Genomic DNA, 82,461 nt, shown 5'->3' with positions numbered 1-82,461 from the left:
GCGGGTCCGCGGGCCGCCCGCGGGACGCCCGGGGCCTGACCGGCCCCGGGCTCCCGGCCGGGAGGCGGCCCCCCGCGCGGGGGTGCGTCGCTTGTCGGCCATGCCTCCTAGGGTCCCCTACGCGGTGTACCGCGGGAACGCCGACACACCGGCGTAGCGCGCGGCGTCGCCGAGCTCGTCCTCGATGCGCAGCAGCTGGTTGTACTTCGCGACGCGCTCGGAGCGGGCCGGGGCGCCGGTCTTGATCTGGCCGCAGTTGGTGGCCACCGCGAGGTCGGCGATGGTGGTGTCCTCGGTCTCGCCCGAGCGGTGGCTCATCATGCAGCGGTAGCCGTTGCGGTGGGCCAGCTCGACGGAGTCGAGGGTCTCGGTCAGCGAGCCGATCTGGTTGACCTTCACCAGCAGCGCGTTGGCCTGGCCGCCGGAGATGCCGCGCTGGAGGCGCTCGACGTTTGTGACGAAGAGGTCGTCGCCGACGATCTGGATCGTCGAGCCGAGCTGGTCGGTCATGGCCTTCCAGCCCTCCCAGTCGTCCTCGTCGAGGGGGTCCTCGATGGAGACGATCGGGTAGGCCTCGCACAGCTCGGCGTAGTAGGCCACCATCTCGGCCGCGGTCTTCGAGCCGCCCTCGAAGGCGTAGGTGCCGTCGGTGCAGAACTCGCTGGCCGCGACGTCCATGGCCAGGGCGATGTCGGTGCCGAGGGTCAGGCCGGCCGCGGCGACGGCCTCGGCGATGAGGTCCAGCGCGGCGCGGTTGGAGTCGAGGTTCGGGGCGAAGCCGCCCTCGTCGCCCAGGCCCGTGGCCAGGCCCTTCTTCTTCAGCACCGCCTTGAGCGCGTGGTAGACCTCCGCGCCCTGGCGCAGCGCCTCGCGGAAGGTGGGAGCGCCGATCGGCGCGATCATGAACTCCTGGATGTCGACGTTGGAGTCGGCGTGGGAGCCACCGTTGAGGATGTTCATCATCGGCACCGGCAGCACGTGGGCGTTGGGGCCGCCGACGTAGCGGTAGAGCGGGAGGCCCGCGGAGTCGGCCGCCGCGCGGGCCACGGCCAGCGAGACGCCGAGGATCGCGTTGGCGCCGAGCTCGGCCTTGTTGGGGGTGGCGTCGAGGTCGAGCATGACCTGGTCGACCAGGCGCTGGTCGTCGGCGTCGAGGCCCTCCACGGCCGGGCCGATCTTCTCCACGACGCCGCGCACGGCGTTCTCGACGCCCTTGCCGAGGTAGCGGTCGCCGCCGTCGCGCAGCTCGACGGCCTCGAACGCGCCCGTGGAGGCGCCGCTGGGCACCATCGCCCGGGCGAAGGTGCCGTCGTCGAGGAGGACCTCGACCTCGACGGTGGGGTTGCCGCGGGAGTCGAGGATCTCGCGGGCGCCGACTGCTTCGATGGATGCCACTGGCTTGCTCCTGGTGCAGAGGTGTCTCGGGTGAGGGCCCGGCCAGCCTAGGGGACCCGGCACCGCGCGCCGACCCTGCGACCCCGTCGTCTCGGGTGAGCCGCCCCGCCCGCTCGCCGGGCAGGATCGGTGCGCATGGAGCCCCTGCCCCCGCCCGAGACCCGCATCCGCCAGGTGACCGCCCTCTTCGAGGGTCTCGCCGACACCTACGACACCTCCGACGTCGCCTTCAGCGGACCGGTCGGCGCCGAGCTGGTGCGCCGCCTCGCCCCGCAGGCCGGGGAGCGGGCCGTCGACCTGGGGTGCGCCCGCGGCGCCGTCACCTTCCCGCTGGCCGAGGCCGTCGGCGCCGAGGGCCACGTCGACGCCCTCGACCTGGCGCCGAGCATGGTCGAGCTGACCGCCGGCGAGGCCCAGCAGCGCGGCGCCTCCCAGGTCGAGGTCGTGCTCGGCGACGCGGTCGAGCCGCCGCTGGAGGAGTCGTCGTACGACGTGCTCGCCTCCTCGCTGCTGCTCTTCTTCCTGCCCGAGCCCGACGTCGCGCTCACCGCGTGGCGCCGGCTGGTGCGGCCCGGCGGGCGCGCCGGCTTCACGACCTTCGGCACCTGGCCGCCGGCGTGGCGGGCGGTGCTCGACGTGTTCGACGACCACGCCCACCGCACCGGCCGGCGCAGCATGACCCAGGCCCCCGAGGTCGACGAGGACCAGGAGGTCACCGACTTCCTCACCGGCGCCGGCTGGAGCGACGTGGAGCACGCCACGCTCACCCACGACCTGGTCTTCGACGACCTCGACCACTGGCGGCGCTGGTCGCTGACCACGTGGCTCACCGACGTGTGGATGCGCAGCCCCGTCGAGGAGCACCCCGAGATCCTCGAGCGCATCGGCGAGGTGCTCGAGGGCACCCGCGGCGACGACGGCCGGCTCCACCTGCACCTGGTGGTGCGCTACACCCTCGCCCGCCCCTGAGCCGACCCCGGACCCGCCCGGGCCGGCTCAGACCCGCCGTCGCACCGCGTCGCGCAGCGCCTGCTCGGGGTCGGCGCCGGCGGCGCGGGCCTCCGCGACCAGGCCCAGCAGCCGGTCGCCGAGGTCGTCGGGGTCGAGGTCCTCGACCGGTCGGCCCGCCCGGGCCAGCCGGTCGAGGGCCTTGTCGGCCAGCAGCAGGGCGGGCAGCGTGGCGGGCACGCCGTCGAGCAGCGCGGCGCGCGGCCTCTCCTCGGCCTTGATCCGCTGCCACGCGTCGTCGACCGACGTCGCGTCGTCGTGGGCGACCGGGTCGGGGCCGAAGACGTGCGGGTTGCGCCGCACCATCTTCTCGACCAGGCCGGAGGCCACGTCGTCGAGGTCGAAGTCGCCGTGCTCCTCGGCCACCGCGGCGTGGAAGTAGACCTGCAGCAGCAGGTCGCCGAGCTCCTCGCGCAGGTGGGAGGCGGCCGCGTCGCGACGCGGGGGGTCGCCGGCGTCCTCGGCCGCCGCGAGCGCGTCGACGGCCTCGAGGGTCTCGTGGGCCTCCTCGAGCAGGTAGCGCGACAGCGAGCGGTGGGTCTGCTCGCGCTTCCAGGGGCACTCGGCGCGCAGGCGTCGCATCATCGTGCGGAAGACGAGCAGCGGCTCCTGCCCGCTCCCCTCCCGACCGGGCTCCCCGGCGCCCGCCACGCTCAGCCGCAGCGCTGCGACGCGGGCAGGGCGGCGACCTGCTCCGGGGTCAGCTCCCCGTCGAGCGCGGTGGCGGCCTCCCCGACGGCGACCGAGAGCTCGGGCACGGCGCCGGCCTCCTGGCTGGCCACGTCGATCGAGGCGAAGCGGGGGTTGGTCTCCACGCCGTTCTCGTCCTGCCACTGCTGCACCAGCCCGGTGGCCGCGGCCTGGGCCTCCTCGCCGCTGGTGCCCTCCTCCACCTGCGACGTCACCGCGCTGTTGAGCACGGCGGTGAAGAGGTCGGGCCCGGCGAAGACGGGCAGCACGTCGTCGACCAGGTCGGGGTCGGCGCCGGTCAGCCCCTCCCGGGTGGTCTGCTCGACCTGGCGGCGCGCGGCCGCGACGTCCACGTCGTAGTCGGCGCCGATCTGCTCGGCCATCGAGCCCAGCACCAGGCTGTAGAGCACCTGGTCGCGGAAGGCGGCACCGGCGATCGGGGCCTGGCCCTCGTTGGACTCCAGCAGCTCGCAGGTGTCGGCGGCGAAGGTGTCGACCTCGCTCAGCGTGATGTCCTCGTCGCCGACCGTCGCGGCGACACCCGGACGGATCGGGGTGTCGGCGACCCCGCAGCCCGCGAGCCCCGAGCCGAGGAGGACGACGGCGGCCAGACCGGCTGCCGGGCGGACGATCTTCACGTGGACTCCCGCGGGTCGATGATGGCGTCGATCACACTGCGGGCCCATTCAAGCAGGGCGATCCCGTCGATGGGCTTGCCACCCACGACCGCCGTCTGCGGCCGCGGCACGAGGATGGTGTCGACCCCGGTCTTGACGATGGCCTTCGGATACATCCGCATCAGCCGCACCACCCGCGACTCCGGGAGGCTCACCGGCGCGAAGCGGACGTTCTTGCCGGCGACCGTCACCTCGCCCACGCCGGCCTGGCGGGCCCGGGCGCGGAAGCGGGCCACCAGCAGCAGCGACACGACCACGACCGGCGGCTCGCCGTAGCGGTCGAGCAGCTCCTCGTTGATGGCGTCGACGTCCTCGTCGGTGCGCACCTCGGCCAGGCGCTTGTAGATCTCCAGGCGCAGGCGCTCGCTGGGGATGTAGTCGTGGGGCAGGTGGGCGTCGACGGGCAGCTCGATGCGCACCTCGTCGAGCTCGGGCTCGCCCTCGCCCTTGAACTCGTGGACGGCCTCGCCGACCAGGCGCACGTAGAGGTCGAAGCCGACGTCGGCGATGTGGCCCGACTGCTCCCCGCCCAGCAGGTTGCCGGCGCCGCGGATCTCCAGGTCCTTCATCGCGATCGCCATGCCGCCGCCCAGGTCGGAGTGCTGGGCCAGCGTGGCCAGCCGCTCGTGGGCGGTCTCGGTCAGCGGTTTCTCCGCGGGGTAGAGGAAGTAGGCGTAGGCCCGCTCGCGGGAGCGGCCCACGCGCCCGCGCAGCTGGTGCAGCTGGGAGAGGCCCAGGGTGTCGGAGCGCTCGATGATCATGGTGTTGGCGTTGGAGACGTCGAGGCCCGACTCCACCAGGGTCGTGCAGACCAGCACGTCGAAGCGCTTCTCCCAGAAGTCGAGCATCACCTGCTCGAGCTGCTTCTCCCCCATCTGCCCGTGGGCGGTGGCCACGCGCGCCTCGGGCACCAGCTCACGGATGCGCGCGGCGGCCTTCTCGATCGACTGCACCCGGTTGTGGATGTAGAAGACCTGGCCCTCGCGCAGCAGCTCGCGGCGCACGGCCGCCACCACCTGGCGGTCCTCGTAGGCGCCGACGTAGGTCAGCACGGGGTGGCGCTCCTCGGGCGGGGTGGTGATGGTCGACATCTCCCGGATGCCGGTGATCGCCATCTCCAGGGTGCGCGGGATCGGCGTGGCCGACATCGACAGCACGTCGACCGACGTGCGCAGCCGCTTCATCTGCTCCTTGTGCTCCACCCCGAAGCGCTGCTCCTCGTCGACGATGATCAGGCCCAGGTCCTTGAAGCGCACGTCGCGGTTGAGCAGGCGGTGGGTGCCGACGACGATGTCGATCGAGCCGTCGGCCATCCCCTTCATCACCTCGGCGGCCTCCTTGTCGCTCTGGAAGCGGCTCAGCGCCCGCAGCACGACCGGGAAGCCGCTCATCCGCTCGGCGAAGGTCGACAGGTGCTGGGTGACCAGCAGCGTGGTCGGCACCAGCACGGCGACCTGCTTGCCGTCCTGGACGGCCTTGAAGGCCGCCCGCACCGCGATCTCGGTCTTGCCGTAGCCCACGTCGCCGCAGACCAGCCGGTCCATGGGCACGACCTGGCGCATGTCGGCCTTGACCTCGTCGACCGTGGTCAGCTGGTCGACGGTCTCCTGGAAGGGGAAGGCGTCCTCGAGCTCGCGCTGCCAGGGGGTGTCGGGCCCGAAGGCGTGGCCCTTGGTGGCCTGGCGCGCGGCGTAGAGCTTGATCAGCTCGGCGGCGATCTCGCGCACGGCCTTGCGGGCGCGGCTCTTGCGCTTGGACCAGTCGGCGCCGCCGAGCCGGTCGAGGCTGGGCTGCTCGCCGCCGACGTAGCGGGTGACCTGGTCGAGGGCGTCGGCGGGCACGTAGAGCCGGTCGGCCGGGCCGCCGCGCTTGGAGGCGCCGTACTCGAGCACGAGGTACTCGCGCACCGCTCCCCCGGCCTCGCGCTGCTTCATCTCGATGAAGCGGCCCACGCCGTGCTGCTCGTGCACGACGAAGTCGCCGGCCTTGAGCTCGAGGGGGTCGATCTGCTTCTTGCGCCGCGCCGGCATCTTGCGCATGTCGCGCGTGGAGGACTTCTGCCCCGAGATGTCCTCCCCGGTCAGCAGCACCAGCCGGTTGGTCTCGTCGACGAAGCCCTGGGTGAGGGACCCGCAGGTGACGGTCACGACGTCGTGACCCAGCTCGCCGTCGAGTCGCGCGGGCACGTCGTGCTCGCCGAGGGCCTCGACCATGCGGTTGGCCGGGCCGTGCCCGACGTGCACCACGACGGTGCGGAAGCCCGCGGCCCGCCAGCCCTCGAGGTCGGTGATGGCCTTCTCGACGTCGCCGCGGTAGGCGTCGACCGGGTGGGCCGGCAGGGCCCGGGTCGGCACGCCGGCGTCGCTGGCGCTCATGCCGGTGGCGGTCTCGTCGTCGTCGGCGATGCCGAAGGGGCTCATCGTCCACCACGGCTTGTGCTGCTCGAGGCTGGTCAGCCTCACCTCGGCCAGGTCCTGGTACGACGCAGCGCCCAGGTCGACCGGGGCGGTGCCCCCGCCGGCCGCGGCGGCCCAGCTCGCGCCGAGGAACTCCTCGCTGGTCGCGACCAGGTCGTGGGCGCGGCGGCGCGCCCGCTCGGGGTCGAGCACCAGCACGTGGGTGTCGGCCGGCATCAGGTCGACCAGCAGCTCCATCTCGTCGACCAGCACCGGGGCCAGCGACTCCATGCCCTCCACCGCGATGCCGGCGGCGATCTTGTCGGTCAGCTCCAGCAGCTGCGGGTGGCTGCGGCCCAGCTCGGCGGCCCGCGCGCGCACGGCGTCGGTGAGCAGCAGCTCGCGGCACGGCGGCGCCCAGAGCCGCTCGACCTTCTCGAGGGTGCGCTGGTCGGCGACGGAGAAGCTGCGGATCTCCTCGACGTCGTCGCCCCAGAACTCCACGCGCAGCGGGTGCTCCTCGGTCGGCGGGAAGACGTCGACGATGCCGCCACGCACGGCGAACTCGCCGCGCTTCTCGACCAGGTCGACCCGGCTGTAGGCCGCGTCGGCCAGGCGCCGCACCACGTCGTCGAGGCCGGCGGCCTCGCCGCTGACCAGCTCGACGGGCTCGAGGTCGGCGAGGCCCGCGACCTGCGGCTGGAGCACCGAGCGCACCGGGGCCACGACCACCTTGAGCGGTCCGTTGGAGGCGTCGGTGCCGGGGTGACGCAGGCGGCGCAGCACCGCCAGGCGGCGCCCGACGGTGTCGCTGCGCGGGCTGAGCCGCTCGTGGGGCAGCGTCTCCCAGCTGGGGTAGTAGGCCACCGTCGCGGGGTCGACGAGGTCGCCGAGCGCCCCGACCAGGTCCTCGGCCTCGCGGGCGGTGGCGGTCACGGCCAGCACCGTGCGGCGTTGGGCCACCAGGCCCGCCACCACGAAGGGCCGCAGCGCCTCCGGCCCGGTGAGGTCGAGCGCACGCACGGCGCCGCCGGCGGCGTCGGCCAGCACCTCGGACAGCGTGGCGTCGGCGAGCACGGCCCGCGCCAGCGCCGTGACCGCGGGGCTGGTCGACGGGGCGGGGGGAAGGACGGTGGTGGTCACGAGGCTCCTCGACTGACGGGCGTCACCCACGACGACGGCCCCCGGTCGAGACGACAGGGGGTGGTGACCGGCCCAGTCTAGGTCGCACCACCGACGACGGGATCGTCTGCGGCCCGGACGGGTGGGGGCGGGCAACCACCGGGAGGCCATGATGAGATCGGCACCACAGCACTGGGCCCCGCGGGGGCCGCGACGAGAGGCATGACATGGAGCTGCAGCTGACGGCCGAGGAGCAGGAGTTCCGCGCGGAGATGCGCGACTTCTTCACCACCAAGGTCTCCCAGGAGATCCGCGACGCGGTGGCGGCGGGCCACGAGCTCACCCGCGAGCAGATCGTGGAGGCCCACCAGACGCTCAACGCGGCCGGCCTGGCCGTGCCGCACTGGCCCGAGGAGTGGGGCGGTCGTGGCTGGAGCCAGATCCAGCGCCACATCTGGAACGAGGAGATGCAGGCCGCCGCGGTGCCGCCGCCGCTGGCCTTCAACGCCTCGATGATCGGTCCGGTCATCGCGCAGTTCGGCAGCCAGGAGATCAAGGAGCGCTTCCTGGCCAAGACCGCCAACCTCGACATCTGGTGGAGCCAGGGCTTCTCCGAGCCTGACGCCGGCTCCGACCTCGCCGGCCTGCGCACCACCGCGGTCCGCGACGGCGACGACTGGGTCGTCAACGGCCAGAAGACCTGGACCACGCTGGGGCAGTACGGCGACTGGATCTTCACCCTCGTGCGCACCGACCCGGAGGTGAAGAAGCAGAAGGGCATCTCGATGCTCCTCATCGACATGACCTCCCCCGGCGTCGAGGTGCGGCCCATCGAGCTCATCGACGGCGGCCACGAGGTCAACGAGGTGTGGTTCAGCGACGTGCGCGTGCCGGGCGAGAACCTCGTCGGCGAGCCCGGGCAGGGCTGGACGATGGCCAAGTTCCTGCTCGGCAACGAGCGCGTCGGCGTGGCCCCCGTGGGCTCCACCAAGCGCCGCCTGGCCCGGGCCAAGGAGCTGGCCGGCGAGCAGGCCCACGACCCGCTGACCGCGGCCCGCATCGCCGAGCTGGAGAACGAGCTGCTCGCCCTCGAGCTCACCGCCCTGCGCGTGGTCGCCCACTCCGCCGGCAGCGAGCCCCACCCGGCGAGCTCCGTGCTCAAGCTGAAGGGCACCGAGCTGCAGCAGGCCGTGAGCGAGCTGCTCGTCGACCTCGCCGGGCCCGGGTCGCTGGCGTCGGGCGCGGGCGACGACAGCGCCCTGCCCGACTGGGCGCGCCACGCGACCCCGTCGTACCTCAACCTGCGCAAGGCCTCCATCTACGGCGGCTCGAACGAGATCCAGCGCCAGATCATTTCCCGCACGATCCTCGGCCTCTGAGCCGGGCAGGAGACTCATCATGGACTTCACCTACGACGACGAGCAGGACGCCCTGCGCGACGCGGTGCGCGGACTGGTCGGCCGGGCCTACTCCGACTTCGAGCAGCGCCGCCAGACCACCAAGGCCGACCCGGGCTTCTCGGAGAAGGTCTGGACCCAGCTGGCCGAGATGGGCGTGCTGGGCCTGCCCTTCAGCGAGGACGACGGCGGGGTCGGCGCCGGGCCGGTCGAGATCTCGATCGTGGCCCAGGAGCTCGGCCGCGTCATCGCCCCTGAGCCCTACCTCACCAGCGTCGTGCTCGCCGGCGGGCTGGTCTCCGCGGTCGGCACCACCGAGCAGCGCGGCGAGGTGCTCGGCGCGCTGAGCGCCGGCGAGAGCGTGCTGGCGCTGGCCCACGACGAGCCCGGCTCGCGCTGGAGCCCCTCGGCCACCGCGGTCACCGCCACCGAGGAGGGCGGCTCCTGGACGCTGAGCGGCGTCAAGGAGCCGGTCGTCCACGGCGCGCGCGCCGACCTGCTCGTGGTGAGCGCCGCGCTGCCCGACGGCGGCACCGGCCTCTTCCTCGTCGAGGGCTCGGCCGCCGAGCGCACCGACTACCCCACCTACGACGGCGGCCGCGCTGCCAAGGTGACCTTCTCCGGCACCGCCGCGACGCCGCTGGGCGAGGCGGGTCGCGACATCACCGCCAGCATCGCCACGGTCCAGGACATCGGCCGGATCATGGCCTGCAACCAGGCCGTCGGCGCGATGGAGGTGGCGCTGCGCACCACCACGGAGTACCTCAAGAGCCGCAAGCAGTTCGGCGTGCCGCTCAACACCTTCCAGGCGCTCAACTTCCGCGCCGCCGACATGTACGTCTCCCTGGAGCTGGCCACGAGCCTGACCCAGTGGGCGACCATGGTGCTGGCCACCGGCGGCGCCGAGGCCACCCGTGACGCCGCCCACCGGGCCTCGCTCCAGGTGAGCCGGGCCAGCCGCCACGTCGGTCAGGAGGCGATCCAGCTGCACGGGGGCATCGGGATGACCGCGGAGTACTCCGTGGGCAGCTACGTCTCGGTCCTCACCGCCCTCGAGCGGCTCCTCGGCGACGGCCAGCACCACCTCTCCGCCCTGGCCGGCGGCATCGGCGACTACGGCTCGATCGACCCGCTTCCCTGACACCGGTGGGAGGGGTCCTTAGGATCCCTCCCATGACGGGCACCGCCGAGGACACCACCCGCTCGGCACCACCGGGCCTGCCGCCGACCACGCGCCGGGGCCCCCGGGCCCTGGCCATGGCGGTCTACGCCGTGCTTCTGGTGCTGTGGAGCGAGCTGCTCGGCATCCCCAACGACACCGTCCAGGTGTTCGTGTGGCTGTGGCTCGGCACGATCGCGTGGAACGTGCAGGCCCCGTGGCGCTACCACCTGCTGTTCCTGCGCGACTGGTCGCTGCCGGTCATCGGCCTGGTCGTCTACTTCTACAGCCGCGGCCTCACCGACGAGCTCGGCCTCCCGGTGCACGTGCGGATGCCGATCACCGTCGACGAGTGGCTCGGCGGGGGCGTCACGCCCACCGAGCGCCTCCAGGACGCGTGGTGCGGCGACCCGTGCCTGCGCGAGAGCCCGCCCCGGTGGTACGACGTCGTCCTGACCACCGTCTACGCCTCCCACTTCCTCACCGGCCTGACCATCGCGGCCGTGCTGTGGGTGCGCAACCGCACCCAGTGGGTGCGCTGGATGCGCCGCTTCCTGGCCATCAACTTCGGCGCCCTGGTCATCTACGTCGTCTACCCGATGGCCCCGCCGTGGATGGCCTCCGAGCAGGGCTACCTCGGCGAGGTCACCCGGATCACCGGCCGCGGGTGGGCCGACCTGGGCCTGGGCCGCTTCGACCTGGTGCTCCAGGGTGTCGGCAACCCGGTCGCCGCCATGCCCTCGCTGCACGCGGGCATCACGTTCCTCGTCGCGCTCTACGGCGTGGGCCACCTGCGCACCCGCTGGCGCTGGCTGCTGCTGCTCTACCCGCTGCTGATGTCGGTGGCCCTGGTCTACTACGCCGAGCACTACGTCGTCGACGTGGTCGCCGGCGGGCTGCTGGCGGGCCTGGTGCTCGCCGGCTCCACCTGGTGGGAGCGCCGCCACGAGCGCCCCACCCCCGCCTGACCCCCACCCGCCTGACCCCCGACCGCCTGACCCACACCACCGACCGAGACACACGAGAGGCACCACCGTGCGAGGACTCCAGGGCAGGACCGCCGTCGTCACCGGCGCCAGTCGCGGCATCGGCCTGGCCGTGGCCCAGCGGCTGGTCGCGGAGGGGGCGCGGGTCTGCGTCACCGCCCGCAAGCCCGAGGCGCTCGAGGAGGCCGTCGCGAGCCTCGGCGGCCCCGACCACGCGATCGGCGTGGCCGGCAACGCCGGTGACGCCGCGCACCGCGACGAGGCGGTGGCCCGCACCCTCGAGGCCTTCGGCAGCGTCGACCTGCTGGTCAACAACACCGGCATCAACCCCGCCTACGGCCCGCTGATGGCGCTCGACCTCGACGCCGCCCGCAAGATCGTGGACGTCAACGTGGTCGCCGCCCTCGGCTGGGTGCAGGTCGCCCACCGCGCCTGGATGGGCGAGCACGGCGGTGCGGTGGTCAACGTCGCCTCGGTCGCGGGCGTCAGCAGCGCCCCGGGCATCGCGATGTACGGCGCGAGCAAGGCGATGCTCATCCACCTGACCAAGGACCTCGCCGTCGAGCTCGGCCCGTCGGTGCGGGTCAACGCGGTCGCCCCCGCGGTCGTGAAGACCCGCTTCGCCGAGGCCCTCTTCGAGGGCCGCGAGGAGGAGGTCGCCGCGACGTACCCGCTGCGCCGCCTCGGTGTGCCCGACGACGTCGCGGGCGCCGTGGCGTTCCTGCTCTCCGAGGAGGCCTCCTGGCTGACCGGGCAGACCGTCGTGCTCGACGGCGGCGTCACCCTCGCCCACCGCTGAGCACGGTCCGCCCGCCGGGACCGGGACTGTGACGGCGACCACCCGTGGGTCAGGATGAGGTCATGGACCTCTCCCTGAGCGACGAGCAGCAGAGCTTCCGCGACACCGCGCGGGCCTTCCTCGACAAGGAGGCCGTGCCCCACCGCATCCAGTGGGACCGCGACGAGTCGGTCGACCTCGCGATCGTGCCGAAGATGGCCGAGCTCGGCTTCTTCGGCCTGACCATCCCCGAGGAGTACGGCGGGCTGGGCGGCGACTACGTCACCTACGCCATCGCCATGGAGGAGCTCGGCCGCGCCGACTCCGCCCTGCGGGGCATCGTCTCGGTCAGCAGCGGCCTGGTCGGCAAGTCGATCCTGTTCTTCGGCACCGAGGAGCAGAAGCAGGAGTGGCTGCCGCAGCTGGCCACCGCCTCGAAGCTGGGCTGCTTCGGGCTCACCGAGCCCGGCACCGGCTCCGACGCCGGCAACCTGACCTCGCGCGCGGTCAAGGACGGCGACGACTACGTCCTCAACGGCCAGAAGCTGTTCATCACCAACGGCACCTGGGCCGACGTCGCCCTCGTCTTCGCCCGCACCAGCGACGACGGACCCCGCGGGGTCACGGCGTTCCTGGTGCCCACCGACACCCCCGGCTTCGAGGCCCGCGAGATCAAGGGCAAGCTCGGGCTGCGCGGCCAGGCCACGGCCGAGCTGTTCCTCTCCGACGTGCGCGTGCCGGCCTCGGCCGTGCTCGGCGAGGTCGGCAAGGGCTTCAAGATCGCCATGAGCACCCTCGACAAGGGACGGCTGGCGGTCGCCGCCGGCTGCGTCGGCATCGTGCAGGGGTGCCTGGAGACCAGCGTCGACTACGCCCTCAACCGCACCCAGTTCGGCAAGCCCATCGCGGGCTTCCAGCTGGTGCAGGACATGATCGCCGACATCTCCCTCGACGCCGACGCCGCGCGCCTGCTGGTGTGGCGCTGCGCCGACCTCATCGACCGGGGCGAGCCCTTCGGCACCGCCGCCTCCAAGGCCAAGCTGTTCGCCTCCGAGGCCGCGGTGCGAGCGGCCAACAACTGCATCCAGGTGCACGGCGGCGCGGGCTACGTCGACGAGTACCCCGGCGCGAAGTACCTGCGCGACGCCCGGGTCATGACGCTCTACGAAGGCACCAGCCAGATCCAGAAGCTGCTCATCGGCCGCGCCGAGACCGGCATCAACGCCTTCGTCTGACCCCTCCCGCCGCACACCCTCCACCCCTGACAGGAGCACCCTCCGTGCCGCTCGACCCCCAGCTGGCCACCCTGCTGCAGTTCCTCGCCGACTCCGGCGCGCCGTCGATGTCGGAGGGCACCGCCGAGCAGGCGCGCCACGGCTTCCGCACCCTCGCCGTCGACCTGCGCGACCCCGCGGTGCTCCCGGAGGTCGAGCGGGTCGAGGACGTCGAGGTCCCGGGCGGTGACGGCCCGCGGCCCGCCCGGGTCTACCGCCCGGCCGCCGACGGCCCGCTCCCCACCGTGGTGCTGCTGCACGGAGGGGGCTTCGTGGTCGGCGACCTCGACACCCACGACCTCTACGCCCGCTGCGTCGCCGACGCCTGCCACGCGGTCGTGGTCTCCGTCGACTACCGCCTGGCGCCGGAGCACCCGTTCCCGGCCGCCGTCGACGACGCCGTCGCCGCCACCCGGTGGGCCGCCGAGCACCTCGCCGACCTCGGCGGCAACGACGTGCTGGCCGTCACTGGCGACTCCGCCGGGGGCAACCTCTCGGCGGTCGTCACCCAGGTGATGCGCGACGAGGGTCGCCCGCTCGACGCGCAGCTGCTCTTCTACCCCGCCACCGACCTGGCCGGCAGCTACCCCTCCACCACCGAGAACGCCGAGGGCTACTTCCTCGACCAGGCCACCATGCTGTGGTTCGGGGCGCACTACGTCGGCTCCGGCGGGGGCGAGGTGGTCGGGTCGCCGCGCTTCTCCCCCATGCTCGGCGACAAGGCGGGGCTGCCCCCCGCCGTCGTCGTCACCGCCGAGTTCGACCCGCTGCGCGACGACGGCAACGCCTACGCCGAGGCCCTGGCCGCGGCCGGCGTGCCGGTCGAGCACCGCGTCTTCCCCGGCCTCATCCACGGCTTCGTCGACATGGGACGCCACTCCGCCGCGGCCCAGGCCGCGGTGGACGAGTCGCTCGCGCTCTTCCGGGGGCTGCTGCACCGCTGACCAGGGAGGGCCGAGCAGAGCTGTGCGGTCCGAGCGGGGAGGAGCGGCCCAGGCGTGAGCGCCGGCGGGTAGCGTCACGCCATGCGCCTGCGCCCGTTCCTCGCCCCCGTTGCCCTGTGCCTCGCCCTCGTCGCCACCGGCTGCTCCTCCGACGACTCGGCCGACGGCCCCTCCGAGAGCTCCCCGGAGACCTCCGCCGCGTCGTCGCCCTCGGCGTCCGCCTCGGAGCCGTCGGAGACCTCGGAGCCCGACACCGACACCGAGACCGACACGCAGGAGGTCGCGACCGACCAGGTCGCCTTCGACGTACCCGGATCGTGGGTGACGGTCGACGCGGCCGAGGCCTTCTCCGGCGACGACGCCACCGAGGACCCGGTCGTCCAGGACCTCGCCGAGCGCCTCGGCGTCACCCCCGAGCAGGCCGTGCAGACCTTCGCCCAGATGGACCTCATCGTCACCAGCGACGGCGAGCGTGACGCGGGTGTCCTGACCAACCTCAACGTCGTGCACGTCCCCGGGGCCCTCCCCACCGAGTCCGCCGCGCGGGCCGAGCTGAAGCAGATCGGCGCCACCATCACCTCGATCGAGGCCGTCGAGACCGGTGCCGGCGACGCCCTCCGTGTCGCCTACACCCTGGAGGCCGGTGGCGGCCAGGTGCGCTCGCAGGCCCTGGCCGTCGACGTCGACGGGCAGCTCGTGACCATCACCGTCACCGCCGGCACCGAGACGACCAGCGACGAGCTCACCGACCTGGTCGTCGACTCCCTCACCGCCGCCTGACCAGCCGCTCCACCCAGCCGTCGGTGCCGCCCGGCGACCGGCCCGTGGGTCGGCGTCGGTGACCGACCGACCGGGAGTGGCGGGAGACGACACCTCGAGCGGCCCTCGACCCGTCGTACGCCGCCACTCCCCGGGCGACCCACCCCGGAACACGAGGCGCCCCCGCGTGACGGGTCGCCAGCGCGCGCGGCGACCGACCGACCGGAAGTGGCGGGAGACGACACCGCCAGCGGCCCTCGACCCGTCGTACGCCGCCACTCCCCCAGCGACCCACCCCAGGACACGAGGCGCCCGCGCGTGACGGGTCGGCAGCGCTCGCGGCGACCGACCGACCGGGAGTGGCGGGAGACGACACCTCCAGCGGCCCTCGACCCGTCGTACGCCGCCACTCCCCGGGCGGGCCACGCTACGGCGACCGGCAGACCGACCGCGCCCTGCGCACCACCACGTCGTCTCGGATCCGCGACGACCACGACACCCGGGGCGACGACGTCACCCGCCGCACCACCGAGGGCGGGACCACCGGCGAGACCGCACGCCGCCTCAGCCGCTCCGTCGCCCGAGGCCTCGACCGACCGCTCGGGCACCCGGGGGGACCGACGTCGTCAGCGGTCGTAGGCCAGCAGGGCGAGCTCGAGCATCAGCTTGTCCCGGGGGTTGGCGAGGTGGCGGCCGGTGAGCGCCTCGATCTGCTTGAGGCGGTAGATGACGGTGTTGCGGTGGCAGAAGAGCTCCTCCGCGGCGTGGGTCGGGGAGCCGTCGTGGCGCAGCAGGGCGCGCAGGGTGTCGACGAGGGTCGTGAGCTGGGCCTCGGGCTGGTTCAGCAGGTCGCCGAGGGTCTCGCGCAGCAGCAGCGGCGCGACCTGGGGGCTGCCCGCCAGCAGCACCTCGGGGAGCCGCTCGGAGACCGAGACCACCTGGGGCCGGCCGCGCGGGAGGGTCTCGGCGGCGCGGGTGGCGAGCTGGTAGGCGGCGGCGAAGCCGGCGATCCCGTCGGGGCAGCCGGCGACGCCGACTCGACCGGCCGCGTGCGGCGCGAAGACCTGCGCCAGCCCGGGCTCGTCGGGCAGGGGGCCGGCGAGCAGGCCGAAGTGGGCCCCGGCGCGCACGTGCCACACCGCGGTGACCCCGAGCCGCTCGAGGCCGTCCTCGGCCAGCGTGAGGGCGTCGTCGAGCGAGCCGTCCTGGAGCGCGACCACGCAGGCGAGGTCGGCGTCGCCACGGATGCCCAGCACCGCGAGCGCCTCCCCGGCGAAGTCGGGATCGGCGCCGCGGCCCTCGAGCAGCGCGTCGAGCACGGTCTGCTGGCGCTGGAGGTCCTGGCGCTGGAGCCGGCGCGCCTCTCGGCGGTAGGCGTCGATGAGCACGGCGTTCTGGATGTCCAGGTCGGCCCAGACCCCCCGCCCGGCGAGGAGGAGCACGGCGTCGTCGACCCGCAGGTGGGCGGGGCCGGTCGAGGAGCGCTCCACGAGCGCCTGCCACAGCACCCGCGCACCGAGCGTGTAGGCGTTCAGCACGACCTCCAGGGGCACCCCCTGGCGGGCGCGCCGCCGGCCGGTCTCCCGCCACACGTCGCGCGCACCCTCGCCCCCCGGCTGCGCGCTGCCGCTGAGGATCTCCAGCCCTCGCCGGATGTGCATCCGGGTGCTCTCGCGCACGTCGAGACGCAGGTCGGGCCCCACGCGGTCGTAGACCTCGGCGTCGCGCTCGAGCAGGGTCAGCGTGATCTGGTCGGCGATGCGGTCGGCGTCGTCCACCAGCAGCCGCCAGGCCCGACGTACGTCGGCCGTCGTGGCGCGGTCGAAGCCGACCGGGTCGGGGGCCGGCCACGCCGACCGGCGGCCGGGGGCCCGCTCGGCGGCCCCGGAGGAGGCGCCGGGTCGCCCAGAGGAGGACACGGGACGACGTTCGCACTCCGCGCACAATCTTGACCAGCCCTTGACCCCGATCACTGCGTTGGATCCAAGGATCTTTGTGCTCCGCGCCTAGTGCACTTCCTGTGCGCTGCGACCAAAGTGGTGGCCGTCACACCGGGGCCCCACCCTCGACCTGGTCGACACCGTCCTCCCGCGGCGCCACCCCGCCGCGCGCGACCGACCCGCGACCGACCTGCGACGACCCCCGCCGACCCCCCGACGAAAGGGCGCGATGTCCGCGACCTCCTCCCCCGCTGCGCCGTCCCCCGGGGCCGCCTCGGCCACCGGCCCCGTGCTCGAGCTGCGCGACGTGACCGTCACCTTCGGCGGCGTCACGGCCCTCTCGGGCGTGGGCCTCGCCGTCCGTCCGCACCAGGTGCTGGGGGTCATCGGCCCCAACGGCGCCGGCAAGACGACCCTCTTCAACGTCGCGTGCGGCTTCGTCACCCCCGACACCGGCACGATCGTGCGGGAGGGTCGCGAGCTGGGCCGCCTGCACGCCCACCAGCTGGCCGGCCTCGGCATGGCCCGCACGCTGCAGGGCCTCGGCCTCTTCGACCGGATGAGCGTGCTCGACAACGTCGTCGTCGGCGCCGACCGCCACGCGAGCGTGGGGTTCCTGGGCTCGTTGCTCGCCCTGCCCCGGGCGGCCCGCGAGGAGCGTGAGCTGCGCGAGCGGGCCCGCGCCGTGCTCGAGGAGCTCGGCATCGCGGCGTACGCCGACCGCTACCCGCCCAGCCTGCCCTACCCCGTCCGCAAGCGGGTCGCCCTCGCCCGGGCGCTGGCCGCCGAGCCGACGCTGCTGCTCCTCGACGAGCCCGCCAGCGGGCTGTCCGCCGACGAGATGGACGAGCTCGGAGACCTGGTGCGCAGCCTGACCGACCGGATGTCGGTGATGCTCGTGGAGCACCACATGGACCTGGTCATGCGGGTCTGCGACGAGATCACGGTGCTCGACTTCGGCCGCGTCATCGCCCACGGCACACCGGCCGAGGTCCGCGACGACCCCGCCGTGCTGGCCGCCTACCTCGGCGAGGTCGTCGGCGACGAGGACGCCCCCGGCGCCCTGCCCGCGACGCCCGAGGGAGGTCGCTGACGTGCTGACCCTTCACGAGCTGTCGACCAGCTACGGCCCCGTCAAGGCGCTGCAGCAGGTCTCCTTCACCGCCCGCGAGGGCGAGATCACCGCCGTCCTCGGGGCCAACGGCGCCGGCAAGACCACGCTGCTGCGCACGGTCTCGGGCCTGCAGCGCGCCGACTCCGGCACCATCGAGCTCGAGGGCAGGCGACTCGGCAAGGTCGCGGCCGACCGGATGCCCGGGCTCGGCATGGCCCACGTGCCCGAGGGCCGCGGCGTGATCACCGAGCTGACCATCGAGGAGAACCTCCGCCTCGGGGGCCTGGGGCGCGGGCGCCGCGTGCAGCCCGCCGACCTCGACCGCGTCTACGACCTCTTCGCCATCCTCGGCGACCGTCGGGCGGCGCTGGCCCACACGCTCTCGGGCGGGGAGCGGCAGATGCTCGTCATCGGCCGCGCGCTGATGGCCGGGCCCCGGATGCTTCTGCTCGACGAGCCCTCCCTCGGCCTGGCCCCGCGCATCGTCGCCCAGATCTTCGACCTGCTGCGCGGGCTCGTGCAGACCGACGGGCTGAGCGTGCTGCTCGTGGAGCAGAACGCCCGCAGCGCCCTGTCGGTCGCCGACCACGGCGTCGTGCTCAACCTCGGCCGTGTGGTGGCCGACGACGACGCGGCCACACTGGCGGCCGACGACCAGCTCCGACACGCCTACCTCGGGTTCTGACCCGTGCGACGAGAAGGAGAGACCTCGTGCAGCAGCTGCTGAACACCGCCCTCGGCGGTCTGACCCTCGGCATGGTCTACGCCGCGTTCGCGCTGGCCCTCGTGCTGATCTTCCGCTCCACTCGGATCGTGAACTTCGCCCAGGCGCCGATGGCGATGGTGACCACCTTCATCGCCCTCACCCTCATCGACGCCGGCTACTCCTACTGGATCGGCTTCGCCGCCGCCCTGCTCGCGGGCCTCGTGCTCGGCGCGGTCGTCGAGCGGGTGCTGATCCGCCCGGTCGAGGACAAGCCCGAGATCAACGCCGTCATCCTCACCCTGGGCCTCTTCATCGTGCTCCACGCCCTCGCGGCCGTGGTGTTCGGCAACGCCTACCGCTCCTTCCCCGCGCCGTTCGGGATCCGCGGCTTCGAGGTCGGCGGCAGCACCATCGCGCTGACCGGCTTCGGGGTCTTCACCATCGGCGCGGTCGTGGTGGTGATGGCGCTGCTGGTGGCGCTCTTCCGCTTCACCGACGTGGGCCTGCGCATGCGGGCCGCGGCCTACAACCAGGAGGTCGCCCGCCTGCTGGGCGTCAGGGTCGGGCGCATGCTCACCCTCGGCTGGGCCCTGGCGGCGCTGGTCGGCTCCCTGGCCGGCATCCTCATCGCCGGCGGCAGCCTGGTCCACCCGGGCTACATGGACTCCGTCGTCGTCTACGGCTTCGTGGCCGCCGTGCTCGGCGGCCTGGAGAGCCCCATCGGCGCGGTGGTCGGGGGCCTGACCCTCGGCGTCTCGCTCAGCTTCGTCAGCGGCTACGTCGGCTCCGAGCTCGTCGCCCTGGCCGCCCTGGGCATCCTCATGCTGGTCCTGACCCTGCGACCCGGGGGCCTGTTCTCCCAGGCCGCGGAGAGGCGCGTCTGATGCCCGCGAAGCTGCAGCGCCTCTGGCGCGACTCCGTCCTGGGTCGCCACGTCCTCGTCGCGCTCGTCGGCCTGCTGGTCGTCCTGCTGCTGCTCGAGACGGTCAACGACTTCCGGGCCATCCAGCTCTCCTCGATGGCCTACCTCGGCATCGCCGCGGGCGGGCTGACCATCCTCACCGGCCTCAACGGCCAGATCTCGCTGGGCCACGGGGCGCTCATGGCGATCGGGGCCTACACCGCGGCCCTCATGCTGCCCGACCGCGACGCCTCGACGCCGCTGCCGCTGGTGGTGCTGGTGTCGGTGCTCGTCACGCTCGCGGTCGGTACGGCGGTCGGCGCGGCCGCCGCCCGTCTCCACGGCCCCTACCTCGCCGGCGCCACCCTGGCCCTGGCCGTCGCCGTGCCCGGCATCGCGCTCTACTTCGGCGAGACCCTCGGCGGGGAGCAGGGCCTGCGGGTCTCGATGCCCGACGTGCCGGTCTGGGCGCTGGACGCGGAGTACCTCCTCACCGGCACCGAGATGACCCGCAGCGGCTGGGTCGCCCTCATGGCGTGGACCACCCTCGCGATCACCTACGTGCTGCTGGCCAACCTCTCCCGCGGCCGGGTCGGCCGCCGGTGGCGCGCCGTGCGCGACGGCGAGGTCTCCGCGGAGCTGGCCGGCATCCGGCTGGGCCGCTCGCGGGTCTCGGCCTTCATGGTCAGCGCCGCCGCGGCGGGGGCGGCCGGCGCCATGCTGGCCTTCACCGTGCGGCTGGCCGCGCCCAGCGGCTTCACGCTCACCCTCAGCCTCACCCTGCTCACCGCGGTGGTCCTGGGCGGTCTGGGCAGCCTGGGCGGCGCCCTGGTCGGAGCGGCGCTGCTGACCTTCCTGCCGCCCTTCGTCACCAGCGTCGGCAGCGACGCCGGCCTCAGCGACCTGCGGGCCGCCGAGCTGGCGCCACTCGTCTACGGCCTGGTCATGATCGCGGTCATCCTGCTCGCCCCGGCCGGCATCGCCGGCTCCTTCCGCGCCTGGCGCATCCGCCGCCAGGCCCGGGTCGCCCTTGCCCCGGCGCCGGTCGCGGCCAGCACCACCGGCACGACCGGCACCCCCGACTCCCCCACCCGCAGCACCGTCCCCACCTCCTCGAAGGGAACACCCACATGACAAGACGAGCCAGGCTCATCGGCCCGCTGGCCGGACTGGTCGCCGCCTCCACGCTGCTCGCAGCGTGCGGCGCCGGCGGCGACCGCGAGTCCGACGGGGGCGGAGGTGACAGCGGCGGGTCGACCGACATCGGCGTCACCGACGACACCATCACCATCGGCGCGCACTTCCCGCTGACCGGGGTCGCGGCCCCGGGCTACAGCGAGATCCCGCTGGGCGCCGCGGCGTACTTCGACTACGTCAACGCCGCCGGCGGCATCAACGGCCGCCAGATCGACTACATCGTGCGCGACGACGGCTACAACCCCACCAACACCAGCACCGTCACCAACGAGCTGGTGCTCCAGGACGAGATCTTCGCGATGGTCGGCGGCCTCGGCACCCCGACCCACAGCGCGGTCGTGGACTTCCTCAACGACGAGGGCGTGCCCGACATGTTCGTCTCCTCGGGCTCGCTGCAGTGGGGCGACGACGTCGAGAACCGGCCCTACACCTTCGGCTGGCAGCCCGACTACGAGATCGAGGGCAAGATCATCGGCCAGTACGTCGCCGAGAACATGCCCGACGCCAAGGTCGGTCTCTTCCTCCAGGACGACGACCTGGGCGCCGACGCCGAGGTCGGGGTGCGCCAGTTCCTCGACGAGCAGATCGTCGAGGTGCAGCGCTACACCTCCGGCAACACCGACGTGGGCCCGCAGATCGCCGCGCTCCAGTCGGCCGACGCCGACCTCGTGCTGTCCTTCAACACCCCGTCCTACACCGCGCTGAGCCAGCTCGTGGCGCTGCGGCTGGGCTACGAGCCGCAGTGGTTCTACTCCAACATCGGCTCCGACCCCGAGCTCGTCGGCTCCCTGCTCTCGCGCTTCTCCGAGGGCGCGGTCGAGGGCGACAACTCCTCCCTCGACGGGATCCTGACCTCGGAGTACATCCCCGGCGTCGAGGACACCGACAACCCGTGGACCCAGCTGTGGCAGAAGGTCTGGGACCAGGAGGGCGAGGAGGGCGAGCTGAGCAACTTCCGCATCTACGGCATGTCCAGCGCCTACGCCTTCGTGCAGACCCTGGCCGCGGCCGGCGAGGACCTCACCCGCGACGGCCTCGTCGAGGCCCTCGAGGAGTCCGGCGAGTCGCTGGAGGGCCCGCAGCTGGCGCCCTTCCGCTACTCCGCCGACAGCCACCTCGGCATCTCCGGCGTGCAGCTGGTCGAGCTCAACGGCGGCGCCAGCGACCCGATCACCCCGGTGCTGGTCACCGACATCGGCGACGCCCCGATCGAGGAGGACAGCTCCGGCCAGGCCGACGACGCCCCGCCGGAGTCCGGCATCCCCGAGGCGCCCTGAGCCGGCCGCACCACCTGAGCCGCACAGCACGCCGAGCCGCACGGCACGGGCCGTCCGTCCCTCCGGGGGCGGGCGGCCCGTCTGCGTCCGTCCTCGGCCGGGCCTCAGCCCCGCCGCGTCTCCAGCACGCGGAAGCCCTTGGCGCTGGCCAGCCGCTCGGTGGGCCAGCCCTGCTCGCCCAGCCAGCGCTGCAACGAGTCGGCGCCGAGGTTCTTGCCCACCACCATCACCGCGCGCCCGCCCGGCGCCAGGCGCGGCAGCCAGGTGAGGAGCAGCTCGTGGAGCGCGGCCTTGCCGATGCGGATGGGCGGGTTCGACCAGATCTCGTCGTACGTCGCGCCCTCGGCCACCGCGTCGGGCGTGAGCGCGGTGAAGCGGTCCGCGACGCCGAGCGCCGCGGCGTTCTCCCCCGCCAGCAGCACCGCGCGCTCGTTGACGTCGACGGCGGTGACCTCGGCGCCGGGCACGGCGACGGCCACGGCCAGCCCGATGACGCCGTAGCCGCAGCCCAGGTCGAGCACCCGCCCGGCCGACGGCGGCTCGGTCTCGCGGAAGAGCACCGAGGTGCCGACGTCGACCCGGCCGCGGGCGAAGACGCCCGACCCGGAGACGAGCTCGAGGTCGTGGCCCCACACGTGCGCCGCGACGGCGGCGCGGGTGAAGGGCACCGAGGGGTCGGCGGTGAAGTAGTGGTCCTCGGAGCGGTCCTCGGGCTGGTCAGTCACAGGTCCTCCTGGCGCGGGTCTGCTCGGCGCGGGCGGCGAGCTGGTCGTCCTCGGCGTAGGCGACCTCCTCGAGCGTGAGACCGTGGGCGTGGGCCACGGCCACCGCGGGCGAGCGGACGCCGGCGGCCAGCACCTCGGCGGGCCACGTCGTGGGACGGCGGCCGTCGCCGACGGCGAGCAGGCAGCCGACCAGCGAGCGCACCATGGAGTGGCAGAAGGCGTCGGCGCGCACGGTGGCCACCGCGAGACCGTCGGCGTCGCGCGACCACGCGAGCTCCAGCAGCGTGCGGATGGTGGTGGCCCCCTCGCGGCGGCGGCAGAAGGAGGCGAAGTCGTGCTGCCCGACCAGGTCGTCGGCGGCGGTCTGCATGGACGCCAGGTCCAGGGGGCGCGACCAGGCCAGCACGTGCAGCCGCGCGAGCGGGTCGACGAGGTCGGGTCGGTCGGCCACGCGGTAGGCGTAGCGGCGCCAGGTGGCCCCGAAGCGGGCGTCGAAGCCCGGCGGGGCCTCGCTCACGCGGTGCACCCGCACGTCGGCGGCGAGGATGCCGTTGAGGCGACGGGCCAGCGCCTCCAGCGGCGGCTCGGTCGCGCGCCCGGCCGAGGCCGCGAGCACCGCGGGGTCGACGTCGAGGTGCAGCACCTGGCCGCGGGCGTGGACACCGGTGTCGGTGCGCCCGGCGCAGACCACCGGCACCCGCTCGCTGCGCAGCGCCGTGGCCAGCGCCGCCTCGACGTCGCCCTGCACGGTGCGCAGCGTCGGCTGCGCCGCCCACCCGTGGAAGCCGGTGCCGTCGTAGGCGAGATCGATCCGCAGGCGCACGGTGGACGATCCTAGGGCCCGGGCGGGCCGGGCGGCGGGCCGCCCGGCGTGCGCGGCGGTGCGGGTCGCGCGGCCGGGGCGGTGGCGGCGGCGGCGGCAGGCGCGTCGGCGGGCACGTCGTCCGGCGCGACGCCCGCGAGCCCGGCCGCGCGCAGCTCGAGGGTGGCCAGGGCGGCCACGGTCGCGGGGTCGCCGCGCCGCCAGCCGGCGGCTGCGTCGGGCACGCGGGCCAGGACGCGCACGGGCTGGCGGGCGAGCGCCCGCACGGCGTAGAGGTCGGGGTCGCCGCCGGCGCGCAGGTAGCGCCGCGCCAGGGTCGCGGTGAGCACGAAGCGCACCCGCCCGGGCAGCCACCACGGCAGCGCGACCAGCACCAGCAGCAGGGCGGTGACCACCCCCGACCAGAAGGCCACGCGGTCGACGGCGTCGGCGCCGTCGGCGCCGGCCTGCGCGATGCCCGCGGAGGCCTCGGCGGCCCGGTCGAAGGGGGCGGCGACCTCGTCGCCCACGACCGGGGTGCCGTCGAGGGTGTCTCCGGCGCCGGTGAGGTTGTCGGCCAGGCTGGTCCCCGCGTCGTCGACCTGGCGCACCTGGTCGGCCACCCCGCCGAGGGCGTCGGTGACCTGGGTGCCGGCCCAGACGGCCAGCACCACCCACAGCACCACGAGGAGGTCGAGGAGCAGCTGCCACGAGCGGCGGGCCGGGTCGGCGGCGTAGAGCACCATCGGGCCACCCCACCACGCGCTGCCCCGGGTCCGGTTCACCCGCCTAGGCTCGGGGCGTGAGCGACGACCCGGCCACCGTGGTGCCCCTGCAGCACCCCACCGCCCCCACCATCGTGCTGGTCTCCGAGACCCGCGCCGACGAGCTGCGCGAGCACTTCGGGCGCTACGAGCGCGAGTACGACCTGCGCACGGCCACCTCGTGCGCCGAGGCCGAGGAGGTCGCCGCCCGGGTGCGCACCGAGGGCGGCACGGTCGCCCTCTTCGTCACCGAGTCGGTGCTGCCCGACTGCCACGTGCTCGAGGCCTTCGGGCGCTGGCGCACCGTGGTGCCGACCGCCCGGCGGATGATCGCCGCCCACTGGGAGCGCTTCATCCCCGACGGCCCCCCGCTGCGCGCGGGCATGGCGGCCGGCAAGTACGACGCCTACCTGCTGATGCCGCGCGGCACCCGCGACGAGGAGTTCCACCACGCCGTCACCGACCTGCTCTCCGACTGGGGCTCCACGGTCGCCGACCCCGAGGTCGTCTCGGTCACGATCGTCGCGCCGGAGCAGGACGGCCTCACGCTGGCCATCCGCGACTACCTCGACCGGATGGGCATGCCCAGCCGGGTCCACCACCCCGACAGCAAGGGCGGCCGGCACGTGCGGGCGCTGGCCCGGCCGGACGCGGCGTACCCGCTGGTCCACGCGCTGAACCGCGAGGTGGTCGAGGCGCGCAGCGTGCGCGACGTCGCGCTCTCGGTCTACGGCGCCCCCGGCGACGTCGCCGTGTACGAGGTCGTCGACCTGGTCGTGGTCGGGGCCGGGCCGGCGGGCCTGGGCGCGGCCGTCTACGCCGCCTCCGAGGGGCTCTCCACCGTCGTGCTCGAGGCCGAGGCGATCGGCGGCCAGGCCGGCACCAGCTCGATGATCCGCAACTACCTGGGCTTCCCCCGCGGCATCTCGGGCATGCGGCTCTCCCAGCGCGCCCGCAACCAGGCCCTGCGCTTCGGCACGCAGTTCTTCACCGGCTGGTCGGTCGAGGCGCTCCTGCCCGGCGTCGACGGGGAGCCGCACGTCGTGCGCACGGAGGCCGGCGAGGTCAGGGCCCGCGCGGTCGTCGTCTCGACCGGCGTGGCCTACCGCAAGCTGCGCGTCGAGCCGCTGGAGGAGCTCGTGGGACGCGGCGTCCACTACGGCGCCGCGCTCACCGCGGCCCGCGAGATGGAGGGCCAGGACGTCTACGTCGTGGGCGGCGGCAACTCCGCCGGCCAGGCCGCGGTGCACCTGTCGCGCTTCGCCCGCTCGGTGACCGTGCTGGTGCGCCGGCCCTCGCTGGCCGAGACCATGTCGCAGTACCTCGTCGGCGAGATCGACCACAACCCGCGCATCGCGGTGCGCACCTGCACGGCCGTCGTCGACGGCGGCGGCGCGGGCCGGCTGGAGCGCCTCGTGCTCGAGGACACCCGCAGCGGCGCCCGCGAGGAGGTCGCCGCCGGCGGGCTGTTCCTGCTGCTGGGCGCCGAGCCGCACTGCGAGTGGCTGCCGGCGGAGGTCGAGCGCGACGCGCAGGGCTTCGTGCTCACCGGGCGCGACGTGCCCCGCGAGCGCTGGACCGACGGCCTGCCGCCCGCCGACCTCGCCACGACGCTGCCGGGCGTCTTCGCGGCCGGCGACATCCGCTCGGGCTCGATGAAGCGGGTCGCCGCCGCCAGCGGCGAGGGCGCCTCGGTGGTGCCGCTGGTCCACCGGTGGCTGGCCGGGCGCTGACGTGCGGGCGCCGGGGCGTCAGGCCATCTCGTGGCGCCACGGCGGGTCGGCGCCGGGACGCGAGACGGTGATCGCCGCCGCCCGCGCCGCGTGCTCGAGCACCTCGACCACCACGTCGTCGCCGATCGGCCCGAGCCGGCCCCCGAGCAGCCCCCGCTCGGCGAGGGCGTCGACCAGCGCCGCGCCGAAGGTGTCGCCCGCGCCGATGGTGTCGGCCACCTCGACGCGTCGCGAGGCGACCACGACCTCGCCCTGGGCCGAGGTCCACGACGCACCGTCGGCGCCGCGCGTCACCACGACCACGGCCGCGCCGAGACCCCGCAGGTGCGCGACGGCCTCGGCGAGGTCGAGCTCGGGCCACAGCGCCTCGAGGTCCTCGTCGCTGGCCCGCACCAGGTCGGCGAGCCGGGCCACCCGCTCCACGCGCGCCACCACGTCGGGCCCGGTGCCGGTGATCGCGGGCCGGGCGTTGACGTCGTAGGTCACCGTGGCGGCGCCGCGCAGCTCCTCCAGCAGGGTCAGCACGTCCTCGGCCCCCGGGGCCAGCACGGCGCCCAGCGAGCAGGTGTGCACGGCCACCGGCGCCGGTTCACGCTCCACGGGCAGCAGCCGCCAGTCGAGGTCGAACTCGTAGGACGCCGCCCCGTCGGCGCCGATCGTCGCCGCCGCGGTCGCCGTGCGGTCGATCGCCGCCGGGTCGCAGGCCAGCCGCACCCCGGCGGCCTCGAGGTAGTCGCGCACCATGGACCCGTGGTGGTCGTCGGCGAAGGCCGTCGCGAAGCGCACCGGGCGCCCCAGCCGGGCCAGCGCGACCGCGACGTTGGCCGCGCTGCCCCCGGCGTACTCGACCCGCTCCCCGCTCGCGCGGTGCACCACGTCGACCAGCGACTCCCCCACCACCAGCACCTGTGCATCCATAGGCATGCTTCTACCACGCCGGGCCCGACCGCGGCCCGCGCCGGGCACTAGCGTGCAGCCCATGACCGTCCACCCGCTCGACCCCGCCTCCGGCGAGGCGCCCTTCGAGCAGCTGCGCACCCAGATCGCCCGCCGAGCCGCCTCCGGCGACCTGCCCGCCGGCACCCGGCTGCCGACCGTGCGCGCCCTGGCCGCCGAGCTCGGCGTCGCCGCCGGCACCGTGGCGCGCGCCTACCGCGAGCTCGAGGCCGACGGCGTGGTCGTGACCGAGGGACGCCGCGGCACCTCGGTCACCGCGGGCGCCGCCGCGTCCGGTCCGGCGGCCGGCGCCGCCGCGGCGGCGTACGTCGAGTCCGCGCGGCGCCTCGGCCTCTCCCTGGCCGAGGCGACCCGGCTCGTCGAGCAGGCCTGGCGCGGGTGAGCGGCCGGTGAGCCGGCTCCACCACGTCGTGGTCGGCGCCGGGGCGATCGGCGGCGCCGTGGCCGCGCTCCTCCACGAGTCCGGCGCCCGGGTCACCCTCGTCGCCCGGGGTGCCCACCTGGAGGCCCTGCGCGCCCGGGGGCTGTCCCTGGCCGTCGGCGACGACGTGCGCCGGGTCGACGTGCCCGTCGTCGGCGGGCCCGGCGAGGTCGCCTGGGACGCCGACGCCGTGGTCCACCTGGCCGTGAAGTCCCACCAGAGCGCCGACGCCCTCGACGCCCTGCTCGCCCACGCCCCGGCCACCACGCCGCTGGTGTGCCTGCAGAACGGCGTGGCCAACGAGCGCGCCGCCCTGCGGCGCATGCCCGCGGTGCACGGCGTCTGCGTGATGATGCCGGCCAGCCACCTGCGCCCCGGCGAGGTCGTGCTGCACTCGCTGGGCCGACCCGGCCTGCTCGACGTGGGCCGCTGCCCCGTCGGCTCCGACGAGGTCGACCACGCGGTGGGCGCCGCCTACCGCGCCGCGGGCTTCGACAGCGTCGTGCGCGAGGACGTGATGGCCTGGAAGCACCGCAAGCTGCTGCTCAACCTCGGCAACGGCGTCGACGCCACCTGCGCCGACTCCCCCGCCGCCGAGGAGCTCGTGCGCCGCGTCCGCGCCGAGGGCGAGGTGGTGCTGGCCGCGGCCGGGGTCGACGTGGTGACCGAGGTGGCCGACCGGGAGCGGCGCGGCGACCTGCTGCGCCCGCTGGCGCGACGCGACGAGGCGGGCAGCTCCACCTGGCAGAGCCTGGCCCGCGGGGCCGGCAGCAGCGAGGTCGACTACCTCAACGGCGAGATCGTGCTGCTGGGGCGCCTGCACGGGGTCGCGACCCCCGCCAACGCGCTGGTCCAGGAGGCGACGGCCGCCGCGGCGCGCACCCGTGCCGCACCGGGCACCCTGGACGCGGCCGGGCTGCTCGCCCGGCTGCCGGTGAGGCCGTGAACGGCACGAGGCCCGCCACCCCAGCGGGGTGGCGGGCCTCGGTGCGGTGAGGACCAGGCTCAGGCCTTGGTCTCGTCCTTGCTGTCACCCTCGTCGGAGTCGGCCTCGGCGGCCTGCTCCTCGGCGACGACGCTGCCCTCGGGCGAGGCCTCGTCGGTCATCTCGACGGGCGCCTCGTCGGTGGCGGTCTCGTCGCTGGTGGTCTCCTCGGCGGGAGCCTCCTCGGCGGGCGCGGCCGGGGCGGCGGCAGCCGGAGCGGCGGTGCGGGGAGCCGAGGGGGTGTAGGCCTCGGTCACCAGCTCGATGACGGCCATGGGGGCGTTGTCGCCCTTGCGGGGGCCGAGCTTGGTGATGCGGGTGTAGCCACCGGGACGCTCCGACATGGTCGGGGCGATCTCGGTGAAGAGCACGTGCACGACGCCCTTGTCGCGGATGGTCTTGAGGACCTCGCGGCGGTTGTGCAGGTCGCCCTTCTTGGCCTTCGTGATCAGCTTCTCCGCGTAGGGACGCAGCGTGCGCGCCCGCGACTCGGTGGTGGTGATCCGGCCGTGCTCGAAGAGCGCGGTCGCGAGGTTGGCCAGGATGAGGCGCTGGTGGGCCGGGCTACCGCCGAGGCGGGGACCCTTCTTGGGCTTGGGCATGGCTCTCTCTCATTTCTCCCGGGCCGTACCAGGTACCCGGGTAGTCGACCGGCGCGGTGCCGGTCAGGGCTGGGTGCTGCGGGTGGTGCGGGGTGGTGCTGGGACTCAGTACTGCTCGTCCTCGACGAAGGCGTCGTCGTCGTCCTCGCCGTAGGCGGCGAGAGCGGCGTGGGGGTCGAAGCCGGGGGCGCTGTCCTTGAGGGACAGGCCCATCTCGACCAGCTTGGCCTTGACCTCGTCGATCGACTTCGCGCCGAAGTTGCGGATGTCGAGCAGGTCCTGCTCGGAGCGGCTGATGAGCTCACCCACGGTGTGGATGCCCTCGCGCTTGAGGCAGTTGTAGGACCGCACGGTCAGCTGCAGGTCCTCGACCGGGAGGGCGAGGTCGGCGGCGAGCTGCTCGTCGACCGGCGAGGGGCCGATGTCGATGCCCTCGGCCTCGACGTTGAGCTCGCGGGCGAGGCCGAAGAGCTCGACGAGGGTCTTGCCGGCCGAGGCGATCGCGTCGCGGGGACGGATCGAGGGCTTGGTCTCGACGTCGATGACGAGCTTGTCGAAGTCGGTGCGCTGCTCGACGCGGGTGGCCTCGACCTTGTAGGTCACCTTCAGCACGGGGCTGTAGATCGAGTCGACCGGCATGCGGCCGATCTCGTTGTCGGCGCCCTTGTTCAGCACGGCCGAGACGTAGCCGCGGCCGCGCTCGACGACGAGCTCCATCTCGATCTTGCCCTTCTCGGACAGGGTCGCGATCTTGAGGTCGGGGTTGTGCACCTCGACACCGGCCGGGGGCGCGATGTCGGCCGCGGTGACGTCACCGGCACCCGACTTGCGCAGGTACATGGTGACCGGCTCGTCGTGCTCGGAGGAGACCACGAGGCCCTTGAGGTTCAGGATCAGCTCGGTGACGTCCTCGCGGACGCCGTCGATGGTCGAGAACTCGTGCAGGACGTTGTCGATCTTGATGCTGGTGACCGAGGCGCCGGGGATGGAGCTGAGCAGCGTGCGGCGCAGCGAGTTGCCGAGCGTGTAGCCGAAGCCGGGCTCGAGGGGCTCGATGACGAAGCGCGAGCGGAACTCGTCGACGGACTCTTCCGAGAGGGTGGGGCGCTGTGCGATGAGCACTGGTGTTTTCCTTTCCGGGCCCACCCGCTATTTGACGGGCCCGAACTGCGAGGATGTGGAAAGGGAGGGTGGAGCAGCAACAGGCGCCGCCCCCGGCCCGGAGGACGGGGGCGACACCCGAGGGTCACTTCTTCGAGTAGTACTCGACGATGAGCTGCTCCTGGACCGGAAGGTCGATCTGCGCCCGGGTCGGCACCTGGTGCACCAGGATCCGCATGCGGTTCGGCAGGGCCTCGAGCCAGGCCGGGACGACGCGCTCGCCGTGGGTCTCACGCGCGACGATGAACGGCGTGGTCTCCAGCGACTTCTCGCGGACGTCGATGATGTCGTGCGCGGTCACCTGGAACGACGGGATGTCGACCTTGTGGCCGTTGACCAGGAAGTGACCGTGGGTCACCAGCTGGCGGGCGTGGCGGCGCGTGCGGGCGAAGCCGGCACGGTAGACCACGTTGTCGAGACGGCACTCGAGCAGCTGCAGGAGGTTGTCACCGGTCTTGCCGGTGCGGCGCGAGGCCTCCTTGTAGTAGTTCAGGAACTGCTTCTCGAGCACGCCGTAGGTGAAGCGGGCCTTCTGCTTCTCGCGCAGCTGCAGGAGGTACTCGCTCTCCTTGATGCGGCCGCGGCCGTGGGCGCCGGGCGGGTAGGGACGACGCTCGAAAGCCTGGTCGCCACCGACGAGGTCGACACCGAGACGGCGCGACTTCCGGGTCATGGGTCCGGTGTAACGGGCCATGGTTCAGTCTCCTTCTAGGTCTCGGGTCAGACGCGGCGGCGCTTGGGAGGGCGGCAGCCGTTGTGCGGGGTGGGCGTGACGTCCTGGATGGTGCCGACCTCGAGGCCGATGGCACCCAGCGAGCGAATCGCGGTCTCACGACCCGACCCCGGACCCTTGACGAAGACGTCGATCTTCTTCATCCCGTGGTCCATGGCCCGACGCCCGGCGGCCTCGGCGGCCATCTGCGCGGCGTAGGGGGTGGACTTGCGCGAGCCCTTGAAGCCGACGGTGCCGGCCGAGGCCCACGAGATCACCGCACCGGTGGGGTCGGTGATCGTGACGATGGTGTTGTTGAACGTGCTCTTGATGTGGGCTTCGCCCTGAGCGACGTTCTTCTTCTCCTTGCGGCGCACCTTCTTGGCGCCGGCCGCTGCGCGGCTCTTGGGAGGCATGCGTTATCTCCTGGGGTAGCTGGTCGTTGAGGTGAGGAAGGGCAGGTGGGACGGCGCGGGCCGTCGCGTCACTTGGCCTTCTTCTTGCCGGCAACCGTGCGCTTGGGACCCTTGCGGGTGCGCGCGTTGGTCTTGGTGCGCTGACCGCGGACCGGAAGGCCCATGCGGTGGCGGCGACCCTGGTAGCTGCCGATCTCGATCTTGCGACGGATGTCGGCCTGGACCTCGCGACGGAGGTCACCCTCGATCTTGAAGTTGGCTTCGATGGCGTCGCGGAGCTTGACCAGCTCCTCGTCACCCAGCTGGTGCACGCGGGTGTTCGGGTCGACCCCGGTCTCGGCGAGCAGCTGCTGGGAGCGGGTACGGCCGATGCCGTAGATGTAGGTGAGAGCGATCTCGATGCGCTTGTCGCGCGGGAGATCCACTCCAACGAGGCGTGCCATGTGTCTGGCGGTCCCTTCGGGTAGTCCACAGAGGTTTCTGGTCGTGTCGCGCCCCGGGGGGATCTCGACGGCGAGCCGTCGTGCCCGGGCCCCGGCCTCTGCTCCGGGGGTGGTTCGCCGCGTCCAGGGCGGCTAAGCGATCACGTTGAGGTGTGTTCAGTTGTGGTGGTGCGGGTGGTGCGGGGTGCAGCCGGGCTGCAGCGGGCCTCTCAGCCCTGGCGCTGCTTGTGGCGCGGGTTCTCGCAGATGACCATGACGCGGCCGTGGCGACGGATCACCTGGCACTTGTCGCAGATCTTCTTGACGCTGGGGTTGACCTTCATCGCGGAGGTCCTTTCGTGGCCCCGGGGGGCTGTCGGCTTGACGCGTGCGCCGGCGAGCGGTCTCGCGGCACCGCTTACTTGTAGCGGTAGACGATGCGACCCCGGGTGAGGTCGTACGGCGAGAGCTCCACCACCACGCGGTCCTCGGGGAGGATCCGGATGTAGTGCTGGCGCATCTTGCCGCTGATGTGGGCGAGGACCTTGTGGCCGTTGCTCAGCTCGACGCGGAACATGGCATTGGGCAGGGCCTCCGTGATGGTGCCCTCGAGCTCGATCACGCCTTCTTTCTTCGGCATGTCCTCCACAATCTGTTGTCCGGTTGTCTACCGTGTGCTGCACCGCGGGGCGGGTGCCCTGCGGGTGGCCCGGGAACCTCCTCCGCCCGGGGGCGGGGGTGGACCTCGTGAAGCCGACCGGCGCTCCTCACCCGGCGGACGGGCAGCCTCGAGGAGCGCAGGACAGACCCACGTTGGGCCGACACGCCAGTTTAGTTCGCGCGCGCCCCAGAACCCTAATCAGCCCGAGCGCTGCGCTCGGATAAGGCGGCGAGCAGCCGCAGCGTCTCCACGCGCGCGGGCGAGCTGCCCGGCTCAGTGCCCACGTGGGCTCCGGCCACCGGCACGACCATGACCTCGTCGACGTCGTACGTCGAGGCCAGCTCGGCCACCCGGGCGCGGGCCGCCTCGGGGGCGTCGATGACCCAGCGCGCGGCCATCGCGTCGATGACGTCCTGCTGCGCGGGCGGGGCCTGGACCTTCTCGGCCTCCTCCACCAGCACCTGGGCCTGCAGCGGCTGCCCGGTGCGCAGGGCCAGCATCATCTGCAGCTGCGGCAGGGCGCGCAGGCGGGCCTCCTCCGCGGTCGGCGCCACCGAGACGTTGACGGTCAGGAAGGTGCGCGGCTCGGCCAGTGCGGCGGACGGGCGGAAGGTCGAGCGGTACAGCTCGAGCGCCTCGGCGGTGCCGCTGCCGGAGAAGTGGTGGGCGAAGACGTAGGGCATGCCCTTCTCCGCGGCCAGGCGGGCGGAGTAGTCGGAGGAGCCCAGCAGCCACATCTCGGGCACACCGGCGGCCGCCGGGGTCGCCTTGAGCACCTGCTGGCGACCCGCCACCGCGACGGCGACGCCCTCGGGCTCCATCATGGCCAGCACGTTGTCGACGTACTCGGGGAACCGGGTGACGGCCTCGTCGCTGACGCCGCCGGCCCCGTGGCGCAGGGCGTAGCTGGTGACCGGGTCGGTGCCGGGGGCGCGCCCGATGCCGAGGTCGATGCGACCCGGGTAGGCGGCCTCGAGGAGCGAGAACTGCTCGGCCACCACCAGCGGGGCGTGGTTGGGCAGCATGACGCCACCCGAGCCCACGCGCAGCCGCTCGGTGGCGCCGGCGATCATCGCCATCACCACCGGGGGGTTGGTCGAGGCCACGGCCGGCATGTTGTGGTGCTCGGCCACCCAGTAGCGCCGGTAGCCCAGGCGGTCGGCCTCGCGCGCGAGCTCGAGGGTGGCCGCGAGGGCGTCGCCCGAGGTCTGGTCGCTGCGCACCGGCACGAGGTCGAGCACGGACAGGGTGGGGCTGGTCTGGTGGCGGCGTGACTGGCTCATCACCGTTCCAACCCCACCCCGCGGAGGGCTATTCCGCGCCGATCGAGGCCTTGCGCCGGGTGCTGCGGTCCTTGAGCAGGCTGAGCACGGTGGTCACCGCGAGCGTGCCGACGATGACGAGCAGCGAGAGCCAGATCGGCACCTCGGGCGCCCACTCGATGTGCTCGCCGCCGTTGACGAAGGGCAGCTCGTTCTCGTGCATGGCGTGCAGGACGAGCTTGACGCCGATGAAGAAGAGCAGGAAGGCCAGGCCGTAGGAGAGGTAGACCAGGCGCTGCAGCAGGTCGCCGATGAGGAAGTAGAGCTGGCGCAGGCCCATCAGCGCGAAGACGTTGGCGGTGAAGACCAGGTAGGGCTCGCTGGTGAGGCCGTAGATGGCCGGGATCGAGTCGAGGGCGAAGAGCAGGTCGGTCACGCCGAGGGAGAGCACCACGATGAACATCGGGGTGAGCATCCGCTTGCCGTTCTCCGAGACGGTGAACTTCACGCCGTTCCAGTGCTCGGTCAGCGGCAGCCGCTTGCGCGCGATCGCGACCAGCTTGGGCTCCTCGTAGTGCTCGTCGTCGTCGCCGCCCTCCTTGGCCAGCTTGACGGCGGTGTAGATGAGGAAGGCGCCGAAGAGGTAGAAGACCCAGCTGAAGTTCTCGATCGCCGCGGCGCCGACGCCGATGAAGATGCCGCGCAGCACCAGGGCGAGCACGATGCCGATGAGCAGCGCGGTCTGCTGGTACTGCCGCGGCACCTGCAGCTTCGTCATGATGATGATGAAGATGAACAGGTTGTCGACCGAGAGCGAGTACTCGGTCAGCCAGCCGGCGAAGAACTCCCCGCCGTACTGGCCGCCGGCGAAGTACCACACCCCCAGGCCGAAGACGACCGCGAGGGCGACGAAGCCGGCCAGGTGCAGCGAGGTCTCGCGGGTGGTGGGCTCGTGGGGCCGACGTCCGATGACGAAGACGTCGACGAGGAGCAGGCCGGTGGTGAGGAGGACCGTGGTCCACCACAGCCAGGGGGCGACGTCCACGACGGGACCTTTCCGATTGGTGTCAGTGGTGCAGCCGGGTCGGGGACCCGGTGCGGAGCGGGCTCACGGTACCCGCCGGGGTCACCGTCCGCCGAACGGGACCCCGAGGGCGGTCAGGGCCTCCTCGCCGCCGTCGAGGGCGGTCAGGACCCAGGCGCCGTCGGCGGTCAGGGCGAAGGTGTGCTCGAAGTGCGCGGCGCGGCTGCCGTCGGTGGTCACGACGGTCCAGTCGTCGTCGAGCACGTCGGTCTCGGCGCTGCCGAGGGTGATCATGGGCTCCACGGCCAGGGCCAGACCGCGGACCAGCTTGGGGCCCTTGCCGGGCTTGCCGTAGTTGGGCACGTTGGGCGGCAGGTGCATCTCGGTGCCGATCCCGTGCCCGGTGTAGTCCTCGAGGATGCCGTAGTCGCCCTGCGAGCGGACGTAGGTCTCGACCGCGTGACCGATGTCGGAGACCCGGCCGCCGAGCCGCGCCGCGGCGATGCCGCGCCACATCGACTCCTCGGTGACGCGCATCAGCTCCACGAGCTCCGCCGACACCTCGCCGACCGCCACGGTGATCGCGGCGTCGCCGTGCCACCCCTCGACGATGGCGCCGCAGTCGATCGAGATGACGTCACCGGGGACCAGCACCTCGTCGGCGCCGGGGATGCCGTGGACCACCCGGTCGTTGACCGAGGCGCAGATCGAGGCGGGGAAGCCGTGGTAGCCCTTGAAGGAGGGCACTCCCCCGCCGCTGCGGATCGCGTCCTCGGCCACCGCGTCGAGCTCGGCGGTGCTGATGCCGGGACGCACCGCGGAGCGCAGCAGCTCCAGGGTCTCCCCCACCAGCAGGCCGGCGCGACGCATCGCGACGACCTGCTCCGGGGTCTTGATCTCCAGGCCGCGGTCGAGCAGGCCCACGGTCAGCTCTGCGGCAGGTCGTCGAGGGCGTCGAAGATCCGCTTGGTCACGTCGGCGACCTCGCCCATGCCGTCGACCTCGACCAGCAGGCCGCGGTCGCGGTAGACCCCGATGAGCGGCTCGGTCTGCTCGGCGTAGACCTCCTGACGGCGTCGGATGACGTCCTCGGTGTCGTCGGCACGGCCCTCGACCTGGGCGCGCTGGACCAGCCGGGCCACCAGCTCGTCCTCGTCGACGGTGAGCACGACCACGGCGTCGAGGGAGTGGCCGGTGAAGGCGATCATCCCGTCGAGCTCCTCGACCTGCGCCAGCGTGCGCGGGTAGCCGTCGAGCAGGAAGCCGGGCGTGGCGTCGTCCTCGTCGATGCGGTTGCGCACCATGAGGTTGGTGACCTCGTCGGGCACGTAGTCACCGGCGTCCATGTACCGCTTGGCCTCGACGCCGAGGGGGGTGCCCTGGGAGACGTTGGCGCGGAAGATGTCGCCGGTGGAGATGGCGGGGATGCCGAAGTGCTCGGCGACGAACTTGGCCTGGGTGCCCTTGCCGGCCCCGGGCGGGCCCATGAAGATCATTCGCATGTCAGCGGAGGAATCCTTCGTAGTTTCGCTGCTGGAGCTGGCTCTCGATCTGCTTCACCGTGTCCAGCGCGACGCCGACCATGATGAGGATCGAGGTGCCACCGAACGGGAAGTTCTGGTTGGCGTCGATCAGCACGAGGGCGATGAGCGGGATGAGGGCGATCAGTCCGAGGTAGAGCGCGCCCGGCAGCGTGATGCGGGACAGGACGTAGGACAGGTAGTCCTCGGTCGGCTTGCCCGCCCGGATCCCGGGGATGAAGCCGCCGTACTTCTTCATGTTGTCGGCCACCTCGACGGGGTTGAAGGTGATCGAGACGTAGAAGTAGGTGAAGAAGACGATGAGCAGGAAGAACGTCGCCATGTAGAGCGGGTGGGCCCCGGTGACGAAGTACTTGCTGATCCACTCCACCCACGGCGAGGGGTTGGTCTGGTTGAACTGCACCGCCATCGCCGGCAGGTAGAGCAGCGAGGAGGCGAAGATGACCGGGATGATGCCGGCCTGGTTGACCTTCAGCGGGATGTAGGTCGAGCTGCCGCCGAACATCTTGCGTCCGACCATGCGGCGTGCGTACTGCACCGGGATCCGGCGCTGGGCCTGCTCGATGAAGATGACCGCGGCGATGATGACCAGACCGATCGCGATGACCAGGCCGAAGACCCACCAGCCCTGGCTCTTCTGGACCTCCCAGAGCGCGGCCGGGAAGGTCGCGACGACCTGGGTGAAGATCAGGATGGACATGCCGTTGCCGATGCCGCGCTCGGTGATGAGCTCGCCGAGCCACATGATCACCGCGGTGCCGGCGGTCATGGTGATGACCATGACCAGGAAGGTCTGCGTGCCGTTGCTGTGGAGCAGGTCGAGGTTGCACTGCAGCAGGCTGCCCGAGCGGGCCAGCGCGACGATGCCCGTGGCCTGCAGCAGCGCGAGGCCCAGGGTGAGGTAGCGGGTGTACTGGGTGATCTTCGTCTGGCCCGCCTGGCCCTCCTTCTTCAGCGCCTCGAGCCGCGGGATGACCACGACGAGCAGCTGCAGGATGATGCTGGCGGTGATGTACGGCATGATGCCGAGCGCGAAGATCGTGAGCTGGAGCAGCGCTCCGCCCGAGAACAGGTTGACCAGGCTGTAGAGGCTGGCGTTGTCACCTGTCTGCGCGATGTCGATGCACTGCTGGACGTTGGCGACGTTCACGCCGGGGGCGGGGATCTGCGACCCGGCCCGGAAGATCACGATGATCCCCAGGACGAAGAGCAGCTTGCGACGCAGGTCCGGTGTCCGGAAAGCGTTGGCGAAGGCGCCTAGCACGGGCAGATCCTCTTTCCTCACAACGATGAGCGGCTCCCACGGACGACCATGGAAGCCTCGGGAAGCCTAACAGGGGTGGTGACCCACACCTCGTCGGCCTCACGAGTGACGGCAAAGGCGCGGCCAGCACGCTGGTGAGCGGTGCCGGCCGCGCCTTGACGGGGCTGGGTCAGACCAGGCTGGTGGTGCCGCCTGCGGACTCGATCTTCTCCTTGGCCGACGCCGAGAACGCGTGGGCGCTCACGTCGACCTTGACCGAGCAGTCGCCCTGGCCGAGGACCTTGACCGGGTGACCGTCGCGGACGGCGCCGCGGGCCACGAGCTCGTCGACGGTGACGGAGCCACCCTCGGGGAAGAGCGCGCTGATCCGGTCCAGGTTCACGACCTGGAACTCGACCTTGAACGGGTTCTTGAAGCCCTTGAGCTTGGGCAGACGCATGTGGATCGGCATCTGGCCACCCTCGAAGGCCACCGGGACCTGGTACCGGGCCTTGGTGCCCTTGGTACCGCGACCCGACGTCTTGCCCTTCGAGGCCTCACCGCGACCCACACGGGTCTTCGCGGTCTTGGCGCCCGGAGCGGGGCGCAGGTGGTGCAGCTTGAGCGTCATGTCAGTCGACCTCCTCGACCGTCACCAGGTGACGGACCGTGTTGACCATGCCGCGGATCTCGGGACGGTCCTCCTTGACGACGACGTCACCGATCCGCTTCAGGCCGAGGGTGCGCAGCGTCTCGCGCTGGTTGGCCTTGAGGCCGACCGTGCCCCTCTTCTGCTGGACCTTGAGCTGTGCCATCAGGAGGACACCTCCTGCGAGACGCCCGCGGGCACCTCGGTGCGCGCCTTGAGCAGCGCCGCCGGGGCGACGTCCTCGACCGGCAGGCCACGACGGGCGGCCACGGCCTCGGGCTGCTCGAGCATGCGCAGCGCCTCGACGGTCGCGTGCACGATGTTGATCTGGTTCGACGACCCGAGCGACTTGCTCAGGATGTCGTGGATGCCGGCGCACTCGAGCACCGCACGCACCGGGCCACCGGCGATGACGCCGGTACCGGGCGAGGCGGGACGCAGCATGACCACGCCGGCCGCCTTCTCACCCTGGACGGGGTGCGGGATCGTGCCCTGGATCCGGGGGACCCGGAAGAAGGCCTTCTTGGCCTCCTCGACGCCCTTGGCGATCGCCGCGGGCACCTCCTTGGCCTTGCCGTAGCCGACTCCGACCAGACCTTCGCCGTCACCGACGACCACGAGGGCGGTGAAGCTGAAGCGACGACCACCCTTCACGACCTTCGCGACGCGGTTGATCGCCACGACGCGCTCGATGTAGGCGGTCTTGTCAGCCTGGCCACCGCGACGGTCGTCGCGACCGCGACGGTCACCAGACTGGCGCTCGCCACTGCGCTGTCCGCGCTGGGCTCCGCTCATGAGACTGTTCCTCTTCTCTTCACTTGCGATGTCTGGATCAGAACGTCAGGCCGCCCGAACGGGCGCCGTCCGCGAGGGCCGCGACGCGGCCGTGGTACTTGTTGCCGGCGCGGTCGAAGACGACCCCGTCGACACCGGCAGCCTTGGCGCGCTCGGCGACGAGCTCGCCGACCTTCTTCGCCTTGGCGGTCTTGTCGCCCTCGTAGCCGCGCAGGTCGGTCTCCATGGTGGAGGCCGAGGCCAGCGTCTTGCCGACCAGGTCGTCGACGACCTGGACGGTGATGTGCTTGGAGGAGCGGGTCACGACCAGGCGAGGGCGCTCGGCGGTGCCGGCGACCTTCTTGCGGCCACGGACCTGGCGACGCAGGCGCGACTTGACGCGAGCGGCGGTGTGCTTGTTGTTCGAGAGCGAGATGCCCATGTCACTTACCAGCCTTTCCGACCTTGCGGCGGACCTGCTCGCCGGCGTAACGAACACCCTTGCCCTTGTAGGGCTCGGGCTTGCGCAGCTTGCGGATCTTCGCGGCCGTCTCGCCGACGAGCTGCTTGTCGATGCCCTGGACACCCAGGCGGGTCGGGCCGTCGACGGTGAAGGTGATGCCCTCGGGGGCGTCGAAGATGATCGGGTGGGAGTACCCGAGCTGGAACTCCAGCTGGGTCGGGCCCTTCGACAGGACGCGGTAGCCCACGCCGACGATCTCGAGCTTCTTCTCGTAGCCGTCGGTGACACCGACGACCATGTTGTTGATGAGCGTGCGGCTCAGGCCGTGCAGCGACTTGCTGATGCGGTGGTCGTCGGGGCGGGTGACGTCGAGGACGCCCTCCCCCTTCACCACGGCGATCGGCTCGGCGACGGTGTGCGTCAGGGCACCCTTGGGGCCCTTGACGGTCACCAGCTGGCCGTCGATCGCCACGTCGACACCGGACGGAACCGCGACGGGGAGCTTGCCAATACGCGACATGCTTTCAGTTCTCCTATCTCGGTCTCGTCGTCACCAGACGTAGGCGAGGACTTCTCCGCCCACGCCCTTCTGGTTGGCCTGTCGGTCGGTCAGCAGGCCCTGGCTCGTCGAGATGATCGCGACGCCCAGCCCGCCCAGCACCTTCGGGAGACCCGTGTGCTTGGCGTAGACCCGCAGGCCCGGCTTGCTGATCCGGCGCACGCCCGCGATGGAGCGCTCCCGGTTGCGGCCGTACTTGAGCGTGATGGTCAGCGTCTTGCCGACCTCGCCCTCACCCGGCTCGGTGACGTCGTAGGAGGTGATGTAGCCCTCCTGCTTGAGGATGTCGGCGACACCCTGCTTGATCTTGCTGTACGGCATGGAAACCGCGTCGTGGTACGCCTGGTTGGCGTTACGCAGACGAGTGAGCATGTCTGCGATCGGGTCTGTCATCGTCATGGCCTGCTGCGGCCCTTTCTCCACCGTGGTTTCGCACCTGTAGCTCAGGTGCGACCTGCAGCGATCTTTGAATTGGGAAGGATTACCAGGAGGACTTGGTCACGCCGGGCAGCTCGCCCCGGTGCGCCATCTCTCGCAGGCAGATGCGGCACAGGCCGAACTTGCGGTAGACGGCCTTCGGCCGGCCACAGCGCTGGCAGCGGGTGTAGCCGCGGACAGCGAACTTCGGCTTGCGAGCGGCCTTGACCTTCAGAGCGGTCTTCGCCATGTCAGTTCTCCTTGAACGGGAAGCCCAGCTGCTTGAGCAGCGCGCGGCCTTGGTCGTCGGTCGTGGCCGTCGTGACGATGGTGATGTCCATGCCGCGGGAACGGTCGATCCGGTCCTGGTCGATCTCGTGGAACATGACCTGCTCGGTCAGACCGAAGGTGTAGTTGCCCCGGCCGTCGAACTGCTGGGGCGAGAGGCCGCGGAAGTCGCGGATGCGCGGGAGCGCCAGCGACAGCAGCCGGTCGAGGAACTCCCACATGCGGTCGCCGCGCAGCGTGGTGTGCGCACCGATCGGCATGCCCTCGCGCAGCTTGAACTGCGCGATCGACTTGCGCGCCTTGGTCACGAGCGGCTTCTGGCCGGTGATCGCGGTGAGGTCGCGCACGGCGCCCTCGATCAGCTTGGAGTCGCGGGCAGCCTCGCCCACACCCATGTTGACCACGATCTTGACCAGGCCGGGGACCTGCATGACGTTCCCGATCTCGAACTCCGACTGCAGCGCGGGGAGGATCTCCTCGCGGTAGCGGGTCTTGAGGCGGGGGGTGACCTTCGCGGACGCAGCCACGTCGGGGGTCTGGGTCTCGGTCATCAGATCTCCTTGCCGCTCTTGCGCGAGATGCGGACGCTGCGCTCGGCCTGGTACGTCGAGCCGTCGGGGCGACGCTTGGTGACCTCGTCACGGCGGAAGCCGATCCGGGTCACGCCGTCGCCCTCGACGAGCATCACGTTGGACACGTGGATGGGGGCCTCGGCGGTGATGATGCCGCCGGTGCTGCCCGAGCCGCCCTGGTTGACGACCTTGGTGTGCCGCTTGACGCGGTTGACACCCTCGACGATCACCCGCTGCTCCTCACGGAGCACCTGGATGACCTTGCCCTCGGCGCCCTTGTCCTTGCCGGCGATCACCTTGACGGTGTCGCCCTTCTTGATGTTCACGGACGACTTGGCCATCAGAGCACCTCCGGTGCGAGCGAGATGATCTTCATGAAGCGCTTGTCGCGCAGCTCGCGGCCCACGGGGCCGAAGATGCGCGTGCCGCGGGGCTCGCCGTCGTTCTTGAGGATCACGGCGGCGTTCTCGTCGAAGCGGATGTAGGAACCGTCGGGACGGCGACGCTCCTTGACGGTGCGCACGATCACGGCCTTGACGACATCGCCCTTCTTGACGTTGCCACCGGGGATCGCGTCCTTCACGGTGGCGACGATGACGTCACCGATGCCCGCGTAGCGCCGACCCGAGCCGCCGAGAACACGGATGCAGAGGATCTCCTTCGCACCGGTGTTGTCGGCGACCTTGAGTCGCGACTCCTGCTGGATCATTGAGTTTCTCCTGGTTGTCGAGCTGGTTCTCGCCGGCCGCGCGGGCCGTGAGCCTTGCCGAACTGGTGGGGTTGGATCTCGCCCGGCGAGGGCGAGGGGTTACTTCGCCTTCTCGAGGATCTCGATGACGCGCCAGCGCTTGGTCGCCGACAGCGGTCGGGTCTCCATGAGCAGGACGCGGTCACCGATGCCGCACTCGTTGGCCTCGTCGTGCGCCTTGAGCTTGCTCGTGCGGCGCAGGACCTTGCCGTAGAGGGCGTGCTTCACGCGGTCCTCGACGGACACGACCACGGTCTTGTCCATCTTGTCGCTCACGACCAGGCCCTCGCGGACCTTGCGGGCGTTGCGCTCCGTGGTCTCGGCAGTCTGCTCGCTCATGCGGCACCATCCTCGTTGTCAGAACCCGGCGCCGTGCGGATGCCGAGCTCGCGCTCGCGCACCACGGTGTAGATCCGGGCGATGTCCTTCTTGACCGTGCGCAGCCGGCCGTGGCTCTCGAGCTGGCCGGTGGCGGCCTGGAACCGGAGGTTGAACAGCTCCTCCTTGGCCTCGCGCAGCTTCGCCTCGAGGTCGACGTCGTTCATCTCGTCGAGCTCGTGGGCAGCGATACCGTTGGGCATCAGAATTCACCCGCCTCTCGCGAGATGAACCGGCACTTCATCGGGAGCTTGTGCATCGCGCGGCGCATGGCCTCGCGTGCGGTGCCCTCGTCGACGCCGGAGAGTTCGAACATGACGCGGCCGGGCTTGACGTTCGCCACCCACCACTCGGGGGAACCCTTACCGGAACCCATGCGGGTCTCGGCAGGCTTCTTGGTCAGCGGGCGGTCGGGGTAGATGTTGATCCACACCTTGCCGCCTCGCTTGATGTGACGGGTCATCGCGATACGGGCCGACTCGATCTGTCGGTTCGTGACGTAGTGACCCTCGATGGCCTGGATCCCGAACTCGCCGAAGGCGAGACGGGTGCCACCCTTGGCCGCACCGGTCCGCTTGGGGTGGTGCTGCTTGCGGTGCTTGACGCGTCGGGGCATCAGCATGTCGGTCAGGCCTCCGATCCGGACTCAGCGGCGACGGGGGCAGCGGCCTCGGCCGGCGCCTCCGTGGTGGTGGCGGGAGCCTCGGCGCCGCGGTCGGCACGCGTCGGGCGGTCGCCGCGCGAGCCACGGCTCGGGCGCTCCCCGCCACGCTGCGGGCGACCACCGCGACCGGGGACCCCGGCGCGGGCGGCAGCCTGGGCCTGGCGCTCGGCACGGGTGCCGGCGACCTCGCCCTTGTAGATCCAGACCTTCACGCCGATGCGGCCGAAGGTCGTCTTGGCCTCGTAGAAGCCGTAGTCGATGTCGGCGCGCAGCGTGTGCAGCGGCACGCGACCCTCGCGGTAGAACTCGGTCCGCGACATCTCGGCGCCGTTGAGGCGGCCCGAGCACTGGATCCGGATGCCCTTGGCACCCGAGCGCATCGTGGTCTGCATCGCCTTGCGCATCGCGCGACGGAACTGCACACGGCCGGCGAGCTGCTCGGCGACGCCCTGGGCGACCAGCTGCGCGTCGACCTCGGGGTTCTTGACCTCGAGGATGTTCAGCTGCACCTGCTTGCCGGTGAGCTTCTCGAGCTCGCCGCGGATGCGGTCGGCCTCGGCGCCGCGGCGACCGATGACGATGCCGGGACGCGCGGTGTGGATGTCCACACGCACACGGTCACGGGTGCGCTCGATCTCCACCTTCGAGATCCCGGCGCGCTCCATGCCCTTCGACAGCAGCTTGCGGATGGCGACGTCCTCGCCGACGTACGACTTGTACAGCTTGTCGGCGTACCAACGGGACTTGTGGTCCGTCGAGATGCCGAGGCGGAAGCCGTTCGGGTTGATCTTCTGGCCCATCAGGCCTTCCTGCCCTTCTTCTCGGCGACCACGGCAGCCGGCTGGACGACCAGCGTGATGTGGCTGGTGCGCTTGTTGATCCGCGTCGCACGGCCCTGGGCCCGGGGGCGCCAGCGCTTCATGGTGGGACCCTCGTCGACCATCGCGACGGAGACCACCAGGTCGCCACGGTCGAGACCCTCGGTGGTCTCGGCGTTGGCGACGGCGCTCTCCAGCACCTTGTAGACGGTCTCCGAGGCGGCCTGCGGCGCGAACTGCAGCAGGGCCAGGGCCTCGTCGACGTGCATGCCGCGGACCAGGTCCACGACACGACGGGCCTTCAGCGGGGTGATCCGCGTGTGACGCGCGCTCGCGAAGGCGCCCGGCTGGTCGCCGAGCAGCGACTCGCGTCGGGCGCTCGTGCGCCCTCGCTCAGTAACGCTCATAGCTCGTTCTCTCCAGTTCCCAGAGCCGGCCGCATCAGCGGCGGCGGCCCTTCCGGTCTTCCTTCACGTGCCCGCGGTAGGTGCGGGTGGGGGCGAACTCGCCCAGCTTGTGGCCGACCATCGAGTCGGTCACGAACACCGGGACGTGCTTGCGCCCGTCGTGCACGGCGATGGTGTGACCGATCATGTCGGGCACGATCATCGACCGGCGCGACCAGGTCTTGATGACGTTGTGCGAGCCCTTCTCGTTCTCGGCGTCCACCTTCTTCTGAAGGTGGTCGTCGATGAAGGGGCCCTTCTTCAGGCTGCGAGGCATGTCGGTTACTTCCTACCCTTGCCGGACTTGCGACGACGGATGATCTGGGAGTCGGAGGCCTTGCGCTTGCGCGTGCGGCCCTCGGGCTTGCCCCAGGGGGACACCGGGTGACGACCACCCGAGGTCTTGCCCTCGCCACCACCGTGCGGGTGGTCGACCGGGTTCATCACGACGCCTCGCACCGTCGGGCGCTTGCCCTTCCAGCGCATGCGGCCGGCCTTGCCCCAGTTGATGTTCGACTGCTCGGCGTTGCCGACCTCGCCGATCGTGGCGCGGCAGCGCACGTCGACGAAGCGCATCTCGCCCGAGGGCATGCGCAGCGTGGCGCGGCTGCCCTCACGGGCGACCAGCTGGGCGCTGTTGCCGGCGGAGCGGGCGATCTTCGCGCCGCCGCCGGGCCGCAGCTCCACGGCGTGGATGGTCGAACCGACCGGGATGTTGCGCAGCGGCAGGTTGTTGCCGGTCTTGATGTCGGCGTGGGGGCCGCTCTCGACCGGGGTGCCCTGCGTCAGGCCCTTCGGCGCGATGATGTAGCGCTTCTCGCCGTCGGCGTAGTGCAGCAGCGCGATGCGCGCGGTGCGGTTCGGGTCGTACTCGATGTGGGCGACCTTCGCCGGGACGCCGTCCTTGTCGTAGCGACGGAAGTCGATGATCCGGTAGGCGCGCTTGTGACCGCCGCCCTGGTGCCGGGTGGTGATCCGACCCTGGTTGTTGCGACCGCCCTTCTTGGGCAGCGGCACGACCAGGGACTTCTCCGGCGTGGTGCGGGTGATCTCGACGAAGTCGGCGACCGACGAGCCACGACGGCCCGGGGTGGTCGGCTTGTACTTGCGGATAGCCATTGTCTATGTCCTCGTATCCAGCTGCCCGGTCAGGAGACCGGACCCCCGAAGATGTCGATGCGGTGACCCTCGGCGAGGCTGACGATCGCGCGCTTCGTGTCCTTGCGCTTGCCCAGACCGTTGCGGGTCCGACGGGTCTTGCCCGCGCGGTTCAGCGTGTTCACCGAGGTGACCTTGACGCCGAAGATCTTCTCGACCGCGATCTTGATCTCGGTCTTGTTGGCGTCGGGGTGCACGACGAACGTGTACTTGTTCGCGTCGAGCAGGCCGTAGCTCTTCTCCGACACGACCGGCGCGAGCAGGACGTCGCGGTGGTCCTTGTGCAGGGTGCTCACTTGGCATCCTCCTTGGCGCTCACGAGCACGTCGTACGCGCCCTTGCTGAAGACCACGTCGTCGGCAGCGAGCACGTCGTAGGTGTTGAGCTGGTCGACGGCCACGATGTGCACGTGCTGCGCGTTGCGCAGCGAGAGCCAGGTGACGGAGTCGTTGCGCTCGAGCACCACGAGGAACTTCGTGCGCTCCGAGAGGCCGGCCAGGTTGGCCAGGGCGCTCTTCGTCGAGGGGACGTCGCCGGTGACGAGCGACTCCACGACGTGGATGCGGTCGTTGCGGGCCCGGTCGGAGAGGGCGGCGCGCAGGGCGGCGGCCTTCATCTTCTTGGGGGTGCGCTGGTCGTAGCTGCGCGGCTGCGGGCCGTGGACCACGCCACCGCCGGCGAACTGCGGCGCGCGGGTCGAGCCCTGGCGGGCGCGGCCGGTGCCCTTCTGCTTGTAGGGCTTGCGACCACCACCGCGGACCTCGGCCCGCGTCTTGGTGGCGTGCGTGCCCTGGCGCGCAGCGGCCTGCTGGGCCACGACGACCTGGTGCATCAGGGGGATGTTGACCGCCACGTCGAAGATCTCGGCGGGCAGGTCGACCTTGACGGTCTTGATAGCCATGTGCTCAGGCCTCCTGCGTCTTCTTGGCAGCCGAGCGGAGCACGATCAGCCCGCCGCGGGGGCCGGGAACGGCACCCTTGAGCAGGATCAGGCCCTTCTCGACGTCGACGGCGTGCACGGTGACGTTCTGGGTCGTGACCGTGTCACTACCCATCCGGCCGGCCATGCGGACGCCCTTGAACACTCGGCCCGGCGTGGCGCAGGCGCCGATCGAGCCGGGCTTGCGGTGGTTGCGGTGGGCACCGTGCGAGGCGGACACACCGGCGAAGCCGTGACGCTTCATGACACCGGCGAAGCCCTTGCCCTTGCTGGTGCCGGTCACGTCGATCTCCTCGCCCGCGGCGAAGGTGTCGACGGCGAGCTCCTGGCCCACGGTGTAGTCGCCGGCCGCAGCGGTGCGGATCTCGACGAGGTGACGGCGGGGGGTGGTGCCCGCGGTCTTGGTGAAGTGACCGGCCTGCGGCTTGTTGACCTTGCGGGCCTCGATCTCGCCGAACCCGATCTGCACGGCGTTGTAGCCGTCCTTCTCGGGGGTGCGGACCTGGGTGACCACGTTGGTGCTCGCGGCGATCACGGTCACGGGGACGATGCGGTTGTTCTCGTCCCACAGCTGGGTCATGCCGAGCTTCGTGCCCAGCAGGCCCTTCTGGTTGCGTTCCATCGTCATGTCAGTGACCTCAGAGCTTGATCTCGATGTCGACGCCGGCAGGCAGGTCGAGGCGCATGAGCGAGTCGACCGTCTTCGGCGTCGGGTCGATGATGTCGATGAGGCGCTTGTGGGTGCGCATCTCGAAGTGCTCGCGGGAGTCCTTGTACTTGTGGGGCGAGCGGATCACGCAGTACACGTTCTTCTCGGTCGGCAGCGGCACCGGGCCGGCGACCTTGGCACCCGTGCGGGTGACCGTGTCCACGATCTTGCGCGCCGAGGTGTCGATCACCTCGTGGTCATAGGCCTTGAGCCTGATGCGGATCTTCTGTCCCGCCATAGGTCTCGTCCGTCCTTCTTCTCAGCTGCCGCGTGCGTGTCCGGGATTCCTCGGGCTTGAGTGGGTCCCGCCCTGTTGCCATCACCTCGTGGCCGACCCCCGCGGTCGGGCGTGTCGCGCGGCCTGCACAAGAATCTGCGCTGGGCACGACACAGGACCGGGATCCTGCTCACGTCTGATCGGTGACGCCCGACGGTTCGTCAGGCTGATCGGGTCTCCTGGTGCGGTGCCGCCACGGGCCGACCACCACCGATCTCCCCATCACTGGGTGCCCCTCGAGGGAGCGGAGACGCGATTCAGTAGTCAAGATGTGGCGCACCCCGGCAACCCGCCGAAGCAACCGGACTATCTTGGCAGATCCCTCCGGTGGGGCCAAATCGTCCTGGCGACCGCCCGTGGAGGTCGGGTCGGGCTCCGGTTCGAGCACCGGGTCGAGCACCGCCGATCGCGCGCACCTGCGAGGATAGCGGCCCACGCAGGTCGTGCCGGACCGGGCACGCACGACGGGAGAGCGATGTCGAACGACCACGGCCATCCGCCGCCCGGCGGCTGGGGCCCGCCGCCTCCGGGGTGGACCCCCCCTCCCCCGGGTCCGACCCCGCCGCCCGGCATGTGGGGCCCGCCCCCGGCCCCACGGCCGGTGCACCGGCCCGGCGCGGTGCCGCTGCGCCCGCTGGGCCTGGGCGACCTCTACGACGCCGCCTTCCGCACGATCCGGCACAACCCGCAGGCCACCGTCGGTGCAGCCGTGCTGGTCGCCGCGGTGGCGATGGCGGTCCCCGTGCTGGTCACCAGCGTGCTCACCTTCACCGTCGACCTCAGCCTGCTCTCGGCCGACTCGCCGTCGACGGAGTCGGTGGTGGGCTTCCTCGGGTCGTTCGGCGCCCTGGGTGTCGGCGCGCTCCTGCAGCAGGTGGGGCTCATCCTCGTGGCGGGCATGGTGGCCCACGTCGTGGCCGCGGCCGCCGTCGGTCGCCGCCTGAGCCTCGGCGAGGCGTGGCGGGCCACGGCCGGCCAACGGCTGCGGCTCGTCGGCCTCGCCGCGCTCCTCCTCGTGCTGACGCTGACGGTGGTGGCGCTCTACGCCGCCACCTACGTGCCCGTCGTGCTGCTGTCGACCGCCACCTGGCAGGTCGTGGTCTACGCCGTGCTCAGCGGACTGCTCCTCGTGGCGTTCATGACGTGGTTCTGGATCCGGGTCTACTACCTGCCCGCGCCGGCGCTGATGATGGAGGGCCTCACCATCCGCCAGGCCCTGCGCCGCGGCTACGGGCTGACCCGGGGCGCCTTCTGGCGCACCTTCGGCATCGCGCTGCTCACCGTCGTGCTCACCGGCGTGGCGAGCTCGGTGCTCACCCTGCCCTTCTCCTTCGGCGGACAGCTCGCCCTGCTGGCGGTCGGGCCGGAGTACCAGGTGCTCGGCCTGGTGCTGCTCCAGGCCCTGTCGACGGTCGTCTCCACGGCGTTCGTGGCCCCCTTCACCACCGCCGTCACGGCGCTGCAGTACCTCGACCTGCGCATCCGCCGCGAGGCCTACGACGTCGACCTGATGACCCAGGCGGGGATCACCCGGCCGTGACCCCGCTGCTCGTGGCGGGGCCGACCCCCTCCCCCGACGACGCCCGCACGGCGCTGCGCCAGGAGCTGCTGCGCCCGGAGTACCACGAGCGCGACGTGCTCCAGCAGGTCCTCGACGCGCTCCAGCGACTCGTCGACGACGCCCTCGTCGCCGCGTCGGGGGCGCCTCCGCTGACCGCGCTCGCCGCCGTCGTCGTGGCGCTGCTGCTCGTGCTCGCCCTCGGCTGGCTCCTCTCGCGGACGCGCGGGTCGGCGCGCCTCGCCGGGCCCGACGACGCCGTGCTCGCCGGCACCGGTGTCGGAGCCGACGAGCTCACCCGCCGCGCGCACGCCGCCGCGGCCGACGGGCGCTGGGACGCCGTGGTCGTCGAGGCCTTCCGTGCGCTCACCCTGCGCGAGGTCGAGCGCGGCCTGCTCGCCGACAACCCCGGGGCGACGGCCCGCGAGGTGGCCCACGCCCTCGGTGCGGGCCACCCCCCGCTGGCCGACGCGGCCGCAGCCGCCGCCCGGACCTTCGACCTGGTGCGCTACGGCGAGCGGCGCGCCGACGAGGCCTCCGCGCGCGGTGTGCTCGACCTCCTCGACACCCTGGTCGGGGCGCGCCGGTGAGGCGGCTGCGGCGCCACACCTCCGCCCTGGTCGTCGCGACCGCCCTCGCGGTCGCCGTGGTCGTCGCCGTGCTCCTCGGCGGCGGCGCCCGCACCACCGACCCCCTCGACCCCGACAACCCCGACCCCGACGGGGCGCAGGCCGTGGCCCGGGTGCTCGCCGACCGTGGCGTGCGGGTGGAGGTGGCCCGCGACACCGCGGCGCTCGACGCGGCCGACGTCGACGCCGACACCACCGTGGTCGTCACCGGCACCGAGGCGCTGGGCCGCAGCACGGCCGAGGGCCTGCTGCGCGCCGCCGCCCCCGGCCGCCTGGTCGTGGTCGACGCCCGCCCGGGAGCGCTCGACGCCCTCGGCCTCGCCGCCGAGCCCCTGGCCGTCGACCCCGGCGACGGGCTCGCCGCCGGGTGCGGCACCCCGGCGCTGGCCGGACTCGTGCTCGCCACCGACACGGCCACGGCGTACGACGCGCCGGGCTGCTTCGGCAGCGGCGGACGCGCGGTGGTGGCCGAGGTCGGGGGCGTGACCCTCCTCGGGGCCGGGCAGGCGCTGAGCAACGACCAGGTGCTGCGCGCCGACAACGCCGCGGTGGCGCTGCGCCTGCTCGGCCAGGGGCAGCGCCTGGTGTGGTACGTGCCGTCGGCGGGTGACCTCGAGGGTGGCGACGCCGTCGGTCTCTCCGGGCTCGTGCCCCGCTGGGTCGCACCCGGTCTCGTGCTCGCCGTGGTCGTGCTCCTGGCCGTCGTGCTCTGGCGCGGGCGGCGGCTGGGCCGGCTCTCGGTCGAGCCGCTGCCGGTGGCGGTGAGCGCCGTCGAGACCACCCTGAGCCGTGGACGGCTCTACCACCACGCCTCCGACCGCGGCCACGCCGCGCGGGCGCTGCGCGAGGCCGCCCGACGGCGCGGTGCGGCCCGGCTGCGCCTCCCGGTGGGCGCCGGGCCCGACGTCGTCGCGGAGCAGGTCGCCGCCCGCACCGGCCGGTCCGCGGCCGACGTCGCCCGTCTGCTCGACCCCGACTCCCCCGCTCCCGGCACCGACCGGGACCTGATCGCCCTGGCCGGCGCGCTGGCCGAGCTCGACCGAGAGGTACGCACCCCGTGACCGACACCCCCCGACCCCTGACCGGGACCCCCGCCCCGACCGGCGACCCCCGCGAGCGCATCGCGGCGGTCCGCGCCGAGGTGGCCAAGGCCGTCGTCGGCCAGGACGCCGCCGTCTCCGGCCTGCTCGTGGCCCTGCTGTGCGGCGGCCACGTGCTCATGGAGGGGGTGCCGGGCACGGCCAAGACCCTGCTCGTGCGCAGCCTCGCCGGTGCGCTCTCGGTCGGCACCCGGCGCGTGCAGTTCACCCCCGACCTGATGCCGGGCGACATCACCGGCTCGATGGTGATCGAGGGCCAGGGCGGTGAGCTGCGCTTCCGGGAGGGGCCCGTCTTCACCCAGCTGCTGCTGGCCGACGAGATCAACCGGACCCCGCCCAAGACCCAGTCGGCGCTGCTGGAGGCGATGGAGGAGGGCCAGGTCTCGGTGGACGGCACCTCCCACCCGCTGCCCGTGCCCTTCCTGGTGGCGGCCACCCAGAACCCCGTGGAGCACGAGGGCACCTACCCGCTGCCCGAGGCCCAGCTCGACCGGTTCCTGCTCAAGGTGGTGCTGCCGGTGCCCGGGCGCGACGACGAGCTGGAGGTGCTGCGCCGCCACGCCGCGGGCTTCGACCCTCGCGACGTGGCCGCCGCCGGCGTCGGCCCGGTCGCCGGCCCCGACGACGTCGCCGCGGGACGCGCTGCCGTGGCCGCCGTGCAGGTCTCCCCGGAGGTCGTCGGCTACATCGTCGACATCGCCCGCGCCACCCGGACCTCCCCCTCGCTCAGCCTCGGTGTCAGCCCCCGCGGCACCACGGCGCTGCTGAGGACCTCCCGGGCGTGGGCCTGGCTCAACGGACGCGACTTCGTCACCCCCGACGACGTCAAGGCCCTCGCCCACGCCACGCTGGTGCACCGGCTGGGGCTGCGGCCCGAGGCCGAGCTCGAGGGCGTCGACGTCGGCCAGGTGCTCTCCTCGGCGATCGGCTCCGTGCCGGTCCCGCGCTGAGGAGCGCCGTGGCCGTCTCCGGTCGCCTCCCCCTGCTGCTGGCCCTCGGGCTGGTCGCGGTGGTGCTGCGCCCCGCCGTGGGCACGGTGTGGCTGTGGGTGCTGGTCGTCGGCGTGCTCGCGACGGCCGACCTCCTGCTCGCCCCGCGACCCGCCGCCCTGCACCTGGAGCGCCGGCCGGTGCCGACGACCCGGCTGCACGAGGAGGTCGAGAGCGCGCTGCTGGTGCGCAACGACGGGCGCCGACGGGTGCGCGGCGTCCTGCGCGACGCCTGGCAGCCCACCGCCGGGGCCGGGCCCGACCGGCACCGGCTCGACCTGGCTGGCGGCGCGACGGTCCTGCTGCGCACCCCGCTGCGCCCGCGCCGGCGCGGCGACCTGCGCGCCGTCGGCGTCACCGCGCGCTGCTGGGGGCCGCTCGGGCTCGTCGCCCGCCAGGCCACGACGGACCTGCCGGGCAGCGTGCGGGCGCTCCCGGCGTTCGAGTCGCGCAGGCACCTGCCCTCCCGCCTGGCCCGGCTGCGCGACCTCGACGGGCGCGCCGCCGTGCGGGTGCGGGGCCAGGGCACCGAGTTCGACTCGCTGCGCGAGTACGTGCGCGGCGACGACGTGCGCTCCATCGACTGGCGCTCCACGGCCCGCAACCGCTCGGTGGTCGTGCGCACCTGGCAGCCCGAGCGCGACCGCCGGGTGGTGCTCGTGCTCGACACCTCGCGCACCTCGGCCGGCCGCGTCGACGACGTGCCGCGCCTGGACTCCGCCATGGACGCCGCGCTGCTGCTGGGGGCGCTGGCCGCGCGCGCCGGCGACCGGGTCGACCTCCTGGCCGGTGACCGGGTCGTGCGGGCCCGGCTGCGCGCGGCCGGGGCCCGCGACGTCGCGGCGCGGCTCCAGGAGCAGATGGCCGACCTGGAGCCCGTGATCGTGGAGGCCGACTGGCGCGCGCTGGCCGGCGCCGTCACCGGCCTCGGGCGGCAGCGGGCGCTGGTCGTGCTGCTGACCCCGCTCGAGCCCGCCGCGGTCGAGGAGGGTCTGCTGCCCGTGCTGCCCGTGCTGGTGCGCCACCACCGGGTGGTGCTGGCCTCCGTGCGCGACCCCGCGCTCGACCGGCTGGCCGCCGCCCGCGGCACCGCCGAGGAGGTGTACGCCGCCGCGGCGGCCGAGCAGGTGCTCGAGCGCCGGACCCGCACCGCCGAACTGCTGCGCGCCCTCGGGGTCGACGTGGTCGACGTGGTCGCCGAGCGGCTGCCCCCTGCGCTGGCCGACCACTACCTCGGGCTCAAGGCCCGCGGGCTGCTGTAGGGGCTCAGGCCTGGGTGGCGACCCGGTCCTCGAGCAGCGCGGCGTCGAGGTCGCCGGTGTGGCCCCGCTGCACCGCGCGGCGGCCCAGCACGAGGACGTAGGCGAGGAACACCGCCTCGGCGAGCACGCCGATGCCCACCCGGGCCCAGGTGGGTAGCCCCGAGGGCGTCACGAAGCCCTCGATGGCCCCCGAGACGAGGAGCACCACGACCAGGCCCAGTGCGACCGTGCCCGCCGTGCGGCCCTCGCGCGCGATCGACTGCGCCCGCGACAGCGCGCCGGGCTCGATCCACGACCAGAACAGCCGCAGGCCCACCCCGCCGGCCACGAAGACGGCCGTGAGCTCGAGCAGCCCGTGGGGCAGGATGAGGCCCCAGAACTGCTGCCCCCGGTCGGCGCGGTGCATGATCGAGCCGATGATCGCGAGGTTGCTGATGTTGGTGAAGAGCACGTAGACCACCGGCAGGCCCAGCACCCCGAGGGCGATGCAGAGCGCGGCGACCCAGGCGTTGTTGACCCACACCTGGGTGGCGAAGCTGCCAGCGGCGTACTCGCTGTAGTAGCCCTCGAAGTCCTGCTGCACCAGCTGGTCGACCTCGGCGGGCGAGAGCAGCGACTGCTCGACCACCGGGTTGTCGAGCAGCCACAGCATTATCACCGCGGTCACCACCACGTTGCCGGCCAGGCAGCCCAGCCACCACCAGCGCAGCCGGTAGAGAGCGGCGGGGAAGCGGTCGACGAAGAACGACGCCACCGTGCGCCACGAGCCGACCCGGGTGCCGACGGCGCGGTTGCGGGCGCGCGCCAGCAGCGAGGAGAGGTGGGCCACCAGCGTCGGGTCGGGGGCCGAGGCCCGCACGACCGAGAGGTGGGTGCCGACGCGCTGGTAGAGCTCGACCAGCTCGTCGCTGGCCGCCCCGTCGAGGCGCCGGCGGCCCACGAGCTCCTCGAGCTGCTGCCAGTCGCGCGCGTGCGCCTGCACGTAGGCGTCGAGGTCCACGCGCCCAGCCTAGACTGGCGGCGATGTCGACCCCCGAGCGCGCGCACCTCACCGCCGACGACCTCGTCACCGGCGACGCGGTCGCCCTCGACCTTCCGGCGGCCGGGCTCGGCGCCCGGATGGTGTCGGGGCTCATCGACGTGGTGGTCACCGTGGCGCTGCTCGTGGCCGTCGTGCTCCTGCTGCTCACCGCGACCCTGCAGGCCGACCAGGCCCTCGCCACCGTGGGCATGATCGGCTCGCTGATCGTGGTCTTCCTGGTCGTGCCGACCACGGTCGAGACGCTCACCCGCGGCAAGTCGCCGGGCAAGTGGGCGATGGGGCTGCGCACGGTGCGCGACGACGCCGGGCCGATCTCCTTCCAGCACGCCTTCGTGCGGTCGCTGGTCGGCTTCGTGGAGGTCTACGCCTTCACCGGGGCCCCGGCCTTCCTCTCCGCGCTGGTCAGCTCCCGGGGCAAGCGGCTGGGCGACTACGCCGCGGGCACCTTCGTCGTGCGCGAGCGGGTGCGTCTGCAGCTGGCGCCGCCGCTGCCGATGCCGCCACCGCTCGCCGCGTGGGCCCGCGGCGCCGACATCGCGCCGCTGCCCCTGGGCCTCGCGGTCGCCGTGCGTCAGCTGCTGGGGCGCATGGGTCAGGTGGACCCCGCGGCGCGCGCGGGCCTGGCGGCGCGCCTGGCCGAGCAGGTGGCCCCGCACGTCTCACCGCCCCCGCCGCCCGGCACCCCGCCCGAGGCGTTCCTGGTGGCCGTCGTGGCCGCGCGCCGCGAGCGCGACACCGCGCGCCTGGAGCGCGAGGCCCGGATGCGCCAGCGGCTCACCGCACGCGGCTGAGCCCCCGACCGTGTCGGTCGGGGGCTCAGCGCGGGGCGACTGCTCAGTAGCTGGTGAAGAGCAGGCGGTTGGGCGAGCCGTTGACGCCGGAGACCACGTTGGTGGTGGCGTTGCCGAGGAGGGCGTTGGTCACCGTGGCCGGGGAGGCCGAGGGGTTGGTCTGGAGGTACTGCGCGGCCACGCCCGCGACGTGCGGGGAGGCCATCGAGGTGCCCGAGATGGTGTTGGTGGCCGTCGAGCTGCCGATCCACGCCGAGGTGATCGAGGAGCCCGGAGCGAAGATGTCCACGCAGGAGCCGTAGTTGGAGTACGACGCACGGGCGTCGCTCGACGTCGTGGCGCCGACGGTGATGGCCGACGCGGCGCGGGCGGGCGAGACGTTGCACGCGTTCTGGTTCTCGTTGCCGGCCGCGACGACGGTGGTGACACCGGCGTTGACCATGCGCTGGATGGCGGCGTCGGTGGCGCTGTCGGCGGGGCCGCCCAGGCTCATGTTGGCCACGGCCGGGCGCACGCCCTGGCCGGCGACCCAGTCCATGCCCGCGATGACGCCGGAGTTGGCGCCCGAGCCCTGGCAGTCGAGCACGCGCACGGGCACGAGGGTGACCTGCTTGGCCACGCCGTAGGTCGAGCCGCCGACGGTGCCGGCGACGTGAGTGCCGTGGCCGTTGCAGTCGCTGGTGCCGCGGCCGTCGTTGATGGCGGTGGCGCCCGCGGCGACGCGGCCGGCGAAGTCGGCGTGCGAGGCGTTGATGCCGGTGTCGATGACGTAGGCCCGCACGCCGGAGCCGGTGGCGTTGTAGGTGAAGGTGCCCGAGCGGGGCAGCGAGCGCTGGTCGATGCGGTCCAGGCCCCAGGTGGCGTTGCTCTGGGTGGCGGAGATCGTCACCACGGCGTCCTGCTGCACGAACTGCGTGTCGGGGTCGGCACGCACGGCGTCGAGCTGCTCGGGGGTCAGCCGCGCGGCGTAGCCGCCCAGGTCGTCGTAGACCTCGGTGACCTTGCCGCCCTCGCCGGCGACGGCGTCGTCGGCCTCGGCGCGGACCTTGTCGGCCCCCTCCTTCAGCACGACGATGTAGCGCCCGGAGATCGCGTCGGAGCTGCGCAGCAGCGGGGCGGAGCCTGCCTCGGCCGGCGCGGTGGCGACGGTGTCGGAGCCGGCGGGGAGCGCGGTGGCCGCGGGGCTGCCCGCGACGCCGACCGCACCGAGGGCGAGCGCGGCGAGGGCCGCGGTCGACAGGGCTGCGTGCTTGACCATCTTCATGACCTCCAAGGACCGGGTCCCGGTCCCCACGTAGGACACACGTCCCGAGAGCGGACGGTGGACGACACCACGTCGTCGGGCACAACCTCTCCCGCACGCACACCCGGTGACTAGCGGGGAAACCCTCGCAGCGACCCTCGCGGCACCCTCGCCGACCGGTCGGGTCAGACCCGGCGGTAGACCAGGTCGGTGATGGCCCGGCCGGCCTCGACGCCCTTGCGCTCGAACTTCGTCACCGGACGCTCGCCCCAGCGCTCCACGACGCCGCCCTCCAGGGCGGGCTCGGCGTCGAGGACGGCCTCCATCTGCTCGGCGTAGTCGCCCCAGTCGGTGGCCAGGCGCCACACGCCGCCGGGGCGCAGGCGGGAGGCGACCAGCGCCGCGAAGTCGGCGTCCACCAGGCGACGCTTGCGGTGCTTCTTCTTGTGCCACGGGTCGGGGAAGAACGTCCAGACCTCCTCCAGGGCGCCCGGGGCGATGCGGTGCTCGGTGGTCCACACGGCGTCGACCCCGCAGAGGCGCACGTTGGTCGCCCCCGTCTCGGCCAGCCGCCACAGGGTGTCGGCCACGCCCGGGCGCCACACCTCCAGCGCCAGCACGTCGTACGTCGGTCGCGCTGCGGCCAGGACCGCGGTGGCCTCCCCCACGCCCGAGCCGATCTCGAGGATCATCGGCGCCTGCCGGCCGAACCAGGCGGCCCAGGAGAAGTCGGGGTCGTCGACGGCCTCGTCGGGCACGACCAGACCGTCGTGGTGGGCCTCCCACGCCTCGGCCTGGCGCGGGGTGAAGCGCTGGCCGCGCCGGGAGTAGCTGAGCACCTCGCGCACCCGACGGCCGTCGTCGGTGAGCTTGAGGTGGGGGCGGGCCGGGGTCACCCGGTCGGTCATGTCTCTCCTCGGCGTTGCTGGCGCTGGTGCGGGTGCTGGGGTGGTGCGGACGCGCAAGAGCCCCCAGCCCGAAGGCTGGGGGCTCTCACAGGTGCTTCAGTCGATCACTTGGTGATCTTGGTGACCCGACCGGCGCCGACGGTGCGGCCGCCCTCGCGGATCGCGAAGCGCAGACCCTCGTCCATGGCGATGGGCTGGATCAGCTCGACGGCCATCTCGGTGTTGTCACCGGGCATGACCATCTCGGTGCCCTCGGGCAGCGTCACGACGCCCGTCACGTCCGTGGTGCGGAAGTAGAACTGCGGGCGGTAGTTGTTGAAGAACGGCGTGTGACGGCCGCCCTCCTCCTTCGACAGGATGTAGACCGAGGCGTCGAAGTTGGTGTGCGGGGTCGTGGTGCCCGGCTTGATGACGACCATGCCGCGCTCGATGTCCTCGCGCTTGGTGCCGCGCAGGAGGAGACCGACGTTCTCGCCGGCCTGGCCCTCGTCGAGCAGCTTGCGGAACATCTCGACACCGGTGACGGTCGACTTCTGGGCCTTCTCGCGGATGCCGATGATCTCGACCTCCTCGTTGACCTTGACGATGCCGCGCTCGATGCGACCGGTGATGACGGTGCCGCGACCGGTGATCGTGAAGACGTCCTCGACGGGCATGAGGAACGGCTTGTCGGTCTCACGCTCGGGGGTCGGGATGGCCTCGTCGACCGCGTCCATGAGCTCCATGATCGAGTCGCCCCACTTGGCGTCGCCCTGCAGCGCCGGGAAGGCGGCCACGCGGACGACCGGGATGTCGTCGCCGGGGAACTCGTACTCCGAGAGGAGCTCGCGCACCTCCATCTCGACGAGCTCGATGAGCTCCTCGTCGTCGACCATGTCGCACTTGTTGAGCGCGACGACCAGGGCGGGCACGCCGACCTGGCGGGCGAGCAGCACGTGCTCACGCGTCTGGGGCATGGGGCCGTCGGTCGCGGCGACCACGAGGATCGCGCCGTCCATCTGAGCCGCGCCGGTGATCATGTTCTTGATGTAGTCGGCGTGACCGGGGCAGTCGACGTGCGCGTAGTGGCGGTTCTCGGTCTGGTACTCGACGTGCGCGATCGAGATCGTGATGCCGCGCTGACGCTCCTCGGGAGCCTTGTCGATGTCCTCGAACGCCGAAGCGGCGTTGAGGTCCGGGTGCTTGTCGTGCAGCACCTTCGTGATGGCAGCGGTCAGCGTCGTCTTGCCGTGGTCGATGTGACCGATGGTGCCGATGTTGACGTGCGGCTTGGTCCGCTCGAACTTCGCCTTAGCCACGGTGGGCTCCTCCTGTGGTGGTTGTTGCTTGACTCGTACTTGCTGGGGGTGGTGCCGAGGATCTGTCGCTGCGCAACCCTAGAGGGTCACTCGCCACGGACCTTCTTGATGATCTCGTCGGCGATGTTCGAAGGAACCTCGGCGTACGAGTCGAACTCCATCGAGTACGACGCCTGGCCGGAGGTCTTGGACCTCAGGTCGCCGACGTACCCGAACATCTCGGACAGGGGCACGAGGGCGTTGATGACCATGTCACCGTGCCGCTCCTCCTGCGCCTGGATCTGGCCGCGCCGCGAGTTGATGTCACCGATGACCGTGCCGAGGAAGCCCTCGGGGGTGGTGACCTCGACCGCGAACATCGGCTCGAGCAGGACCGGCTTGGCCATGCGTGCGGCCTCCTTGAAGGCCTGGTTGCCGGCGATCTTGAACGCGAGCTCGGAGGAGTCGACGTCGTGGTAGGCGCCGTCCTCGAGGGTGAACTTCACGTCGACCATCGGGTAGCCGGCGAGCACGCCGAACTCCATGGCCTCCTGGCCGCCCTGGTCCACCGACGGGATGTACTCGCGCGGGACGCGACCGCCGGAGACGCTGTTGACGAACTCGTAGCCGGCGCCCGTGCCGGTCTCCGGGTCGATGTTGGGGCCGAGGTTGATGACGACCTTCGCGAACTGGCCCGAGCCACCGGTCTGCTTCTTGTGGGTGTAGCTGTGGCCCTTGACCTCCTTGCGGAGGGTCTCGCGGTAGGCGACCTGCGGCTTGCCGACGGTGGCCTCGACGCGGAACTCGCGCTTCATGCGGTCGACGAGGATCTCCAGGTGGAGCTCGCCCATGCCGGCGATGATCGTCTGGCCGGTCTCCTCGTCGGACTTGACCGTGAAGGTCGGGTCCTCGTCGGAGAGGCGCTGGATCGCCATGCCCAGCTTCTCCTGGTCGCTCTTCGTCTTGGGCTCGATCGCGACCTCGATCACCGGGGCCGGGAACGTCATCGACTCGAGGACGACCTGGTTCTGCGGGTCGGACAGGGTGTGACCGGTCTTGGTGTCCTTCAGACCCATCACCGCCACGATCTGGCCGGCGCCGACCGACGCGATCTCCTCACGCTTGTTGGCGTGCATCTGGTAGACCTTGCCGATCCGCTCCTTGCGGCCGTTGACCGAGTTGACCACGGTCGAGCCGGCCTCGAGCTTGCCGGAGTAGACCCGGACGTAGATCAGCTTGCCCAGGTGGGGGTCGGAGGCGATCTTGTAGGCCAGGCCGGAGAAGGGCTCGTCGTCGGAGGGCTTCCGGACGATCTCCTGCTCCTCGTCCTTGGGCGAGTGACCCACGATGCCGTCGATGTCGAGCGGCGAGGGCAGGTACTTGACGACCGCGTCGAGCAGGGGCTGGACGCCCTTGTTCTTGAACGCGGTGCCGCACAGGACGGGGTTGAGCTTGTCGGCGAGGGTGGCGCGACGGATCGCGGCCTCGAGCTCCTCGACGGTGAAGTCCTCGCCCTCGAGGTACTTCTCCATGATGGCGTCGTCGGCGTCGGCGAGGGTCTCGAGGAGCTTGGTGCGGTACTCCTCGGCCTGCTCGGCCAGCTCGGCCGGGATCTCCTCGACCTCGTAGTCCTCACCCATCTTGGTCTCGCCGCGCCAGGTGAGGGCACGCATGCCGACCAGGTCGACGACACCGAGGAAGTCCGACTCCGCGCCGATGGGCAGCTGGAGCACGAGGGGGGTGGAGTTGAGGCGCTCGACCATCATGTCGACGCAGCGGAAGAAGTCGGCGCCCGTGCGGTCGAGCTTGTTGACGAAGCACATGCGGGGCACGGAGTACTTGTTGGCCTGGCGCCACACGGTCATGGTCTGGGGCTCCACACCGGCGACACCGTCGAAGACCGCGACGGCACCGTCGAGGACGCGCAGCGAGCGCTCGACCTCGGCGGTGAAGTCGACGTGGCCCGGGGTGTCGATGATGTTGACCTGGTGGTTCTTCCACCAGCAGGTGGTCGCGGCGGACGTGATCGTGATGCCGCGCTCCTGCTCCTGCTCCATCCAGTCCATCGTGGCGGCGCCGTCGTGGACCTCACCGATCTTGTACGAGATGCCGGTGTAGAACAGGATCCGCTCGGTGGTGGTGGTCTTACCGGCGTCGATGTGAGCCATGATGCCGATGTTGCGGACCTTGTTGAGGTCCGTGGTGATGTCGACAGCCACTGTGAGTGCGTTCCTTAGAAAGTGGGAGTGGTGCGGTGGGGACGGAGCCCCTCACGAGGTGAGGGACTCCGCCGTGGTCACCAGCGGTAGTGCGCGAAGGCCTTGTTGGACTCGGCCATCTTGTGCGTGTCCTCGCGCTTCTTCACCGCGGCACCGAGGCCGTTGGAGGCGTCGAGGATCTCGTTCATGAGGCGCTCCGACATCGTCTTCTCGCGACGGTCGGCGGCGTAGCCGACGAGCCAGCGCAGCGCGAGCGTGGTGCCGCGCGTGCCCTTGACCTCGATCGGGACCTGGTAGGTCGCACCACCGACGCGGCGGGACTTGACCTCGATGGCCGGCTTCACGTTGTCCATCGCACGCTTCAGCGTGACGACGGGGTCGGTGCCGGTCTTCTCGCGGCAGCCCTCGAGCGCGCCGTAGACGATGCGCTGAGCGACCTGCTTCTTGCCGTCCATGAGGACCTTCGACACGAGCTGGGAGACCAGCTGCGACCCGTAGACGGGGTCGATGTCGATCGGCCGCTTGGGAGCGGGACCCTTGCGCGGCATGTCAGCTCTTCTCCTTCTTGGCCCCGTAGCGGCTGCGCGCCTGCTTGCGGTTCTTCACGCCCTGGGTGTCGAGCGACCCACGGATGATCTTGTAGCGGACACCGGGGAGGTCCTTCACACGACCGCCGCGGACGAGCACGATCGAGTGCTCCTGGAGGTTGTGGCCCACGCCCGGGATGTAGGCCGTGACCTCGACGCCGCTGGACAGGCGCACACGGGCGACCTTGCGCAGGGCGGAGTTCGGCTTCTTCGGGGTGGTGGTGTAGACGCGGGTGCAGACACCGCGTCGCTGGGGCGAACCCTTGAGGGCAGGCGTCTTGTTCTTCGACACCTTGTCCTCGCGGCCCTTGCGGACCAGCTGGTTGATCGTGGGCACCTGGTGGTTCCCCTTCTGTGTCGCTCTCAGTGCGCGGCGCCTTGCCGGGCACGATCTTCGTGCGCAGGTCGACTGCGCAGGTCCTGCATGTCCGGGTGGTGCGGAGCCAACCGGCGTTGCTCACCCCCGAGGTCGGGCGTGTCGCCCGGGTGACGGTGGCTTTCGTGCAGGTGGCCGGACGGTCAGGACCCGCCGATCACTTCCGAGCACGCGCAACGGCCTGGTTGTCCCAGACACGATGACCGAGGCTACCCGGCGCCTCCAGCCCGGTCAAAACGCTGCGGAGCCCGCCACTGAGCCGCACGAGCACCGTCACGGCGAGCGCCACGCCGACCAGGGTGAGACTACCGCCGACCACCAACGTCCACCGGGCGCCGAGGTGCTCCCCCACCCAGCCGATGAAGGGCGAGCCCAGCGGCGTGCCGCCCATGACGATGGTCATGTAGAGCGCCATGACCCTCCCCCGCAGCGCCGGGTCGGACTCCAGCTGGAGGGTGGCGTTGGCGGAGTTGAGCAGGGTGAGGGTGCAGAAGCCGATCAGGGGCACGAAGCAGGCGAAGACCAGGTACGACGGGAGCAGCCCGGCCACGATGTTGGCCACGCCGAAGCCCACCCCCGAGAGCACGAGCAGCCGCAGCCGGATCCGGGTGCGCCGCGCCGCCAGGAGCGCCGCCACCAGCGAGCCGACCGCCATCGCCGAGCCCAGCACGCCGAACTCGCTGGCGCCCAGGCCGTAGACCTCGGTGGCCATGAGCGCGGAGGTGATCTGGAAGTTCATCCCGAAGGTGCCGGCGAAGAAGACCAGCACCAGGATCATCATCATCTTCGGCTGGCTGCGCACGTAGCGCACCCCCTCGCGCAGCATGCCCGGGGTGCGCCCGCGCAGCTCGGTGGTGTGCAGCAGCGCGGTGTCCATGCGCTGCAGCTGCCAGATCACCGCGGCGTAGGACACGGCGTTGACCAGGATCACCCAGCCCGTCGCCCGGGCCCCGCCGCCGAGCGCGCCGATCATCAGCCCGGCCAGCCCGGGCCCGGCGATGCGTGCGGTGTTGAAGGCCGCGGAGTTGAGGCTGACGGCGTTCGTGACGTCGTCGCGACCGACCATCTCCGAGACGAAGGACTGCCGCGCGGGGGCGTCGAAGGCCGACCCGATCCCGAAGAGGAAGGCCAGCACGAAGACGTGCCACGTCTGGGCCGCACCGGTCACCGCGACCACGCCCAGCACCAGCGAGCAGACGGCCATCGTCACCTGCGTGACCTGGAGCAGCCGGCGCTTGGGGAAGCGGTCGGCGACGACCCCGGCGTACGGGGAGAGCAGGAGGACGGGCAGGAACTGCAGGCCCGTGGTGATGCCGAGGGCCGTGCCCCCGCCCCCGAGGCTGAGCACCAGCCAGTCCTGGGCGACCCGCTGCATCCACGTCCCGGTGTTGGAGACCACGCTGCCGGCGAGGTAGAGCCGGTAGTTGTGGTTGGCCAGGGCGCGGAACGTGGGGCTCACGCAGCGATCAGTCCTTCGGGGTCCAGGGGGCGGGGCGTCAGTCGAGGCGGGCGAGCCGCTCGAGGATGGGGGCGGCGCCGCGCAGGGCGGCACGCTCGTCGGGGCTGAGCGAGGCCAGCGCGGTGGCCAGCCACTCGTCGCGGCGGCGGCGGTCGGCCAGCACGGTCGCGCGGCCGAGGTCGGTGAGCGTCACGACCACCTTGCGGCCGTCGTCGGCGTCGGCGCGACGGTCCACGTGACCCCGCTCGGCCAGGGCGCTGACCACCCGGGTCATGCTCGGCGGCTGCACCCGCTCGTGGGCGGCGAGCGCGCCCACCGTGAGGTCGCCCTGACGGAAGAGCGCGCCGAGCACGGCCATGGCGTTCATCGACAGGTCGTTGTCGGGGTGGCGCTCCGCGGCCAGCCGGCGGCGCAGCCGCATCACCGAGAGCCGCAGCTCCGAGGCGAGCCCCGCGTCGGTGCGGGCGACCTTCTCCGTGGTGGGCATGTCGTGAGCATAACTCATTACCCTTGCTAAGCATTCCCGCGACGGGAGGCCCGACCCGGTCGCGCCGGGCCGGGCCTGCCCGGGTCAGGCCAGCAGGTCGGTGATCGGGTCGATCGCGAAGTAGACGACGAACAGCGCGGCCACGACCCACATCAGCGGTGCCACGGCGCGCGCCTTGCCGCGCACGACCTTGATCAGCACGAAGGCGAGGAAGCCGGCGCCGATGCCGACGGTGATCGAGTAGGTGAAGGGCATGAGCACGATGGTGAGGAAGGCCGGCAGCGCGATCTCCAGGTCGTCCCAGTCGATCTCGCGCACCTGCTGCATCATCAGGAAGCCCACCAGCACCAGGGCCGGCACGGCCGCCTCCGACGGGATCACCGCGACCAGCGGCGCGAGGAAGATGGTGAGCAGGAACAGCACCCCGGTGACCACCGAGGCCAGCCCGGTGCGCGCGCCCTCGCCGACCCCGGAGGCCGACTCGATGTAGGAGGTGTTGGACGAGACGCCGGCCGCGCCGCCACCGGCCGCGGCCAGCGAGTCGACGACCAGGATGCGCCGGGTGCGCGGGGGCATGCCGTCCTCGTCGAGCAGGTCGGCCTCCGCACCGATGGCGGTCATGGTGCCCATGGTGTCGAAGAAGTCGGCCAGCAGCAGGGTGAAGACCAGCAGCAGCGCGGCGACCACGCCGATGCGGTCGAAGGAGCCGAGCAGGGAGAACTCCCCCAGCGTGCCGAAGTCGGGCGAGGCCACCAGGTCGGAGGGGAGCTCGGGCGTGGTGAGGCTCCAGCCGCCGACGTGGCCGATCTCCTCGACCAGCACGGCCACGGCGGTGGTCACGACGATGGCCACGAGGATCGCCCCGCGCACCTGGCGCACCCACAGCGCCACCACGAGCACCAGGCCGAGGGCGAAGACGAGGACGGGCCAGCCCGAGAGCTGACCGGTGGCGCCGAGCTGCACCGGCACGGTGGTGCCGGCGGCGTCGGGGATGCGCTGCACGAAGCCGGCGTCGACGAAGCCGATGAGGGCGATGAAGAGCCCGATGCCGACCGAGATGGCCACCTTGAGCTGCGCGGGCACGGCGTGGAAGACGGCCTCGCGGAAGCCGGTCAGCACGAGCACCAGGATCACCAGGCCCTCGAGCACGACCAGGCCCATCGCGTCGGCCCAGGTCATCTGGGAGGCCACCGAGAAGGCCACGAAGGCGTTGAGCCCCAGCCCGGTGGCCAGCGCCATCGGGTAGTTGGCCACCACCCCCATCAGGATCGTGGCCACCCCCGCGACCAGCGAGGTGCCCGCCGCGATCACCGCGAGGTTGCCCGGCCCGGGGCCGCCCAGCGTCTGGCCGTCGGCGTCGAGGGCGAAGCCCAGGATGAGGGGGTTGAGCACGACGATGTAGGCCATGGTCACGAACGTGACCACGCCGCCGCGCACCTCGCGGGCCACCGTCGAGCCGCGCTGGGAGATCTGGAAGAAGCCGTCGATGCCGGCAGGACGGCCCACGGGGCGCACAGGACTGCTCACGGGGAGCAACCTTCTCAGCCCGGGCACCGTCGCTGTCAACGCGGACCGACCTGTGGTCCTCCCCGTGGTCCTCCCCGTGGTCCGCGTGGTGAGGCGAGGGCCACTACAGTCGCCCGCGTGGAGCTCCGCGACGACCAGCCGACGCAGCACGAGATCGGCAACCGCACCTACGTCGTCGCCGACGTCGAGCCGCTCGACATCGACGGCGTGCGCACCGTCTGGGTCGGGGTCGGGCTGTGGTTGCTCGCCTTCGTCGCCCTCCTCCCGTTCTACGGCCGGCTCGAGGAGTCGGGACGCACCTGGTGGCTGTGGACGTGCCTGTCCGGCTTCGGCCTGGGCCTGCTGGGCGTCGAGTACTGCCGCCGGCGCCGCCGGGCCCGCGCCGACCAGGCCGACCAGGCCGACCGGGCCGATGACTGAGCCGTCGCCGCCGACGCGCTGGGCCCGGGGCGGGGAGGCCAACGCCGGCTACGCGCTGCGCTTCGCCGAGCTGGTCGAGGCCGGCGACGACGTGGACGGCGAGGCCCGGCTGGCCGACGCGCTGCTCCCCCGCGGCGGTCGCGTGCTCGACGCGGGCTCGGGCATGGGGCGCGTCGGCGCCGCGCTCCTCGGTCGCGGGCACCAGGTCGTGGGCTGCGAGCCCGACGCGGCGCTCGTGGCGCAGTCGCGGCGCACCTACCCCGGGCTGACGGTGCTGCCGGTCGACGTCCTCGAGCTCAACCCCACGGTGCTCGAGGCCGCCGGCGCCCCGACCGGCTTCGACCTGGTCACCTGCGTGGGCAACGTCATGATCTTCCTGGCCGAGGGCACCGAGCGCGCGGTGATGCGCCGGCTGCGCGACCTGCTTTCACCGACGGGACGCCTCCTCGTCGGCTTCCAGCTCGAGGGCGGGCCCACGACCAGCCGGGTCTACCCCGCCGCGGAGTTCGTCGCCGACGCCGAGGCCGCCGGCCTGCGCGTCGACCTGCGCCTGGGCGGCTACGACCTGCGCCCCGTCGACCCGGCGTACGCCGTGTGGGTGCTGAGCCGCGACGACGCGCCGGCCGCCGCGGGCGACCACCGCACCGTCACCCACGACCCGGCCTGAGCGGCCCGGCGCGGGAGGCAGGGCTCAGAAGCGCTCGACGTCGCCCGGGGTGAGGGTGTCGAAGACCGGCTCGGGCACGGGCACGGGCTCGTGCTTCTTGGCCAGGCGCACCTCGGAGTGGGCACCGCAGCCGTGGTCGAAGGAGACCACGCGACCGTCGTCGTTGGCGTCGCCGTTGGCGCAGACGCCGAAGGTGTCCGACAGCGGGCCGGCCAGACGCACGAGGAAGCCGCAGGAGTGGCAGTGGTCGGGGGCGGCCTGGGCCAGCGCCGAGCCGGGGCCGGCGTCACCGTCGTACCACCGCTGGGCCGCGAGGTCGCGGCCCTCGACCGACAGGGTGCGGACGCGGCCCAGGCCGAGGTCCTGGGCCACCTGGCGCACCTGCGCGCGGTCGTCGGCGTCGAGCGGGTCGTCGCCGTAGGACCAGGTCGGCACGAGGCGCGGGTCGTCGTCGTCGACGGGCAGCAGGTCGCCGGGCGAGAGGTCGCCGGGCTGCAGGCGCTCGCGGTAGGGCACCCAGGCCGGCGCGACGATGGCGGACTCACCGGGGATGAGGACGACCTCGTCGACGGTGACGGCCTTCTGCCGCGAGGCGCGCGCGACGGTGACCGACCAGCGCCAGCCGGAGTAGCCCTTGCGCAGGCACGCGAACTGGTGGGTGACGACGCGCTCGCCCTCCACGAGGTGCCCGAGGTGGTCGCCGACGTCGACGGCGTCGACCTCGGCGAGCAGGGCCTCCCGGGCGGCGTCGACGGCCGCGACCGTCGCGGGGTCGGGCTTGGCGCGCAGCACAGTGGTCACGGCGGGCAATCATGCCTCCTCCCACCCCGCGTGTCAGGTCGGGGTCCCGTGTCCCTCCCCTCGGACGGTCGGACCCCCAGGGCAGGATGTGCCCATGACCTCGCACGGACCCGACCCGGCCGACGAGCCGACCGTGCGGATGCCGCGTGCGCGCACCCGGTCGGTGGGGCGCGGCCTGGGCACGGGCGTCCGCGCCGGAGCCCGCGGGGTGGCCGGTGTCGCCCGCGGCACCGGGCGCGCCAGCCGCTACGTCGGGCGCCAGGCCGTGCGCGCCTCCCACGCCCAGGGCGCCGACCGCTCCGGGCTGTCGCGGCTGATCCAGATGCACTTCTTCAACACCGCCGGCGACGCGGCGGTGGCGATCTCGCTGGCCGGCAGCCTGTTCTTCCAGGTGCCCTCGGGCGAGGCGCGCGGGCAGGTGGCGCTCTTCCTGGGGCTGACGATGCTCCCCTTCGCGATCGTGGCGCCGCTCATCGGCCCCTTCCTCGACCGCTTCAGCCACGGTCGCCGATGGGCGATCGGGGCGACCATGGCGATCCGGGCCGTGCTGTGCCTGACCCTGGCCGGGGCGGTCAACGGCGAGTCGCCGCTGCTCTTCGCCGCCGCCCTGGGGGTGCTGGTCTCCTCCAAGGCCTACGGCGTGACCCGCGCCGCCGCGGTGCCCCGGCTGCTGCCCGACGACTTCACGCTGGTCAAGGCCAACGGGCGCGTCTCCATGGCCGGCATCGTCGGTGCCACCGTCTCCGCCCCCCTCGCCGGGCTGGCCTCCCTGGCCGGCCCCGAGTGGTCGCTGCGCTACGCCTTCCTGCTCTTCGTGGCCGCCACGGTCGCGGCCATCCGGCTGCCCGCCTCCGTCGACTCCAGCCAGGGCGAGGAGACGATGGTGCTGATGGCGCCGCCGGCCGACCGCGCCGTCGGCGACGGCACCACGCGCTCGGGGCGGCCCCGCACCCGGATCCCCACCGCGGTCGCCTTCGCGCTGCGCGCGAACTGCGGGCCGCGCTGGCTCTCCGGCTTCCTGCTGATGTTCATGGCCTTCCTGCTGCGCGAGAACCCTCCCGCGAGCAGCCTGCGCCCCGAGCTGCTCATCGGGATCGTCGTGGGCGCCGCCGGCGCCGGCAACGCCCTCGGTGTCGCGGCCGCCGCCCTGCTGCGGCGGATCAACCCCGCCGTGACCGTCGTGCTCGCGCTGCTGGCCGGCACCGGGGCGGCCCTGGTCGCCACGCTGTTCTACGGCGTGCTCCCGCTGGCCCTGCTCGGCCTGGTGGCCGGCCTGTCGCAGTCGCTCGCGAAGTTCTGCCTCGACGCCACCATCCAGCGCGACATCCCCGAGCGGGTGCAGGCCAGCGCCTTCGCCCGCAGCGACACCACCCTCCAGCTGGCCTGGGTGGTCGGCGGCTTCATCGGCATCGCGCTGCCGCTCGAGCCCGCCCGGCTCGGCCTCGGCGTCGCCGTGGCCGTGCTCGGGGCGTGGTCGGTCTTCGTGCTCAGCTCCTCGCGCGGGGCCGTGCGGTCGGTCGCGCGCGTCTCCTGAGCCGCCTCAGAGCTCCAGCTCGTCGGCGAGGGCCCGCAGCAGCTTGGCCGTCGGACGCGCGGTGCGCGCGTCGGGGTGGCGGCCGTGGCGGTAGGCCTCGCCCACGCCGTCGAGCAGCGTGATGAGGTCCTCCACGATCGGCGCCATCTCGTCGGGCTTCTTGCGCCGCGCCTGCGACTGGTTGCGCGCCACCGAGGTCGGGGCGTCGAGCACACGCACCTGGAGGGCCTGCTCGCCGCGACGACCCTGCGCCACCCCGAACTCCACCCGGGTGCCCGGCTTGATCGACGTCGTGCCGGCCGGGAGGGCGTCGGCGCGGACGTAGACGTCGTCGCCACCGTCCTGGGAGAGGAAGCCGAAGCCCTTCTCCGCGTCGAACCACTTGACCTTGCCACTGGGCACGGCGACTTCCCCCGTCAGCTCTGCGTCGGGCCCCTGCGGACCGACCGACGGGAAGGATATGTGGGGCCCGGTGAGCCCCGCCATCGGGTTCAGAGCAGCTCGGGCGCCAGGGTCGAGACCCCCACGACCAGGCCCGCGAGGTTGGCCGCGAGCAGCACCAGCACCCACACCACGACCGGCAGCCGGGTCAGCCGGGCCAGCTGGTCGGGGTCGGAGCCCCGGCGTCGCGCCGCCCCCGCGCCCAGCAGCTCCAGCAGCGGCCGGGGCGAGGCCAGCAGCAGCAGCCAGGCGATGAGGTACGCCGCCACCGCCTGCGCGGTCGGCCCGCCGGCCCAGGAGACCAGGCCCACGCCGGCCCCGAGGACGACCAGGGCCAGGGCGCCGTACAGGTTGCGGACCCACAGCAGCATCAGCGCCGACAGCACCACCAGGCCCCACAGCAGGGCGAGGCTGCGCCCCGCCGCGAGCGCGAGGGCGGCCACGAGGCCCAGCAGCGCCGGGGCGAGGTAGCCCGCGGCCAGCATCGCCACCATGCCCGGACCACGCGGACGGCCCCGCGACAGCGTCACGCCGGAGGTGTCGGAGTGCAGCCGGATGCCCTGCAGCCGGCGCCCGACGAGGACGGCGACGAGGGCGTGGCCCGCCTCGTGGACGACGGTGACGGCGAGCCGGACCCGCGGCCAGGTGCCGGGGGCGAGCACGAGCAGCGCCGCGACGGCGCCGGTGAGCAGCACGAAGCGGGCCTCGGGCACGGGCTGGCGCGAGGTCACGTCGCCCCAGAGCCGGGCCCAGGTGTCGGCCCAGGTGTCCCCCGCGCTCACCGCCAGCGCTCGGGGTCGGGCAGGGCGTCGTTGAGCCCCCCGGACCGGAAGCCGCGCTCGGCGATGCCGGCGTGGGCGAAGCCGGCCTCGCGGACCCGGGCCAGCACGGCGCCGGCGAGCACCGACGGCAGCGGGAGCAGGGCGGCGTCGAGCTCGACGGACGCGCGGTCCTCGCCCAGGTCGCGCACCCGCAGGTCGCGCAGCGGCAGCCCGGCGCCCGTGACCGACTCGCGCACCGCGGCCTCGGCCCGCTCGACGCGGGCCAGCCGGTGGGGGGTGACCTCGACGCCGTAGGCGACCCGGGAGGACAGGCAGGCCGCCGCCGGCTTGTCCCAGGTGGGCAGGGCCCAGCGACGCGAGACCTCGCGCACCTGCGCCTTGGTGAGGCCGGCGTCGGCGAGCGGGGTGATCGCCCCCCGCTCGGCGGCGGCGCGGATGCCGGGGCGGAAGCCGGCGACGACGTCGTCGGCGTTGGTGCCCGTGGCGACGTGCTCGACCCCGCGCTCGCGGGCCAGCGGCACGAGCACGTCGAGCAGCTCGGCCTTGCAGAAGAAGCACCGGTCGCCGTCGTTGGCGCGGTAGCCCTCGCGCTCCATCTCGTGGGTGCGCGGGGTGAGCACCTCCACGCCGAGGCCCTCGGCGAAGGCGCGGGCGGGGTCGCGCTCGGCCGCGGGCAGGGAGTCGGAGTAGCCGGTCACCGCCAGCACCCGCCCGGGCCCGAGGGCCCGCACGGCCGCGGCCAGCAGCAGGGCGCTGTCGGCCCCGCCGCTGTAGGCCACGGCCAGCGAACCCAGGTCGGCCAGCCGGGCCTCGAGTGCCGCCACCCGCGTGGTCAGCACGTGGTCGTCGAGCCACCCGGGGAAGTCCTCGAGGCTGTCGAGCACCACGTGGGTGCCGGCGTCGAGCAGCTCCTCGCGGGTGCAGCCGCCGGTGAGCACCGAGACGCTCGTGGCCCCTGCGGCCAGCGCGCCCTCGACGTCGTGCACGTGGTCGCCGACGTAGACGCCCGCGCCCTCGCGGCGCAGCGCGGTCGCCTTGCCCGCGCCCCAGACCCACCCCTCGAGCACGTCGACGTCGAGTCCGAGGTGCTCGACGTGGCGCCGGGCGTTGTCGGGGAACTTGCCGGTCACGAGCACGATGCGGCCGCCGTGGCGGCGCACGGCCGCCAGCGCCTCGTGAGCGCCCGGCAGCACGGGCGTGGTGGTCACGGCGTGGTCGGGGTAGAGCGCGCGGAAGCGGTCGCCGGCCGGACCCACCGCCTCGGCCGGCAGGTGGGGTGCGAGGAGCTGGTCGAGCGGGGGGCCGAGCCGGGCGGTCATCTCCTCCACCGGCAGGGCGACGCCCAGCTCGTCGCCGAGCACGCGCAGCAGCGCACGGAAGCCGGGGGCGGTGTCGATGAGGGTCATGTCGAGGTCGAAGCCGACCACCGGCGGCACGGCGGAGGGCGTCGGGGGCATGCCCGGAGCCTACGTGCGCGCACCCCTCGACCCCCGGCTGTGGGGTTCGCCTCCCGCTGCGCCCGGCTGTCGGTCACAATGGGTGGTTCCCGCCCCCGCGCCCGCCCCGCGACCCACCGACGAGGACCCCGTGACCGCCGCCCGCCGCTCCCGCAGCCGCCGCGCCGTCCGTCGCGCCGTGGCGGCCGCGGTCGCGCTGGTCGGGGCCGCGGCCCTGGCCGGTGCCGCCCCCGTCGCCGCTGCGCAGGACGGCACCGACCTGTGGCTGGTCACCCTCGCCGGACCCGGCACGGCCGGCGACACCTCCCCGCTGCCCGAGACGATGCTCGAGCTCAGCATGCGCGGCCAGCAGGACGCCGTGCTCGCCGCCGTGGGTGCCCCGGAGCCGGTCTACCGCTGGACCTCCGCGCTCAACGGCGTCGCCGTGCGCCTGACCCGGGCCCAGGCCGACGAGATCGCCGCCCAGCCCGGCGTCGTGGCCACCGAGCGCGACACCGTGCGCCCCCTGGCCGCCGCGCCCGGCCGCGGCAGCGCCACCGAGCGGCTGGTGCCCTCCGGACGCCAGCGCGGAGGCGCCGGCGTCGTCATCGGCGTCGTCGACTCCGGTCTCAGCCCCGACAGCCCCGCCTTCGCCTCGGTGCCGGGCCTGGGTGAGCGGCCCGCGCGCTTCCGCGGCGACTGCTCGCAGTCCGCCGACTGGCGCGCCAGCGCGTGCAACGGCAAGGTCGTGGGCGGCTCCTGGTTCCTCGCCGGCTTCGGCGAGGACGCGGTGCGCTCGGCCTCCTCGCTCTCCCCCCGGGACGACGACGGCCACGGCACGCAGGTCGCCTCGATCGCCGCCGGCAACGCCGGGGTCGCGGTGCGCGTCGACGACGACGAGCTCGGGTCCTACGCCGGCGTCGCGCCGCAGGCCAGGCTGGCGGTCTACAAGGCCTGCTGGACCGCGCCCGACCCCGCCGACGACGGGTGCTCCACCGCCGACCTGGTCTCGGCGGTGGACCGCGCCACCCACGACCGCGTCGACGTGCTCAACCTCTCGGTGGGCGGGAGCCCGGGCTTCGACGTGCTCGAGCGCGCCCTGCTGGGCGCGGCCGAGGAGGACGTCGTGGTGGTGGCCGCCGCCGGCAACGACGGCGAGCGCGCCTTCGCCTCCCACCCCTCGCCCTGGGTGACGACCGTGGGCGGCACCACCGGTCCCGACCGTCGCGGGAGCGTGGCGCTCGGCGGCGGTGGCCCCGTGGTCGAGGGTCTGATGGCCTCGCCGCGCGACGTCGGGCCGGCACGGCTCGTGGTCGGGGCCGACGTCAGCGCGCCGGGTGCCCGCATCGACGACGCCCGCGTGTGCGCGCCCGGCAGCCTCGACGCTGCGCGGGTGACCGGTGCCGTGGTGCTGTGCGACCGCGGCCGGGTGGGCCGGGTGGACAAGTCCGCGGCGGTGGAGCGGGCCGACGGCGTCGGCATGGTGCTGGCCAACGTGCGGCGCCAGTCGCTCGACACCGACCTGCACAGCGTGCCGACGGTGCACCTCGACCGCGCCGACGGCGACGCCGTGCGCACCTGGTCGCGCTCCCACCCGCTGGCCCGCGTGACCCTCACCTCGCTGGGCACCGACCGCGCCGCGTCGCAGGTCCTGGCGTGGTCGGGCTCCGGCGACCCCGCCGGGGCGGTGGTCAAGCCCGACGTCGTGGCCCCGGCGACCGGCGTGCTCGGCGCCGTGCCCTCCGACGTCCGCGGCACCCGGTGGGCCTTCGCCTCCGGCACCTCGGCCGCCACGGCCATCACCAGCGGCACCGCCGCCCTGCTCGTCGACCGGCGCGGGTGGTCGGCGACCGCGGTGCGCTCCGCCCTCGCCACCAGCGCGGCGCCCGTGCGCGGCACGTCGCCGCTGCGGGCCGGGGCCGGCCGGGTCAGGGCCGAGCGCGCCCTGCGCCCCGGGCTGGTCTACCTCACCGACCCCGCCGACTACCGCGCCTTCATCGACGGCCGGCTCGCCGGACGCGACCCCGAGCAGGTCCTCAACCTGCCCTCGGTGCTGCTGGGTGCCGAGGAGAGCCGCACGCGACGCACGATCACCAACGTCGGCGGGCGCGCCCTCTACTTCTCCTCCTCCGCCCGCGGCTTCACCCACCACCGCGCGGTGGTCACCCCGGCCGCCGTGCGCCTCGACCCGGGCGAGTCGGCCCGCTTCACCCTGACGCTGACGGCACGCCCCGGGGCGCCTCGCGGCGACGACGGCACGGTCGTGTGGCGCGGGGGCGACGGCACCCGGGCCAGCATCCCGGTCGTCGTCAGCCGCTGACGGTCCCCTCAGGCCAGGCCCAGCGCCTTGGCGCTCTCCTCGCGCATGGCGACCTTGCGGATCTTGCCGGTGACGGTCATCGGGAACTCCTCGACCACCATGACGTAGCGCGGGATCTTGTAGTGCGAGAGCCGTCCCGAGGCGAAGGCCCGCACGGCGGCGGCGTCGAGGGGGGCCGCACCGGGTCGCATCCGCAGCCAGGCGCACAGCTCCTCGCCGTACTTCTCGTCGGGGACGCCGACGACCTGGACGTCCTCGACGTCGGGGTGGGTGTAGAGGAACTCCTCGATCTCGCGCGGGTAGATGTTCTCCCCCCCGCGGATCACCATGTCCTTGATCCGACCGACGATCGTGCAGTAGCCGTCCTCGCGCATCTCGGCGAGGTCTCCGGTGTGCATCCAGCCGTCGGCGTCGATCGCCTCGGCCGTCTTGGCGGGGTCCTCCCAGTAGCCGAGCATCACGCTGTAGCCGCGGGTGCACAGCTCACCGGGCCTGCCGCGCTCCACGGTGAGCCCGCTGACCGGGTCGACGACCTTGATCTCCAGGTGCGGGTGGACCCGGCCGATGGTGGCGGTGCGTCGCTCCAGGTCGTCGTCGTCACGGGTCTGGCAGGAGACCGGGCTGGTCTCGGTCATGCCGTAGGCGATCGACACCTCGCTCATCCCCATGTCGTCGATGCAGCGTCGCATCACCTCGACCGGACAGATGGAGCCGGCCATGATCCCGCCCCGCAGCGAGCTCAGGTCGTGCGCGGCGACGTCGGGGAGGCTCTGCATGGCGATGAACATCGTGGGCACGCCGTAGAGCACGGTGCACCGCTCGTCCTGCACCACGCGCAGCGTGGTGGCGGCGTCGAAGCCCGGCGCGGGGATCACCATCGTCGCGCCGTGGGTGGTGCAGCCGAGGTTGGCCATGACCATGCCGAAGCAGTGGTAGAAGGGCACCGGGATGCACAGCCGGTCCTCGTGGGTCAGGTTGATCGCCTCGGTGACCAGGAAGCCGTTGTTGAGGATGTTGCGGTGGCTGAGCGTCGCGCCCTTGGGGTAGCCCGTCGTGCCGCTGGTGTACTGGATGTTGATGGCGTCGTCGGGACGCAGCCCCGCCTGCCGCTCGGCGAGGGCCTCGGCGGCCACCGCCTCCCCCGCGGCCACCAGGTCGGCCCAGTCGCCGGTGTCGACGTAGACGGCCCGCTCCAGCGCGGGACAGTCCCCGCGGACCTGCTCGACCATGGCGCGGTAGTCGCTGCCCCGGTAGCTGCTGGTCGCCAGCAGCAGGCGCATGCCCGACTGCTCGACCGCGTAGGCCAGCTCGTGGGTGCGGTAGGCGGGGTTGACGTTGACCAGGACGATCCCGGCCTTGGCGGTGGCGAACTGCACGATCGTCCACTCCGCGCAGTTGGGCGCCCACATGCCGACCCGGTCGCCGGGCTCGAGGCCCGCGGCCATCAGCCCGCGGGCCACCGCGTCGACGTCGCGGTCGAGCTCGGCCCAGGTCCACCGGCGCCCGGTGGCGACCTCCACGAGGGCCTCGCGCTCGGCGTACGTCGCGGCCGTGCGGGTGAAGCTCTCCCCGATGGTCTCCTCCAGCAGCGGGGGCGTGGTCTCTCCGGCGGCGTAGGACTCCATGGGAGCAACGTAACGCCCGTCACGTTGTCGCGGGGTTGGCGCGGGCCGCGGCGGGGGCCCTGACGACGACGGACCCCGCCGATCCGGGGATCGACGGGGTCCGAGGAGGACGGGCGGGTCAGCTCGAGCGGCCGACCTTCACCGTCATGTTGCCGTTCTTGGCCACCTTCACCACGCGGATCGTGGTGCCGGTCTGCGGCACGTCGACACCGAACCAGCCGGGCTGGTAGAAGCCCGGGTGGGTGCCGACGCCGTGCTCGTCGCTGTCGAACCACCACGGGCGGGTGTCGTCGAAGACGGGCTGGGCGCGTCGCGCCGGGACCGTGAACTCGCGGCCCGCGTTGCTCAGGGTCTGGGCCTTGATGCGGCGCAGGCCGAAGGCGGAGTCGGCGGTGTTGACCCGGGTGCGGGCCAGCGTGTCGTCGGCGTAGTGGACGAAGTCCGGGTGCGCGTCGACCGGCAGGACCTGGCCGGAGCCGGGGTGGTCACCGACGTTGTTGTCGGTGTAGGAGGTGTCCCAGTAGGAGATGAGGGCACCGGGGGCGTAGCGGAAGAACTCCACGGTGTCGGGCTTCTTCTCGAGGTCCGGGAAGTTGTAGAGGTGCTTCAGCTGCTTGTCGCGACCGACGTACTGCCGGTTGTCGACGATGTAGGCGTTGAGGAACTCCTCCACCTCAGTGCCGGTCGAGGTCGTGAACCCGTCGAGCTCGAAGGCGGCGTCGCCCTCCTCGGCGGTGCCCACGGTCTCACCGTCGACGGCGACGTTGTCGACCGCGAAGCCCGGGAGCACGAAGGCGCTGTCGGTGCGGTAGCGGAAGCGGATCGTGTCGGTGTCGGCCGGGAGGGTGGCGGTCAGGTCGACCCAGGCCCCGTCGGTCGTGCCCGAGATGCCGGTGCCGTCGGGGTTGAGGCCGCTGGCGTCCTCGCCCTCGAAGCTGACGCTGGTCGGCACGCCGGCGAAGGTCTCGCCGCCGTCGCTGGAGGCCTCGAGGTAGGCGTAGTCCCAACCCTCCTCGATGTCGTAGCGCGTCGTGGCGGTGAGCTCGCCCCCGCCGTCGACGGCCGCGGTCATGCGGGTGTCGAGGTCGTTGCCGGAGGTGGAGTAGTAGAACCGCTCGCCGCCGTCGGCGGCCGGCTCGCCGAGCTGGGAGACGACCTCCTTGTCGGGCAGGATCGTGATCAGGCCGTTGGCGGCGCTGCCCGAGGTCGACTGACCGGGTCGCAGCACGTGGGTGGAGCTGCGTCCGGCGCGGGCGACGTCGTAGTCGAGCCAGCCGAGCTGGAACTTCTCCCAGGCACCGAAGGGCTGCGGGCGGTCGCCGATGCCCGGGTCGCCCGGCAGCGTGCCGCGCGACTGGCTCATCAGGCTCCAGAACTCCACGCTGTTGGAGGCGCCGCCGGTGTTGCCGGAGGTGTCGTAGAGGTCGGGCAGGCCGAGGTCGTGGCCGAACTCGTGGGCGAAGACCGACAGGCCGCCGTTCTCGGGCTGGATGGTGTAGTCGCCCACCCAGACACCGGTCGGGTTGTCGGGGATCTGCACGTTGGCGCCGCTGGCGTCGGAGACGCCGCCCTCGCCGACGTTCACGCCGCCGAGCTGGGCACCGTCGGCCGGGCCCGTGCCGAGCGGCTCGATCTGGGCGTACCAGCGGTGGCTCCAGATGGCGTCCTCGCCGTAGGTCGGGTCGCCGTCGGCCTCGTCGCCGCCGGCGTGCACGACCTGGAAGTGGTCGATGTAGCCGTCGGGCTCGGAGAAGTCGCCGTCCTCGTCGAAGTCGTAGCGGTCCTGCTGGTCGAAGGTCTTGAGGTAGGCCTGGATCTGCTCCATCGACTGGCCGGCGTCGAGCCGGTCCTGGGTCCACTGCGCGAGGCCGTCGCGGATGAGGAACCAGGTGTTGTTGCAGACGATGTCGCCGCAGGTGTTGCGGCCGTAGCGGGCCTGGTTGAAGGGGACCTTCACCCAGGCGGTCACGTCGCCGTCGACGGAGTACTCACCGGAGGACTGCTGCTCGTAGAACGTGCGCATCCGGTTGAAGTACATGTCGCGGTAGTGCTTGCGGTCGTAGTCGGCCTGCCACAGCGTGGAGTTGTCGGTGGCGCGGTCGGGCTTCGGGATCTCGTTGTGGAGCGGGCCGTCGTAGGTGGTGGCCGGCTCCTGGCCCTCGGTGGTCCCACCGTCGGGGTAGGCCGAGTGGCGGGTGTCGCCGAACTCCGCCAGCACGACGAAGATCTTGTCGGTGCCGGACTGGGCCACGCGGCCGTAGGTGTCCTTGCCGATCTTCTGGCTCTCCCCCGAGCCGCCGTTGCGCAGGCGCTTCTCCACGGCGACCTGGCGCTCGGCCTCGTACTTGGCCTGCCAGGGCATGGTGAGGGAGTCGGTGGGGCGGGGCGCAGCGGCCTCGCCCGACGGGGCCGCCGAGGCGGCCGGGGCAGCCGGCGCGGCGCCGGACTGCGAAGCGGTCAGCGGCAGCGCGAGCGCTGCGGCGACCAGTGACGTGCTCGCGACGACGGCGAGTCTGGACCTGCGCAAAGTCATCCTCCTGGGACGGTTCCGAGTGGCGCTCCAGCGCCCGAGACAGGCCGCTCGGCGAGCCCCGTCGGATCACGGCAGGGTCGGGCGGTCGACCTCGTGCAGTCGACACGCCCGACCCCGGGCACCGGAAGAGGCACAGGCCATCGTTACCGAGTCGTGACCGGTCCGCAGCCCGGCCGACCGGGGGGTCACGACTCGCGCGAGACGTCCATGGAGCGGTCGCCGAAGCGGACCTTGTCGCCCGGCAGCAGCGTGACCGCCTTGCCCGCCGACAGCTCGCGGGTGACACCGGAGCGCACCAGCATCGAGCCGTTGGTGGACCCGCGGTCCATGACCACCAGGGCGCCGTCGGGGGCGACGAGGAACTGGGCGTGGGTCTTCGACAGCGACATGTCGGAGGAGGGCAGCGGCACCAGGTGGCGCACGTCCTCCCCGCCTCGGGCCTGCGGCCCGCGACCGACCAGGGCGAGGCCCTCGACGACGAACGACTCCCCGGTGTCGAAGGCGACCCGCCAGCGCGTGGGGGCCGTGGTCGGGGACGACGGCGGGGCGGGCTCGGTGCGGATCCGGCGCCCCGCGGGTGGCGACGGGGGCGGGGGCGGCGGTGCCTGAGGGGCCTGCGGTGCCTGGGGGGCCTGCGGTGCCTGGGGGGCCTGCGCGGGCTTGGCACGGGCCGGGGCGGGCACGGCGGCCGGGGCCGGGGCGGGCACGGGAGCGGTCACCGGCTCGGGCTCGGGGGCGGCCAGGCGCAGCGCGGTGAGGTTGACGACGGCGCGCGGACGCTCGGCCTCGCTCTCGACCTCCGGCGCGGGCCGCACGTCGACGACCACCGAGCGCCCCAGGTGGTCGTGCCAGCCGCGGCGCCGGGCGCTGGCGTCCATGACCGCGGTCCACGCCAGCGTCGCCACCCCGAGGCCGAAGGTGGGCAGGGCGCCGACGCCGAGCACGAGCTGGCGCAGCAGCGCACGGCCCACGCCGATGGGCTCCCCCGTGCCGACGGCGACGACGCGCAGGCCGACGGCGGCCTTGCCGAGCGACACCCCGCGCAGGCCCAGCACGACCGCCGAGGCGAGCGAGACGACCAGCACGACCCCCACCACGGCGAGCACCGCCACGAGGGTGCCCGACCCGTCGGCGAGGAAGGCCCAGGCGGCCCAGCCCGCGGCGGCGTAGAGACCCCACGCCACGAGGCGGTCGAGGGTGAAGGCGTAGAACCGGCGGTCGAGCTCGGCCGCGGGGAAGCTGGTGGGAGCCGCCTCGCGGGCGGACACGTGGGACACCTCGACGCGCCTCAGGGCCGGGTGACCTGGATGGTCACGCCGTCGCCGAGGTCGATGAGCGCTCCGGGGATCAGCTGCACCGGGATGCCGGGCTGCAGCGACTCCGAGGGCAGGCCGGGCTGCACCAGCACGGTGCCGTTGGTCGAGCCCATGTCGGTGACGACGGCGCTGCCGTGGTCGGCCCCCGACCCGGGGCGCACCTCGAGGTGGGTGGAGCTGATCTCCTGCTGCGGGCTCGGCACCGTGACCAGGCGCGGCTGCTCGGTGGACGTGAAGCGCCGCGCCTCGGGGGCGCGGCCGACCAGGATCACCCGGTCGACGTCGACGGTGTCGCCGCTCGACACGACGAGCCGTGCCACGGGACGCGAGGTGACCGACGGCGCCTGCGGCTGGCCGGGGATGCCGGCCTGGGGGCGCGCGAACTCGTCGGGGTCCCAGCTGCCGGCGCGGGTCATGCCGTCGTGGTCGTGGTCGGCCGGCGGCGGGTCGGGCTGGGAGCCGGGCTGGGGCTCGGGGGTCGGGTCGGGCTCCGGGGCCGGCGGCGGGGCGCTGGGCGGCGGGCCCGTCGGCGCCCCCCAGGCCGGGGGCGCGGGCGCGGGCGGGAGGCTGTCGAAGCGCTCGGTCGGCAGGTCCTCGTACGCCGGCTCGACGGGCTCGGCGGCGGCCGCGGGCTCGGGCTCCGGCTCGGGCTCGGGCTCCGGCTCGGGCTCGGGCTCCGGCTCGTCGGGCACCGCGGCCTCCGCCGCGGCGGCGACCACCGGGGAGGGCTCCTCCTCGGCCTGCGGCACCGCCGCGGAGGCGGGCACGTCGACGGGGGCGGGCACGTCGAGCGGCGCCGGCACGTCGAGCGGCGCGGCGGGCGCGGGCTCGACGGAGGCGGGTGGGTCGTCGACGCGGGCGACGCGCACCAGGCCGGGGCCGATCACGAGGTCGGGCCCGGCGGTGTCGCCGGAGACCGACACGGTGGTGGCGGTGACCCCGGGCAGGGAGCGCTCCACCCAGGTCGTGGCCGCGGTGCCGTCGAGCTCGACCACCTCTCCCCCCGCGGTGAGGGTGCAGGTGACCGAGCCGCGCACCACGGCGCGGGTCGTGCCGTCGACCTCGCTGACGAGCACGAAGCCCGGCAGGTGGCGCAGGCCGCCGGCGATGAGGGCGTCGAGGACGGCGTCGCCGTCGGCGCCGTCGTCGACCATCTCCCACAGGGCGGCCACGCGGCCGCGCTCGGAGGGGGGCAGGGCCACGAGGACGTCGGGGCCCAGCACGGCGTACCAGTCGCCGGGCCGGTAGGACCGGGGACGCGAGGGGGAGGGGGTCACGGCAGGGCTCCCAGCTTCTGCTCCAGGCTCACGCGCTGGCGCTCGGAGTCGTAGGGGTGGTCGTGGGCCAATCCCACCACATCGACGACGACGGCGGTGGCGTTGTCCTTGCCCCCGGCGGCGACGGCGGCGCGCACGACCTGCTCGGCCGCGTCGCGGGGGTCGGCGGCGGCGGCGAGGATCCGCGCGACGTGGTCGTCGCCGATCATGCCGGTCACCCCGTCGGAGCACAGCAGGAGCCGCTCGACGGCCGGCAGGGGCAGCAGGAAGTAGTCGGCCTCGGCGCCCTCGGTGGCACCGAGGGCGCGGGTGATGATGTGGCGCTCGGGGTGCACGGCGGCGTCGTCGGCCGTGATCGTGCCGGCCTCGACGAGCTCCTGCACGACGCTGTGGTCGACGCTGACCTGCTCGAGCACGCCGTCGCTGAAGCGGTAGATGCGGGAGTCACCGAGGTTGGCCAGCAGCCACTTGGTCTCCCCGGCGTCCTCGACCAGCAGGGCGACGACGGCCGTCGTGCCGGCGTGGAAGGAGCCCGCGCCGCCGAGGCGCTGGTGCGCGCCGTACTGCTCGATGCGCTGCTGGCAGGCGGTGAGGGTGGCCGCGACCACCTCCGCGCCGCGACGGGGGTCGTAGCCCTCGTCGGCCAGCCGGGCGAACTCCTCGACCACGATCGCGCTCGCGACGTCGCCGCCGTCGTGGCCGCCCATGCCGTCGGCCACGACGAAGACCGGAGGCGCGACGAGGAAGGAGTCCTCGTTGACCTGGCGCACCAGCCCGACGTCGGTGGCCGCCCCGTGCTGCAGCTCGACCTGTCCCAGGGGGCGGCTCATCGGCGGACCGACGCCCACGACGAGGACCGGGTCGGTAGCGTGGGAGGGATGTCCGAGACGGGGTACCGATCGTTGGCCGACCAGCTGCGCGCCTGGTCGGACGAGCGGCTGTCCCGTCTGCTCGTCGCTCGACCCGATCTCGCCACTCCCGCCCCTCACGACTCCAGCCAGCTCGCCTCGCGGGCTGCCACCCGGTCGTCGTTGCTGCGCACGCTCGACCAGCTGTCCCGGCTCGAGCTCTGCGTCCTTGATGCCCTCGTCGTCGCAGGTCAAACCACACCCGACGAAGTCGCCTCGCTGGTGCACGCCGACCCCGCCCGGGCCCGTGCCGCGCTCGAGCACCTCGTCGACGTGGCGCTCGTCTGGGAGTCGACGTCGGGCCCCCGCCCGCTCACCGGCGTGGCCGACCTGCTGACCGGCGGCGGCGGCGACGTCGGGGTGAGCGGCCTGCGCCCGCGCAGCCAGCCCGCGCCCGACCCCACCGCGGTCGCGTCCCACCTGGCCGCCCTCTCCCCCGCGGCGCGCGCGATGCTCGACCACGTCGCCGCCCAGGGCGGCGAGGCGACCACCGGCGCCGCCCGCCACACGGTGCTGCCCGAGGACGCCACCACCCCCGCCGAGGAGCTGCTGTCGCGCCGCCTGCTGGTGGCCCGCGGCGGCGGCACCGTGGTGGTGCCCGGGGAGGTCGGCCTCGCGCTGCGCGGCGGGCGCACCACCACCGATCCGGTCGACGCCGTGCCCGAGCTGGTCACCTCCGAGCGCGACCAGGCCCTCGTCGACCGCACCGCCGCCGGCGCGGCCTTCGACGCCGTACGACGCACCGAGCTGCTCCTCGACGCCTGGGGCACCCGGCCCCCCTCGGCCCTGCGCAGCGGCGGCCTCGGGGTGCGTGACCTGCGGGCCGCGGCGCTGCTCCTCCACGTCGACGAGGCGACGACCGCGCTGCTGGTGGAGACCGCCGTCGCGGCGGGTCTGCTCGCGACCGGCGTCGGCGCCGACGGGGCGCCGGCGTGGCTGCCCAGCGACGACTACGACGCCTGGGCCGCACGGCCCGCGGCCGACCGGTGGCGACGCCTCGTCACCGCGTGGCTCGACAGCCCCCGCCTGCCGGGCATGGTGGGCAGCCGCGACACCGCGGGCAAGGCGTGGAACGCCCTGTCGCCCGACCTCTCGGGGGTGCACGTCGTGGAGACGCGCCGGATGACGCTTGAGGCGCTGGCCTCGGCCGGGCCGGGGCGCGTGCTGGCCAGCGGCACCGGGCCGCCCTCGCTGCACGCGCGGCTGTCGTGGCTGCGTCCGCGCCGGCCCCGCACCCGCACCGAGCAGGTCGGCTGGGTCGTCGCCGAGGCGGCCGCGCTGGGCCTGACCGGCCTGGGCGGGCTGGCCGGCTTCGCCCGCCCGCTCGTCGCCGACGAGCCGGACCGCGCCGCGGCCGAGCTCGCGCCGCTGCTGCCCGAGCCCCTCGACCACGTGCTGCTGCAGGCCGACCTGACGGCGGTGGCCCCCGGGCCGCTGGAGTCGGCGCTCGCGCGACGCCTCCAGGTCGTGGCCGACGTGGAGTCGCGCGGCGGCGCGACCGTCTACCGCTTCACCCCCGGCTCCGTGCGGCGCGCGCTCGACACCGGCTGGACCGCGGTGGAGCTGCACGACTTCCTGGGCTCGGTCTCGCGCACGCCGGTGCCGCAGCCGCTGACCTACCTGGTCGACGACACCGCACGGACCTTCGGCTCGGTGCGGGTGGGGCACGCCGAGGCCTTCCTGCGCGCCGACGACGAGACCGCGCTCTCGGAGATCCTCGGCCACCCGCAGGCCGCGGGCCTGGAGCTGCGCCGCCTGGCCCCGACGGTGCTGGTCTCGACGCTGCCGATCGACCTGCTGCTGCCCCGGCTGCGCGAGCTCGGTGCCGCGCCGGTCGTCGAGGCCCCCGACGGCACGGTCCACGTGGCCCGCCCCGACCAGCTGCGCGCCCGCACCCCCCGCGAACGGCGCTCGCCGGGCCAGCGCGACGCCCGCG

General features: G+C 73.0%; 88 protein-coding genes. 27 read left to right on the top strand and 61 right to left on the bottom strand.

Annotated elements, in window-relative coordinates; all coding sequences use genetic code 11:
- Positions 1-117: 117 nt before the first annotated feature.
- Positions 118-1,395, bottom strand: a complete 1,278-nt coding sequence (gene eno / locus LPA27_RS09060) for a phosphopyruvate hydratase (RefSeq protein WP_228942218.1) — start codon at positions 1,393-1,395, stop codon at positions 118-120.
- 135 nt (positions 1,396-1,530) lie between these two features.
- On the opposite strand from eno, the gene LPA27_RS09055 reads away from it, so the two are divergent.
- Positions 1,531-2,364, top strand: a complete 834-nt coding sequence (locus LPA27_RS09055) for a class I SAM-dependent methyltransferase (protein ID WP_228942217.1) — start codon at positions 1,531-1,533, stop codon at positions 2,362-2,364.
- A 27-nt stretch (positions 2,365-2,391) separates the two neighbouring features.
- Here the strand turns inward: LPA27_RS09055 and LPA27_RS09050 are convergent, their stop codons facing one another.
- Genes LPA27_RS09050 through mfd form a run of 3 tightly spaced genes read right to left on the bottom strand, consistent with a single transcriptional unit; the run spans position 2,392 to position 7,309 of the window.
- A complete protein-coding gene (locus LPA27_RS09050; RefSeq protein ID WP_228942216.1) occupies positions 2,392-3,054 on the bottom strand; it encodes a MazG nucleotide pyrophosphohydrolase domain-containing protein in 663 nt (220 codons plus the stop codon).
- 2 nt (positions 3,055-3,056) lie between these two features.
- On the bottom strand, positions 3,057-3,731 hold the full coding sequence (locus LPA27_RS09045; RefSeq protein WP_228942215.1) for a hypothetical protein: 675 nt from the start codon (positions 3,729-3,731) through the stop codon (positions 3,057-3,059).
- Complete coding sequence (gene mfd / locus LPA27_RS09040; protein WP_228942214.1) at positions 3,728-7,309, bottom strand: transcription-repair coupling factor; 3,582 nt, start codon at positions 7,307-7,309, stop codon at positions 3,728-3,730. The genes LPA27_RS09045 and mfd overlap by 4 nt, the downstream gene beginning before the upstream one ends.
- A gap of 206 nt (positions 7,310-7,515) precedes the next feature.
- Between mfd and LPA27_RS09035 the strand changes: the two genes are divergently transcribed.
- The 7 genes from LPA27_RS09035 to LPA27_RS09005 all read left to right on the top strand — a co-directional run bounded on the left by LPA27_RS09035 (position 7,516) and on the right by LPA27_RS09005 (position 14,606).
- On the top strand, positions 7,516-8,667 hold the full coding sequence (locus LPA27_RS09035) for an acyl-CoA dehydrogenase family protein (RefSeq protein WP_056862116.1): 1,152 nt from the start codon (positions 7,516-7,518) through the stop codon (positions 8,665-8,667).
- A 19-nt stretch (positions 8,668-8,686) separates the two neighbouring features.
- Positions 8,687-9,826, top strand: a complete 1,140-nt coding sequence (locus LPA27_RS09030) for an acyl-CoA dehydrogenase family protein (RefSeq protein ID WP_228942213.1) — start codon at positions 8,687-8,689, stop codon at positions 9,824-9,826.
- A gap of 32 nt (positions 9,827-9,858) precedes the next feature.
- Positions 9,859-10,812, top strand: a complete 954-nt coding sequence (locus tag LPA27_RS09025; RefSeq protein WP_228942212.1) for a phosphatase PAP2 family protein — start codon at positions 9,859-9,861, stop codon at positions 10,810-10,812.
- 67 nt (positions 10,813-10,879) lie between these two features.
- Positions 10,880-11,629: an SDR family oxidoreductase gene (locus LPA27_RS09020; RefSeq protein ID WP_056904792.1), complete on the top strand. Its 750-nt coding sequence runs from the start codon at positions 10,880-10,882 to the stop codon at positions 11,627-11,629.
- 62 nt (positions 11,630-11,691) lie between these two features.
- Complete coding sequence (locus LPA27_RS09015) at positions 11,692-12,843, top strand: acyl-CoA dehydrogenase family protein (protein ID WP_228942211.1); 1,152 nt, start codon at positions 11,692-11,694, stop codon at positions 12,841-12,843.
- 44 nt (positions 12,844-12,887) lie between these two features.
- Positions 12,888-13,826 (top strand): alpha/beta hydrolase, encoded by a 939-nt coding sequence (locus LPA27_RS09010; RefSeq protein WP_228942210.1) that lies wholly within the window; start codon positions 12,888-12,890, stop codon positions 13,824-13,826.
- A gap of 81 nt (positions 13,827-13,907) precedes the next feature.
- Positions 13,908-14,606 carry a hypothetical protein gene (locus tag LPA27_RS09005; RefSeq protein ID WP_228942209.1) on the top strand — a complete coding sequence of 233 codons (699 nt, stop codon included), beginning with the start codon at positions 13,908-13,910 and terminating at the stop codon, positions 14,604-14,606.
- Between the two features lie 605 nt (positions 14,607-15,211).
- Here LPA27_RS09005 and LPA27_RS09000 read toward each other — a convergent pair.
- Positions 15,212-16,504 (bottom strand): PucR family transcriptional regulator, encoded by a 1,293-nt coding sequence (locus LPA27_RS09000; RefSeq protein WP_228942208.1) that lies wholly within the window; start codon positions 16,502-16,504, stop codon positions 15,212-15,214.
- Between the two features lie 250 nt (positions 16,505-16,754).
- Between LPA27_RS09000 and LPA27_RS08995 the strand changes: the two genes are divergently transcribed.
- Genes LPA27_RS08995 through LPA27_RS08975 form a run of 5 tightly spaced genes read left to right on the top strand, consistent with a single transcriptional unit; the run spans position 16,755 to position 21,720 of the window.
- Positions 16,755-17,618 (top strand): ABC transporter ATP-binding protein, encoded by an 864-nt coding sequence (locus LPA27_RS08995; RefSeq protein WP_228942207.1) that lies wholly within the window; start codon positions 16,755-16,757, stop codon positions 17,616-17,618.
- A gap of 1 nt (position 17,619) precedes the next feature.
- On the top strand, positions 17,620-18,324 hold the full coding sequence (locus LPA27_RS08990) for an ABC transporter ATP-binding protein (RefSeq protein WP_056904796.1): 705 nt from the start codon (positions 17,620-17,622) through the stop codon (positions 18,322-18,324).
- A 26-nt stretch (positions 18,325-18,350) separates the two neighbouring features.
- A complete protein-coding gene (locus tag LPA27_RS08985; RefSeq protein ID WP_056862107.1) occupies positions 18,351-19,229 on the top strand; it encodes a branched-chain amino acid ABC transporter permease in 879 nt (292 codons plus the stop codon).
- Positions 19,229-20,380 (top strand): branched-chain amino acid ABC transporter permease, encoded by a 1,152-nt coding sequence (locus LPA27_RS08980; RefSeq protein WP_082499869.1) that lies wholly within the window; start codon positions 19,229-19,231, stop codon positions 20,378-20,380. Before LPA27_RS08985 ends, LPA27_RS08980 begins: the two co-directional genes overlap by 1 nt.
- Complete coding sequence (locus LPA27_RS08975) at positions 20,377-21,720, top strand: ABC transporter substrate-binding protein (RefSeq protein WP_056862106.1); 1,344 nt, start codon at positions 20,377-20,379, stop codon at positions 21,718-21,720. Before LPA27_RS08980 ends, LPA27_RS08975 begins: the two co-directional genes overlap by 4 nt.
- 104 nt (positions 21,721-21,824) lie before the next feature.
- Here LPA27_RS08975 and LPA27_RS08970 read toward each other — a convergent pair whose 3' ends face one another.
- Genes LPA27_RS08970 through LPA27_RS08960 form a run of 3 tightly spaced genes read right to left on the bottom strand, consistent with a single transcriptional unit; the run spans position 21,825 to position 24,032 of the window.
- Positions 21,825-22,445, bottom strand: coding sequence for a class I SAM-dependent methyltransferase (locus LPA27_RS08970; RefSeq protein WP_228942206.1), 621 nt, complete (start codon positions 22,443-22,445; stop codon positions 21,825-21,827).
- Positions 22,438-23,268, bottom strand: coding sequence for a tRNA pseudouridine(38-40) synthase TruA (gene truA, locus LPA27_RS08965; RefSeq protein ID WP_056862104.1), 831 nt, complete (start codon positions 23,266-23,268; stop codon positions 22,438-22,440). Before truA ends, LPA27_RS08970 begins: the two co-directional genes overlap by 8 nt.
- 11 nt (positions 23,269-23,279) lie before the next feature.
- Positions 23,280-24,032: a hypothetical protein gene (locus LPA27_RS08960; protein ID WP_228942205.1), complete on the bottom strand. Its 753-nt coding sequence runs from the start codon at positions 24,030-24,032 to the stop codon at positions 23,280-23,282.
- Between the two features lie 17 nt (positions 24,033-24,049).
- Between LPA27_RS08960 and LPA27_RS08955 the strand changes: the two genes are divergently transcribed.
- Entirely contained in the window at positions 24,050-25,744 is a 1,695-nt protein-coding gene (locus LPA27_RS08955; protein WP_228942204.1) for an FAD-dependent oxidoreductase, read from the top strand.
- An 18-nt stretch (positions 25,745-25,762) separates the two neighbouring features.
- On the opposite strand, the gene LPA27_RS08950 is transcribed toward LPA27_RS08955, so the two are convergent.
- Positions 25,763-26,662, bottom strand: a complete 900-nt coding sequence (locus LPA27_RS08950) for a PfkB family carbohydrate kinase (RefSeq protein ID WP_228942203.1) — start codon at positions 26,660-26,662, stop codon at positions 25,763-25,765.
- Between the two features lie 61 nt (positions 26,663-26,723).
- Between LPA27_RS08950 and LPA27_RS08945 the strand changes: the two genes are divergently transcribed.
- Together LPA27_RS08945 and LPA27_RS08940 are read left to right on the top strand one after the other, a co-directional pair.
- A complete protein-coding gene (locus LPA27_RS08945) occupies positions 26,724-27,083 on the top strand; it encodes a GntR family transcriptional regulator (RefSeq protein WP_056862101.1) in 360 nt (119 codons plus the stop codon).
- A gap of 7 nt (positions 27,084-27,090) precedes the next feature.
- Positions 27,091-28,068 (top strand): ketopantoate reductase family protein, encoded by a 978-nt coding sequence (locus tag LPA27_RS08940; protein WP_056862100.1) that lies wholly within the window; start codon positions 27,091-27,093, stop codon positions 28,066-28,068.
- Positions 28,069-28,127: 59 nt separating this feature from the next.
- Here LPA27_RS08940 and rplQ read toward each other — a convergent pair whose 3' ends face one another.
- The 33 genes from rplQ to rpsJ all read right to left on the bottom strand — a co-directional run bounded on the left by rplQ (position 28,128) and on the right by rpsJ (position 46,972).
- Entirely contained in the window at positions 28,128-28,709 is a 582-nt protein-coding gene (gene rplQ / locus LPA27_RS08935; protein WP_056904801.1) for a 50S ribosomal protein L17, read from the bottom strand.
- Between the two features lie 105 nt (positions 28,710-28,814).
- Positions 28,815-29,831, bottom strand: a complete 1,017-nt coding sequence (locus LPA27_RS08930) for a DNA-directed RNA polymerase subunit alpha (protein WP_056862098.1) — start codon at positions 29,829-29,831, stop codon at positions 28,815-28,817.
- 124 nt (positions 29,832-29,955) lie between these two features.
- Positions 29,956-30,564 (bottom strand): 30S ribosomal protein S4, encoded by a 609-nt coding sequence (rpsD, locus tag LPA27_RS08925; RefSeq protein ID WP_056862097.1) that lies wholly within the window; start codon positions 30,562-30,564, stop codon positions 29,956-29,958.
- 26 nt (positions 30,565-30,590) lie between these two features.
- A complete protein-coding gene (gene rpsK, locus LPA27_RS08920) occupies positions 30,591-30,998 on the bottom strand; it encodes a 30S ribosomal protein S11 (protein WP_056862096.1) in 408 nt (135 codons plus the stop codon).
- Positions 30,999-31,066: 68 nt separating this feature from the next.
- Positions 31,067-31,441 carry a 30S ribosomal protein S13 gene (gene rpsM, locus LPA27_RS08915; RefSeq protein ID WP_056862095.1) on the bottom strand — a complete coding sequence of 125 codons (375 nt, stop codon included), beginning with the start codon at positions 31,439-31,441 and terminating at the stop codon, positions 31,067-31,069.
- 209 nt (positions 31,442-31,650) lie between these two features.
- Positions 31,651-31,764 (bottom strand): 50S ribosomal protein L36, encoded by a 114-nt coding sequence (gene rpmJ, locus LPA27_RS08910; protein WP_056862094.1) that lies wholly within the window; start codon positions 31,762-31,764, stop codon positions 31,651-31,653.
- Positions 31,765-31,838: 74 nt separating this feature from the next.
- On the bottom strand, positions 31,839-32,060 hold the full coding sequence (gene infA, locus LPA27_RS08905; RefSeq protein ID WP_026145687.1) for a translation initiation factor IF-1: 222 nt from the start codon (positions 32,058-32,060) through the stop codon (positions 31,839-31,841).
- Between the two features lie 215 nt (positions 32,061-32,275).
- Entirely contained in the window at positions 32,276-33,364 is a 1,089-nt protein-coding gene (locus LPA27_RS08900; protein ID WP_228942202.1) for an LLM class flavin-dependent oxidoreductase, read from the bottom strand.
- Positions 33,365-33,392: 28 nt separating this feature from the next.
- Positions 33,393-34,388 (bottom strand): TerC family protein, encoded by a 996-nt coding sequence (locus LPA27_RS08895; RefSeq protein ID WP_056862092.1) that lies wholly within the window; start codon positions 34,386-34,388, stop codon positions 33,393-33,395.
- 81 nt (positions 34,389-34,469) lie between these two features.
- Positions 34,470-35,285 (bottom strand): type I methionyl aminopeptidase, encoded by an 816-nt coding sequence (gene map / locus LPA27_RS08890; RefSeq protein WP_416383236.1) that lies wholly within the window; start codon positions 35,283-35,285, stop codon positions 34,470-34,472.
- A gap of 8 nt (positions 35,286-35,293) precedes the next feature.
- Positions 35,294-35,869 carry an adenylate kinase gene (locus LPA27_RS08885; protein WP_056862091.1) on the bottom strand — a complete coding sequence of 192 codons (576 nt, stop codon included), beginning with the start codon at positions 35,867-35,869 and terminating at the stop codon, positions 35,294-35,296.
- A 1-nt stretch (position 35,870) separates the two neighbouring features.
- Positions 35,871-37,172 carry a preprotein translocase subunit SecY gene (gene secY / locus LPA27_RS08880; protein ID WP_228942201.1) on the bottom strand — a complete coding sequence of 434 codons (1,302 nt, stop codon included), beginning with the start codon at positions 37,170-37,172 and terminating at the stop codon, positions 35,871-35,873.
- A 169-nt stretch (positions 37,173-37,341) separates the two neighbouring features.
- The gene (gene rplO, locus LPA27_RS08875; RefSeq protein ID WP_056862089.1) at positions 37,342-37,782 is read right to left on the bottom strand and encodes a 50S ribosomal protein L15; all 441 of its coding nucleotides are present in this window, start codon (positions 37,780-37,782) and stop codon (positions 37,342-37,344) included.
- A 1-nt stretch (position 37,783) separates the two neighbouring features.
- Positions 37,784-37,966, bottom strand: a complete 183-nt coding sequence (gene rpmD, locus LPA27_RS08870; protein ID WP_056862088.1) for a 50S ribosomal protein L30 — start codon at positions 37,964-37,966, stop codon at positions 37,784-37,786.
- Positions 37,966-38,595 (bottom strand): 30S ribosomal protein S5, encoded by a 630-nt coding sequence (gene rpsE / locus LPA27_RS08865; protein WP_056862087.1) that lies wholly within the window; start codon positions 38,593-38,595, stop codon positions 37,966-37,968. Before rpsE ends, rpmD begins: the two co-directional genes overlap by 1 nt.
- A 37-nt stretch (positions 38,596-38,632) precedes the next feature.
- Positions 38,633-39,016: a 50S ribosomal protein L18 gene (gene rplR / locus LPA27_RS08860; RefSeq protein ID WP_056862086.1), complete on the bottom strand. Its 384-nt coding sequence runs from the start codon at positions 39,014-39,016 to the stop codon at positions 38,633-38,635.
- A 1-nt stretch (position 39,017) separates the two neighbouring features.
- Positions 39,018-39,557 carry a 50S ribosomal protein L6 gene (gene rplF / locus LPA27_RS08855; RefSeq protein ID WP_056862085.1) on the bottom strand — a complete coding sequence of 180 codons (540 nt, stop codon included), beginning with the start codon at positions 39,555-39,557 and terminating at the stop codon, positions 39,018-39,020.
- A 30-nt stretch (positions 39,558-39,587) separates the two neighbouring features.
- Positions 39,588-39,995, bottom strand: coding sequence for a 30S ribosomal protein S8 (gene rpsH / locus LPA27_RS08850; protein ID WP_056862084.1), 408 nt, complete (start codon positions 39,993-39,995; stop codon positions 39,588-39,590).
- Between the two features lie 82 nt (positions 39,996-40,077).
- Positions 40,078-40,263, bottom strand: coding sequence for a type Z 30S ribosomal protein S14 (locus LPA27_RS08845; protein ID WP_011757321.1), 186 nt, complete (start codon positions 40,261-40,263; stop codon positions 40,078-40,080).
- A 1-nt stretch (position 40,264) separates the two neighbouring features.
- A complete protein-coding gene (gene rplE, locus LPA27_RS08840; protein ID WP_056862083.1) occupies positions 40,265-40,852 on the bottom strand; it encodes a 50S ribosomal protein L5 in 588 nt (195 codons plus the stop codon).
- Complete coding sequence (gene rplX, locus LPA27_RS08835) at positions 40,852-41,214, bottom strand: 50S ribosomal protein L24 (protein ID WP_056862082.1); 363 nt, start codon at positions 41,212-41,214, stop codon at positions 40,852-40,854. The genes rplE and rplX overlap by 1 nt, the downstream gene beginning before the upstream one ends.
- Positions 41,214-41,582, bottom strand: a complete 369-nt coding sequence (gene rplN / locus LPA27_RS08830; protein WP_056862081.1) for a 50S ribosomal protein L14 — start codon at positions 41,580-41,582, stop codon at positions 41,214-41,216. Before rplN ends, rplX begins: the two co-directional genes overlap by 1 nt.
- A 99-nt stretch (positions 41,583-41,681) precedes the next feature.
- Positions 41,682-41,960, bottom strand: coding sequence for a 30S ribosomal protein S17 (rpsQ, locus tag LPA27_RS08825; RefSeq protein ID WP_056862080.1), 279 nt, complete (start codon positions 41,958-41,960; stop codon positions 41,682-41,684).
- Entirely contained in the window at positions 41,957-42,202 is a 246-nt protein-coding gene (rpmC, locus tag LPA27_RS08820) for a 50S ribosomal protein L29 (protein WP_056862079.1), read from the bottom strand. The genes rpsQ and rpmC overlap by 4 nt, the downstream gene beginning before the upstream one ends.
- A complete protein-coding gene (gene rplP / locus LPA27_RS08815; protein WP_056862078.1) occupies positions 42,202-42,621 on the bottom strand; it encodes a 50S ribosomal protein L16 in 420 nt (139 codons plus the stop codon). Before rplP ends, rpmC begins: the two co-directional genes overlap by 1 nt.
- Positions 42,622-42,626: 5 nt before the next feature.
- Positions 42,627-43,463, bottom strand: coding sequence for a 30S ribosomal protein S3 (rpsC, locus tag LPA27_RS08810; protein ID WP_056862077.1), 837 nt, complete (start codon positions 43,461-43,463; stop codon positions 42,627-42,629).
- Entirely contained in the window at positions 43,463-43,888 is a 426-nt protein-coding gene (gene rplV / locus LPA27_RS08805; protein WP_082499867.1) for a 50S ribosomal protein L22, read from the bottom strand. The genes rpsC and rplV overlap by 1 nt, the downstream gene beginning before the upstream one ends.
- A 34-nt stretch (positions 43,889-43,922) precedes the next feature.
- A complete protein-coding gene (gene rpsS, locus LPA27_RS08800; protein ID WP_056599671.1) occupies positions 43,923-44,204 on the bottom strand; it encodes a 30S ribosomal protein S19 in 282 nt (93 codons plus the stop codon).
- A gap of 5 nt (positions 44,205-44,209) precedes the next feature.
- A complete protein-coding gene (gene rplB, locus LPA27_RS08795) occupies positions 44,210-45,046 on the bottom strand; it encodes a 50S ribosomal protein L2 (RefSeq protein ID WP_056862076.1) in 837 nt (278 codons plus the stop codon).
- A gap of 29 nt (positions 45,047-45,075) precedes the next feature.
- Positions 45,076-45,381, bottom strand: a complete 306-nt coding sequence (gene rplW / locus LPA27_RS08790; protein ID WP_056862075.1) for a 50S ribosomal protein L23 — start codon at positions 45,379-45,381, stop codon at positions 45,076-45,078.
- Positions 45,378-45,986 carry a 50S ribosomal protein L4 gene (gene rplD, locus LPA27_RS08785; protein ID WP_056862074.1) on the bottom strand — a complete coding sequence of 203 codons (609 nt, stop codon included), beginning with the start codon at positions 45,984-45,986 and terminating at the stop codon, positions 45,378-45,380. Before rplD ends, rplW begins: the two co-directional genes overlap by 4 nt.
- A 4-nt stretch (positions 45,987-45,990) precedes the next feature.
- Entirely contained in the window at positions 45,991-46,653 is a 663-nt protein-coding gene (gene rplC, locus LPA27_RS08780) for a 50S ribosomal protein L3 (protein ID WP_082499866.1), read from the bottom strand.
- Between the two features lie 10 nt (positions 46,654-46,663).
- Positions 46,664-46,972, bottom strand: coding sequence for a 30S ribosomal protein S10 (rpsJ, locus tag LPA27_RS08775; RefSeq protein ID WP_008360994.1), 309 nt, complete (start codon positions 46,970-46,972; stop codon positions 46,664-46,666).
- A 640-nt stretch (positions 46,973-47,612) separates the two neighbouring features.
- Here rpsJ and LPA27_RS08770 point away from each other — a divergent pair.
- Genes LPA27_RS08770 through LPA27_RS08750 form a run of 5 tightly spaced genes read left to right on the top strand, consistent with a single transcriptional unit; the run spans position 47,613 to position 52,549 of the window.
- Positions 47,613-48,551 carry a hypothetical protein gene (locus LPA27_RS08770; protein WP_228942221.1) on the top strand — a complete coding sequence of 313 codons (939 nt, stop codon included), beginning with the start codon at positions 47,613-47,615 and terminating at the stop codon, positions 48,549-48,551.
- Positions 48,548-49,159: a DUF4129 domain-containing protein gene (locus LPA27_RS08765; RefSeq protein WP_228942200.1), complete on the top strand. Its 612-nt coding sequence runs from the start codon at positions 48,548-48,550 to the stop codon at positions 49,157-49,159. Before LPA27_RS08770 ends, LPA27_RS08765 begins: the two co-directional genes overlap by 4 nt.
- Positions 49,156-50,259, top strand: coding sequence for a DUF4350 domain-containing protein (locus LPA27_RS08760; RefSeq protein ID WP_228942199.1), 1,104 nt, complete (start codon positions 49,156-49,158; stop codon positions 50,257-50,259). Before LPA27_RS08765 ends, LPA27_RS08760 begins: the two co-directional genes overlap by 4 nt.
- Complete coding sequence (locus tag LPA27_RS08755; RefSeq protein ID WP_056862070.1) at positions 50,256-51,248, top strand: AAA family ATPase; 993 nt, start codon at positions 50,256-50,258, stop codon at positions 51,246-51,248. The genes LPA27_RS08760 and LPA27_RS08755 overlap by 4 nt, the downstream gene beginning before the upstream one ends.
- A gap of 8 nt (positions 51,249-51,256) precedes the next feature.
- On the top strand, positions 51,257-52,549 hold the full coding sequence (locus tag LPA27_RS08750; RefSeq protein ID WP_228942198.1) for a DUF58 domain-containing protein: 1,293 nt from the start codon (positions 51,257-51,259) through the stop codon (positions 52,547-52,549).
- 4 nt (positions 52,550-52,553) lie between these two features.
- On the opposite strand, the gene LPA27_RS08745 is transcribed toward LPA27_RS08750, so the two are convergent.
- A complete protein-coding gene (locus tag LPA27_RS08745) occupies positions 52,554-53,549 on the bottom strand; it encodes a stage II sporulation protein M (protein ID WP_228942197.1) in 996 nt (331 codons plus the stop codon).
- Between the two features lie 23 nt (positions 53,550-53,572).
- Here LPA27_RS08745 and LPA27_RS08740 point away from each other — a divergent pair, with 23 nt between their 5' ends.
- The gene (locus LPA27_RS08740) at positions 53,573-54,382 is read left to right on the top strand and encodes an RDD family protein (RefSeq protein WP_228942196.1); all 810 of its coding nucleotides are present in this window, start codon (positions 53,573-53,575) and stop codon (positions 54,380-54,382) included.
- Between the two features lie 43 nt (positions 54,383-54,425).
- Here LPA27_RS08740 and LPA27_RS08735 read toward each other — a convergent pair whose 3' ends face one another.
- The 9 genes from LPA27_RS08735 to LPA27_RS08695 form a co-directional block, all read right to left on the bottom strand.
- Positions 54,426-55,640: a S8 family peptidase gene (locus LPA27_RS08735; protein WP_228942195.1), complete on the bottom strand. Its 1,215-nt coding sequence runs from the start codon at positions 55,638-55,640 to the stop codon at positions 54,426-54,428.
- 170 nt (positions 55,641-55,810) lie between these two features.
- Positions 55,811-56,533: a tRNA (guanosine(46)-N7)-methyltransferase TrmB gene (gene trmB, locus LPA27_RS08730; protein WP_228942194.1), complete on the bottom strand. Its 723-nt coding sequence runs from the start codon at positions 56,531-56,533 to the stop codon at positions 55,811-55,813.
- A gap of 104 nt (positions 56,534-56,637) precedes the next feature.
- Entirely contained in the window at positions 56,638-57,831 is a 1,194-nt protein-coding gene (gene tuf, locus LPA27_RS08725) for an elongation factor Tu (protein ID WP_056862065.1), read from the bottom strand.
- An 86-nt stretch (positions 57,832-57,917) separates the two neighbouring features.
- Positions 57,918-60,029, bottom strand: coding sequence for an elongation factor G (fusA, locus tag LPA27_RS08720; RefSeq protein WP_082499865.1), 2,112 nt, complete (start codon positions 60,027-60,029; stop codon positions 57,918-57,920).
- 77 nt (positions 60,030-60,106) lie between these two features.
- Complete coding sequence (gene rpsG, locus LPA27_RS08715; RefSeq protein WP_056862064.1) at positions 60,107-60,577, bottom strand: 30S ribosomal protein S7; 471 nt, start codon at positions 60,575-60,577, stop codon at positions 60,107-60,109.
- 1 nt (position 60,578) lies between these two features.
- The gene (gene rpsL, locus LPA27_RS08710; protein ID WP_056862063.1) at positions 60,579-60,953 is read right to left on the bottom strand and encodes a 30S ribosomal protein S12; all 375 of its coding nucleotides are present in this window, start codon (positions 60,951-60,953) and stop codon (positions 60,579-60,581) included.
- Positions 60,954-61,149: 196 nt separating this feature from the next.
- Entirely contained in the window at positions 61,150-62,451 is a 1,302-nt protein-coding gene (locus tag LPA27_RS08705) for an MFS transporter (RefSeq protein ID WP_228942193.1), read from the bottom strand.
- Between the two features lie 37 nt (positions 62,452-62,488).
- Complete coding sequence (locus tag LPA27_RS08700; protein WP_228942192.1) at positions 62,489-62,938, bottom strand: MarR family winged helix-turn-helix transcriptional regulator; 450 nt, start codon at positions 62,936-62,938, stop codon at positions 62,489-62,491.
- 84 nt (positions 62,939-63,022) lie between these two features.
- Entirely contained in the window at positions 63,023-64,465 is a 1,443-nt protein-coding gene (locus LPA27_RS08695) for an NCS2 family permease (protein WP_228942191.1), read from the bottom strand.
- A 117-nt stretch (positions 64,466-64,582) separates the two neighbouring features.
- On the opposite strand from LPA27_RS08695, the gene LPA27_RS08690 reads away from it, so the two are divergent.
- Together LPA27_RS08690 and LPA27_RS08685 are read left to right on the top strand one after the other, a co-directional pair.
- Positions 64,583-64,885 (top strand): DUF2530 domain-containing protein, encoded by a 303-nt coding sequence (locus LPA27_RS08690; protein ID WP_200918902.1) that lies wholly within the window; start codon positions 64,583-64,585, stop codon positions 64,883-64,885.
- Positions 64,878-65,552, top strand: coding sequence for a class I SAM-dependent methyltransferase (locus tag LPA27_RS08685; protein ID WP_228942190.1), 675 nt, complete (start codon positions 64,878-64,880; stop codon positions 65,550-65,552). Before LPA27_RS08690 ends, LPA27_RS08685 begins: the two co-directional genes overlap by 8 nt.
- Positions 65,553-65,576: 24 nt before the next feature.
- On the opposite strand, the gene LPA27_RS08680 is transcribed toward LPA27_RS08685, so the two are convergent.
- Positions 65,577-66,353, bottom strand: a complete 777-nt coding sequence (locus tag LPA27_RS08680; RefSeq protein ID WP_056862059.1) for a DUF3027 domain-containing protein — start codon at positions 66,351-66,353, stop codon at positions 65,577-65,579.
- Positions 66,354-66,447: 94 nt separating this feature from the next.
- Between LPA27_RS08680 and LPA27_RS08675 the strand changes: the two genes are divergently transcribed.
- A complete protein-coding gene (locus LPA27_RS08675) occupies positions 66,448-67,887 on the top strand; it encodes an MFS transporter (protein WP_228942189.1) in 1,440 nt (479 codons plus the stop codon).
- 6 nt (positions 67,888-67,893) lie between these two features.
- Here the strand turns inward: LPA27_RS08675 and LPA27_RS08670 are convergent, their stop codons facing one another.
- From LPA27_RS08670 to LPA27_RS08660, 3 genes are all read right to left on the bottom strand, one after another.
- Positions 67,894-68,289 (bottom strand): cold-shock protein, encoded by a 396-nt coding sequence (locus tag LPA27_RS08670; protein ID WP_056862058.1) that lies wholly within the window; start codon positions 68,287-68,289, stop codon positions 67,894-67,896.
- 89 nt (positions 68,290-68,378) lie between these two features.
- The gene (locus tag LPA27_RS08665) at positions 68,379-69,110 is read right to left on the bottom strand and encodes a M50 family metallopeptidase (protein WP_056862057.1); all 732 of its coding nucleotides are present in this window, start codon (positions 69,108-69,110) and stop codon (positions 68,379-68,381) included.
- The gene (locus LPA27_RS08660) at positions 69,107-70,567 is read right to left on the bottom strand and encodes an HAD hydrolase-like protein (protein WP_228942188.1); all 1,461 of its coding nucleotides are present in this window, start codon (positions 70,565-70,567) and stop codon (positions 69,107-69,109) included. Before LPA27_RS08660 ends, LPA27_RS08665 begins: the two co-directional genes overlap by 4 nt.
- 130 nt (positions 70,568-70,697) lie before the next feature.
- Between LPA27_RS08660 and LPA27_RS08655 the strand changes: the two genes are divergently transcribed.
- Positions 70,698-72,866 carry a S8 family serine peptidase gene (locus LPA27_RS08655; RefSeq protein ID WP_228942187.1) on the top strand — a complete coding sequence of 723 codons (2,169 nt, stop codon included), beginning with the start codon at positions 70,698-70,700 and terminating at the stop codon, positions 72,864-72,866.
- Between the two features lie 8 nt (positions 72,867-72,874).
- On the opposite strand, the gene LPA27_RS08650 is transcribed toward LPA27_RS08655, so the two are convergent.
- The 5 genes from LPA27_RS08650 to LPA27_RS08630 form a co-directional block, all read right to left on the bottom strand.
- Positions 72,875-74,491, bottom strand: coding sequence for an AMP-binding protein (locus tag LPA27_RS08650; RefSeq protein WP_228942186.1), 1,617 nt, complete (start codon positions 74,489-74,491; stop codon positions 72,875-72,877).
- A 118-nt stretch (positions 74,492-74,609) separates the two neighbouring features.
- Positions 74,610-77,018: an immune inhibitor A domain-containing protein gene (locus LPA27_RS08645; protein ID WP_228942185.1), complete on the bottom strand. Its 2,409-nt coding sequence runs from the start codon at positions 77,016-77,018 to the stop codon at positions 74,610-74,612.
- 191 nt (positions 77,019-77,209) lie between these two features.
- Positions 77,210-78,301, bottom strand: a complete 1,092-nt coding sequence (locus LPA27_RS08640; protein ID WP_228942184.1) for an RDD family protein — start codon at positions 78,299-78,301, stop codon at positions 77,210-77,212.
- 11 nt (positions 78,302-78,312) lie between these two features.
- Positions 78,313-79,617 carry an FHA domain-containing protein gene (locus LPA27_RS08635; protein WP_228942183.1) on the bottom strand — a complete coding sequence of 435 codons (1,305 nt, stop codon included), beginning with the start codon at positions 79,615-79,617 and terminating at the stop codon, positions 78,313-78,315.
- Complete coding sequence (locus LPA27_RS08630; protein WP_056862051.1) at positions 79,614-80,447, bottom strand: PP2C family protein-serine/threonine phosphatase; 834 nt, start codon at positions 80,445-80,447, stop codon at positions 79,614-79,616. Before LPA27_RS08630 ends, LPA27_RS08635 begins: the two co-directional genes overlap by 4 nt.
- Positions 80,448-80,495: 48 nt before the next feature.
- Between LPA27_RS08630 and LPA27_RS08625 the strand changes: the two genes are divergently transcribed.
- A partial coding sequence (locus tag LPA27_RS08625; RefSeq protein ID WP_228942182.1) for a helicase-associated domain-containing protein occupies positions 80,496-82,461 on the top strand: 1,966 nt, incomplete at its 3' end.

Origin of the sequence: Nocardioides sp. Leaf374, from assembly GCF_916862475.1 — a bacterium.
In the GTDB taxonomy this organism is placed as follows: Bacteria; Actinomycetota; Actinomycetes; order Propionibacteriales; family Nocardioidaceae; genus Nocardioides; species Nocardioides kribbensis.
This window is presented reverse-complemented; position numbering and strand designations above follow the sequence as displayed.

Coding starts and splice junctions, on each gene's coding strand:
- LPA27_RS09055 (WP_228942217.1), top strand. CDS start 1,531: ATGGAGCCCCTGCCCCCGCCCGAGACCCGCATCCGCCAGGTGACCGCC.
- LPA27_RS09035 (WP_056862116.1), top strand. CDS start 7,516: ATGGAGCTGCAGCTGACGGCCGAGGAGCAGGAGTTCCGCGCGGAGATG.
- LPA27_RS09030 (WP_228942213.1), top strand. CDS start 8,687: ATGGACTTCACCTACGACGACGAGCAGGACGCCCTGCGCGACGCGGTG.
- LPA27_RS09025 (WP_228942212.1), top strand. CDS start 9,859: ATGACGGGCACCGCCGAGGACACCACCCGCTCGGCACCACCGGGCCTG.
- LPA27_RS09015 (WP_228942211.1), top strand. CDS start 11,692: ATGGACCTCTCCCTGAGCGACGAGCAGCAGAGCTTCCGCGACACCGCG.
- LPA27_RS09005 (WP_228942209.1), top strand. CDS start 13,908: ATGCGCCTGCGCCCGTTCCTCGCCCCCGTTGCCCTGTGCCTCGCCCTC.
- LPA27_RS08995 (WP_228942207.1), top strand. CDS start 16,755: ATGTCCGCGACCTCCTCCCCCGCTGCGCCGTCCCCCGGGGCCGCCTCG.
- LPA27_RS08980 (WP_082499869.1), top strand. CDS start 19,229: ATGCCCGCGAAGCTGCAGCGCCTCTGGCGCGACTCCGTCCTGGGTCGC.
- LPA27_RS08975 (WP_056862106.1), top strand. CDS start 20,377: ATGACAAGACGAGCCAGGCTCATCGGCCCGCTGGCCGGACTGGTCGCC.
- LPA27_RS08950 (WP_228942203.1), bottom strand. CDS start 26,662: ATGGATGCACAGGTGCTGGTGGTGGGGGAGTCGCTGGTCGACGTGGTG.
- LPA27_RS08945 (WP_056862101.1), top strand. CDS start 26,724: ATGACCGTCCACCCGCTCGACCCCGCCTCCGGCGAGGCGCCCTTCGAG.
- rplQ (WP_056904801.1), bottom strand. CDS start 28,709: ATGCCCAAGCCCAAGAAGGGTCCCCGCCTCGGCGGTAGCCCGGCCCAC.
- rpsD (WP_056862097.1), bottom strand. CDS start 30,564: ATGGCCCGTTACACCGGACCCATGACCCGGAAGTCGCGCCGTCTCGGT.
- rpsK (WP_056862096.1), bottom strand. CDS start 30,998: ATGCCTCCCAAGAGCCGCGCAGCGGCCGGCGCCAAGAAGGTGCGCCGC.
- rpsM (WP_056862095.1), bottom strand. CDS start 31,441: ATGGCACGCCTCGTTGGAGTGGATCTCCCGCGCGACAAGCGCATCGAG.
- rpmJ (WP_056862094.1), bottom strand. CDS start 31,764: ATGAAGGTCAACCCCAGCGTCAAGAAGATCTGCGACAAGTGCCAGGTG.
- infA (WP_026145687.1), bottom strand. CDS start 32,060: ATGCCGAAGAAAGAAGGCGTGATCGAGCTCGAGGGCACCATCACGGAG.
- LPA27_RS08900 (WP_228942202.1), bottom strand. CDS start 33,364: ATGAGCCAGTCACGCCGCCACCAGACCAGCCCCACCCTGTCCGTGCTC.
- LPA27_RS08885 (WP_056862091.1), bottom strand. CDS start 35,869: ATGCGAATGATCTTCATGGGCCCGCCCGGGGCCGGCAAGGGCACCCAG.
- rplO (WP_056862089.1), bottom strand. CDS start 37,782: ATGACGCTCAAGCTGCACCACCTGCGCCCCGCTCCGGGCGCCAAGACC.
- rpmD (WP_056862088.1), bottom strand. CDS start 37,966: ATGGCACAGCTCAAGGTCCAGCAGAAGAGGGGCACGGTCGGCCTCAAG.
- rpsE (WP_056862087.1), bottom strand. CDS start 38,595: ATGAGCGGAGCCCAGCGCGGACAGCGCAGTGGCGAGCGCCAGTCTGGT.
- rplR (WP_056862086.1), bottom strand. CDS start 39,016: ATGGGCATCTCGCTCTCGAACAACAAGCACACCGCCGCTCGCGTCAAG.
- rplF (WP_056862085.1), bottom strand. CDS start 39,557: ATGTCGCGTATTGGCAAGCTCCCCGTCGCGGTTCCGTCCGGTGTCGAC.
- rpsH (WP_056862084.1), bottom strand. CDS start 39,995: ATGACGATGACAGACCCGATCGCAGACATGCTCACTCGTCTGCGTAAC.
- LPA27_RS08845 (WP_011757321.1), bottom strand. CDS start 40,263: ATGGCGAAGACCGCTCTGAAGGTCAAGGCCGCTCGCAAGCCGAAGTTC.
- rplE (WP_056862083.1), bottom strand. CDS start 40,852: ATGACCGAGACCCAGACCCCCGACGTGGCTGCGTCCGCGAAGGTCACC.
- rplX (WP_056862082.1), bottom strand. CDS start 41,214: ATGGCCAAGTCGTCCGTGAACATCAAGAAGGGCGACACCGTCAAGGTG.
- rplN (WP_056862081.1), bottom strand. CDS start 41,582: ATGATCCAGCAGGAGTCGCGACTCAAGGTCGCCGACAACACCGGTGCG.
- rpsQ (WP_056862080.1), bottom strand. CDS start 41,960: ATGAGCGAGCAGACTGCCGAGACCACGGAGCGCAACGCCCGCAAGGTC.
- rpmC (WP_056862079.1), bottom strand. CDS start 42,202: ATGCCCAACGGTATCGCTGCCCACGAGCTCGACGAGATGAACGACGTC.
- rplP (WP_056862078.1), bottom strand. CDS start 42,621: ATGCTGATGCCCCGACGCGTCAAGCACCGCAAGCAGCACCACCCCAAG.
- rpsC (WP_056862077.1), bottom strand. CDS start 43,463: ATGGGCCAGAAGATCAACCCGAACGGCTTCCGCCTCGGCATCTCGACG.
- rplV (WP_082499867.1), bottom strand. CDS start 43,888: ATGAGCGTTACTGAGCGAGGGCGCACGAGCGCCCGACGCGAGTCGCTG.
- rpsS (WP_056599671.1), bottom strand. CDS start 44,204: ATGCCTCGCAGCCTGAAGAAGGGCCCCTTCATCGACGACCACCTTCAG.
- rplB (WP_056862076.1), bottom strand. CDS start 45,046: ATGGCTATCCGCAAGTACAAGCCGACCACCCCGGGCCGTCGTGGCTCG.
- rplD (WP_056862074.1), bottom strand. CDS start 45,986: ATGGCTATCAAGACCGTCAAGGTCGACCTGCCCGCCGAGATCTTCGAC.
- rplC (WP_082499866.1), bottom strand. CDS start 46,653: ATGACGATGGAACGCAACCAGAAGGGCCTGCTGGGCACGAAGCTCGGC.
- rpsJ (WP_008360994.1), bottom strand. CDS start 46,972: ATGGCGGGACAGAAGATCCGCATCAGGCTCAAGGCCTATGACCACGAG.
- LPA27_RS08740 (WP_228942196.1), top strand. CDS start 53,573: ATGTCGACCCCCGAGCGCGCGCACCTCACCGCCGACGACCTCGTCACC.
- LPA27_RS08735 (WP_228942195.1), bottom strand. CDS start 55,640: ATGGTCAAGCACGCAGCCCTGTCGACCGCGGCCCTCGCCGCGCTCGCC.
- trmB (WP_228942194.1), bottom strand. CDS start 56,533: ATGACCGACCGGGTGACCCCGGCCCGCCCCCACCTCAAGCTCACCGAC.
- rpsG (WP_056862064.1), bottom strand. CDS start 60,577: ATGCCGCGCAAGGGTCCCGCTCCCAAGCGGCCGATCGACATCGACCCC.
- LPA27_RS08700 (WP_228942192.1), bottom strand. CDS start 62,938: ATGCCCACCACGGAGAAGGTCGCCCGCACCGACGCGGGGCTCGCCTCG.
- LPA27_RS08685 (WP_228942190.1), top strand. CDS start 64,878: ATGACTGAGCCGTCGCCGCCGACGCGCTGGGCCCGGGGCGGGGAGGCC.
- LPA27_RS08675 (WP_228942189.1), top strand. CDS start 66,448: ATGACCTCGCACGGACCCGACCCGGCCGACGAGCCGACCGTGCGGATG.
- LPA27_RS08660 (WP_228942188.1), bottom strand. CDS start 70,567: ATGCCCCCGACGCCCTCCGCCGTGCCGCCGGTGGTCGGCTTCGACCTC.
- LPA27_RS08650 (WP_228942186.1), bottom strand. CDS start 74,491: ATGGAGTCCTACGCCGCCGGAGAGACCACGCCCCCGCTGCTGGAGGAG.
- LPA27_RS08630 (WP_056862051.1), bottom strand. CDS start 80,447: ATGAGCCGCCCCCTGGGACAGGTCGAGCTGCAGCACGGGGCGGCCACC.